Origin of the sequence: Pseudomonas canadensis (assembly GCF_030980095.1) — a bacterium.
GTDB classification, from domain to species: domain Bacteria; phylum Pseudomonadota; class Gammaproteobacteria; order Pseudomonadales; family Pseudomonadaceae; genus Aquipseudomonas; species Aquipseudomonas canadensis.
Window position 1 is genome coordinate 2,961,768 of the sequence record NZ_CP133298.1, and the last position, 115,343, is coordinate 3,077,110.

Consider the following 115,343-nt stretch of genomic DNA (forward strand, 5'->3'; position numbering starts at 1 on the left):
TTTTTTCGCTGAATTTCGTGCTTGGTATCGGGTTGATTCTGCGCTGGATCGCCTGCGATACGTGGATTGTCGCGGTTGCATCGAAAGACGAGCGCGGTCGGGCGATCGGCATACATGAGACCTTGATGGGCCTGGGTATTGCTGTCGGTCCGCTGCTGTTGGTTGTACTCGGCGTCGGGAGTGCCGCGCCTTACTACGCATGTATCGTGATCGTGTTGTTGTCCGGCGCGCTGGAATTAGCCCTCAAGGACTACGATACGCGACCGCAAACCCCGGCAGAAAATCGCCATGGCAAGTTGTTCAGCATCATTCCAACGGCACTGTGTGGCGCGTTTATCGCGGGCTTTTCGGAAACTTCATCCGTATCGTTCCTTGCAGGCTACAGCCTCTCGGCCGGTTATCTGTTGACCGCCGCCGCCCTGCTGATATCGGCGTTCGGAATTGGCGGCACCATCCTGCAACTGCCAATCGGCTGGATGGCCGACCGCAGTTCATACAAAGTCGGCCAATTAGTCTGCGGCTTGATGCTGTTGCTGGGCACCCTGGCCATTCCGCTCAGCCAGCCGCTTCCTTGGCTAGCGACGATGTCATATTCCTCTGGGGCGGCGCCATTGGTGGCATGAACACCTTGGCTGTGATCGAGGTGGGAGACCAGGTCGGCGAACGTCAAGTGTCCACCGCCATGACGGCTATTGCGATGTTCTACACCTTGGGCAGCGTATTAGGTCCCATTGCCACGGGCGCCACAGTTTCCTATGTCAGTGAGCACGGATTGATGATCTCGGTGGGGATAGTCGGTTTGCTGTTCATTGCAATGTTGGTTTTGCGCAGGGTTCCCCATGCATGAACGTGCAGCACCTCAATGATGAGGACTTACGCGTACACAAGACCTGGCTGTGGTACGGGCGCTGGCCCCTGATTTGATCGTGATCAAGAACGCCGTGGTGCTGGGGAGGCAGCGAGTACCCGAGCAGTTGTTCGACGCGCCGAAGCAACCCTATCACGGGACTTGTCAGCGGCGTCTGTGTTGACGTCTCAGTGAGTTCCCGGATACCGAGTCTCCATCACAATCGACAACGCATCCGGGCGCCAGAATTCCTGGTCGAATTCCACCGGCCGGTTGTCCTCGCCGAAGTTCAAGCGTTCCAGGTACACGCTGGTGGAGCCCGGCGACAGTTGCAGTAACTCGGCTTGTTCTTCGTTCACCGTGCCGATGTGCATCTCCAGCTCACACCGCGACTGCACCCGCGCAAAACGCTCGCGCAGCAGTTGGGTCAGCGAGGTATTGAGGTCGGCTTCGAGCAGGCCAGGGCACCAACTGGCGAGCAGCGCGTTGAACTCCAGCAGCACCGGGCGGCGGTCGATCCAGCGTCGGCGTTGCAGGAAGAATACCGGCTCGTCCGCCGAGGCCAGGCCCATGCGCTTGGCCAACCAGGGGCCGGCGGGGCGCAGTTCGGCGTGCAGGCATTCGGTGCGCGGGGTGCGGCCCTGGGCGCTGACGTAATCCATGAAGCCGCTGATACGCGTGGGGTCGTAGCGGATGCGCTGGGGGCTGACGAACCAGCCCCGGCGGTTTTCGCGGTACACCAGGCCTTCGGCTTCCAGTTGCTGCAACGCTTGGCGCAGGGTGACGCGGGTGCAGCCGAAGCGTTCGATCATGTCCCGTTCGGAGGGGAATTTCTCATCGGCCTGGGGCACGCCTGCGGCGATGTCATGGGCGATCTGTTCGCGGATGCGCTGGTAGTGCGGGGAAATGGGGTCGAAAGGCATCCTGGGGTTCCGTGAGCAGGCATGACGTGGGGGTGACTCTACCGTTCCTGTTGGCGCAGGTCACCTTCTCCCACGCAGGGGCTATGCAAAGCGGAATGACGCGCCATGGGCCGAGGCCGGCAACCGGTCACTGCCATCGGCGCGCAGGCGCGAGCGCAAGGTGCCGCTTTGCGCCGTGGTGCGGTACAGGCCACGTTTTTGCAGGGCCGGGATCACCAGTTCGACAAAGTCGTTCAAGGAGCCTGGGCTGATCAGCGGGTTGAGCATGTAGCCGCTGGTGCCGGAGATGCGGGCGTGCTCCTCGATCTTTTCCGCGATCTGCTCCGGGGTGCCCACCAGGATCAGGTCGCTGCCCCGGGTGACATTGGCGAAGCGCTGGCGCACCTCGCCGGCAGTGAGCGGCTTGCCGCTGCCATCGGGCTTCATGATGTAGGAGGTCATGCCTTCGGTGTGGGTCGACAGCGCCTCGTTGTCTGCATAGCGGTTGATGTCGATGCCGGTGTCACCGGCGTAGCTCACCAACTGCGCTTGCAGGTGATAGTTGCTTTGCAGGGTGTCGTATTTTTTCTGCGCCTCGATGGCCGTGGGAGCAGTGACGATGCGCAACACGGTCAGCGATTTCACGTCGGCCGCCTGACGGCCTCGGGCCTCGGCCTGGCCCCAGATATCTTCCAGGCCCTGGCGGATTTCCAGCGGGTTGGACTTGGCGATAAACACCAACTCCGCGTGCTTGGCGGCGAATTGTCGACCACGCCCCGACCAACCGGCCTGGATCAGCAACGGCGTGCGTTGCGGCGACGGCGACGTAAGGTGCGGCCCAGCCACCCGGTAATGTTCACCGGCATGCTGGATAGGCCGCACGCGCGCGCCGTCCGCGTAGGTGTGCGCGAGTTTGTCGGCGATCACTGCATCATCGGCCCAGCTGCCTTCCCAGAGCTTGTACACCACGTCGAGAAACTCTTCGGCGCGCTCATAACGGTCGTCGTGCTTGATCATCTGCTCCAGGCCGAAATTGCGCGCAGCACTGGACAGGTACGAGGTGACGATGTTCCAGCCGATGCGCCCGTCCGACAGGTGATCGAGGGTGCTGAAACGCCGGGCGTGGGTGAACGGGTGCTCGTAGGTGGTGGTAACGGTGACGCCAAACGCGAGTTTTTCGGTGAGGGCCACCAGCGCTGGAATAATCGTCAGCGGGTCATTGGCCGGGGCTTCCACCGCCCATTTCAACGCCATGGCTTCGGAGCCGCCGAACACATCGTAAAAGCCCAGCACGTCACCGAAGAACATCAGGTCGAGGTTGGCTTCATCTGCCGTGCGGGCCAGGTTCGACCAGTATTTGAGGGTATTGATGCCCAGCCGCTCATCCGCCGGGTGGGTCCACAGGCTGGGCGCACCGCCGCAGCCGACGCTGGCTTGTTCATAAAGGCCGAATAACAACGGGGTGGGATCGGACATGGTGCTTCCTGCAGGTAAAGAGTAGGGCTAGCGCCCGTGGAGATAAGCCTTGCCGTAGTGCCGTTCCAGCCGGGCCTGGATCAGTTCCAGACCGATCGACAGCAACCAGTAGATGACGGCAGCGGTGGTGAGCATTTCGATATAGCGGTAAGACGAGCGGCCATAGGATTGCGCCAAAAACATTACTTCCCACACGCCCATCACCGAGACCAGGGAGGAGTCCTTGAGCATCGAGATGAACTGGCTGGTGGTGGGCGGAATGATGGTGCGCATGGCCTGGGGCAGGACGATCTGCCAGAACGTTACCGCCCGGCCCATGCCGAGAGCGGCGGCTGCGTTGCGTTGGCCTTGGGACACACCCAGGATGCCGGCGCGGAAGATCTCGCTGAGGTACGCGCCGTAGTTCAGCGACAACGCGATGATCCCGGCACTGATGGCGCCCGGCACCACCCCCAATTGAGGCAGGCCCAGGTAGATCAGCAAGATCTGGATCAGCAGTGGCGTGCCGCGAAAAAACGAAGCGTAGAAGCTGGCGATACCGAACGCCACCGCGCTGCTCGACAACCGCGCCAGGGCGGTGGCAAAACCCAGCGCCACCGACAACCAGATCGAGCAGAAACACAGGAACAGCGTCAGCGCCGCGCCTTGCAGGAAACCTTGGGGCGACAGGTGCAGCCCCACCAGGTTTTGCCACTTGGCGGCGACGATGGCGAACTGCAGGTCGAAGCTCATGAACAGGCCGGCGAACAGGCACAGCATCACGCCCCAGGTCAGCCACAGGCGTACTTTGAACGACAGCAGCGTGCGCTTGACCGGTGGTGGTTTCACAACGGCAGGTGGGGTGGGGAATACACTCATTGGGTAATGTCTGAGCCGATCCATTTCTGGGAGATCTTCGCCAGCGTGCCGTCACTTTTCAGCTCGGCAAGGATCTGGGTCAGCTTGGCATCCCACGCCGGATCGCCTTTCTCGGTGGCCACCACATTGGGCTCGGCGTACAGCACGTCACCAGTGATCTTGAAGCGCGGGTCGTGGTCAATGCGTTCCTTGGCGGTGACCAGGTTGGTGACCATGGCATCCAGGCGTTTGCCGGTGCCCAGGGCCAGGTCCTGGAAGGCGATGGTTTCGTTGTCGTAGGGCACGGCTTGTACGGCCTTGAACGGGTACACGATGGGCTTGCTCGCGCCTTCGATCACCAGGTCTTTGGCCAGGTAGGCCTCGTAGGTGGACGCACTGCCCACCCCGACTTTTTTGCCGGTCAGGTCGGCCGGTGACTTGATGCTGTTGTCGGTTACATTGACCACCACCACGGCAGGCGAGGCGTAGTACTCGAACGGGAAATTGAACACCTGGCCGCGTGCGGCACTGGGGGTCATAGAGCAGATGCACACGTCGTAACGGCCGTTCCAGCGGCCCGCTGCGATGACTTCCCAGGACGGGGTTTCCAGTTTGAGTTTCACGCCGAGTTTGGCGGCCACGGCCTTGGTGACATCAACGTCAAAACCATCCAACTGGTTTTGTTCGTTGAGGAAGGAGAACGGTGGGTAGTTCTCCATCAACACGCCGACCAACTGCTTGGATTGGGTGATGCGGTCCAAGGTTTGCCCGGCGAACACGGCCGGGCTGGCCAGGAGAAGGGTGACGCTGAGGGCGGCGGCAGTGCGTAAGTTCATAAAAGCATCCAGGCGAGTTTTGTTATATTTAAACGCGATAGATGCCCTAATGTTTAATGATATTAAACGCTGTAAACCGACGCTTTGGTTATATGTTCCTGTTGTTGCAAATCCCGGTGCCAGGCGCGCAAACCATAGGCCGCCAGCACCACGAATCCGGCGTACAGCGCGGCGGTCAGCTGCAGGTCTTTGTACAGGAACAGGCCCACATAGGCCGCATCCACCACTATCCACAGCCACCAACTGACCACGTATTTGCGCGCCGCCCACAGGCTGGCCACCAGGCTGAAGGCGGTGAGCAGCGAGTCGAGCCAGGGCAGGGCGGCGTCGGTGAAGTGGTGCATCACGGAGCCCAGGGCCACGGCGCCGACTAGCCCCGCCAACAGATGCCGCCACGCCTCCTGAGGCGGCAGGCGCTCTACACGCACCTTGCCCGCGTCAATGCGCCCAGTGCTCCAGCGCCACCAGCCATAACCTTGCAGTACGGCAAACACCAGTTGCAGCAGCATGTCCGAATACAGCTTCACGTCGAAGAAGATCCAGGCATACAACAACACCGCGACCACGCTGACCGGCCAGCACCAGCGCACCCGCTGTGCGGTGAGCCAGACCCCGGCGATGTTGAAGAACACGGCGACGATTTCGAGTGGCGACATAGGGTTCTCTCGGAACTAGTTTTCCAGATGCAGCGCCTGTTGCTTGAGCTGGCGCTTGCGTTCGAAGGGCAGTTTTTCCTGGTCGCCATAGGGCGCGCTGTACCAGTTGCCGTAGGTGGGGTTGGGCAACAGGAACCAGCGTTGGCCAAGCCAGGCCAGGTACGGCGCGGCGGCCTTGCGTTGATCAGCCAGGGTGTTGTGTTCAGCTTGCACGAAGTCACCGAAGGAATCGCCCGCCAGCATCAGCACACGGGCATGGCTGGCCACCCATTGACGCCGGCAGTTCTTGCCGTAGCCGGCCTGTTCGCAATGGCCGGTGGGCGTACTGGCAGCCAGCACCTGTTCGTTGCTCGCCACCGGAAAGCCGCGCAGGCGCAGGTTGTTGACCGTGGCCTGGACGTGGCTGTGTTCGCGGTTGGTGATGTAGTAGACGCTGACGCCTTTTTTATCGGCCGCCTGCAGGAACTCGACGGCTCCGGGCAGGGCCTGGGCCTTGGCCTGGTCGACCCAGGTGTTCCAGCGGTCGTAGGAGTAGACCTGGTTGCTGAGAATGTCCCGGGCGTTGAGCGGCACGTTGTCGAGCACGGTTTCGTCGATATCGACCACCACCGCCGGCGGCAGCCCGCTGAGGTTGCGGGGTGGCAAGGGCAGGGCGTCCCAGGTCGGGTCGGCCAGGGCGACGTCCAGCTGACGGGTGGCGCTGGCGAAGATTTGGCGGTAAATCAGCTCGTGCTCGATGGAGGTCTGGGTCCACAGCACCGCGTCCAGTTGGTCGTTGGCGGGCGGTTGCTGCTGGCAGCCGACGATGGCGGTGGAGAGCAGGCACACACTGGCAAACATCAGATTACGCATGAACACTCAGCCTCAAAAATTGACGGTGGCAGACAGCCGCGCAGTGCGTGGCGCGCTCAGGAACAAGTAGCCATCGCCTGCGGATTCACCCACATCCCGCCAGTAGCGTTTGTCGAACAGGTTGTCGACGGTCAGGCGCAGAACAGTAGCGTAATCGCCGACCTTGGTGGTGTAGCGGCCGCCCACATCGAACACCGCGTAGTCGTCGACCTTCACCGTGGCCTCGCGGTTGGCGTATTTATTCGCGCTGTATTGCACCCCGCCGAGCAGGGCCAGGCCGGGTACGCCGGGGATGCTGTAGTCGCCGTGCAGGCTGGCGCGTAGCTTGGGCACGTTGATCGCCTGATGGCCGTCATAGTCATCGGTGCCGCTACCGCTGACCTGGGCGCGGATCGCCGCGACGCTGGCCGACACTTGCAGGTCGGAGGTCACACGGCCGTTGGCGGACAGTTCGATGCCGACGTTCTTCTGCTTGCCTTGCTGCACAAAGGTGATCGTGCCGTCGTCGTTGGGGCGGTTGTATTGCAGATCCTGGGTGATCTGGAACAGTGCGGCCGTCAGGCTCAGGCGCTGGAAGTCACGCTTGATCCCGACTTCCAGCTGGCGCGAGGTGGTGGGTGGCAACACCTCATCGGAGTTGTTGCTGAACCACGCCGCCTCGCCACCCAGGGACAGGCCCTTGCTGTAGCTGGCGTACAACGACGTGTCCGGGCGCGGCTTGTAGATCAACGCCACCTGGGGCAGGAACACGCTGCGCTGGGTATGGCGGGTGGTGGCGCCGGCCTGGTTGTAGGTCTCTTCGTCGAGACGCACCTGGCGCCCGCCGAGGATGGTTTGCCATTGCTCGTTGAAGCTGATGCGGTCGCTGGCGAACAGGCCGTACTGGCGGCTGTCGAGGCGCCGGTAGGTGTGGCCCAGCGGGCCGTCGTAGGGTTCCAGCACGGGTGACGGCTGATAGATATTGCCTTCGCCGATGTACTCGTTGACCGATTGGCGCCGGTCCACCAGGCGGCGGAATGCGCTGGTGCCAACGGTCAGGTCATGCTTGAGAAAGCCGGTGTCGAACTGGCCGTTGAGCGCGGCCTGGGCTTCCTCATTGCTACGCGTGTCATCGGGGCTGCGGTAGTCGGAGATGTCGTAGTCGCCCTCGGCGCTGAAGTGGTTGGGCACCGCGGTGCCTGCGCAACTGGCGGCGCCGTAGCAGCCCCAGGCGAAGGTGCTGTAGTCGTCGATCACCACGCGGCTGCGGGATGCGCTGAAGCTGGCTTTCCACGCGTCGTTGAAGCGGTACTCGAACAGCCCGTCGAGGTTCAGCGACCTGATACCCACCGGGTTCGACCAGCTCTGGTACGCCAGCAGATCCTTGGGCGAGACATGGTGCGGCACCTCGGTCCCCCCGAGCAATTGATAGCCCGGCACCGAGCGCTGCTCGCGGTTCTGGTACTCGGCGTTGAGTTGCAGCAAGGCGTTGGGGCTGATGTTCCAGTCCAGCGCCAGGGAGGCGAAATCGCGCTTGCCGTCGGCGTGGTCGACGTAGGAGCGAATATCCTCATGGGCCAGGTTGATGCGCACGCCCACCTGCTGTTCGGTGCCAAGCCAGCCGCCGATATCGGTGGCCAGGTAGCGCTCGCCCTGTTCGTTGGTAGACACGGTGACCGAGCGCACATTCTCCGGGCGTTTGCTCACGTAGTTGACCAGGCCGCCGGGCTCCGAGACGCCGCTCTGCAAACCGGCCAGGCCCTTGAGCACTTCTACCTGCTGCTTGTTCTCCAGCGCCACGTTTTGCTCGCCGGTGATGGTGCGACCGTTGATCTTGTAGCTGCTGGCCGGGTTCAGTGCAAAGCCGCGTATCACGAAATTCTCGTAGTAGCCGACGGGGGCATAGCTGTCGCCGACCGAGGCGTCATTCTTCAAGACCTCGCTGAGCAGGCGCGCCTGCTGGTCTTTCAAGCGGCCTTCGGTGATCACCGAGACGGACGCCGGGGTGTCCAGCAACGGCGCGTTGTCGAAGCCGGCCACGGCGGCTTTTTTGGCCTGGTAGTCGGTGGCCTCCTGGCCGACCACGGTGACGGTGTCCAGGGTCGTGTCCTGGGCGTGAGCCGCCGCAGCGGCGAGGGTGATGCTCAAGGCGAGCAGGGTGTGACGGTAAGGTGTAGCCATGAAAAGAGCGCTCCAAAGGCCTGCCGCCGCTGCCGTACGCTTTTATCGGACAACAGGGTGCCCAGCGCTGCGCAACGAGGGGTTGCCAGTACGAAATGAAAAAGCCGAGTTCGCCGCAGAGGGCGTCAGGCCGGAGCTGCTCCGGTAGTCATTGGTAAGCGTGCGTCGGCGGCCCACTCCTGCAGGGAGCCGTCGTAGAGTGTGATGTCCTGGCGCCCCAGCAGGGTCAGGGCCAGGGCGTTGGCGGCGGCCGAGATACCGCCGCCGCAATACAACACCAGGGGGCCTTCGCTGTGCAGCAGCGTGGGGCCGATAGCCAGGGCCAGGGCATCCTTGGGCAGGTAGCGGCCATGGGCGTCGAACAGGTTGCGCGCCGGCAGGTTACGGCTGCCGGGGATATGCCCGCGCCGGGCGTAACGGGTGGCGGCGCTGCCGTCGAAGAGTGCCGCGCCCAGGGCGCAGATCAAGACCCCGGGCGCTTGCCCGGCGACGATGGCTTCGACGCCGACGCGGTCGATCCACGCCTGCGGGCGCCGGTTGATCGGCCAAGGTTGCACCGCAGCAATCGATGCCTCAGGTCCACCGTGTTCGGGCAAACCCGCTTGGCGCCAGGCGTTGAATCCGCCATCGAGTACCGACGCTTCGATGCCCACGCCGCGCAGCATCCACCACAGGCGGGCGGCCCAGAAACCGTCGGCGCGATCGTAGATTACCAAGGTTTTATCCACCCCCGCGCCGAGCGCTGCCAAGCCTTGCACCAGCGCGTCGGGCGCTGGCAAGGCAAAGCTGAAACTGGCCTGGGTATCTGCCAGTGCCGTCAACAAATCAGCGTGCCGCGAGCCGGGAATATGCGCTTGCAACCAGCCGTCATAACCGCTGGCAACCCGATAGTCACCGTCGAATTGCGGCGACGGCAGCAGCACCGTGGCGTCCAGCACCACCAGCGCCGGGTCGGCCAGATGTGCCTGTAACCATTGGGCATCGACCAGCAGGCTCATACGCTTTGGCGCCGGATATGCTCAAGCAGGCGTTGCCCCTCGGCACCCGCAAACCAGCGCAGATGACCGAGCAGGTAGGCGTAGTAGGCCACGTCGGCGCTGGCGCTGGAACCGACCACGTCTTGGTAATACGCCACCTCGGACAGGGCGAAATCCACATGCACCAGCGGCAGCAAGGCGCTGAGTGTGTGTAGGTCGTGTGCACTCAACGGGCGCACCTGGTGATAACCATTGAGCAGGGCATCAACGCTGTCGAGGTCGGCGCTGGCCGTGCCGCCGCTGTCCAGGTCCAGCCAGGGCACGGCGTTGCGTTCGATGGCGGTGGCCAGGTCGAAGAGCGCGAACGTGCGGTCGGCCAGGCCGAAATCCAGCACGCTGGAGACGCTGCCGTCTGCATTCCACAACAGGTTGGAGGCGTGCCAGTCGTTGTGGGTCCAGAGCGGTGGCTGGTTGCGTAATAAGGGCTGTAGCGCTTGGTGCCATGGCAGCAGCAGCTCGCTGAGCTGGGCGTGCCAATCCTTGTCGGCGAGGTAGGCGTTGTGGCGGTTGGCGATGGCGTGCAGCGGTGCCTCGTGCTCGATCAGCCGCGCATTGGCCAGCAGCACGGCGGTGCGGCGTGGCGGCGCTGCGTAGTGTTCGGCGGCTTGATGCAAACGGGCCAGGGCCTGGCCGGCGGCGAGGGCATGTTGATGGTGCTGGAACGGCGACCACGACAGCGCGTCGCGGTACAGATCCAGACCCTCGGCCAGGTGGTGCACTTCATAGGTCCACTCGCCTAGCACGGTGGCCGTCGCCCCGTGGCGATTCGGCACCACCGCTGCCACCGGCGCGCCCTGGCGATACAGGTGGGCGATCAGCTGGTGTTCTTCTTCCAGCCACGCGGCCTGGCGCACCTGCTGGTGATGGCGTTTGACGAACAGCGTCGCATCGGCGGTGGTGATCAAGCCGGCAGCGGAAAATGGCCGCGGGCTGTGCCAGTGCAGGCTGTGCAGCGGGCCGAGTTGCGGGTAGTCACGCAGCAGGTGTTCGATGTCGGTTTCGTGCAGGGCCGGCCAATCCGCAGTGACAGGCTCCAGCCCCAGGCCATGGGCGGTACGTTGCGGGTTCATGGGCGCGCCTCGGGCAGGTAGGCGTTGCTGGTCGCGCCTTGCCATACCTGCGGGTTGTCGAGCACCGCGTGGTGGTGCAACCACTCGGCGTAAGGCGCGATCAGCGCCTGGCGTTGCTCGCCCCAGCGGCCTTGGTGCAGCCAGGTGGGGGCGATTTTATGCAGCGAGGCACTTAGCAGTTCTGCCGGGAAATACGGCGTGGTGTGTTCATACGCGCTGAGGGCAATCGACGGTTCCTGGGCTACGGCCAGGTAACCGCGGGCGGTGGCGGCGAGAAAGTCGCGCACCACTTCGGGCTTGTCCGCCAACGTGCGTTCGTGGGCGCCGAGCAGGTAGCTGTGATAGACCGGCGCGCCGATCTCGTCCACCGGCAACACCACGCGGCGCGCCGCCTCGATGGGGCTGTGCATCAGTGCTTCCCAGGCCCAGTAACCACCGAAACTGGCGTCGGCGACGCCTTCTGCCAATTGTTCGGGGCGCAACTCGCGCACACCGCTGTCCACCAGGATCACGCCATCGGGGTCGCCGCCGTCGCGGCTGACCAAGTGACGCACCATGGCCAGGCCGCGCGGCGTGGGGTTAAGCGCGAGGCGCTTGCCCACCAGGTCGCGGGGGCGACGGATGCCGGAATCGGTGAGGGTCTGGATGGACTCCAGCCCGGCATGGTTGATCGCCGCGATGCCTTGCAACGCCTGACCCAGGCCACGGCGTACCAGCAGGCGGTTGCTGGGGAATACGCCGAAGTCGGCGGCGCCAGTCAGCAGGTGCTCCAGGGTGTCGCCACGGTAGGGGTCGTGCACCACCAGTTCTACATCCAGGCCCAACTCCGCATACCAGCCGCGCTCCCGTGCCAGGTACAAACCCGCCGAATTCGGCCATGGGTGAAAGTACTCCAGCATTACCTTTACCGACACCATCGCGTGTTACTCCAGCCCAACGTCCTTTGATGGGAGCGATTTATAAGCGAGTAATCTGGTATATACCAATATCCTTTGTTGCTATGGATATAACCGCAGCGCGCGGTCTGAATTCGACGTTCTGGACCCTAGGGCGACAACCGAGGAGCGTCAATCATGTAGCTCAACGTCATCCGACTCAGTGCCCGGATCCCCACCGCCAGGCTCGGGTCATCCACCTGGAAGCCCGGCGAATGGGTAGGCCACACGTTTTTGCCCTCCAGCGCAGGCGGTGTCACGCCCATACGCATGAAAATTCCAGGAATCTGTCGGGCATATTCGGCAAAGTCATCGGCACCGTAAGTGCCGTTGTCGATGCGTACCGGCGTGGTCGACACCTGTTGCAGCACCGGCATCAACTGGTCCACCAACGCGGTGTCATTGTAGCCGGCGCGGTAATTGCCTGGCAGGTAGTCCACCTTGGCGGTTGCTCCCGAAGCCTCGGCGATTTTCTCGGCGGTGCGGGTCATGCGTTGCAACACGTCCTCGCGCTGCTCATCGCTGACCGTGCGAATCGAACCTTCCAGGCGCACCTCGGCGGGGATGATGTTATGTCGGTCACCGGCCTCGATACGGCCCACCGAAATCACCGGCGCCGGCAACAGGCTGAGGTTCGACTGGCGGCTGGGAATGGTCTGCCAGGCCAGGATCACCTGGGCTGCCACTGGCACCGGGTCGATGCCGGTCCACGGGAAGGCCGCGTGAGTTTGCCGCCCGATGATGTGTGCAACAAAGGTATCCGCCGCTGCCGTGGTGCGTTGGCGGCTGAGGGTAAAGGTGCCCGCTGTACCGGCTGTCACATGAATACCGAAGATCACCGCAGGCGCCGGATTTTGCAGCGCGCCTTCCTTGATCATCAATTGTGCGCCACCTTGTTCGCCCAGCGGCGGGCCTTCCTCGGCCGGCTGGAAAATCAGCTTGAGCGTGCCCGGCAGTTGCTCGCGATGGGCCGCCAAGACCTCGGCAACCCCCAGCGCCATCGCCATATGAGCATCGTGACCACAGGCGTGCATCACCCCAACGTCCTTGCCTCTGCTGCGAAAGTCCGCGCCTTCATCTTTGCTGCGCACTGTCGACGCAAACGGCAGGCCGGTTTGCTCGGTGAGCGGCAGAGCGTCCAGTTCGGCGCGAATCGCGACCACCGGGCCAGGTTTGCCGCCACGCAAAATGCCGATGACACCGGTATGCGCGATGCCGGTCTGCACCTCCAGCCCCAGTTCCCGTAGGCGCTGGGCGATACGCTCGCTGGTGTGGAGCTCGCGATTGCCCAGTTCCGGCTGCTGGTGAATGGCGTGGCGCAGCTCTATCACGCCGGGCAGTGCCTGGCTGATCTGCGCGTCCAGATCGTCCCAAGGCTCGGCGGCCGACACGGTGCCAGACAGAAGCAGCAGGAAAATCGGTCGTTTCAACATATCCAGTGCTCAGTAAGTAAACGCAATCGGCGGTGCTTTCGCGTTCAGCAAATAATCGCCAATCGCCTTGTACTTGTAGGCCAGGGCGTCATGGGTGGTGTGGGTGCGCGCGTTGCGCCAGTGGCGGTCGAAGTTGTAGCGCGATTGGGTGGTGGCGGCGCCGCCGACTTCATAGAGACGCTCGCACACGAAGAGGGCGGCGCGGGTCGAGGCGATCTTGGCTTCGGCCACGGCAATCGAGGACTTGACCAAAATAGCTTCCAGTTCCTCACCCTGCGCCAACCCCTGCAACTGCGTGCGCGCGGCCAGGTCGACCGCACCGGCGGCTTTTTCCACCAGCGCTTCGGCGCCGTGGATGCGCGCGGCCAGATCGCCCAGGGTGTGCAGGATGTAGGGGTCGTTACGTGCCGAATCCACACCACTTTCGCGCACTGGCCGCGTACCGCTGCGCGCCCATTCCACCGCGTCATCCAGCGCCGCGAGGCCGATGCCGACATCGAGGGCGCAGTGGATCAATTGCGCGCTTGCGCCGACATAGTTGCGGCGCTGGTACCACTGCGCCAACGGGATCACCTGCTCGGGGCGCACCACAACATTCTCCAGCAAAGTGCTGCCACTGGCGGTCACACGCTGGCCCATGCCGTCCCAGTCATCCAGCAGCGTAATGCCTATGGTGTCGGCGGGCAGCATCACGTAGACCGCGTTGCCGGCTTCGTCCACCGCCTGGATTTTCAGCAGGTCGGCAAACAGGCAGCCGGTGCTATAGAACTTGCTGCCATTGAGCACCAGTTGGTCGCCGCGCTGCTCCAGGCGTGTATGGATTTCACCGCGAAAGGTGCCGTTGCGCTCGGCAATCGCCCCCGACGACAGCTGGCGCTCGGCAAAAGCCCCGAGGTATTCGCGCTGTTGCTCCGGGTTGGCGATCAGGCGCAAATGCTCGACGGTGGCGAAATGCGGAAACAGCGCCTGCGCCACACTGGGGTCTGCCTTGGCCAGGATGATGAAAATATGCGCCACTTGCAGTTGGCTGATGTCGCCGCCGCCAAACGCCTCCGGAACGCGCGCGGCGCCCAGGCCCGACTCACGGATCAGGTCGAGCTGGGCGTAAGGCAAGATTCTGCCGGCGTCGCGCTCGGCGGCGCCGGGTCGGATCTGCGCGGCCAGCTGGTGGGCGAGGGCAAGGTAATCGGTCATGGAAGTGTCCATCAAAAAGGTCAGGAAGCGTCGCGCAGGGCGCTGCGTGGAACGCCGAACAACAGAATCAACGTGCCGCTGGCCACCAGGGCCGCCACGATATACAGCGCCAGGCTGATGCTGCCGGTGGAGGTCTTGATCGCACCGATCATGATCGGCGTGAGCAGGCTGCTGATCTGCCCGCAGCAATTGACCAGCGCTAGGCCGGCGGCCTTGGCGTGATCCGACAGGTAGTACGTGGGGATGGTCCAGAAAATCGCCGTGGCCACCAGGTAGCCGCTGGTCATCAGGGTCAGTACGGCGATTGCCGAGTACGGGCTGAACAGAAAGTTGGGCAGCACCAGCATTGCCAGCGCCGCCGTGAGGCCGCCCAGCGCGAAGTGCCAGCGCCGCTCCTGATTCACATCCGAATGGCGGCACGCCCACAGCATCACGCACACGCCGACCACATAGGGCAAAGCCGAGAGCAAGCCCAGTTGCCCAAGGTTGCTCACGCCGGAATCGCGAATGATCGACGGTGCCCAGATATTGGTGACGTTGCCGGTGCACATGATGGTCAGGCAGTAGGCCAGGGTGATGAACCACACCTTGCGGTCCTTCAGCGCCTCGACGAAGCGCGTATGCCCGCCGGGTTTGCGCTGCAGCCGTTCACGCGCCAGGGCTTGCTCGATGGCGTGTTTCTCCGCGTCGCTCAGCCACTTGGCCGAGGCTGGTTTGTCGTCCAGCCAGTACCAGGCGAACAACCCCGCGAGCACCGGCGGAATGCCGGTGATCACGAACAGCCATTGCCAGCCGGTGAAGCCGCCGACCCCGGCGAAGTGCCCCATGATCGACGTCGACAGCGGCCCGCCGATGATCCCGCACACCGCAATTGCCATGATGAACCGCGAGGTGATGCGCGCACGGTGGCTGGCCGGGAACCAGTAGGTGAGGTACAGGATCACCCCTGGGAAGAATCCGGCTTCGGCGGCGCCCAGCAACACCCGCAGCACATAGAACTGCGCCGGGGTCTGGGCAAACGCGGTGGCGATGGTCACCAGCCCCCACAGCACCATGATGCGCATCATGGTTTTTTTCGCGCCGATCTTTTCCAGCAGCAGGTTGCTCGGGATCTCGAACAGCAGGTAACCGATGGAGAACACCCCGACGATGATGCCGAACGTGGCGTCGCTGATGTTCAGGTCGGTCTTGAACTGCAAATGCGCAAAGCTGATGTTGACCCGGTCCAGCCAGTTGAGCACGAAGCACAGGAACAGGAACGGCATGATCCGCCACGCCAGTTTGCGGTACAGGCGTTGGTCGAAGGTCGCCTGCGGGCGTTCGAAGTTCGTCATCACCAGCTCACGTCGACTTTAGCGAAGTAATAAGCACCTTCCAGGCCGTAGGGCGAGTACCAGCTATAGGTCGGGTTGTCGGTGGGGAAGAAGTAGAAGCGCTTGGCCTCGTCATTCAGTTGCTGGGGGCGACGGTCGAAGATGTTTTCGCCGCCGACGGTGACTTTCACCGCGTCGCTCAGCCAGTAACCCACGCTCAGGTCGGTGATGAATGCCGGGCGAATTTTTTCATCGCGACTGGCCGAAATCTGGTTGCGCCCGGTGACCTTGGAATAGCGGGTTTCCTTGAGATTCACCTCAAAATCCCCCAGTTGCCAGGCGGCATTCAGCGACGTGGTGTTTTTCGGGTAGGCCGAGGTCAGGTTGCCCTGGCGGTCACGGCCCATCACGCTGACGCCGGTGCCGGCCAGTGCTGCGGGCTCCTTGATCTTCTCGATGGTTTGCAGGCTCTGATTGCTGAGCAAGGTCCATTTGGTCTTGCCGTAGCGGCCCAGGTCATAGCGGTAGTCGGCCACCAGATCGATACCACGGGTGCGGGTATCGGCCAGGTTGCCGAAGTACGAGACGATCTGGTTCGGGTTCAGGCCCTGGGCGGCCAGCACGTTGGAGACCGCCGTGCCTTGCAGGTTACTGGTCTGCAGGATGCGATCCTTGATGTCGATCTGGTACAGGTCGACCGTAATGTCCAGGTTCTCGGTCGGTGTGGCGACAAAGCCGAGGCTGTAGTTCATCGAGCGTTCAGGCTTGAGCTCCTTGGCGCCCAGGGCCTGGCCGGCGGCGTCGTTGACGGTGACGTAGCGCGTGGTGGCCTGCTCCAGTTGCCCGGTGAGCGGGCTGGTGCGCCAGGCGGTCAGCGACGACGAATAGAACTGCTGTTGCAGGGACGGCGCGCGGAAACCGTTGCTCACCGTGCCGCGCACGGCGAATTGCGGGGTGAACGCGTAACGCGTGGAGAACTTGCCACTGCCGGTGTCGCCGAAATCACTGTAGTGCTCGAAACGCCCGGCCAGGCTCACGTCCCATTGGTCGGTCAGGCTTTGGCTGAAGTCGACGTAGCCTGCGGTGTTGGTGCGTGAGTAGTTGTGCGCGTCGGCCGGGGTGAAGCCCACCAGCCCAGGCGCGCCGGGGTTGGGGCGTTGGCCGGCGAGCGGGCTGCCAGCGGGGAAGACGTAGCCGCCATCGGCGTAAGAGGCGTATTCGCCGGCCTGGATTTCGAAACCGTCACGGCGGAACTCAAGGCCGGTCGACACGTTCAGCGGCTTGGCAAACAGCCCGGTATCGAACGCACGGGTCAGGTCGAGGTTATTGGTCCATTGGCTAGCGATCAGGTTGCCGCCGTCCATATCCTGAGGGCTGTTTGGTCCCAGGGAAGGGTTCAGCGAGCGTTCGTTGCGGGTGTTGGCGTTGTTGTAGCCGTAGCTGGTGCTCAGGTCCCAAGCCCAGCCCAGCAGGTCGTCGTTGCGCACGCCGAACACGCTTTGGAAGTCGTCTTCTTCCACCACGAAACGCGGCGAAAAACCGTCCGGGTACACCGAGACAATGTTCTGTGGCGAGTTGGCGGTGCGGTAGGTGCCCCAACTGGTGGAGTTGCGGTGGCTGAGGGTGGAGAACGAATACAGCGTGTAATCCTCGTTCAGCGGCAGCTCGGCGTTGTAGCCGAAGTTATAGGTTTGCGAACGGGGCTGGCCCAGTTGCTGGCGGTAGCGGCTTTCGCTGGTTTCGCGCGGGTCGGGCTGGCCGTTCTGGCGGAAATAGATGCTGGTGCGGTCCGGTACGGCACCGGCCACGTTGGAGCTTTCCTGGAGGCCGATATCGGCGCTGAGGCTGAAAAAGCCGTCATTGGGCAGCTCGAAGCCCTGGTTGATCTGGCCCTGTCCCCGCGCACCGAAATTGCCCTTGCCGCCCACACGGTTGGCGTACTGCCCATAGAGGGCGCTGCCACTGCCGCCGGAGCGGTTGGTCTTGAGGATGATGTTGATCACCCCGGCAATCGCGTCCGAACCGTATTGCGCCGCCGCGCCGTCGCGCAGCACTTCCACGTGGTCCACCGCGGCGATGGGGATCAGGTCGAGGTCGGCGGGCGACTGGCCGCTTGAGGTGGCGGCGGTCTGCACAAAGATCAGCGACGTATTGTGGCGGCGCTTGCCGTTGACCAGCACCAGCACATGGTTACCGCCCAGGCCGCGCAAAGTCGCGGACTTGACCGACAACCCGGTGCCGCCGGTAAACCCTGCAGCATTGGTGTAGGACGGCACACTGGCGGCCAGGGCGTCGCGCAGGTTCTGTTTACCGGAGCGGGCGAGGTCGTCGGCGCTGATCACATCGATCGGCGCCAGGCTCTTGGCGACAGTGCGACCGCTGTCCCGGGCACCGGTGACCACCACGGTTTGCAGGGCGGTGTCACTGGCCGCCGACGGACGTGACGGGTTCTCTTCAGCGTGGGCTGCCGGCTGGGCGCACAGCCCGAGGATGCCGGCGGTCAGCAGGCTGAACCTGGGACGAAAGCGAGTGTATGGGCGAGACATGGTGAGGCTCCGATGGTTAGGTGCCGCTTTCCATTCCTGGTGGTGGGAGTTCCTGACAGTACTGGGGAGGCTTATGTATTGGCTGTTTCTAGTTATGGGTTGAGGTCAACGCCCCAGCATCACGTCCTGGCGGGCCTGGTCGACCAGTGCCATCTGCCGCGTCAGTCGGGCTTTGCGTTCGGCCAGCAGCAAGGTCTTGGTCCATTCCACGGCCTTAGAGGAATGGCTGGCCAGGCGTGCGGCCAGTTCCAGCGCGCTGGCGTAGGCGTCGTCCACCACTTGGTTGACCAGGCCGATGGCCAAAGCCTCTTGGGCATCGAATTTGCGCGCGCTGAGCATGATGTCCAGGGCCGCTGCTTCGCCTATCAGGCTGGGCAGGGTGATCGCACTGAAGCCGGACAACATGCCGTGCTGCACTTCGGGGAAGTGAAAGCGCGTGTCGTGCCGCGCAATACGGAAATCGCAATGAATCGCCAGGCTGATGCCCAGGCCCAGGGTGTAGCCGTGCAACGCGGCAATCACCGGCTTGCTCAAATCGTTGCCGACACCGGGCAGGGCACGGGCCAGGACTTCGCTGCTGACGGTCTCGCCGGTGGCGTCGATCTCCTTGAGGTCGGAGCCGGCGCAAAACGCCCGCTCGCCGGCACCGCGCAGCACGATGGCGCGCACGGCGGTGTCTTGCTGCGCGCGCTGCCAAACCTCGGCCAGCACGTGCTTGGCCTGGCTGTCCAGTGCGTTGAGGCGCTCCTGGCGGTTGAGGGTGACCACCAGGATTCCTTCGCCAATATTTTGATACTCGACTGTCATGGGGGGCTTTTTATCCGGTGTGAAAGAAAGACGCGATTGCCCCTTGAGGTCCGCGTCAAAGTGAGGAAAACTTAATGGATGTGCACAATGCAAACAAGATGTTTGTTATATGAACATATTCTTATCGGGTCAGAAACGGTTATAAAAAATGAAAGCCATAGTTCTAAAAGCCTTCGGCGGGCCGGAGCAATTGCAGCTCGAGGAGGTGCCTACGCCTCAGGTGGGTGCGGCTGAAGTGCTGGTCAAAGTAGCGGCTGCAGGGGTTTGCCATCACGACGTGCTGCATCGCGCCGGGCACTTGCCAGGGGCGCACACGGGCGTGGTGCTCGGCCATGAAGTGGCGGGTGAAGTGGTTGAGGTCGGCGCCAACGTGCATCAACTGGCGGTCGGTGCCCGTGTCGTGGTCTATCAGCGCCGTTTTTGCGGCCAGTGCCGCGACTGCCTGCGCGGGCGCCAGGACCTGTGCCGCGCCTTGGGCCTGCCATCGGTGGATACCGAGGGTGCCTACGCCGAATACCTGCGGGTGCCGGCGATTTCCGCCATCGAACTGCCCGACGGGTTGGACTACGTGCAGGCCGCCTTGGCGTCCTGCCCGATTGGCACCAGCGTGCGCGCCCTGCTCGGCGAGGCGGCGCTTAAACCTGGCGAAAGCGTGTTGATCAACGGCGCCAGCGGTGGCCTGGGCGCCCATCAGATTCAATTGGCCAAAGCCTTTGGCGCACGGGTGATCGCCGTGACGGGCAGCGCCGACAAGCGCGACTTTCTCCACCGCCTGGGGGCCGACGAGGTGATCGTCAGTGCCGGCAGCTACAGCGCCGAGGTGTGGAAACTCACCGGCAAACGCGGCGTGGACGTGGCCATGGAAAACCTCGGCAGCACGTTGGAAGACACCCTGCGCAGCATGGCCCTCGGCGGGCGCGTGGTGGTGTTGGGTAACGTCGCACCGGCCAGCGTGCCGATCAACCCCGGCTTGTTGATTGGCCGTCGCCTGCGGGTGCAGGGTTCGGGCAGCGCGACGCTGGAAGAAGTGCGCCTGGCACTCGCTTTGATCAAGGGCGGGCAGGTCAAGCCGCTGATCGACCGCGTGCTGCCGTTTCACCAGGTGGCCGAGGCCCATGCGCTGTTGGAATCGCGCCAGGTCAGCGGGCGCATTGTGTTGAGTGGGTGGTAAACATGGATATCAGTACGCTGCTCAGCCAGGCCGCCTGTAAATGGCCGGACCAGATCGCACTGCACGAACCGGCCAGTGCGCGCACCTTGACCTTCGCCGAGCTGGATCGCGCCCTCAGCGGCGTCGGCCAGGCCCTGGACCACTTGCAGATCGCGCCTAGTGCGCGGGTCGCGCTGCTCGCCGACGCGAGCCTCGACTACTTGCTGGCCGACTACGGCTGCATGGCCAGCGGCCGTGTGCGCGTGCCGCTGGATCCGGCCCTGGCGCTTGATGAACTGCTTGCTCAGCTACAGGACGCGGGCGCTGCCTTGCTGCTGTTTTCCGAGCAGTACGCCGGTGTGGCGCAAGGCTTGGGCATCCGTTGCGTGCCGCTGCACACCGTCACCGAATCCAACCCCGTCGACAACCTCCCACGCCCAGCGCAATCACCCCAGGCGCTGGCCTCGCTCAACTACACCGGCGGCACCACCGGCACGCCCAAGGCGGTGATGCATCGGCATGCCAGCTTGTGCGCGGTGTTGCAGAACATCGTCATGGGCCGCGGCGCCGTGGTCGGCGATGTACTGCTCAACGTCCGCCCGCTATGGCCGATTGCAGCGGTGGCGGTGCTGGCCCATTTGCTCATCGGCGGCCGAGTGGTGTTGGGTGGTCGCTTCGACGGCAAGGCATTCATCGCTCAGCTTACTGAGTACCAGGTGGCGTTCAGCTCTCTTGTGCCTACGCAATTACTGCGTCTGTTGCGCGAAACCGGCCCTGCAGCGGCCGATCTTCCGGTATTCAAGAGCCTCGATATCGGCGCTGCCGCGTTGACCGGCGACGTGCTGGAAGGCTCATGCAGTTTGTTCAGTGAACGCATCGGCGTGCTCTACGGCATGACCGAAGCGCCCTGGAGTTGCTACCTCTCGCCCGCGCAAATGTCGGCGGTGCGCGCGGCCGGCGACAGTGGCGAAGGTGTGGTGGGCCGACCGTTGTTCAGCGCCGCGATCCGTATCGATCAACCGGACGCAAACGGTGTGGGCGAGATTCTGCTCGGCGGCCCGCAATTGATGAGTGGCTACTGGCAACTTGAAGCGCTCAGTGCTAAGACCCTGGACAACGGCTGGCTGCGCAGCGGTGACCTAGGGCGCATTGGCGCCGATGGGCTGCTGCGAGTGCTGGGGCGTTGCAAGGACATCATCCGCAGCGGCGGCAAATCCGTGCAGCCCGGTGAAGTCGAACAGAACCTGCTGAGCCATCCCGGCGTGCAGGACGCCCACGTGTTTGGCCTGGAGGACCTGGAGTGGGGCGAGCAAGTATGCGCAGCCGTGGTATTGGAGGGTTCGCAAGAGCTATCGGCACAGCAGTTGATGGACCACTGCCGCGCCGGTTTATCGCGCTACAAGGTGCCGCGCCGCATTTACTTCATCGACGAACTACCGCGCTCCCACTACGGCAAGGTGCAGAAAAACCGCCTGCTCGCCGCACTGGGCCTCAAGCCCTAAAGGTTGCCCAACTGCGCCGCGATACCTTCACAGGCGCGGCGCACGTGGCTGGCCAGGGAAGAGCCGGGGTGGGTTTCGTCTTCCATCTCAAGCCCGGCAACGACGACCGCGCCAATGGCTTGCCCAGCTTCCACGCGAATCGGAAACGCCACCGAAGACAGGCCCGGCTTGAACTCGCCGTGGCCGAAGGCGAAGTCCTGCTGGCTGCGAATTTGCTCCAGTGCCGGCAGGGCTTTGGCGTAACGCGCTTCGCCGAGGATTGCCTGTGCGGCCGTCTCGCTGTAGGTGGCGAGTACCGCACGCCCGCTGGGGCTGCCGTCGATGGGGAATTGGTCGGCCAGGTCGACAATTACGTTGAGCGGCGTGGTCGGTGTCCACATCCGCTCGATCAACACCACTTGGTCACCCACCGGCACCGACAACGACACAATCGCCTGGCGCTCGCCGATCACCCGTTGCAACTCGATGGCGTAGGGCAGGGCGATCTTGCGCAGGTTCAGGCGGTTCAGGTACGCCGCCGAGTAGATCAGGCATTCCGGGCCGATGCGATAGGTGCCGCCCTGGGATTCGATCAGGCTCCAGTGGGTCAGGGTCTTGAGCAGGCGATGAATGGTGGTGCGGTCTATACCGGTCAGTCGCGCCAGGTCCAGCGCGCTGGCGCCATGCTTGAGGCCCGACAGGGTGCGCAACAGTACGATCGAACGGTCGATAACCTGAACGCGCCCACCGGCGTTTTCCTTACTGCTGGTGGGCGGGGGAGGAGCTGAAGAAATATCCATGGTGGCAGCGGCTTCCGAAATCATTTTGTTCGGCAAGCGCGGATCGCAGGCTTGACCGGTGACCAAGGTTAGCCGCGATCCGTTGCTGGGTGAAGCCTTGATTTACGTGTCGAAGAACACCAGTGCGCGCAATTCGATGCTGCGCCGTGGCGGCGCGTCCTTTGGCGTGGTGGGGTCATCAAATGCGGTGTGTGCACTCAGCCTGGCTACATCCCTCCGCGAATCGTGGATCTTCAACAGTAAGGCCTCGTCTGGTCGCAACTGCGGATAGTAAAACCAGCGGTGAGCCGGGTTAGCCTTGACCGAAAACGTTTCGCCGACCTTGTCGCGATACACCAGGTCGCTGGGCAACAAATCGCTATCGACCATGCTACGCGCATCGCACAAGGCAAGGGGCGTGCTCAGCACTGTCGCGCCGATGGGCCGCCACACATTGATGATCGCAAAGCGTTTGAGCAGGCGCTGTTCGGCTTCGTCTGGGTCGAGGTGGTCGCGCACACGGCGAATCGCCGAGCGTTCGGTCTGGTCGTTGTGCACGTAGCGCACCGGCTCGCGCAGGCCACGCGCCTCACGGCCAGGGTCATCGACGCGAATCGTATGGTCGAAAATCACCACCTTTATCGCACCAGTCTGCTGTTTGAGCAGGGCTTCGGTTTCCGGGTAGTAATGCAGGCGCACCTGTTCGTCATCCTCCAGGTTGACCACTGCGCTGGCGTGCTCGACCTTCTCGAAGCCCTCACGCTGCAGGCTCGCAGATGTATCCAGCAACCGCGCGTTATGGATGGTCACCTGGGTAGGGTCAAGTACGCCGCTGCGCTGGGCCGCGCCATCGGGTGGCGGGTAGGTGTAGTTCACCGGGCGCTCGCCGGTGTCTTTCAGGTAATTGAGCACGCCGAGCACGGAGGCGGGCGCGAGTTGTGTCTGATGGGTTCCCATAACCATCTCCCGGTGTCAGAACGGTTCCTTGAATGGCCGCAAGTCCAGCTCCTGGGTCCAGGCGCTGCGCGGTTGGGTGTGCAGATACCAATAGGCGTCGGCGATGTCTTCGAGCCGCAATGCGCCGTCCTCGCCCAGCTTGGTCAGGTAGTCGGGCGCACGGCTTTTCACGCGCTCGCCATCGATGGAACCGTCGATGACCACATGGGCGACATGCACATTCTGTGGGCCGAATTCCCGCGCAAACGACTGGCTTACCGAGCGCAGCCCGGCCTTGCCTGCCGCAAACGCGGTGTACGGCGGCTTGCCGCGCAGTGAGGCGGTGGCGCCGGTAAATAACAGGCTGCCGCCACCATTGGCGAGCAAGGTGCGGGTGGCTTCGCGGGCGAATAAAAAGCCCCCCAATGTCGAGGCGCGCCAGGTTTGCTCGAACAACTCGGCGCTCAACTCGAGCGCCGGCTTGGACACCGAATTGCCCACGTTGAAGATCGCCGCCCTGAGTGTGCCGAGCTCATTGACCTGGGCGATGGCGGCGAGCACATCGGCTTCGATACCCAAGTCGGCCACGATTGCATTGGCTTTGCCGCCGTTCGCTTCTATATCAGCCACCACCGTCTGCAACTTGTCCAGGCTCCTGCCGCTGACCGCTACGCGGTAGTCCTCGCGGGCAAAACGCCGTGCTAAGGCTGCACCCAGCCCGGCAACCGCGCCGACCCCGGCAATCCACACCACTGATTCAGCCATGCGCCACATCCTCCAATGGGGTAAGTGGCTACCAATCTACCCATGGCCGGGCGGGAGGAATAAGAATATCGACAGCTAAGGTTATGCCCGTCTTTTCACGCGTAGGGGATCAGAAGGCCCGGCCTGCAATTAAGCCCCCTGGATCCTTTCTTATCATTCGCCCATGTAAGCGATTGGCGTATGGCAGGTCGAATAGTGTTCTGGTTGCAAGGTTATATCCTCATGTTTTTTTAATATTTCTTGTTATATGGCGCGAGCAGTAAAGTACTGTTAATTCCTTCATGGCCGCCATTGGAAATTGTCTATGAACATCCCGCGCGGACACCCCAGCCCGATTTTGACATTGCCCCAGGGCGATAAAGATCCTCTTTCAATCCGAGCGAAAGCGCTGGTATTTGCCGACCCCCGGTCTCGGCAGTTGCTGGAGTATCTGCAGCGGGTGGCGCCCAGTGACGCGCCAGTGTTGATCAATGGAGAGACGGGCACCGGTAAGGAGTTGGTGGCGCGCTACATCCATTCGAGCAGTGGCCGCACCGGCGCTTTTATTGCGGTCAATTGCGGTGCGATCAGTGAGACCCTGGCTGAAAGCGAGTTTTTTGGCCATGAGGCCGGTTCGTTTTCCGGAGCTGTCGGTCGGCGAGCCGGCTGGTTCGAGGAGGCAGATGGAGGGACACTGTTTCTCGATGAGATTGGTGATCTGCCGCTGCCTTTGCAAGTTAAATTGCTGCGTGTTCTACAGGAACAGGAGGTGGTTCGGGTCGGCTCGCGCAAACCGATCAAGATCAACATCCGATTGGTGACGGCTACCAACGTCAATTTGGAACAGGCCATTGAAGCTGGCAATTTTCGGCTCGATCTGTTCTATCGAATAAACGTCGCCCAAGTGGAAGTTCTGCCGTTAAGGGCACGTCCCTTGGACATTCTGCCGTTGGTGGAACACTTCAGGAAACTCTACAGCGCCCGCCTTAAAATCAATGAGCCTATGCTTTCGGAGTCGGCTACTCAGGCGCTGCTCGATTATCCCTGGCCGGGGAATATCCGAGAGCTCGAGAACGTTGTTCACTTGGCTTTACTGGTGGCCGGCGACAGACCGGTCCGCCCCGAGCACTTGAAGTTCTCGGCAGGCCTTAGTGCATTGCAAGGCGCAAGTTCCAACGGGGTGCAAAAGCTTCCTCAGGAAGTGCTTCGCGAACAGTTTTTGCGATTGTTCGATGTTCCAGGTGATTCGCTCTTGCACGATATTGAGGAGTTGATGGTGCGCGAGGCTTTTGCCTACTGCGGTTTCAACCAGTTACGCACCGCGCAACTACTGGGTATTACCCGCAACGCCATGCGCACCTTACTGGTCAATCACGGCATGCTCAAAGGTCGAGCAAAACCCTGATCTGCGTTCAACCTTGTTTGACCTGGCTGGGTGGGTTACCTATGCGGCGTAGCTGAGGCAGCAACTGCGCGCCCAGGTGAATCGCTTCCTCCAAATGGGGAAAACCCGACAGAATAAAACTGTCCACCCCCAATTGGTGGTACTCCTCGATTCGCTCTGCCACCTGCGCATAACTGCCGACCAACGCTGTTCCTGCGCCGCCGCGTACCAAGCCTACCCCGGCCCAAAGATTGGCTGACACCTCAAGTTCCCGAGCGCCGCGCCCACGGCCCTGCATCAACTGCGTCTGCCTGCTTTGCCCCACCGACTCATATGCCGCCATCTGCCGTTGTGCATGGTCAATGGTATCCGTTGGGATTTCTTCCAGCAGCCGTTCCACGTGGGCCCACGCCGCGTCGTCAGTGACAGCGGCGAACACGTGCAGACGTAGACCGAAGCGCAGAGTACGGCCTTGGGCGGCAGCCAGGTCACGCATGCGTTGGATGCGTTCGGCGATCATGACCGGCGGTTCGCACCACATCAGATATGTTTGCCCATGGGCCGCACCGACACGCTCGGCGGCTTCGGAGGCGCCGCCAAAGTAAATTGGCGGTACGTGTGCGCCTGGCGCAATCGGCGTTTGAATGCCACTGCGGTAGTAACGTCCCTGATGCGCGGGCGGTTGGGCTGCCCACACGGACTGGAACACCTGCAGAAATTCTGCGGTGCGTGCGTAACGTTCATCGTGTTCGAGAAAATCCCCGAGGGAGCGCTGTTCAAAACGGCTGGAGCCGGTCACCACATGCAACGCCAGACGATTCTCGCTGAGCAGTTGCAACGTCGCCGCGCGGTGGGCGGTATAGGCTGGAAGCTCGGTGCCCGGTCGCAGCGTCAGGAGGAATTTCAGGCGGCGCACTTCCTGGGCCAGCACCGCAGTGATCAGCCATGGGTCTTCAAACCCGGCAGCGGTGGGCACCATGATGCCGTCGAAGCCGGCCTGCTCGGTGGCGCGTACGATCTGGCGCAGGTAGTTCAGCGTCGGTGCACGCTCGCCTTGCTGGAACAATCCGACCTTTGGCAAGCCGCTGCTGGTGAGGTGACGGCCATCGCCATTGGTGGGTAAAAACCAGTCCAGTTGGATCGGTGGGCGTAAATCATCAGTCATGGTGCAGGCGCTCCTTGCGCAAACCCTGTTGGAAAAGCAACGGTAAAACCTGTTCGCCAAAGCGCAGCACTTCGCTGACTGACGGCCCGCCCTCCAGGATCAGGTGATTCAAGCCAATTCCGTGCAGTTCTTGCAGGCGTGTAGCGACTTGTTGCGGGGTGCCCACCAGGATCAGCGGTTGGCCGGCTTCCCTTTGCAGCAGGTTGGGATGCACTTCCCACTGGCGCAGCGGGTGGCGTGCACGGGGCAGGGTGGCCAGGGGTTCTTCGGGCAATTGGGGAGCCGATAATAAAGCGGCGGCGGTCTCCCAGGCGAGGTCTTCGCTGTCGCCGAGGATCAACCCAAATGTGCAGGCAAAGTCGAGCGTAGGTTGGACCTGTCGCCAGTGCTGTATCTCCTGGGCCAGTCGTTGTGGATGGCCAGGCGCTAACAGGCAGGTCTGGGCATGTGCCGCCACCAGCGCATTGCTCTGGGTGTCGTCCAGTAGCAACGATGGGGCGGGTATTTCGCGGCGGGTGAAGCCGGCGTTCTCCAGTTGGAAATAACGGCCCTGATAGTCGAACCCGCCGGTGTTGGAAGCCAGTAGTCGTTGCAACAGTTCCAGATATTCGCCAATGCGTTCGCTGCGTTGGTCGCGGTTGAGCCACTCCCCAAAGGCACTGTGTTCGCTATTGGGTAAATGTAGCCGCACACGGTGGCCGCTGATCGACTGCAGGCTTTGCAGGGTAGTGGCCAGCGCGGCTGGAAGCATCACTTCCGGCGGCACACTCACCGACAACTGCACGCTGCGTGTATGCGCACACAAGGCTGCCGCCACGCCCAGGCTGTCGGCACATAACACGCCGCCGGGAATCCAAAGGCCATCGAGCCCGGCGTATTCCACAGCCTGGGCCAATTGAACCCATTGTCCCGGCCGCGCCGCCCAGTCTGGGGTACACAAGGGCATCAACCAGCTGAATTCCAGGGGCATGCATAAGCTCCATTATTCATGGTTTTTTCCAACCCAAGGCCGGGGCGATATCCTGGGCCAGGATTTCCAAACGTTTGAGTATTTGTGCCTGGGTCGAGCTTTCGGCCTGAACCACAGCAATCATGTAGTCAGCATAAGGCAGCAGCGACGGGTCCTGTTGCAAGCTTTCGATCACTTCATCGGGATGGCCGTGGTGCACGTTCATCAAGCGCAGGTGTTCCTGCAAATCCAAGGCTTCGTCGATCAGGCCCTCACGTCGCAGGCGCGGGATATGCCGCTCGATATCCACCGACAGTTCGGCCTGGGCGCTGGCGCGGTCGATGGCGGGGAAAATCGCACGCACCACGCCGATACGCGGTGCGCGGTCAGTGCGGGACCAGGCTTGCAGGTAGGCGTCCGCCAAAGGCTTTTGCACGGTGAGCGGATCATGGGTGGCGGTGCCCAGCAGCAGTCCATTGCCTTGTCGGGCGGTATAGACCGCGCCGTCAGTGCTGCCGTGGGAATGCCAAAGGCGTTCGCCCAGACCGATGGCAGGCGGTTGCAACGTCAATTCGGCGGTCAGCGGTTTACCTTCCAGAAGGCGCTGTAAACGTTGCTGGCGCTCGGCAAAATCCGCATGGCGCCGGCTTGGGTCGCGATCAAAAGCGCTGAAGTTATCGAGGTTGGCGCCACCACTGCCCAGGCCCAATTGCACCCGCCCGCTGCTCAGAGCATCCAGCACACAGGCGTCTTCGGCCAGGCGGATCGGGTCTTCGAATGGCAACACAATCACCCCGGTGCCCAGTTCGATATGCCGCGTGCGTTCGGCAACGGCCGCCAGCAGCACCAAGGGTGAAGGAAGACGACCAAAGGCATTGCTCAAGTGGTGCTGGGCAATCCAGCCACCGTCGAAGCCGAGGGCTTCAGCCACTTCGAATTGTTCTATCAGGTCGCGGTAGACCTGCTGCGGGTCATCACCAAAAGCGTGGCTGAGGAACCCCAATTTGAACGTCATGAGGAGGCTCCTGTGGGCTGCCAGCCCAGTGCTGGTGCGATGTGTTGGCGGATGATCTCCAGCGCACGGATCGCCTCGCGCAACGGCGTGCTGGTGGTTTGGACTTGAAGGATCAGTTGGTCGTGGGCTGTCAATGGCGGGCCTTGCTGCAATTGCTCGATTATCTGCTCCACCGGGCCGTGCAACACACCGAGGCGCTTGAGGGTGGTGTCGAAGTCAGCGTCCGGCATGCCCTTGAGTACGCCGATTTTTTGCTGGCGTTGCACATAGGCCTGGATATCGCTGCGTGTGGCATCGTCCGGTGCGGCGAGCAACGCCTGCACCCGTGCGACGCGGGCGGGCGTGCCGTTGTCGCCGGTCCAGGCGTTGCGGTAGCGGTTCACCAGTTCAACACCGGCTTGGGCAGGCAAATGCGGATTGGGTGCCATGATCAGGCCGTGGCCACGCTCGGCGACCTGTTCTACCCGCGAAGTGGCTTCCCACAGGCGATGTCTCAAGCCGTTGGCGCGTGGCAACAGGCGTGAGCCGCTGTCGGTCAGCGGCATATTGCCCAGGGCGTTGCGCAGTTGTTGCAGGTGCTGTTCGTAGTCACGATGGCGCGCCTCATGTTCGCGGCCAAACGCCAGGAATGTCTCGGGATCGAAACCCGCGCCAAGGCCCAGTTCCAGCCGGCCATTGCTCAGCACATCCAGCACGGCCGCATCTTCGGCCAGGCGCAGCGGCACTTCCTGGGGCAGTACGACAATCCCGGTGCCCAGGCTGATATGTCGCGTGCGCTGGGCAATGGCGGCCAATAACACCAGCGGCGCGGGCAGGCGCCCGTGTTCACTGGCGAAGTGGTGCTGCGCCACCCAGCCGCTGTCGAAACCCAGTTCTTCAGCGACTCTGAACAGTTCCAGGGTGTCGCGATATACCCTCTGATCAAATTGCGGGCTGTAGACCCGGCTCAAAAAGCCCAGGGAAAAACCGCCACTCATGGCTTCACCTCACGGGCCAATTGCTTTTGCAACGCGGGTCCGGCGTTGATGGATTCCGGCAGGCCACTGAACGGGCTGATGGTCAGGTAGCCCTTGTTCAGCCACACCGCCTCATCGTTTTGCTGCGCGGCAGTCGCGGCGGGGCTGTATTGGAAGCCGATGCCCGGTTTGCCCGGCAGGTTGAATTGCTTGAGGTCATCGGTGTAGCGCGCTTCGAAGCCCACGTAACTGCCCACACGGGTGAGTTTCACGCCCTTGATCTGCGTGTCCTTGGGCAGGTTCATATTCAAGCCCAGTCCCGGCGGTAGCAGGGCTCCGTCGGGTTGGCGATGCCGGTCGAGGGTGTCGACCAGTTTTGCCACCAATTGGGCGGCGCGCTGTGGGTCTTGCTCCTTCAGGTCGGTGCTCACCGCCAATGCCGGAATACCCGATTGCAACGCCACGCTGGCCGCATTGAAGGTGCCGGAAGCCATATTGATCGCCCCAAGATTATTGCCGGGGTTGGGGCCGACGATCACCAGGTCGGGGTGGGGCAGCACCTTGTCCAGGCCCATCAGCAGGGCCATCACCGGCGTGCCGCTGATTTCGATCTGGACCTCTTTGCCGGCGCATTCGGGACTCTGGCACACGCCTTTATCGGAGGTGCTGATGTAGTAGCTGTCGGGGTAAGCGGGGTCGGTATCGTGTCCAACACCCACTTCGCGACCGAAGAAGAACGAACCGCCTCGCGCGCTCTGATCACTCTGGGGCGCGGCGATTTTCACGTTATGGCCCTGGGCTTTCAGCACGGTGTAGAGTGCGCGAATGTTCGGATGCTGATAGCCGTCGTCATTGCTCAGCAAGATGTTCAAGGCGAAGGCTTTGGGGGCGATCAAGCTGGCGAAGGCGAGCATCCAGGCGCTGCGTTTCATGCCCTCTCTCCCGTAAAGCGGTTGTCCGGTCGCGGCAGGCCGAGGTTTTCGCGCAGGGTGGTGCCCTCGTATTCCTGGCGAAACAGCCCACGCGCCTGCAGCAACGGAATCACCTGATCGACGAACACGTCGATGGCGCCAGGGAAGTAGGGGAAGAACACATTGAAGCCATCGCAGGCGCGTGCCTGGAACCATGTCTCGAAGTGATCGGCCACGTCCTCGGCGGTGCCTATCACCGGGTTGCCGCCCGCCAGGCGCAGGTACAGTTGGCGGATGCTGAGGTTTTCCGTGCGCGCCAGTTCCAGCACCTTGTCGCGACGGCTGCCACGTTGGCCCACCGGTGTATCCGGCAACGGGCCGTCAAGGTCATGGCCGGACAGGTCGATGTCATCGCCGAGGGTATCGGCCAGCAGGCGCAGGCCCAGCACTGGGTCGATCAGGGCCTGGAATTCCTTGAACAACGCCTGGGCCTGTTCGCGGGTGTCGGCGATAAATGGCGTGACGCCGGGCAGGATCTTGACGTGGTCCGGGTTACGACCCAGGGCGGCGGCACGGGCCTTGATGTCCTGGTAGAACGCCTGGGCGTCTTGCCGATGATGGGCGTGGGCAAAAATCAGCTCGGCCACACGGGCGGCGAGCTGTTTGCCCGGCTCCGATGCACCGGCCTGCACCAGCACCGGGTGGCCCTGGGGCGGGCGCGCCACATTCAGTGGGCCGCGCACGGAGAAATGCTCGCCGCGGTGGTTGAGGGTGTGCAGTTTGGTCGGGTCGAAATACTCGCCGCTGGCCTTGTCGCGGGTGAAGGCGTCGTCGTCCCAGCTGTCCCACAGGCCCTTGACCACGTCGTGGAACTCTTCGGCGCGCTGGTAGCGGTCGCCGTGGTCCACATGGTGTTCGCGGCCGAAATTCCAGGCTTCATCGGAGACGACCGAGGTCACCAGGTTCCAGGCGGCGCGGCCTTTGGACAGGTGGTCCAGGGAGGCGAACTTGCGCGCGATATGGTACGGCTCGTTGTAGGTGGTGGTCGCGGTGGCGATCAGGCCGATCTTGTGTGTGACGGCCGCCAAGGCCGACATCAAGGTCAGCGGTTCGAAGTGCTCGGCACGGGCGGTACGGCTGAGCGCGTCGTGATGATGTCCCCACAGCGCAACCACGTCGGCGATGAACAGGGCGTCGAACTTGCCGAGTTCGGCGGTTTGGGCGATGTGCTTGAAGTGCTCGAAATCCAGGCTCGCATCGGCCTGGGCCAGTGGGTGGCGCCAGGCGGCGACGTGATGGCCGCTGTTGGCGAGGAAGGCCCCCAGTTTGAGTTGATCGGTACGGCGGGTCATGGACAGGCTCCCATTTGAGTCAGGCAAGGGGCCGGCGAACCGGCCCGTGGAGCGGGATCAGAAGTTGTAGGTCACGCCGGTGTACCAATAGCCGCCGGTGGTGCCGTACGGCGAGAAGTTGCCGTAGGGGAACGCGCCGGAGCTGCTGGCCAGCTTTGTGCGCTCCGGGTACTGGTTGAACAGGTTGTTGGCACCGGCATTCAGAGTGATTGCCGGGGTCAGGTGGTAGTCGATGTTCAGGTCAGTGATCCACGCCGGCGAGAAGGTGCGGTCGAAGGCTTCGGCGGTGCCGTACTGGGTGTATTCGCCGTAGCGGGTCAGGTTCAGGCCCAGTTCGAGTTTTTCGTAGGTCCAGGTGGTGCCCAGCAGCAATTTGGATTGCGGCAGTCCGTACTTGAGGTTGCCCTGGCGCTGGCGGTCATAACCACCGGTTGGGCCGAGGGCTTGCTGGGCCACGCTGGAGGCGTGGATGTCGTCAATCTGCGTGGTGTTCCAGTTGAAGCCCAGGGTATAGCGCAGGTTGCCGTAAGCACCGATGCTCTGGCGGTAGTCGCCCACCAGGTCGACGCCGCGGGTGGTGGTGTCGAGGGCGTTGGTGAAGTAGGTGACGGCCTGGTTCGGGTTGAGGCCGGCGGCGGCGAGGATCGCGCTGATCTGAGGCGTGCCGCCCAGGTAGCCGGTTTGTGCGATGCGGTCCTTGATTTTGATCTGGTAGGCGTCGAGGGTGATACTGGTGGCGTCCGTCGGTTGCAGGGTCAGCCCGAGGCCGAAGTTGGTGGATTTTTCAGGCTTGAGGTTTTCTGCACCGAGGGCCTTGGCGACATCGGAGTTCACCGCGACGTTGCGGTAGTCGAACAGTTGGCCGTTGACGCTGGTTTGCGAGGTGGAGCTATAGATTTGCTGGGCCAATGACGGCGCGCGGAAACCGGTGCTGAAGGAACCGCGTACCGCCAGGATCGGGGTCAACTGGTAGCGGGTGGCGAACTTGCCATTGGTGGTGGTGCCCGAGCCATCGTTGTAGTGCTCGTAGCGACCGGCCAGGTCCACGTGCCATTTATCGGTGAAGTCCTGGCCGATCTCGCCGTAGCCGGCCAAGCTGGTGCGACCTTTTTGCGCGGCATCTTCAGGCGTGGTGCCGGCCCCCGAGATGGTGCCCGGTGCGATCAGGCCCCCGTTGGCGCCGGTGGTGAACGGGCCGCTGGCGTAGGAGGCGTAGTCGCCTTTGCCGATCTTGTAATTCTCGTAGCGCTGTTCCAGGCCCCAGGAAATCTGTGTGGGCTTGTGCAGGCCAAGGTCGAAGGCGCGGGTCAGGTCGAGGTTGTTGGTCCACTGGCTGAAGGTTTTCACACCGGTGTCCACCGAGGTCGGCGAATCCAGGCCATAGCTCAGGTTGTAAGTGTGGCGCAGGGTGGCTTCAGCGTGGTCCTGGCCGTAGGTGCTGGACAGGTCGTAGTTCCAGCCGGCCAGTTCGCCCTTGCCGCCGAACGCCACCTGGAAGTCATTTTCGATAAAGCGCAGGGTGTCTTCGACGCCTTCGGTGAACGGCGTGGCGATGCCGTTGAAACTCGCGGGTTGGTGGAAAGCCAGCGGTTTTTCCGAGTTGCGGCGGGTGTAGGTGGAGAATGAGTAGAGCGTGAGGGCATCGTCCACCGGCAGCTCGGCGTTGTAGCCGAAACTGAAGTTGCGTGCCTCGGGCAGGCCGGTGCCGTAGTAGGTGTGTTGCAGGCTGGTGTTGCCGGCCGAGTCGGTATACGGCGCGTTGTCGGAGCGGTCGGAGATCTTCTGTTTCTTCACGTCCAGGGCGAGGTTGATAAAGCCGTCATTGGGCAACGCCAGGCCGATATTGCCGGTTTGCCGCGCGGTTTCGCCGTCGCCGTTCTCATAGTTCTGGCCGTAGCTGGTGGACAGGCTGCCGCCGTGGTCGGTCTGCTTGAGCACGATGTTCACCACTCCACCGATCGCATCCGAACCGTACTGGGCCGAGGCGCCGTCGCGCAGCACTTCGACGTGATCCACCAGGGCGGTGGGGATCATGTCCAGGTCGACTGGTTGCGAGCCAGAGTTGAGGTAGGTGCCGTTGTTGAGCAGCGCGCTGTTATGGCGGCGCTTGCCGTTGACCAGTACTAGCACCTGGTCGCCATTGAGGCCACGCAGGCTGATCGGGCGCACCACCGAGGTTGAGCCGAAGCCCGACGACGCCGGCTGGTTGAGGGACGGCAGCACTCTGCTCAAGGCGCGGGTCAGGTCGCCCTGGCCGGTAGCGAGCAGTTGTTTGGACGAGATCACATCCACCGGTGCGGTGCTCTCGGCCAGGGTGCGCGCCTGGCCACGGTTGCCGATCACCACAACGGTGTCCAAGGGGTTATCGCTGGCCGGCGCGTCGGCGGCGACAGTCAGGCTGCTGTAGCTGGCGGCTTCGTACAGGGCAATAAACAACAACGTGTGGGCGAAGGCCTTACTGGGTCGGCGACCTGTGGCGCGTGATGCATTCATGATGGGAAATACTCCAGTGGTTTAAGGTGTTGGGCCTTGATAGAGGACGGCTTGTTGAGTTCAAGCTCTGGTGGGAAGGCTGGAGAGCAAGGGCTGTGCCATCTGTTAAAATTGTTTAAAAACATAGGCTTATTGCGTAGTAAGCGGGGGTGTTGGTGTTTTTTTAACAAGCCGAAGGGCAGGGTGTTGGTTTTTGTGCAGGGGCTGTCATCGGCAACCGGGTATTGAGCCGTAAGGCTTGGGTGGTTGTGCTTGGCACACGACTTGCTCTCCCCACGCAACACCCTGAACCCAAGGAAGCTATTTCTGTATGCCTAGACCCGGCCCGCGCAATGCCCTCACCGATATCCCAGGCCTCACGGTCGGCCACGCCACGGACCTGCGCGTCGACACCGGCGTCACAGTGATTCGTCCCAATGGTTTCTGGACTGCCAGCATCGACATTCGCGGCGGTGGCCCTGGCGGGCGTGAAACCGCCGCCTTGGAGCCGGAAAACATGGTCGGTCAACTCCACGCTCTGGTTTTCGCCGGCGGCTCGGTGTTCGGCCTGGGCGCGGCGGATGCCGTGGCGGCAACACTGTCTCAGGGCGAGGTGGGCCTGCACTTGAAACCCGGCGCCCCGGCAATCCCCATAGTGCCCGCCGCCGTGTTGCACGACCTGGCCAACGGCGGCGACAAGGACTGGGGCCTGGACCCGCCTTACCGACGCCTGGGCTTTGAAGCGCTGGCCAATGCTGGAGAAGATTTCGAGTTGGGCTCGGTGGGCGCCGGCCGTGGCGCCATGGCCGGTGTATTGAAAGGCGGGCTGGGTACCGCCTCGCTGGACCTGGGTGACGGATTGATCGTCGCCGCACTGGTCGTCGCCAACCCCATTGGCTCGGTGTACATGCCCGACGGTAAAACGTTCTGGGCCTGGCCCTGGGAAGTCGCGGGGGAATTCGGTGGCCGGCGGCCTGAAGCCGAGATGGACTGCAGCGACCCGATGCCGGAGTTGTCACGCCTGGATTCGATGGGCCGCCTGCAAGCCGGGGCCAACACGACGCTGGTGGTGGTCGCCAGTACCGCTCGGCTCACTGTGGCTGAGTGCAAGCGCGTGGCGATCATGGCTCAGGACGGAATTGCCCGTGCGGTGCGTCCGGCGCATTTGCCGTTTGATGGGGACACTGTATTTGCCTTGGCGTCGGCGGCGGTTGAGTTGACCGATGGCCCACGGCGGCAGGTGGAGATTGGTTGTATTGGCTCGGCGGCTGCGGATTGCGTGGCGCGGGCGATCGCCAGAGGGGTGTTCAGTGCCAGGGGCTAGCCACTATCCACTGTAGGAACCGGCTCGCCGGCGACGGCGGCGGTTTAGCTTGCGCCTGTATTAACTGACAGACCGCTAACGCCGACAAGCCGGCTCCTGCTGCTCAGGTGAAAGGTGATAGGCGCGTCTGTGCCTTTGCCGCCAGCTCCGGCAACTTCAACGCCTCATACACCCGTACCAAACTCCGATTCGTCGGCACATCCCACCCGTCATACCGGCGCCGCAATTCCAGTGTCTGCTGCGCCCCCAACCAATCCCCGGCCTTCACGCGTGCATCCAGCTCCACCAGGGCAAACAGATCGCGCTGTGCGTGGCTGCCACCAATCTCATTCAGCCGGGGAAGGGCGATCGTCAGTTGCGCCAGCGACTGTTGCCAGTCGCCACGTGCATGGGCCAATAAGCCCTTCGCCAACGGCAGGGTCACTTCGCCCCACACCGGCCGTGCGTCAAAGCTGTACTGGCGCAACGTCGCCAGCAACCTATCCGCCTCCGGCTTGCCCGCCCGGGCCAAGCCATACAGGTACTGCACGCTCAGGAACGGCTGTACCGTATCGCAGACCCGGCGTTGCAGGTACGGTGCCAGCGCCTGCCAGCGCTCGCCCACATCGATGCCGGCCAGTTCCAATCGCGCGAGCAAGGACACGGCGCCGACCTGGTCCTGGGAGTATTCCGGGAGAATGCCCCACACGTGTTGGTCGTAAATCTCCAGCACGCGCTGATTCTCGCCCCGCGCCAGGTAGAACAACGCCAGGTGCCACCAGTTGTGGGTGTACATGAACGAGTTCAAACCGTCCCAGTGATGGGTCACGCTTTCCAGGAATACCGTGCCTTCCTCGATACGTCCCTGGGTCAGCATCACATGGGCCAGGGCGTGCTGGGCCCAAGGCTCCGAGGGTTGCAGGCGCAAGGCTTGCAGTGCGCTGGCTTCGGCGTCTTCAAGCAGGTGGCATTGCTCGTAGGCGAAGGCCAGCAGACCGTGGCTGTGGGCAATATCGGGTGCGCCAGCGATGGCCTTTAGGCCGATGCGCAACAGGGCGGGCCAGTTGCCGCGGTTGAATTCCAGGTACTGGTTGAGCTTGGCGGCGAATAGGTCGCGGGGGTAGCGGTCGAGCAGGTTTTCGCTCAAATGCAGGACCTGATCGAGGTCGTCCTTGATCCAGGCTTGCAGCACGCCAAGGTACAGCTCAGCGCGCGGGTGAGCGGCGTGCGCCGCACGTTGGTGGTATTTTTCCGCCAGTGCCGGGCCCTCGGGCGACTCGCTGAACATCAGCAGCAAGCCGGCAAACGCATTAGCCAGCGCGGAGCCGGGATCGGCATCGGCGGTGGCAAGGATGCGTTCGGCACGGGGCTGGTAGCCGAGGAAGCCGCCTATGAAGTCGTCCAGCCCTTGGCGGGTGGTGGGGTCGGTGGTGTCGATGGGGTTGCCCAGGTAATCCAGTGACATAGTGGCGAGGCTCGTTTATTCAGATGACGGTTACAGGGGCAAACCTTGTGCCATCGACCAGCGATGAACCCCTGTGGGAGGGGGCTTGCCCCCGATAGCGGCGTGTCAGTTGGCTCATTCATTGATGACCGACCGGTATCGGGGGCAAGCCCCCTCCCGCATTTGAAATGCTTTGCTGCTGCTTTTTGCACACTCAGGCGCAGCTCTGTGGTTTTTTCATCAGCGCGATCACCACCAACCCCAGCAATACCCGCCCAACCGGCCATGGCACAACGCTTGCAAAACCCTCGTTATATTTTTCAATTCGAGGAGACTCCATGCGCTCATTCTCTTTCCGCCGTGCCCTCACGTCCGTGGCACTGTGCACCACGTTGTTGGCCGGCCAGGCTCAAGCGCAACCCCAGGAGGGCGGGGTGCTCAACCTGGTGGCCCAGCCGGAGCCGCCCTCGCTGATGCACGGCGTAGTCAGCCATGTGTCGACCCAATACGTGAGCGGCAAGGTGCTCCAGGGCCTGCTCACCTTCGACACACACCTTGCGCCCAAACCGGTATTGGCCAAAGCCTGGACTATCTCCCCTGACGGCCTCACCTATACCTTCGACTTGCAGGACGGCGTGCACTGGCACGACGGTCCAGCGTTCACCGCCGATGACGTGGTGTTCAGCTTCCAGACCTTCTACCCCGAGGTGGACAAGCGCCTTGGCGGTATCATCACCGAGTACGTCGAGAGCATCACCGCCAGAGGTACGCTGCAGGTGGTCTTCCACCTGAAGAAACCTTTCGCACCGTTGCTTTCGGCCTTGGGCAGCGGCTTGCGCCCGGTGGTGCCGAAGCACCTTTACGAGAACACCGACTTTCGTAACAACCCCTATAACCTAAAACCGGTGGGTACCGGGCCGTTTGTGTTCGTCGAGTGGAAACGAGGCGCCTATATCAAACTGGCTAAGAACCCCAACTACTGGAAAAAGGGCCTGCCGCACCTCGACAGCATCATCTTCCACGTCATTCCTGATGCCTCTTCGCGTGCCGCCGCGTTCGAGCGTAACGACGTGCAAGTGCTGCGCAGCGGCGATGCGGATTACTCAGACCTTAAGCGCCTAACCGCCTTGCCCGATGTGCAGTCGTCGGAGAAGGGCTGGGAGTTGTACTCAGGTCTGGCCTTCCTGCAAATCAACACGCGCAAGCCACCGTTGAACAACCCCAAGGTGCGCCAGGCGATCCTGTATGCGCTGAACCGACAGTTCATCGTCGATAACATCTTCTTCGGCTCGGGCAAGGTCGCCCAGGGGCCGTTTGTGTCCAGCTCGCCTTACCACGATCCCCAGTTGCCGCAGTACGCCTATGACGTGAAAAAGGCCAAAGCGCTGATTGCCGAATCCGGCGTTGATGTCGGCGCGGTGCGCATTCGCCTGCTCAATGGCGAGAAGGGTGGTGCCTGGGAGCGCCTGGCCGAATACACTAAGCAGTCCTTGCAGCCCCTGGGTTTCAAGGTGCAGGTGGTGACGTCCGACGCGGCGACCTGGTTCCAGCGCGTGAGCGACTGGGACTTCGACCTGACCTACAATTTTATCTTCCAGATCGGCGATCCCTACCTGACCAGCGCCTATCTGTTCCGCTCCGACTACATACTCAAAACTTCTCCGTTCGCCAACGTCAGCGGCTACAACAGTGCAGAGGCCGATGCCTTGTGGGCGAAAGTCGCCGATACCCCGGAAGGCCCGGAGCGCAAACAGCTCTACAGCCAGCTGGAGAACCTGCTGAACACCGACCTGCCCATCGCACCGATCTTCGAAATGCGTTACCCGACGCTGTTTCACAAACAGGTGAAAAACCTGCTGCAGACCGCTACCAGCCTTAATGAGGACTACGAGAGCGTGTACCTCGAGGCCCTGACGCCATGAACGGCGTGTTGTATTTCAGCGGGCGGCTCGTCAAGGCGTTGCTGATGGTGGTGGCGGTGCTGGTGCTGAGTTTCCTGCTGATTCGACTGGCGCCGGGCGATCCTGCATTGCTGTTGGCCGGAGAGGCAGGAGTGGACGATGTGCAGTTTATCGAGCAACTGCGCCAGACCATGGGCCTGGATAAACCGTTGCTCCAGCAGTTGCTGATATACCTGGGCAATATCGCCCACCTGGACCTGGGTTATTCCTACCGAAATCAGACCTCGGTGTGGTCGCTGATCGCCGAGCGGTTGCCGGCGACGCTGGCATTGATGGGCTCGGCCTTTGTAGTTTCTTCCGTGCTCGGCGTGACCTTAGGTGTGCTGGCGGCGCGGGCACGGCAGAAGCGGCATTGGCTGGACGGCGTGATCTCCCATGGTGCTTTGTTGCTGTACGCGATGCCGCCGTTCTGGCTGGCGATGCTGATGATTTTGCTGTTCTCCGTCAGTCTGGATTGGTTGCCGGCGTTCGGTATGGAGACCGTGGGCCGGGACTTCTTGCTGCTGGATCGCCTGCGGCATCTGTTGTTGCCGTGCCTATCCCTGAGCGTGCTGTTTCTGGCTCTGTATATCCACCTCACCCGAGCCGCCGTGCTCGATGCTCTTGGTCAGGAATACGTACGCACTGCCCACGCCAAAGGCCTGTATCCACGGCGGATTCTGTATGTACATGTGTTGCGCAATGCACTGCTGCCGGTGGTGACTTTCGCTGGTTTGCAACTCGGCCAACTGGCCAGCGGTGCGTTACTGGTGGAGGTGGTGTACTCCTGGCCTGGCATTGGCCGCTTGATGTATGACTCATTGGCCCAGCGTGACTACGGTGTGTTGATGGGCGGCTTTCTGGTGATCTCGATTTTGGTGGTGGGCTTCAATGTGTTGACCGATGTGATTTGCCGTTTGCTCGACCCACGTATTGGCGCTGGAGGACAGGGCTGATGGCGGTGCTCACACGCTTTATTCACCAGTCGTCGGCGCTGGCCGGCGCGGTGTTTTTGCTGGTGTTAGCAGCACTAGCGACTGCCGCACCGTGGCTCACCAGTAGCTCGCCCTGGGAAATGAACACCCAGCCGATGCTACCGCCGTTCCACGATTCTGCGCACTGGCTGGGCAGCGATATGCTTGGCCGCGACCTCGGCAGCGGCTTGCTCTACGGCGCCCGTGTGTCCCTGGCCGTTGGGGTGCTGACCAGTCTGGCGACCTTGCTGGTGGGGCTGCTCGTCGGCGCTGTCGCCGGTTATTTTGGTGGATGGCTCGACGGCGCGCTGATGCGGATCGCCGAGTTCTTTCAGATCATTCCGCAGCTAGTGTTGGCGGTGATCCTGGTGGCGGTGCTGGAGCCGTCCCTGGGTTCCATCGTGCTGGCGATTTCGCTGGTAGCGTGGCCGGGCGTCGCGCGGCTAGTGCGCAGCGAGTTCCTTACCCTGCGACAACGTGAGTTTGTGCAGGCGGCGCGGGTGCTGGGGCAATCGCCATTAGGCATCATCAGCCAACAAATCCTGCCCAATGCCTTGGCGCCGTTGTTGGTGACCATGACCTTTGTGATGGCCACTGCAGTTCTCACCGAAGCCGCGTTAGCGTTTCTCGGCCTGAGCGACCCTGAGGCCATGAGCTGGGGTTACATGATCAACGCATCACGTGGGCTGCTGCGGGATGCCTGGTGGATGAGTTTCTTGCCGGGGGTGGCGATTGTGCTGTGCGTGCTGGCGGTGAACCGGGTGGGCGAAGGCCTGCGCGTGGCCTTTGAACCGGGGAGGTCGCTATGACGTTGCTCAGTGTGGAAAACCTGCGTATCGCCTTGCCGGCCGGTGCCGACCGCAGTCACGCGCTGTATGACCTGTCGCTGCAATTGCGCAGCGGCGAATGCCTATGTGTAGTGGGCGAGTCCGGCTCGGGCAAGTCGATGTTGGCCAAGGCATTGTTGCGCCAGGTACCGACGCCGCTGAGCGTGGAAAGCGGGCGACTGGTGTTTCGTGATGAAGACCTTGCGAAGCTCAGTGAAACCGCGATGCGCCAGCTGCGCGGGCGAGATATAAGCATGGTGTTCCAGGAGCCCATGAGCGCGCTGAACCCGCTGCTGCGCGTGGGTGAGCAGATCGATGAAACCCTGCGCGCCCACGGGGTGAAATCGGCCCAGGAGCGTCGCCGACGGGTTGTGGAATTGCTGGGTTATGTCGGCCTGCCCGAGCCTGAACGCCTGCGCCTGGTCTATCCCTTTGAGCTCTCCGGTGGCCAGCGTCAGCGCGTGGTCATCGCCATGGCGTTGGCGTTCGATCCCTCGTTACTGATCGCCGACGAACCCACCTCGGCGCTGGATGTGACCACCCAGGCGCAGATCATCGATCTGTTACGCAAGATTCAACAGGATAAGGGCATGTCGCTGTTGTTCATCACCCATGATTTCGCCGTGGTCGAGGCCATTGCCGACCGCGTGCTTGTGCTGGAAAAAGGTCAACTGGTGGAGCAGGGCAGCGCCCATCAAGTATTGCGCAAGCCTCAGGCGCTTTATACCCAGCAACTGCTGGCAGCGGTCTCGGCGCAACCTCGGGCCCCGCGCACAACGGTGGACGGGAGTGTGGTGCTCAAGGCCGAGCAACTCAATAAAGTGTTTCGCAGCAACAGCGGTTGGTGGCGCAAGCGTGCTACCCAGGCCCTGGCGCAGGTTCAGCTGACCCTGCGCGAGGGTGAAACCCTCGGCATTGTTGGGGAGTCAGGCTCGGGGAAATCCACTCTGGGGCGTTGCCTTGTTCGGCTGCTACGTGCTGACAGTGGTCAAATTCAATGGCTGGGTCAGGATGTAACGGCGCTTTCCGAAGGGCGTTTGCGAACATTGCGTAGCGATGTGCAGATGATTTTCCAGGACCCGTTTGCCTCGCTCAATCCGCGCCAGACCGTCGGTCGTATCGTCATGACCGGCCCGCTGGTACAGGGGCACTCAAAGGCCGAGGCCGAGCGGCGCACGCGCTCATTTTTGGCGTTGGTTGGGCTACCCGCCACGGCGTTCGAGCGCTATCCCCATGAGTTCTCCGGTGGCCAGCGCCAACGTATCGGTATCGCCCGTGCCTTGGCTGTGGAGCCGAAAATACTCATCGCGGACGAATGCGTTTCCGCTCTGGATGCGCTGATCCAGGTACAGATTCTCGAGTTGCTTGAAGACCTGCAACGTCGGCTCAAGCTGAGCATTGTGTTCATCACCCACGATTTGCGAGTGGCCGCCAGACTGTGTGATCGCATTGCCGTGATGCAGGGCGGGCATGTGGTGGAGCAGGGGGAAGCGGCAACGCTACTGGTCCATCCGCAACATGCTTATACCCAGACCTTATTGCGTGGCTTCTCCAGAACCCTCCTCCCTTCGACAGTCACTCCTCAAAACCTTGAATTCAAAGAGGCTTGTCCCACTCATGACTGATTTACACGCATTTTCTGATTTACCTCTGGTGCGGGGCGAGCGGGTGGAAATCCGTCCAGGACGGTACCTGAGCATCGCTTATCAACCAGGCACGCATCAGGCAGATACAGTCTTGTTCTTCGGGCATGGTGGTGGTGGTCACAAGGATCAATGGCGCGAGTTATGGCAGTCGTTGTCCGATCAGGGATACAGCCTGGTGGCGTGGGACCTGTTGGGGCACGGCGATAGTGAAAAGCCGCGCCAGCCGCAGGCCTATGCCTGGTCGGAACTGGTGGCAGATCAGCTGGAAATACTGAGCCGCTACGCTGCACGTCGGAATATCCTGGTTGCACATTCCTTTGGTACCGGACTGGGGTTGAGTGCCTTGCTGGAGCTTCCACGCAGGTTGCCGCAGGTGACCATAGATGGCGCCCTGTTGCTAGGCACACAACTGCATCGCCCGTTGAGCCGTGGTGGTCTGATGTCTCTGCCTGCCTGGGTGTTGGAGCTGCTGCGGCCGTTGCTGGCCAAGGGCTTTCGTCAGCGTGCGTGGCACTCCGCAGCCGATCCCCGGCTGGTGGCCTACGAGGAAAATCTGACCCGTCGCAATCGTCTGTATGTGTTCAAGTCTCTACTGCAAAACGCCCAATGGCCCGACGCCGATGCCCTGGCCCGACTGACGTTGCCGACTTATGTGTTATCGGGAGACAGCGACGGGCTGACTCCCTCCAGTGGGGGTGAGGCACTCGCCCGACTGCTGCCGACGGGTAGCTTTGAGGTGTTGGAGCGGTGTGGTCATCAATTGATGCTGGAGCGGCCTGCACAGGTGCTGGCGGCGTTCCAGAGGCTGATAAAAAAACTTGATCAGCGTCCAGGTGCGTCCAGCTAATCTGGCTTCAGTTGTGGATGCGGGCCCTTCAGCTTAGGCGTTCGGACTACGTCACTATCAGGAGCCCTGCAGCCTGACTATCGGCCGGACTGAGATAGCGGTGCGGCTGATCGGCGAAGAACAGAATAGAGTCACCAGTAGAGAGCAGATAGCGATCATCGTTGACGCTGATTTCCAGCACGCCCTGCGACACTGTGCGGTGAAGGTATGGGCTGTGCGCGAAATGGATTGGTACTCCTTGGGGTGACGGTTGTTCTGCAAGTAATGTCTGTAGTCAGCCACTGCGACATCAACCCAGCAAGCGCGCAGGTTGCTCCAGCGACAATGAGCACTCTGCGTCTTTGAACTGAGGTGATCTGATAGCATTCAACGGCGGTAGGGAACTGTAGCAGGTGACTTTTCGAGAAGAAGATTGTTGAGCCTCAGGCTAGGGGCATCCTTTTCAGACCATCCAAAGCATGCCCTCAGATGTGCCCCCAATCTAGCAATCCACTGGAAGTGAACGAAGCCACATGGTTTGTGGAAATGCGAAAATGATCAGAAGAATTGCCTGTCCTACGAGGCAGAAAGACTCTCAGGCAAGCCAAAAAACATTTTGACATTGCTCTAGCACGGTAGTTATAGCGTGAAAAGCTCGAATTATGCCCCCAGTTTTGCCCCCAATTGCACCGGGTGTTCGAGCGATCGCGAATGGCGATTTCTGACGCGGACCTGGGTGGCCGTGGCTGGTATTCAGTGCGCCTCCGTATACTGGATGAGCAACCCGAATGTGGCAAATCCATGGTCGTTCGGAAGAGGGATATGGGTTATGAGTTGATATCCCTAAGCGGACTTTTCGGATCTGTCTCTCTGTACCTATCCAGAAATTGGCTCGCGAGATGCTCAGGCTCTGCGCGATGTTGCAATGGCGCGGTCGCTAGTAGAGGGCGCGTCTTACCTTCGTTGTTCCTGGCCAGTTATGCTGTTGGGCCCGCTCGGTGATCAGTCATTAGGCAAGTGCAACTGCACTTCCATGGCGTCATGAAGGAGTCGGACGACCTCGATCAGGGCGTCATTTACCACACGATAGAACACGATATGGCGTGGGCTTTTGACCCTCCCATGGGGGTGTTTGACCTGCTGGCGTGAATAGGTGAGGTGATAGCTGCGAAGGCCCGGTGCAAGCTCATCGCGGTCGTGGCTGCCAATGCAGTAAGGAGTGCTGGCAAGAGCTTGCAACGCCGTGAGTATCAGCGCCTGGTAGCGCTGCCGTGCTTGATCGCCGAACTGCGTCTGGGAGAGCCTGAGGATGTCGACAATGTCGGCGCGCGCCGCGTTGGAAATCCGATACTGCGGCATGCTCAGTGTTTCTCGCTCGCGAGAGTGGTGGCCTCCAGGCTCAAGCCCTCTAGGTAAAGCTCCAGATGCCCTTCGTTCAATTGAGTAAAGCGCCCGTGTTCAAGATCCATGATGCCGATCGAGGTCGCCAGACGCAGCGCCTCAATTTTGGCAGTGTCTTCGGCGACGCGCTGCTCCAGTAAACGCAAACCTTCTCGCATCACTTCGCTGGCATTTTGATAACGGCCGGACTGGACCAGGTCTTGGATAACCTGTTCTTGTTGAGGGGTGAGCACAACGTTTCGCGTCGCCATCATTAGCTCCAACTCTGGGCAAACATATTGTTTCGATCGTTGGCATATTATGCCATTTTACATAAACTCAGGGAGTTTGGGATTTGTATCTGACGAACTGTAAAGTGTGGGGTCATCCTTTGCGCCGAACAGATGGCCCGGACTGTATGCGCACAAAGTCCAAGCAAGGCTGCCGCATGCGGGACGTCGTGGACAGCTTAATTAGTGTGGGCCTCGGGCCTTCAGTTTTGCCAAGCCTTGTTTGATGTGTCCGGCGTTCTCTCCAATCGTTTGTAGCGCGCCGCGGATATTGTCGCCTGTGTCCGTCGTACCCTTGCGCTCAATCCACAACGTCAACTCCATCACCGCCGCCTCTAAGGCGAGCTGGTTTTGGTACAGACGCTCAAGGACATCAGGCAGTGAATATTCAGTGGGTATTGTTTCGACTCCAATGAAGGAGCCGAAAGCGTAGCAGCGGGGGAGGCGGATGTCCCGAGCCACCCGTGAGTTAAGTGAATGAAACGGTTTAGAGTGAGGGTCAGCATTCGCCAAAAACTGCCGTTGCGACAGGCAGCAGATGGCCATTAGCAGACCGCCCCACACGGATCAGTGGGCTCGCTTTGAGGTACCGAGGTTTCTAGAAAAGCTATACCTATTCACGCACCCGCCCAAGATGCGATGCATCGCTCTGGAAGCGGAAGCCGATATTTGTCAGTCGCAAACAGGCATCTGCATGTGTTGGAGTCGAAGCCGGCGACCGCGCGGTCGCCGGAACCGCTCTGGGAATCAATTTCCGCCGTGAGGCAGGAACACACCACGGAATCGCATCTTCCCGGAGGACAGGCGTTCATAAGCCTCCGTTGCTTGGTCAAGAGAGAAGGTTTCGACTATAGGCTTGACCTTACCCTTCGCGGCCAATTCGAGAATTTCGGCGAGGTAGTGCTGTCCCCCATGCGTGGAGCCAACCACCCGTTGGCGCATCATATGGAATGGCTTGCCATCGGACGGAATCGAGAACGGCTTGCTGAAGTCGAGCCCGCAAAGGACGATGCGACCGTCAGAATTGACTCCCGCGAGCGCCTTTTCGGCGGTTTCGAAGTCGTTGGTGGTGATCAGCAGCACGTCGGCACCACCGACTGCCAATAGCTCCTCGGCATTGGTGACGACATGGTCGGCACCCAAGTCGGTCGCAAGCTTGTGCTTGTCTGGAGAATGCGTGATCGCGATGGTCTCGAATCCGCATGCCTTTGAGAACTGCAAGGCGACGTGGCCCAACCCGCCGATCCCCAGCACAGCGACCCGGTCACCCGGTTTCGGCTCCGCGTCTCGCAGGCCGCTCCAGGTGGTATAGCCCGCGCACATCATGGGCGCGGCGTCCGTGTAGGACAGCCCATCGGGCAACAATACGGTGCCTTCCGCAGAAATTGCGATGTACTCTGCGTGCCCGCCCTGCGACGCGAAGCCGGTCGTTCTGGGCGAAACGCAGTTCATGGCAGTCTGGCCGGTCAACGGGCGGTTCTGGCGGCAGTAAGGGCATCGACCGCACGAGGACTGTACCCAGGTGGTACCGACTCGGTCTCCAACCTTGCGCGTGTGGACACCCGCACCGACTTCGACGATTTCACCAACCACTTCGTGACCCGGAGTCTGAGGATAAATGTCACCGCCAGCCCCCTGAGTTGCCCACACGTCCGTGTAGCACATGCCGGAGGCGTGAACTTTCACCAGGACCAGCCCTGGCTCTGCCTTGGGCATGGGAACCTCATGAACCTCCCAGGGTTTGTTCGCGCCGGTCATCACAACTGCCTTCATCTTCATCGCATGTTCCTTTCGATCAGGTGGTCATTACTGTTAGGGCTGCGAACGAGATGCTCTGAGAGCTACACCGGCCCTTTTGGACCCACGATGCTGCAGCTTCATTCGAGTCTATGGGTCGTTGACTGTCGCGACAATCTGGTCAATATTTGATTCCATGATGAAAGTAATTCACCAATCCAAGGGCAATGACCTGTCGGCCTTTGCCGCATTCTTAGCGGTCGCAGCCCACCGAAGTTTCCGCAGCGCCGCAATCGATCTCGACATGACGCCCTCGGCGATCAGTCACTCGATCAAGGCTCTCGAACAACGGTTAAACGTCCGCCTTTTCAACCGGACGACTCGAAGCGTCTCCTTGACCGAGGCGGGAGAGCGCCTGGCCATAAAACTAAGACCGGCAATGGCCTCAGTTGAAGAAGCCGTTCGGGAGCTGGAGGGCAATGACCACGCTCCCAGCGGAACGGTGCGAATCAATGCCAGTGAGGGCGCCATCCGGTTGGTACTGTGGCCAGTGCTTGCGCGCTTTTTGCGCGAGAATCCTCGCGTCCATCTCGACATATTCAGTGATGGCAAGCTGAGCGATATCGTTGCCGATGGTTTTGATGCGGGTATCCGATTAGCGGAAGCAGTACCCAAAGATATGGTGGCCATCCCAGTTATGGGAGAGGTCCGCTTTGCGGTAGTGGCGTCGCCCGAGTACTTCGAGCAACGCGGATATCCAGTAGTGCCGCAAGATCTGTATGACCATCATTGCATCCGCTTCCGGTTTGAAAGTGGTGCAATCTACAGATGGGAGTTTGAGCGCCATGGCGCTGTCGAAAGGATCAACGCTCCCGGCCCTGTCACGTTGACTGATCAATCGTTGATGGTGGAGGCAGCAATCGAGGGAATAGGGATCGCCTTCGTGCCCGACCATCTTGCAGCACATGCGCTCAAGGAGGGCCGACTCAAACGAGTTCTGGAAGAGTGGTGTCCCGCGTATCTGGGGCTGTGCCTCTATTACTCGGCGAATCGCCATGTACCATCCGGCCTCAGGGCGTTGATCAATATGCTGACTGATAGGCGGTCCAGCAATTAGACGACCTTGCGCCTAGGAGCCGGCGGGCCCGTGGTAACACCGCCTGGCACAATTTGACGACCAGCATCGTCAGCGACTTGCCATTGCAGCTGTCTGCGGCTGTTCGTTGGCCAAGCGTCTCGGACGCGTCCGCGGTCTTAGGGAAAAGGGGACTGATTTATTTCTCAGAAATTATATCAGTCCCCTTTTCTCTGCTTGCAATCCGTCCGCTTCTGGCGGGCTGCAGCTCTTCGAGACAGGCAGCAATCGGCCCAGAGTGTGTAAAAACTCCAAAGCCAGCTCGGATGATTAAAAATCGCTCCCAAACGCGCATTGCCGCATCTGTCCGGCGCCAGTAGGATTCGGTCATCGCTGACATAAATGGATGTGTATATGGAAAGCATGCCGAGACTGGAAATTGAGCGCGTTGCGTATCAAGAGTTTTTAACTCTTTGGGAACGCGGAGCATTCGATAATCAGCGCTTAGGCCAAGCGTTCTATAACCATTTTCGGCTTCATCGTCTGAGCGACCAAACGCGCCTGTTCGGTCTCTATGAAACTGACGGAGATAAGGCCATGACCGCGATCTCCCGCCTGTTCCAAATCAGATAACTCCGACCCCGCGTTTCGCGAGAGCAGGGTCAGCCTTGGGTCAATAGTTACCTCTCATAAAAGACTGCGTTTGTTCAGAGTGTGTAAACGCTTTTGCGAACCCTTGCTATGATTTCTGAGGATTTCATCGCAGGGATCGCCTATGAAGCGCTTTATCCAAGGTGAATATCGAGGCCAAGGCACCTTACTTCCGGCTAGCCTCGACGACTACGTCAGCGATACCAATCCGGTGCGCGTAGTCGATGTATTTGTCGACGAACTCGACTTGGTCAATCTGGGTTTTGAAGGTGCCGTTCCAGCCGATACTGGCCGGCCTGCCTACCACCCCGCGATCTTGCTGAAGATCTACATCTACGGCTATCTCAACCGCATCCAGTCGAGCCGACGTTTGGAGCGAGAAGCCCAACGCAACGTCGAACTGATGTGGTTGACCGGGCGTTTGATGCCGGACTTCAAGACCATCGCCAACTTCCGAAAAGACAATAGCAAGGCCATCCGAGGCGTCTGTCGCCAATTCGTTGTGCTGTGTCAGCAGTTGGGACTGTTCGGAGAAAATCTGGTCGCCATCGATGGCAGTAAATTCAAAGCCGTCAACAATCGTGACCGCAATTTCACCAGCGCCAAACTGAAGCGGCGAATGGAAGAAATTGAATCGAGCATCAACCGTTACCTGACGGCACTCGATGCTGCCGATCGGCAAGAACCAACAGCTTCCGAGCCCAGTGTCGTGCGGCTGGAAGAAAAAATCGCCAAGCTCAAAACTCAAATGAAGGAGCTTCAGGCGATCGAAATCCAGCTCAATGAATCGCCTGATAAACAGGTCTCACTGACCGACCCAGATGCTCGCTCCATGATGACGCGCGGCACGGGAATCGTCGGCTACAACGTGCAGACAGCGGTCGATACGCAGCACCATTTGATCGTTGCACATGAGGTGACCAACGTTGGTTCCGACCGCGATCAACTCAGCTCAATGGCCAAGCAGGCCCGCGAGGCCATAGCGTCAGAAACATTGTCGGTGGTGGCGGATCGAGGTTACTTCAAAAGCGAACAAATCCTGGCTTGTCACGATGCAGGCATCACCGCCTACGTGCCCAAGCCGATGACCTCTGGAGCCAAGGCTGACGGGCGTTTCAATAACGATGCCTTCATCTATGACGCGGAAAAAAACCAATACATTTGCCCGGCTGGCGAGGCGCTGATCTGGCGCTATTCCAACGTTGAAAAAGGCCTGAAGTTGCATCGTTACTGGAGTTCGAAATGCCAGGGCTGCGCGTTGAAAGCACAGTGCACGCCGAGCACGGAACGACGAGTTCGACGCTGGGAGCATGAAGCCGTCTTAGAGGAAATGCAGCTTCGGCTGAGCAACGCGCCAGAGATGATGCGAGTCCGAAAACGGACGGTTGAGCATCCCTTCGGGACGCTCAAACAATGGATGGGTGCGGCGCACTTCCTGACGCGAAAGCTGGCCGGGGTGAGTGCAGAGATGAGCTTGAGTGTGCTCGCCTACAACTTGAAACGGGTCATGAAGATCATGGGTGCCAACGGTTTGATGAAAGCGCTGACTGCCTAAAAAGGCCGATTTGGCCCATCCCAGAAGCTGTAAGAACAGGCTGGTGTGTTCCAAGTTACGACTGATGCGACCCGCGACATTGACCGTGCGATCGCTCAGCCACGAACGTAAATGACCCAAGACGATCAGGTTATGAGCGTTTTTACACACTCTGGGCCGAGAGCTGTCAGTCATAGCTGCTCCATGTTGACAGAGCTTCCGAAGAAAATTTTGACTAGGCTCTAGAACAATATTTTCAGGCAGAAAAAGTTCAAATATGCCCCCAGTTTTGCCCCCGGTTGCATCAGGTTTGCGAGCGATCGCGAGTGGCGATTCCTGACAGAGACCAAGATGGATTCGGATGGATTTCAGATCTTGCCGCCCAGGCAATTGGCGTCCATGACCGCTAGCTTGAAGTGCCCGGTAATGTGTTCATGCAATTGGAGATGGCCTTCGATCAGTTTTGTCACGCGTTGCGCAGGCGTCAATCTTCGCGTTTTGATCAGGTCAACGTGCGACAACAACGCGTGATACAGCTCCATCAGCCATTCAAATAGCATTGCCTCTTTGCTCTGTACATGTTGATAAATCGCTCTCGGGCTAATTCCAACGTGCGCCGCCAGTTCAAGCATGCTGACCGGGCTGAAACTGCGCTCCTTGAACACCTCCAGCGCCCGGCGCTGGAACTCCGAGCGGCTCAGCACGCCAGCCTCCACCGCCGGGTCATGTGGCGAGTACCTGCTGCTTGGCGATTTCCTGGTTGCGCAGGATGAATCGCTGCAACTTGCCGCTGGGGGTCTTGGGCAGTTGCTCGACGAATTCGATTTCCCGGGGGTACGCATGTGCGGCCAGGCGCTGTCGGACATGCAGGCGCAGCACCTCAGCCAACTCGGCGCTGGGCAGGTACTCACGGTTCAACACGATAAACGCCATGATCAGCTCCGTACGTTGCGGGTCGGGTTTGCCGATGACGGCAGCCTCAACCACGGCCGGGTGTTCGATGAGAGCACTCTCCACATCAAACGGCCCGACGCGATAGCCCGAGGTGGTGATCACGTCGTCGTTGCGGCCGACGAAGCTGATACTGCCGTCGTCATTGAGCTCAACGATATCGCCGCTCAAGTAATAACGGCCGACAAACGCCTGGGTCGGCATGCCGAAGTATCCACTGAACCAGCACAGGGGCGAGCGCTCGCGGTCCACCGCCAACACGCCAGGCTGGCCGGCCGGCAGTTCCCGGTGCTGATGATCGAGCACGACAATTCGATGGCCCGGCATCGCGTAACCGGCCGAGCCCTCACGAACAGGGTGCTGCAACCCATGGTGATTGCACAGCACCATGCCGATTTCGGTCTGACCGTAATGATCATGGATGACCACGCCGGCTTGTTCGGCAAACCAACGGATGACTTGTGGGTTGAGCGGCTCGCCGGCGCTGCTGACCACACGCAACTGACCTCGCGCCGCGCCGGCGAACTCCGCGCCCGCCGCGATCAGCAAGCGATAGGCCGTAGGCGAGCCGGCCAGGTTGCTGATCGCGTATTTTTTGATGATCCGGCAGGTGGTGTCCACCGAGAAAGCGCCGTCATAGAACAGCGTGGCGTGGCCGCACGCCAACGGGCCGGTGACCGCGTAATACAGGCCATAGGCCCAACCCGGGTCGGCCAGGTTCCAGAAACGGTCGTCTTCGCGCAGATCGATCGCTTCACGCATGTAGCCCTTGAAGGCCAGGAGGGCGCTCAAGGGCACCTCCAGCGGCTTGGCCGGCCCCGTGGTTCCGGAGGTGCACATCAGCAAAAACGGTGCACCGGCGTCCAGCAATTGCGGTGTGCATTGCGTCGGGTACTGATCCAGCGTACGCCAGAAGTCGTAATCGCTCGGATGCGCCGGGGCACCGTCGGCCACGATGATGGGCGGGCAGTCGCTGACATCATCCAGCTTGGGGCGGTTGAGGGCATCGGTCACGATCCAGCGTGCCTTCGAGCAACCCAACCGCTGCTCAATGGCCTTGGGACCGAAGGCGGTAAAGAGCGGCTGGTAGACCGCGCCGATACGCCAGGTCCCCAGAATGGCGATCAACAATTCAACCGTGCGCGGCATCAGGCCCGCGACACGATCTCCCGGTTGGACGCCTTGCTCGCGCAGGAAATTGCCGAAGCGCGCCGCGTGGTCCTGTAGTTCGCGGAAGGTGTGGCGCGTGGCGCGGTCATCCCGCGTTTCGCAATACAACGCGACGGCATCGCCCTCGGCGTGCCGGTCGCAACATTCGATACAGGCATTCAAGGCATTCAGCTCGCCGTGCAAATCCCGGGCGGCCAATTGTAGAAAGTCGAAAGAGTTCACTGCTGAGGTGTAATCGCGCATAACGCACCCGATTGTTATTGTTGGAATAGGTTGTGTGTCCACGCCTGCCGCGTGGGATGTTCATCTGATCAGTTGTGCATCATCTCGGCCGCTTGCTGGGTTGCCTGGCTGGTACGGGTGGCGAGTTTGCGCACTTCATCGGCGACCACCGCAAACCCGCGCCCGGCATCGCCGGCGCGCGCCGCCTCGATGGCGGCGTTCAACGCCAGCAGGTTGGTCTGGCTGGCAATGCCCTGGATGGTGGCGACAATCTGCGTGAGCTTGTTGAGGGTGTCCTGCATCACCCGATGCTGTTGTGCCTGCGCCTCGCGCATCGTGCTTTCTTCATGGCGGGCGTGGATATCGGTGATCGCGCCGACCACCCGCTGCGGGGAGCCGTCCTGCGCACGGCGGGTTTGCCCGCGGCCACGAAACCAGCGGTAAGTGCCGTTCTGGTGTTTCAGGCGATAGTCAACGTCGAAAGGGGTCTTGCCGCTACGGTCTTCAACATGGGCGATAAACGCCGCAATGGCCCGCGCGCTGTCCTCGGGGTGCAGGCGCGAGGTCCAGCTTTCCAGGGTGTTGGGGAACTCCTCGACGGTGTTGCAGCCCAGCAGCCGGCGCATTTGTGACGACCACCAGATGGTGTTCTTCGGGTTCGCCGGGTCGCCGGCCACCACCTCGATATCCCACAGCCCGTCATGCAGCATCTCCCGAGATATATCGAAGCGGGTGGCCGCCAACTCAAGGGCCTCGTGATGCTGGTACTGCTCGTGGATATCACGCACGCTGCCGCCAATGGCCAGTGCCATGCCTTGTGCGTCACGTCGCGCTACACCGCTGACCCGGCACCAGCGATAGTCGCCGTCGCCGACAGGCTTCATGCGCACGTCCAACGCAAACGGCGTGCGCCCACTGCGATCGGCCAGATGCCGGGTGAGCGCATCCAGATGCACTGGCTGGTCTGCCGGGTGCAACTGGTCGCTCCATCGGCTCAGTTGATCAACCCCCTGGACCTGGATCGACGTCGGTCCCGCCCACTGCATGGCAGAGGTCGGCGCGGGGGCTGGGGTGCCCTGCAGTTCCAGTGCCCAGAACAGTTCATCCGCGCCTTGGCTGACCAGGTCCCAGTACGCCTCATGTTGGCGCGTCTGTTGGTTACGATCGGCCAGGTGTGCTTCCAATTGGGCGACTTGCGCAGCCAGCGCACGTGCCTGGGCCTTCAGGGTTTGCCGCTCCTGCAGCAGGTGGTCGACGCCGGTCAGCAGGCGGCGCAGTAATGGATTATTCGACGACACGGGCGCGCTGGCCTGGTCAGGTTGCTCCAACCTGTCGGCGAGCGGCGCCAAGACCCAGCGGGCGGTGCGGCTGAAAAAAAGCATAAACACCTCTAGCTCGGTTAAATGGAAGCCGTCGGGCTGGCCGACAAGGCACGGGTGTCAAAGGCCGTCGCCCCCGGCAGGGCGGGCCAGGCCGCCGGGCCCGCGGCGATTTCCTCGGGGCTGAGCAGGCAATGGTCGAGTTCGCGCTGCAACGCCTGTGTATCGAGGTCCTGGCCGATAAAGACCAGCTCCTGCCGACAGTCGCCGACCACGCCGTCCCACTTGGCCATGATGCCTTGCAAGCGGTATTCGTCCTTTGGCCATTGCGACGGCGCTATGAAGCTCCACCAATGCCCCACATAGTCCCACTGGAATTGCTTGCCGCTGTGCACCAGCAAGCCGGTTTCCAGGTGTCGGCTGGCAAGCCAGAAGTAACCTTTGCTGCGCAACAGGCGCCCGTTGCTCCAGGGGCGCTTGAGAAAGTCGAGCAAGCGCTGGGGGTGAAACGGTGCGCGCTCGCGGTACACCCAGGAGGTCACACCGTAGGTGTCCGACTCGGACGCCGTTGCGCTGTCAGGCTCCAGCTTGCGCATCCAGCCCGGCGCTGCCGCAAGGCTGGGTAGATCGAACAGACGGGTATCGAGGATGCTGGCCAACCTGACGTTGCCCTGGGTCATCGGCAGGATCCGTGCGGTCGGGTTGAGGCCCGCAAGGATCGCCCGCACAGCCTGATAGGCCGGCTCGTCGATCAGGTCCAGTTTGTTGACGAGGATCACGTTGGCGTACTCCACCTGCTCAATCAGCAGGTCCGCCAGCGGGCGTCTGGGCGCGTCTACCTGGGCATCGTCGCGGGCGACGCTGTCCGGTGACTCCAGCAATGCTTGAAAACAGCTGCCGTCGACCACCGTCACCAAGGTATCGAGCCGCGCCAGTTCGCTGAGGCTGAAGCCCTCGTCGTCAAGGAAGGCGAACGTCTCCGCGACCGGCATCGGCTCCGAGATCCCGGTGGATTCGATAAGCAGGTAGTCGAAGCGCTGTTGACGCGCCAGCGCGCTGATCTGTTCGAGCAGATCGGCGCGCAGCGTGCAGCAGATACAGCCATTGCTCATCTCGATCAACTCATCGCGGCCACGGTGCAGCGATACATCGCGCTGCACCTCTGCGGCATCGATGTTGATCTCGCTCATGTCGTTGACGATGACCGCGACTCTCAGGCCCTCGCGATTGCGCAGGATGTGGTTGAGCAGGGTGGTCTTGCCGGCGCCGAGGAAGCCGGAAAGCACGGTCACCGGCAGTCGGCCCGCCTGGGCGCCGTCCATCACACGTTCACCGCTGGACGGCCCTCGGCCGGGTCCAGGTAGCTTTCGAACAGGTCGACCACCACGAAACCTTCATCTGCCGCGTCGCCCCACAGGTCTTTGCTGTGGAACTCGACGTGGTAGGTCGGCTGATGCGCCGCGCTGGTATCGCCGTGACCGATGGCATCCGGGAAAGGCCATTTTTCCGAGGTGCGATGCAACACCACGCCCTGCTTGCCGCGTACGTAGGCCGGCATGCGGATATGTCCCGCCACATATTCGTCGCGCACCACCACCCGATCGCCGACCTCAAACGGTGCTCGCCCGGTGATCGCGGCACGGCCTTCAGCATGTGCCGGGTTCGCCAGCTTGAAGTGGCTATCCAGCGCCTGGTCCAGCTCGGCCTGGGTGAGCACGCCGGTTTCGACCAGCAGGGTAGCGGTCGCGATGACATAGCGTTCGTAGTATTGGGTGCCGACATGTTGGCGAACATCCAGGCGTTCGACAGCGTGACGCACTTCGTCCACGCTGAACTTCTTCAGCTGATCGACACCGATAAACATCAAGCTGTAGGCCAGGTGCTCCCAGTCCTGCTTGAAGACCTTCTTATAGTCCAGGCTATTGATGGTGTGAGGGACTTTGCCAAAGCCTTGGAAACCGCCGAGATCGTGGAAACCATCCATAATTGAAACTCCGGTAATTGAACGATGGGGCGTTGCTTGTCTCAATCAACGCGGGGCAGGGCGACGCCAATCAGCACGTCTTTGGTCACTAGGGCCTGAAGCTGCTCCTCGCTCATGTGCTCGGTGCCTTCAGGCCGTACCGGCAGCACCAGGTAGCGGCTTTCGGCGCTGGTGTCCCAGACCTTGACCACCATGTCGTTCGGCAGCTCGGTGCCCAGCTCGCGCAGGACGGTGCGGCCCTCTCGGACCAGGCGCGCGCGGAACTCGAAGCCCTTGTACCACTCCGGCGGCAGGCCGAGCACAGGCCAGTTGGTGCATGAACACAGGCTGCAGACAATCACGTTTTTCAGCTGGGGCGTGTCTTCCAGGGCGACGATGTATTCGCCCTGCGGGCCGGTGTAGCCAAACTGGGCGCAGGCGGCGGTGCCGTCCTTGAGCAACAGCGCCCGGAACTGCGGATCGACCCAGGCCTTGGCGACCACGCGGGCGCCGTTTTCCGGGCTCCAGCCGTGCTCCATCAATTGCGTGAGCTGCTCGACGTAACCCTGTGGGATGAGCTCCTTGCTCTTGAGGACTTGAAACAATGCCCAGGCTCTTTCGCCGGGTGTCGAGGTGCTCGCAGAAGTGGGCGTAGATGGACTCATTGAGGTATCTCCTATCAGTCAACGCGGTTGTGGAGTGATTGAAACGTGCCGGTCGTTCTTATTGTTTTGCAGGGTTGAAACTTAGAGCGTGCGCCAGTCCACCGCGGCTTCGAACGCCGCCGCCGCCTGGTAGATCGTGCCTTCAGCGTAGTGCCTGGCGATCAGCATCAAGCCGACGGGCATGCCGTCCACCGAGCCGCACGGAATCGACATGGCGGGATGTCCGGTGATGTCCTGAGGCGCGGTGTTGCCGATCATTTCCAGGGCACGCGCCACGTATTCGGTGATCGAGCAGTGCGCTGGCGGGTGCGGTTGGGCCGTGATGGGGGTGGTCGGCATCACCAGCAGGTCATAGGACTGCAATGCCTTGTCATAGCCTTGCCGGGCAAAGCGCGCCAGGTTCTGGGCCTTGGCGTAGTAACGCCCGTGGTAGTGCGTCAGGCCGTATTGGCCGACGAACATGCAGAGCTTGAGAGACGCGGACAATTGGTCGGCCTGTTCGCGCCAGCCGGCTTGTTTGTCCAGCAGGCCGATGTCGTACAGGCCTTTCCAGTTAAAACCGGCGCCGTTGCCATGCATCATCTGCATGGTCAGACCTTCGCAGCCGATGGGGTGCCACAGCGATCCCGCCAGGTTGTGTTCGGGAATGGACACCGGCTCGACCTGCGCGCCCAAGGCCTCGAGATGGGCGATGGCCTCGCGCACCTTGTCCGCCACGCGTGGGTCTTGATTGGCCAGCGCGAACCCTTCCTGCACGACGCCGATTCTGAGCCCGCTCACGCCCCGCCCCAGGTAGCTGCCATAGTCATCGACCTGCGGCTCTGCCTGGCGTGGGTCGAGGCCATCGGAACCGGCCATGGCCTGCAGCATCAACGCGTTGTCGCGCACGTTGGCGGTAATCGGGCCGACGTGATCGATGGTCGCTTCAATCGCCATGATGCCGGTGTAGGGCACCAGGCCATGGGTTGGCTTCATTCCGTAGGTTCCGCAGAAAGCCGACGGGATGCGGATGGAGCCACCTTGGTCGCCGCCTACGGCGATGTCCACCTCGCCGGCGGCGACCAGGGCAGCGCTGCCCGATGAGGAACCGCCAGCGGCGTAACCGTGACGATGAGGGTTGTGCACCGGGGCTGGGTCAGAGGTGTGGCTGCCCCCCGAGAGGCAGTAGTGCTCGCAGGTGGCTTTGCCGAGGATGGTCGCGCCGGCATCGAGCAAACGCGTGACCACGGTGGCGTCGAACGAAGGGACAAACCCCTCCAGTGGCGCGGCGCCGTTCATCATCGGGACGCCGGCCAGGGCGATGTTGTCTTTGAGAGCGACGGTCTTGCCCGCCAGCGTGCCTGAACTGGCGCCCATCACTTCCGTCTTGTAGTACCAGGCGTTGAGCGTGTTTTCAGTGTGCGAGGGGCGATAGCCCGCGCTGCGCTCGTAGCGCACCAGCGGTGTGAAATCGGGCAGATCATCGACCAGGTCGTACGCATCGAAACTGGATTGCATGAGCGCCAGATATTCGCTGGCTTGTTCGCGTGTCAGCTGTATGTGCAGGCTGGTGGCGAGGTCCTGCAGTTGTTCGACAGTCGGGCGGATGATGGCCATGAGACGTCCTGTTTCCTGAAGTGGGCTGGCAAATGTCTGTGCACATGTCTCGCGGCGAGGTCCTGCAAAGGTGTCCGCGTGACTGGGATCTGTGACTAAGCTATCTCTGGTGATCGAACGGCGCTTGGTTGAGCAAGACAGCCATTTGGTTGAAAGGGACGGGTGTGTCCCGTGAGCTTCAGCTGCCAGGGCGAACCCCGGCAGCAGGGCGTATGCCCTGAAGATCCAAACGGCTTATTTCTGGGGTTCAGGTGTTGCGTCTTGCGCAGATTACTTCTCGTGTTTGGGCCAGATAACGCCGACGCTTTTCATGCCCTTGGCGGGGTCCATTTCAGGGTGGGCGAGTACGACGTCCCGATAGGAGGGGCTACCTATCACCGCCGGCTTGAACTTGATGAGAAAGTCATTGACCTCTTTGCGCAGGTTCGCCGCCAGGTCGTAGTCGTTGTAGCACTCCTCGAGACAATCGAGCACGGCTTGCCAGTGCACCTCGGTAAGCCCCATGCCCCGATGTGCGGTGACCATGTCCCGCCCCCGGTATTTGGCGCTTCCGCCCCAGTGCTCAGAGAGGAAATCGACAAAATTGATGTGTTCTTTCTGGAACGTTGATTCGGACATATGGGCCCAGATGTGCCCGATGGCAGGGTGGCCCATTGTTTTTCTCAAGACGGCGCCGGCGAACTGATAGATAACGTCGTAGCCCCCGAGTCGCGTGTAGAGGGAGGGCTGTTGTTCCAGGGCGGGTTGTTGGTCGGTCATGTGTGATTTCTCCGTTTCAGTGGGGACAATCTCATTGGCTACGGCTGACGGGTACACGTTAGATCTGCTCTCGCGCACACGCTTGGCTGGTGAGGACAACCGTTTGATCCAGGCGGACAGGGGTCAGAAAACCCGTGCGTAACGCAGGTTCATGCGAAAGTTTTCCTTTGGCCCGTTCTCCACGGACAGGTCGCGGCCCAGTTGCAGCTGAAGCTGGTCCTTGGCGGTGACGAACTTGGTGGCGGTGACGCGAAAGTTGGTGGTCTGCATCTTGTCGTCCTGGTTGACACCCGCGACCTGGGTTTCACCGCCCCAGTTGTGGCCAAAGCCAATGGCCAGCGCGGTGGTCGGGTCAGGCATGTAGCGGCCCATCAACTGGGTTTCGTAGGAAACGTCCTGCTCCCTGCGGGCGGAGTTGGCGCCGAAGTCGTTGTTGTCGCCATACCAAATGGCATCGCCTACGAGGTCGACGGCCCACTTTTCCGCGAAGTGCTTGATGTAGGCCGCCTGGAGGTCAACCTTCCAGCGGTTCTCGCCCAGGTTGAGCGCGTCGTTCTTATCGTAGTTGCCGCTAGGCACGTAGAGGTAAGCAGTGGCGCCGAGGACGTCTTTGGCATCGTTTAGCGTGTATTTGAGCGGCGCGGTGAGAATGAGGTCGCCCACGCCACTGGTGTTGCCCAAGGCGGAAGCGTCACCGCCGCTTGAGACATGGCCGAAGGGCAACAGGAGTTGTGGCGAGACGGTGAGTCGCTCGCTCAGCTGGTAGACGTGCAGCAGTCGCAGAATGCCGACGTCGGAAGTCAGGTCGAAATCGGAACTGATTTTGTGGCCTTGGGCGTAGGCACTCTTCGTGGTGGAGTGCTGGTAGTAGAGCAGGCCAAGCGTTGCATCAGCGGGTAACTGCTCGTAGTCGCCAGGGGCTACCTCGACAGCGTGGGCGCAAAGGCTGGGGAGGAGGGCTGCAAGCGACAGGTAACGAAACTGTTTCATGGTCGAGGATCCTTTTTGCGGGCAAAAAGAGCCCCGCTATCGCCAGTCAGGCAAAGCGCAGGGCTAAAAGTGGAGTCAGGGCTGGCGTCAGGCGGGCGATACTTGCGCGTCGCGCAACATGCCGGTCTGCGGGTGGCAGTTGATGTACTCGAAGATCTGGCTCTTGGCGTCCGATACCGATACTTCGTGGTACAGCCGCAACTTCTTCAAGCCCGCGGCCACGCGAAAGAAGGTCACGAAAATACGCAGGTGGGTCGGGTGGGATTCGGCCCAGCGTTCGAGTTTCTCCACCGAGCGCCAGTGACCGATGTTGTAGCTGACGTCGAGAAAGTTGCCGTCCAGGTCGATATTGCGCACGAACCGGTTGCTGTAGCAGCCCAGCGGTTGGCCGTTGTCTCGCAGGAAGTCCATGCCGTCCTGCAAGGTCGGCAGGATTTCGTCGAGGTACAGCGAGCGCTCTTCAGCCTCGGCATCCGCCCAGTCCTGGCCGGAACGGATCAGCGTGAGGTTGTCATGCCCCAGCACCACCACGCGCCCACCTTTGGCCGGGTCACCGGCGATCACTTGCAGCTCGCTCGTCGGCTTCATCCAGTCCGTCTGCGAGATGGGGAAGCGGTCGCGCATCGAGCCCCAATAACCGTGCTCTTCGATTTCGCCGCTGATGCGATCCATGACCGCGCCGACACCGGGTAGGTTGTCCTGGAAGGCGTACAGCGTCTCGAATTGCTCGGCGCGTGGTGCGCTGATCTCGCGAAAATAGCCAAGGCCGTCGTTGAGCCTGTCCTCTGATGCCCACCAGGCGTTGACCGGCGCCGAGCGCAGCCAGCGGCAGTGAGCCGCCGGGTCTTTCCAGTAGCCGACCACAATCAGGTTATCGAAGCCGCTGTTGTCGGTGTGGTGGGTCAAGTCATGGGTCTGCGGGCCATCGGCCAGGCTGAAACTTTCGACGATATGACGCATCGCCTGCAGCGCGGCTGCGCGCTGCGCTTCGCCGCGATACTGCACGCCGAAGTAAGCCATCACCACCTGTTCCAAATGCTCGTCGGCGCGTGCCACCCACATTGCAAAGGGCGGCTGGTACTCATCGGGCACGCGGCGAGACAGGGTGCGCGGGCATTTGAGATGTGTGTCGATTGCAGATTCCATGTTGAGCTCCTCGTTATTTTGGTTCAGGCCTACGGTTGGGCATCAGTACTTGGGCGGCTGGCCGCGCTTGGCGGCCTGTCGTCGGTGCAGCAGCTTCATCGCCCCCCACTCGATCAACCAATACGCCGACTCTTCAGGCACGAGGTCGCGCCTCTGCAGGAGCCAGGAGGTGTCAGCCAAGGGGGGTGAACAGGGTCGATGCATGGCGAGCCTCATCAGCGGGGGTTGAGTTGCTGTGAGGTGGAAATTAGGCGTGACGACGAGCAGCCGCTTGGTTCGTCGAGACAACCGTTTGGTTGGAAAAGACAGCGTAAGCAGGCGCGCGCGGGCATGATCGAGGTTGGTGCACCACCGCTGTAAACACACGGGGCCGTGCCTCTTAATGGGTAGGGCGAGGTCGTCACCCGGCATACGGGCGAGGGGAGACAATGTCGGTGACAGACGCGTGTCGATCACTCACCTGCGCCCGTGAAGGCGCCTGGCCTGTTAATTGCTAGCGCTGAAAAGCCGGTAACACCTTTTCCAGCTCTTACTGCATTGCTGTACCGAGGTCAGTGTCATGAATCCAAGTACTCAGTATTCGACCCTCGCTGTCGCCGCACCCCGTCGCTTTGAATACTGGAAAGAAGTGGTCTGTCGCCATTGCCTGGCGGCCGACAGCAAACCCCTGTCCCAGAGCAGTTTCGATGGCGCGCTCGCGGTCAATGCGTTAGGCGCTCTGGACATCTGTTCGCTGTCATCGCCACTGCATTACTGGGAGCGTTCCGAGCAGCATCTGCGCAGCGGTCCGGCCGACGATTTATGGTTGGGGTTTGCCCGAAACGGTCATGGCCAGATTGAACAGGGCGGCAGGAAAGCCAGCCTGGCAACCGGTAATTTGTTTCTTTATGACGCAACGCAAGCGTTCCGATTCAGCCTCGGTGGTACCGAAAACCACCTGGTGCGCATCCCGCGAGCCCTGCTCAGTGAACGCCTGCCGCGTATTGCGGATTACACCGCGATGGTCCTCGATGATCGACGGCCTGGCGTGATCCCCTTGCGTGAAATGCTGCGCCACGCGGCCAATACGCCTGCTGCATTCCAGGATGAAGGCATCTCCAGTCGTTATTCAGAGGCGTTGCTCGACCTGCTGGTGATCAGCCTGGAACTTCAGGACCTGAAGGCCGTTCACCAGGAGCTGGACCTCTACGGCCGCATCATGCAGTACATCCAACGCCATCTGGCCGAGCCGTACCTGTCGATCGAGGTCATCGCCCAAGCCCACAATGTGTCTACCCGCACCGTTACGCGTGCCTTTGCGCGCTACCAGAAAACCCCTGCGGCAGAGATCTGGAGAGAACGGCTGAATGCCAGCCGGGAAGCGATCGAGCGTGGCCAGGTGCGCAGTGTCTCGCAGGCCGCGCTGGACTTCGGGTTTTCTGACTTCTCGCATTTCAGCCATGCGTTTCGCAAGGCGTTTGGTGTGGCGCCGAATACGCTTTTACGTCGCAATTGAAACTACCGGGTTTATAAAGTCGACGTGAAGATGGGCGTTCATGGGGATGGGCATGCCGAAGTACCCGAAATGTAATTCTCCTTCCTTCTCACATTCTTCATTGCCGGTTCTGCCCTGGCTTGCTGGATGCCGTCGGTACCCTTTTCCGCAGGCGCATGCATGCTGCTGCGGCTACCTTGGCCTCTATTCTGCTCAGTCTAGGATCCGACGCAGTACTTGGCAGGCCATTGGGGGCATCCTTTTCAAACTATCCATGCATACCCTCGGATATGCCCCTGGTGTGGCAATCCACTGGAAGTGGATGGGGCTCAATGGTCTGTGAAAAGGCAGAAATGATCAGCTGAACAGCCTGCCAGGCGTCCCCTAGAGACTCTCAGGGTCGCCAAAAAACATTTTGACTTGGCTCTAGGACGGTGCTTTCAGCTAAAAAAATCAAGTTATGCCCCCACTTTTGCCCCCATTTGCACCGGGTGTGCGAGTGATCGCGAATGGCGATTTCTGAAGCGGGGCGGGGTGGACGTGACTGGTATTCAGTGCGCCTCCGTATACTGGATGACCAACCAGAATCCGGCAAATCCCTGGTTGTTCGATGAGTCGATATGCGAACTACTTAGCCCTCCGAGATGAGACATATGGTGTGACGTCTCTGTCTTCTACCGCCTGAGGCTTGAAGTACTGCCCTTTGGCTTTCAGCGCATGGATGATGCGACGTTAGGCATAAGCGGTGCCGTATGAGGTGCTCGGGCCTTGGATGTTGAGTACCAATTCCCCTCCGTAGTTTCGCTCGTACCTCAATTCTCTCAAGGCTCCCGCCGCTTCACCATTTGCCTCGGCGATCTCGATCACCAATTCCCTTAAGGCCGATTGGTCGGTGTCTGGTAGCTCTGCGGAAAACTTGACCTGGCGTTGGCTTTGAAAGCCTCCGCCACTGGCCGAGCCTATTCGGTTAAATGTGATGTGGGCGAGCAGGACTACTTCCATGGTCTGAACCTTCTATGTGAGTCTTACTTCTTTGTCGTAGGGGGCAGCGTCAAGGCCAAGTGCCCCCCCTGGGTTCTTTCTAATTCGCACCCAGCAATGATTTACCGATTGCGTTGTAGCGGTGCGATGAGAAGGCCCCAAAGCGTCTCTGCACCGCCTTCTTGAGAAAGCTTCTGGTCTTGGCGAGTGTGGAACGCCATGCCGAAGGTTTTCAGGTACATGGACTGGTCGTCCGTATTTACGGTGAGCGCCTCGTTGTACGAGCCGCCGCCAAACGAGTCTCCATGGCTGTAGTAGATACCGGCACCCATCTGGCCGCCGGTGAACACTGCCGCTTTTGCACCCCCGTATGTGACGTGCAGGCTTCTATTGATTGACGTTGATGTTCCCGGTTGCGCCACTGATGTCGCGGAAGATTCCGAAAAAATAAAAAATATATATAAATCAATATGATGATTTTAATTCGCTACAAGCTCTGCGCTTTCGTCGTTTTATTGGCTGATTAATATCAAAGGGCCATATTGACAGATTGTTGGACGATATTTATTCTTTGCAGGATGTTTCAAGGACTGAACGCGATGACTAATGGATTAGTTGCACCTGCCCGCCTGTGCCTCATAGAAAAATTCCTGTTGTGCCCACCGGACCGTCTCACAACGGTTCTTGATCATGATTCTGCCTTTTGCCTGACGCAGTTGGACCTCAAGTCTAAGGTTTATCAGGTGCGTCAGGTACTCCGCCAACGTGCCCTTGAACCGGGGCAGGTCGTAGCGATCTGCATGTCTTCGAGCATGGAGGTGCTGACCGTGGTGCTCGCCGCGTGGGCCGAAAGATTGGCAATCGCGCTTCTGCCGCACGATTTAACTCATACGACAATGCGTGATGGCAGCGGGTTGGCCGCAATGCTGGAGTTGATTGAACCTGCGTTGATAATGACCAGCGGGACGATAGCGACGAAGTTGCCGGGCTCATGGTCAGACGTCGCCCTGACGGATGACGAGTTGCTCAAGCAGATGAGCGCGATAGCCGATTACGTCGATGAGCCAGCCTTGAGCCGCCCTGAAGACTTGGCGATTTTACAGTTCACATCTGGCAGTACCGGAATGCCTAAAGCGGTGTGCATCAGTCAGTCGATGCTCAGTTCCAATTGTCAGGCAATTGCCGAGCGTGTAAACGTCGACACGACCGACCGGATGGTCAGTTGGTTGCCGCTTCACCACGACATGGGGCTTTCCGCATTGACGCTGGCCTGGTGGTGTTCTATCGATCTGGTGCTGATGCCAACTCACGAGTTTTCTCGACAGCCCATGTCTTGGCTGCAGGCACTTTCTCGCTTCAAGGGTACCTTGTCACCAGCGCCAACTTCTGCATTTGCCTTGCTCAGCCGCCTCGCCGGACGCGTGCGCGAAGGTGAACTGGACTTGTCCCATTGGCGCTATGCCTGGGTGGGTGCCGAGCCAGTGTTTTATGACCACCTCCGTCAGTTTGAAATTGCCTTCGCAGTTCATGGCCTGCAAGTGGGTGTACTGCAACCGGCGTACGGTATGGCGGAAGCAGTGGTTGCGGTTTCACTCAACGCGCCTGGACAAGGTATGCGCGTTCGCTGGTTGGACACTCAAAGCCTGCACAGCTCAATGCTGTTCAAAGAGCAAGCGCCTGGCACTCCCGGCTCTGCACCTTATCTAGGAAATGGCACGGCAGTCGGTGAAACCGAATTTCGAGTCGTAGATGAACACGAAATTTGTTTGACGCAGGGCCAGCTTGGCCGGCTGCAGATCAGGGGCGACAGTATCATTCGCCGTTACTTGAAAATGGATGCGGTGCGACCCGAAGCAAAAGATTGGTATGACACGGGTGATCTGGGCTTTCTGCTGAACGATGAAGTGTTCATTACCGGGCGCAGCAAGGACTTGATTACGCGTGCAGGCGTCAACGTCAATCCGCACATTATTGAATGGGCGCTGGAAAGTGCCTTCAATTTAGCTGCCGGTTCTGTCGCTGCCTTCTCCTGCATCGACATTCAGCGTTCAAAGGAATGCGTTGTAGTGGTCATGGCGAGTAATGCTCTTGGCACTCGGGATCCAGCGGAGTTGCGTCGCGAAGTGGCGCAGATCGTTGTACGCCAAGCCGGCGTCCAGGTGGATGAGGTGCTGCTGATCCGCCGCTCGGAATTCCCTAAAACCACAAGTGGGAAAATCCAGCGTCAGGCATTAAGTCGACTGTATTTGAGTAACCGTTTGAGTTCTGCTGCCGTCACTACTGACCGCGTTTCCGCTTAATCATCTTTTACAACAGCACGGATTGCATACGTGCAAGGAGCACTTGTGTTTGATGTTATTTGCCAGACGATAAAAAGCCTTTCAATACAGGGAATTCTACCGGCTCATTTGAACAGTTCCGAGATAAAGGCTAACGATACGCTGTTGGACTTGGGCTTGGACTCAATGGGGCAACTAACGCTGCTCTCCGAGTTGAAAGGTCGTTTATCGCTGAGCTTGCCTGCCGACCAAGTTGATGCGACGACAACGCTTCAGGAGTTGGCGATGATACTTGAGCGTGCGAACACACTCGCGTTTTCCGCGGCGGTATAAAGGGATCGTCTATGTCCACTAATATGTCTGTAAAAATGCCGTGGTTCGTCAGTGCCAAGGTCGACACGCTGGCTATTCTGGTTGGAGGCCCATTGATTTCGGTCGCGCTGTTACTGGCTATTATGCAGGGACCGGCGTTTCTGGTGGGCGCGTTGTTATTTGCGCTGTTCCTAGATATTCCCCATGTACTGCATACGCACGTTCGATTGTTCGCTGAGCCGCAGGAATACCAGCGCCACAAAGTACAATTCTGGGCGGGATTAGTTGTTATCACTGTCTTGTGCGTCGGCCTCTACAGCCTGAATGCTTTACCTTGGATTGTGGCGATCTGGGTTTATTGGCAGCCCTATCATGTGTGTAAACAGCATTTTGGTGTGGCGGCACTTTATGCGAAGAAGGCCGGGTATAAACATTCCACTTTGCCGATTCGCAACATGGTATTGGCCGGGTTTGCTGCGCCGCTGATTTATCGCATCACTCACGGTGGTTTTCATTTTGGAAACTACGAACTGTTTGAGCAGACGCTGCCGTTTGCGAACATCTCAATTCCAACGCCGGCACTCGCGCCGTTCTGGGCTTGGTTGGCATACGCTGTATTCGCAGCCACGACGCTTCAATTCCTGGTTGCCGAGCGGCGACAGCAGCGTCATCAAGAAGCCTTGCCGCGGTTCGTCTTGGTCATGCTGGCGGTTTCGCTGGGTCTGTATAACGCCGCTTACCTGCTGGTGAACGATCTGTACGCGCTTATTTTGATCGGTACCAGCATCCACGCGCTGCAATACCACTTGGTGTGCACGTCTACCGTAATGGCTGGACTGCGCCGAACTGAAACCCAGCCAGCCGTCACAGGCGCCTTGGGTGTTGCACACGGTTGGGTCAAGCGGATGGGGGCTAAACCGTGGATCTGGTTCAGTACGCTGGGGCTGGCCAGTCTGTTGGTGCTCAGCCTGGAGATGCCTTCCGTAGGGCTGGTACCGCTGATCATCGTTCTGCATCACTTCTATCTGGATGGTGTCATTTGGAAACGTCGGTGAAGCCTGTCGCAAACCTGGACGGGCGTACCTTCGTGGACGAGTTGCGCCCATTGATCGAGGACTTGCGACGCCATCATGCATGGCGCTATCGCTTGGACTTCGGATTGAGCATCGGCTTGTTCTGGGTCGCACTGTCCATGCTGGAAGGCGCCGGTTCTGTGACTTGGCCTTTATGGTATGGCACGGCGGTGTTCACGCTTTACCGGTCGGCCATGTTCATTCATGAGCTGAGCCATATGCCGCGCCGCGCTGTACCCGGGTTCAACCTGATGTGGAACCTGGCGTGTGGTATCCCACTGCTGTTGCCATCGTTTTTGTATTTGAGCCATATCGACCACCATACCCTTGGGCGCTACGGCACTCGCCAGGATCCGGAGTACCTGCCCTTTGAGCAGCAGTTTGGCCGCAGTGTGATCACCTTATTGGTCGGTACGCTTTTTACGCCGCTATTGCTGTTGGTACGTTTTGCAGTACTTGGCCCGGCCTCTTGGTGCATTGCGCGGCTGCGTCGGCGGGTCATCGAGCGATACAGTGCGGTCACCTTACATGCCGCCTACCGAAACACGGCGACGCGTTTTCGTAGCGCACGCGGCTACAACTACCTGCTGGAGATAGCGACCAGCCTTTATGCGTGGGGGCTGATCGCTGCAGCAGGCTCAGAGATGTTGCCGTGGTCGCGTGTCGGCCTGTTCCTTGCCGTCATTTATGGTGTGTTGTTCATCAACATGTTCCGTACATGCCTGGCGCATCGGTATGCCTCCAGCGGCGAACCGGTATCACTTCAATGGCAATTGGCCGATTCGTCGACCCATGATCGCCAGGGAAGTTGGCTGGAACTGCTTGAGCCCCTGAGCCAACGCTATCACGCCATGCATCATCTTTTTCCGGCATTGCCCTATCACTCTTTGAGACCAGCCCATGAACGAATCATGGTGGCCGAGGGTGTGGCGGCGGATCTTTATCGACAGACAGCGGGTCGGCTATCGCCCGTTTCGTCACCCTACAGCACAGAGAATCTTTCATGAGCCCTTGGCAGCAAATCAGTCCATTTGAGCAGCATATGAATCCTGCGGTCGGCGAATTGATTCGTCGGGTAGGGCTCGACAAAACGTTTGTCCGCGGGGAGGGCTGCTACCTCTATGACGCACAAGGACGTGCTTACCTGGATTTTCTCGGTGCGTACGGTGCGCTGCCATTCGGCCATAGTCCGGACGCATTGCTGGCCGAACTGGCCAGCTTTCAACTGAGTCGGGAACCGATCTTTGTGCAGCCATCCTCCCTGGCGGCAAGTGGGTTGCTTGCACAGCGTCTATTAACAATCGCGCCAGGCGATTACCGAAGCGTGACCTTTCAAAACAGTGGCGCCGAAACGGTAGAGGCGGCACTTAAAGCCTGCCTTATCAAGACAGGTCGCAAGCGCATTTTGTCGACCCACCAGAGCTTCCATGGCAAGACGCTCGGAGCGCTTTCAGCGACAGGCTCGGATAAATATCAGGAAGGTTTCCAAGCGCCGTTGCCTGGTTTTGATTTTGTTGACTATGGCGACATTCAGGCCCTTGAAGACCAATTACAGCGCCACCCTGACGCCTACGCTGCAGTAATCATTGAACCGGTACAGGGCGAGGGTGGAATCAATCTGCCGCCGCCCGAGTACTTGCAGCAAATCAGGGCCGCCTGTGATCGCAGCGGCACCCTGTTGATTATCGATGAGGTTCAAACCGGACTGGGACGCACCGGGCAGATGTTCGCCAGTGCGGGGGTGCAAGCGGACTGCCTGCTGCTGGCGAAAGCCCTGGGCGGCGGGGTCATGCCGATCGGTGCCTGCCTGCTCAGCAAGAACGCGTACAGCGAAGACTTCCAGAACAAGCATTCATCTACGTTCGGCGGCAACACACTGGCCTGCCGCATCGGGCTGAAAGTGCTGGATATACTGGACGAACGTCAAGACCTGCTGGACAGCGTGCGAGATAACGGACGCTACCTGCTGGAACAGCTCAACGAGCTGGCGGCAAGACACGCTTCGATCATCAAGGAAGTACGCGGTGCGGGCTACCTGATCGGCATCGAGTTTGATCTTGATCGCAGTCACTATCCGCAATTCTACGGCGGCTTCACCGGCATCATGGGGGAGCAGGAAAGCCTTGTTCCCATTCTCGCAAGCTACTTGCTCAATGTTGAAGGTGTACGCGTTGCACCGACCCTCAACGGCGCGAACGTGATGCGTGTCGAGCCTCCCCTCATTGCCGGGCGAGCCGAGTGTGAAGTGTTTATCCAGGCGCTGGCTCGCACACTGCAATGGGTGGAGGAGGGGCGTACGGGCACATTACTTGCGCATCTGCTTGATGCTCAGCCCTGCTCGTCGGGACCACCGCCAGCGCCGCTGCATCAGATCAGCTTTACCGAGGCAGTGCCTGATAACCATTTTGCATTTGTTTTGCATCCCCTGGAGCTCTCGAACTATGCCGAATTCGATGAAAGCCTGAGTCATTATTCTCAACAGTCGTTGCGCATGCTTGAAGAGCGCTTGAATCCGTTGATGGACCCATTTTTCGTCTCTACGGTCGAGCTTACATCGCCTGCCACCGGTCGCAGAGTGACCGGTGATCTGATCATGGTGCCACGCTCCGCGGCGCAGTTGGCGGCGATGCCCGTTGAGGAGTCCTGTGAACTGATCGGCCAGGCCATCGACATGGCCAAGCAACGCGGTGCAACGTTGGTCGGGCTAGGCGGGCATACCTCAATCGTGACTGGTGGTGGCTTGCGTTTGTTGGATAAAGGCGTGGCCCTGACGACGGGTAACAGTTACACGCTGCTTACAGCGGTCGAGGCATCGTGCCGTGCGGTTGAAATGACAGGGCGCCGTATGCAGGACATGCGCGTTGCGGTTATTGGTGCCACCGGAAGCATAGGCTCGGCCATCGCGCGGTTGATTGCGATGCAGGCCGGACAGGTCACCCTGGTGGGTAACCCGATGAGTGCACGGTTCAATACGCCGCGCTTTGCCTCTGTCATTACTCAGTTGGTGAACTTCTGCACGCAGGGCGTGCCGGCGCCCGGCAGCGTACTTGCCGGAATCGCTGAGCGTTTGAATGAACACGATAGTGCGGATCTCGCAGCCTTGTTGTTGACTGAAAACGGTGAGCGTACCGCGCTGCGCTGGAGTAACGACATCAACCTTTCGTTGGCCGACGCTGACTTGGTACTGATTGCGACTAACAGCGCCGAGCGTTTTATCAGCGCCGATGACATCGCCGAAGGGGCCATCCTGTGTGATATCTCCCGACCCGCCAATGTCAGCCAGGATATCTCCAGTCGCCGGCCGGACGTGCTGGTGCTTGACGGTGGCATTGTCGAAATGCCCGGAGAAGCACGCTTGGGCTCACGTTACGGTATCCCGCAAGACCTCGCATACGCCTGCATGGCCGAAACCATGATGCTCGCCCTCGAAGGTATTTCCTGCCACACGAGCCTTGGTCTGGACCTCAGCAATGATGACCTTGAATTGGTTCAATCGTTGTCCGTGCGCCACGGTTTCATGCTGGCTGGATTTCGCAGTTTTGATAAAGCCCTCGATCCCGATCAGTGGCGCAGATACGCCGAACGATTCAGCACCGCTACCGCTGTCGAAACCATCTAAGAGAGTATCCGAGTATGCCCGTATTGGTAAAAACCACCCTCATCAAGGGGCGTAGCTGTGCCGAGGTGTTCGACTTCTGCATGGAAGGTGTGAACTTCCCGAAGATCTTCCCGGAGCGCGTTACCCCACTTGGAAACATAGATATTGCTGACCTGCGGATCGAGCAAGGGCGTCAATTCCGTTTCCGGCATTGGATGTTCGGGTTTATCCCTGCCAATTGGACCGTTGGCATTCGCGAAGTGAAAGACAACGAGTATTTCATTGATGAAATGATCAAGGGGCCTCTGAGTGCGTTCCGGCATGAGCATCGCGTTGAATCCGCTGCCGGGGGGACGCTTTATACCGATCGAGTGACTTATCACGCCATAGGCGGTGCGCTGTTTGAGTGGTTGTTTGTCGACGCCTATATGGACCGGATATTTGAAGCACGTCACCGCAACATGCAACAGCTTTTGGACCTCTCATGATTGCTGTCGAAGCAGTGGATACTGCAAAGCGGTTAAGGCAGTTTATCGACCTGCCTTTTCGTCTGTACGCCGACGACCAGCACTGGGTTGCGCCCTTACGCAGTGACATGAAACGGATATTGTCACCACGACATAACCCCTTCTTTCGCGAAGCGCAGATTGAGCATTTTCTGGCGCTGGATGATCAAGGTCAGGCCCAAGGTCGAGTCAGCGTATGTATTCACGCGGCATACAACCTGCGCTTTGGTCATGAGCACGTTTTTTTCGGTTTTTTTGAAGTCGCGCCAGACCCCGCCGTCACGAGGGCATTATTCAATGCGGTAGGTCAATGGGCGAGAGCGCGTGGCAAATCAAGGTTACTGGGGCCTTACAGTTATACCTCGACACAGGATGCTGCGTTGTTACTCGAGAACATCGACGGCCGGCCTCCCACGCTGCTGCAAACCTATAACCCGCTTTGGTACGCCGACGCTCTCAAGCAGGCGGGTTTCGAGTTGGCTTTCACCTTCAGCACGTATGGGGTTGACGTGGAGCAGTACCGTGCGCGACGCAAGGCCAGCCGCAGTGAAAAAGTATTGCCAGGTAGCCAGTTCAGTGTGCGCAGTGCTACGCGGACTGACTTGCGTTCGAATCTGGAGGAAATCCGCTGTTTGTTCAACAGTGCATTTGCCGAGAACTATGAGGTCGCGCCGATCTCCAAGGCCAGTTTCAAATTCCAGATCGATAGTGTGAAGACGTTTATCGATCTTGAAGGCATCAAGCTTATTGAATTGGACGGCCGGGCCGTAGCATTTTTCCTGATTTTGCCGGACCTCAACCAGATCTTGAGTCGACTCAAGGGTCATTTCGGTCTGTTCGACCTGCTCAAGCTAAATCGTTACAAGCGCGGCGTCACCGGTGGTGTCATCGCACTTATCGGTGCCGACCCATCCGTCCAGGGAAGTGGTCTAGGCCGGTTAATCGGCGATGAGATCGTGCGTTACGCCGAACCGCGCTTTCAACGTGTTGACACCATGTGGATCGACGACCGCAATCCTTCCAGCTACGTACTTGCACGTAATGTCGGAATGCGTCGGACCAAGCGCTACGGTGTTTTCGGACTCAATTTAGACCAAACCCCGGGTTAAACTGGAGCTGTAATCGAAATGGATAATCCCTTGATTTCTCTTGTGGGGCTGAAAAAATTCTACCCCAGCGGTGACGGGCGCAGTTTAGTGCTCAATGACATCAACCTGACGATACCTCGCGCCAGCATGACGGTGATCAGAGGTGTATCAGGCTCGGGCAAAACCACGCTGCTCAATGTGCTGGGCGGTTTGGATCGTGTGGATGAGGGGCTGGTCCAGGTCGCAGACGCACGCCTGAACGCCATGGACTTCAAGGCATTGACGCGTTTCAGGGCGGAGCGGGTAGGGTTCATCTTCCAGTTTCACAACTTGATCCCGACGTTGACGGTGAAGGAAAACGTGCTGACTGGGCTTGAACCGATCCGCTCAGTCACTTTGCAGGATCATGCGCGCGCGCAGGAATATTTGCGCAAAGTTGGTCTGCACGAACACGCCGAAAAATTCCCTTCAAAACTCTCCGGAGGTCAGCAACAGCGGGTCGCTATTGCGCGAGCGCTTATCAAGGAACCTCAGTTGATTCTCGCGGACGAGCCCACCGGCAGTCTTGACGAAGAGACAGGCATGCGTGTTTTTGAACTGCTGCGTCAGATGCAGGAAGAGAAGCAGGTCACGGTGGTCATCGTCACGCACAACCCCGCACTTGGGCAGCACGCCGATAACGTCTACGAGATGCGCTCCGGCAACCTGCACAGGGCCGAACCATGAACATGCTGATGCGGCATGTGCTTCGCTCGGTTCTGGTCATTCGCTATCGCTTGCTGACCATCGCACTGATCTGTGCCTCAACCTTTGGTGTGCTGGTGGGTGCCTATTCGGCGATCGACAGTCTGTTCGATACGGTTGAGGACATTCAGTCCCACGCATCGATGGCCGATCTGGAAGTCATCTTTGCGCCGGACGATCTGATCAACCTCCCGGCATTCGATGACATTGCTGGCGTAACCGCGACCCATCACCGCTTACTGATGCCAGGGTTGGTGCCTTTGGGCGGTAGTCAGCCGGTCGCAGGATTGATGGTGAGTGCCGAAGCCGCGGATTTCTCGGCGGTCAATCGACTGAAGGTCTTGCAAGGTCGCCTGCCTAATGCAGCGGACGTTGCAGGGATTGCCCTTGAGCGTAACTGTGCGAAATTCCATGCGAAGGGCGTGGGCGACCGTTTTGATTTTATTGCCGGCGCTGCCAGGTATCCGGTGGAGGTTATCGGCATCGTTGAAAGCCCAGAGTATCTGGTCGCGCCGCTGAACCCCAGTGTGTACGTGCCCAGCAATGGCTCGCTGTGTGTGTTGTTTGCTGACCAGGGCCTCATGCGCCAGCAGTTGGGTTTTTCAGCCAGCAACAGCTTATTGTTCAGCGTGTCGCCGCATGCGTCGATGAATGACGTCAAGCAGCGCATTACCGCGCGAGCGCAGTCGCGTCTGGCCGTCGATTACGTGCTGCCGCGCCAGGAGCAGTTCAGCCAAAAGTTCCTCGAGTTGGACCTCAATACCTTCAAGGTTTTCCTGCCGACGGTTGTGCTGATTTTTGCGCTGTCATCGACCTTGGTGGTGTTTTTCCTCATGTTCCAATGGGCCAAGGAAGAACGCCCGTTGATCGCGATGTTTCTCACGCTGGGCTATACGCGTCGACAGGTCGTTTGCGCTTACAGCCTGCCTGCGCTGATGCTGATTGTGCTCGCTTTGGTGCTGGGTTGCGGCCTGGCGCTGTTTGATATGTATGCATTCGGCTGGAACTATGCACGCGCCATCGGCATGCCCGAGCCACAGTTGATGTTCAAGCCAGCTTATCTATGGCGAGCCGGATTATTGCTGTGCTGCACCGTCGCCCTGGGCATGTACTTGCCGATGCGCTCGATCATTCGCATCACGCCGATGGACGCCCTGCGTGACGTTGGCGCAGGTCAGGAGCAAGCGTTTGCGCTGCGTATGGTCGCCTGCCTGCGTCATATCGGAGGACCGTTCTGGTTTCGTTATTCGTTGCGCAACTTGCTGCGCAGCTGGCGCATCAGCCTGGTCACGGTGCTGGCAATGTCGGCGAGTATCGCAATCACCATTGCCTTCTATATTTCCCTGACGTCCATGGAGCGAACCGCGATCAGCAACGTGGAGCGCGACAACTGGAGTCGCGTGGTCGATCTGGATGCGCCCTGGTGGGACGAAGATATCGGACGTCTCGAAGGCCTGGCGTCAGGCAGTCGCTGGTCGACGTTCGTCAAGGGCGGGGCGCAGGTTCTGGGCGGAGGGCAGCTGGATAACGCCAGTCTCCTGGGTATCGAGCCGGCAGACAGCGTGCGTCACGTAAACCTGATGGAAGGCCGGATGTTGTTGGACGGCGATCTTGACGCGCTGGTTATTGAACGCCGCATCGCCATCGCCCATGACGTCCACCCAGGTGACCGTTTGAATCTAAAAGTGCGAGGGAACGTCTATCCGGCCAAGGTCGTCGGGGTGTTTTCCGGGGCGCTGCCGGGTGAAGTGATTACGACGCGCCGCTTCGCTCAGCAAATGCTGTCACTGGATGAGCAGTTTACCGGCGCTTACCTGGTGGATGCGGGGAGCAGTGGCCTGGACGATGCGAGAATCTATGAGTTGGCAGGCGTGGTACGGGTTACGTCCAAGCAGAACATAGTCGCCTCCATCTTGGAGATCAGTTCGCATATCTGGGTGATCATTCACATCTCTGCGTTGATGAGTATTGCGATTGCACTGCTGTTTGCGGTGACCAGCATGAACTTCAGCATCGTGGGGCGTCGCGGCGAATATGGCGTGTTGAGAATTCTCGGTTTCAGCGACCGAAGTGTGTCGCTCATCATGCTTTGCGAAACCTTCAGCGTTGCGCTGCTTGCTGGCGTGGTGTCCATCCCGCTGGGCTATGGTCTCGGAGGCGTCCTCAATCACCGCCTGACGGACGTCTGGTTCAAGATTAACACCGACCCCGCCTTCAGTGATTTCTGGAGAGTCATCCTGCCCGCCTTGGTGATTATTCCATTCGCAGCAATGCCTGCCATTCGTCATGTATTGCGTATTCCCGCGGTAGACACGCTCAAACTCAGGAATTTTGGATGAACAGCAAACTGCTAACTGCCTTGCCTCTTTTAATGCTTTGCACATGGCCCGCCTTCGCCGACGATGCGCTGGCGGTCATGCAGGATTCTGATCGCCGTATGAAGGCACAGGACGAAAAAGTCGACTATCGCATGGAGCTGTTTGAGGGCGAGCGGCTGACCTTTACACGCCAACTGAGTCGCTTGGACAAGCGTATGAGCGACCGCATGGGCACCTTGGTACGGTTCACCGCGCCCGCGGCCGTCAAGAATGTTGCGCTGTTAATTGAGGACAGTGGAAAAGCCGCGAACGACATCTGGTCTTATACCCCTTCGACCAAAAGCTTGAGACGACTGGCCGGTTCTCAAAAGCAGAATTGGTTCATGGGGACAGACTTCACCTATGAAGACTTTGAGGACTACAAGCTGCTGAACTACACGTTCACCAGCCTCGCGACCTCCCAGCCCTGCCTCAGTTGGCCGGCATGCAGGCAGATTGAAGCGAAGGCGCGTAGCGAAGAGGCAGATATTTCCGGCTATTCACGCAAGGTCTATTACCTCGAAGAGCAGAGCCGTTACCCGGTGCAGGTTGATTACTTTAACCGCCAGGGGGTGCTGGTCAAACAGCTTAAAAGCGACGGCTTGCAAGTTGTTGACGGATTCAGCAGGCCTACGGCCCAGACCATGCACAATCTAGCAGCCAATAAGAGCACGCGGATGATTGTCGAGAAAGTGAGCATCAACCCTGGCATCTCGGATGCTGAATTCACTCAACGTGCCTTGCGCACTGAACACTGATCCCGAGAGTCCTGTATGTCGACTGAATCGCTGCAAACCCTGGTGCTAGAGTTGCTCGCCAGCACGCTGGAACTGGATATCACTGAGCTGGATACGCAACTGAGCATCGAAGAGCTGGGGCTCGACTCGCTGGACGTGCTGAAGCTCACCTACGCAATTGAAAAGCGATTCGCTGTCAATTTATCAGCGTACAGCCATACCGATATCAGCTCCGTGTCTCGCCTGGTGGAAATACTTGCTGAACGGCTGGCCTCCAAGTGAGCGGTTTCATGAACACAGTTGTCATCACCGGAGCGGGGTGTGTGTCACCGTTTGGTGTGGGTCGAGCGCGTCTTTGGGAGGGGTTGGCCACAGGACAATGTGCGATCGCACCAGTGCCTCGTTTGATCGACGTTGTCGGCGGAACATGTAACGCGGGGGCATTGCCGGATGATGCACTTGATGGCCTGTTCACGGCCAATGAGTTGTTACTGTTAGACCGCGCGAGTCAGTTTGCACTGCTGTCGGCGGCAGAGGCGCTGGCCATGGCCGGTCTCAACCCGGCCACGGTTGACCCCTACAGGTGCGCGGTCTACATGGGCACCGCCTTGGGTGGCAGCGAGTCGCTGCACAGCGCCTATCTGGATCTCTATCAGGCCGGCAGCGCTACACTCGCGCCGTGGACGGTGCCCCGGGTCATGGCGAATGCCGCAGCCAGTCACATAAGCTTAAAATACGGTTTCAAGGGCCCGGCGCTCACCGTCAGCACCGCGTGTGCCTCTTCCACACAGGCGATTGGCGAGGCTTATCGGTTGTTGCGATGCGGTGATGCAGACCTGGTGATGGCAGGTGGTACTGACGCATGTCTTAACGCACTGGTCTGGAAAGCGTGGGAGGCGTTGCGAGCCATGGCCCCCGATACCTGCCGGCCATTTTCCGTTGGCCGGCGTGGCATGGTGCTGGGCGAGGGGGGCGGGGTATTGGTTCTGGAGACCCTGGCGCATGCCCGAGCGCGCGGCGCACCGATACTGGCTCACGTATTGGGGTATGGGGTCAACAGTGACGCTGGCGACTTACTCAAGCCATCCGTGGAAGGCCCTGCTCAGGCCATGCGCCAGGCCATTGCCGACAGCTGCTTGCCCGTCGAGGCATTCAGTTACATCAACGCCCATGGCACCGGCACTTTACTCAATGACCGGTGCGAGACGGCGGCTATCAAACAAGTATTCGGCGCTCATGCGCCTTCGCTGGGTGTGTCATCCGTCAAGTCCTCGATAGGTCATCTGATGGGCGCTGCGGGCGTGGTCGAGTTGATTGGGGGGCTTATGAGCTCGATACACAATCAGATTCCCGGAACCCTTAATTACCTGGGGCAGGATGCCGACTGCGACTTGGACTATGTGACTGGGGGGGCGCGCGAGGCCAATGTGAAAGCGTGGCTGAAAAACTCCTTCGCGTTTGGTGGCCTTAATGTTTCCTTGGCTCTGGCTGCGCAGGGCGCTCAATGATTTTGGTCACCGGCGCCAGTGGATGCCTGGGCAGTCATATCGTGCGGGAGCTGCTGGAACAGGGTGAGCACGTGGCAGTGCTGGTCTTACCGAACGATCCAGCCGTGGCGTTGCAGAGCCTGCGCGAAGGTTTGGTCTGGCGCGAAGGCGATCTTCTGGATCCCGCCAGCCTCGGGTCCGCGCTTGAAGGCGTCACACAGATCTACCATGCCGCCGGTTTGGCGCTGCCTTACGAGTGCGAGCGCAAGCGTATGTTTGCGGTCAACGTGCAGGGAACGGTGAATTTGCTGCGGGCCGCTCGCGACGCGGGGGTCGAGCGCATCTTGCACGTATCGTCCATCGCTGCCGTTGGCTATCCGGCCGAGGAAGCGGACGAGTCAATGATCTATAACGGCGATGCATTTCGGCTGGCCTATATGCACAGCAAGCGTGATGCAGAAGATCAGGTTCGTGTTTTCTGTGCGTCGGGCATGGATATTGTCATTGCGTGTCCCTCTGCGGTCATCGCCTCCAACTGCGATGTGCTGCATGGATGGGGCAAGGTCATGCTTGATCTGCAGCTTCGACGCCTGCCGTTTATCCCACCCGGCGGCATTGCGGTCATCGGCGCGCAAGATCTGGTGAGGGGGCTGCTGGCCGTCATGGCCAAAGGCAAGAGCGGGGAGCGATATATCTTGAACGCTCATAACGTCAGCTATCTCGAATTGTTCACCTGCATGGCCGCTGCGATGGCCGTCGAAGCACCGCGTTGGCAGCCTCGCACATTGGGATGGATCGTCGCCCTTTTGCGGCCGTTGGACGTATTGCTCACGAGAATACCCCTCAGGCTCTCGGCCGATGTCGTTGCGTTGCTGGGCAGGCAGGTTCATTACCGAAGTGACAAGGCTCGTCGGCAATTAGGATTCGCACCGGCACAATCACTGGAGCATATGGTCCATGAGGCTGCAAGCTGGTTGACGAGTCGATAGGAGATTAATCGTTGAATGCATGGATGATGTTTGATCCTCAAGCACGGCAGGACACGCCTGCTGTGACTGAGTTGAATGCATGGTTGCAGGACTGGGCGAAACGCCTGGACTTTCGCCTCATGGATGAGCGCCGTTGCCTGCCGCCGCACTTGGTGCTGGCAGTCGGGAACCGGGGTTTACTGGGAATGCAGGTGCCCACCGACTATGGCGGCCGGTTGTGCTTGTCCAACTTCGAATTGCTGCGAGTACAGCGTCAATTGGGCGCCATTGATCTGACCTTGGCTTTTTTTATCGGTCTCAACAACGGGTTGGGTATCCGTCCTATTCAACGCTTCGCGGCGCCAGCTATCAAAGAGCGGTACCTGCCGCAACTGGCGAATGGTCGAATGCTCGCCGCGTTTGCGTTGACTGAGCGGGCGGCGGGCTCCAACCCGTTGGGCATGGCGGCCTGCGCGCGACGTGAAGGCAATGTGTTCAGGCTTGATGGGACTAAGTCCTGGTCAGGTTCGGCTGCATGGGCGGGCGTCATTTCGGTATTCGCCCGGCATATTGATGACCAAGGGCGTGAGCTCGGCTATTTGGGGCTCTGTGTAGATGCAGAGCAACAAGGTATGCGCCAGGGTAGCGAAGCGATGACGCTTGGCCTCAAAGGCATGGTGCAGAACCAACTGCATTTTGAAGCTGCGCTGGTCAACCAGGACCGAGTCCTGGGAAGTGCCTATGCAGGCCTGGCTGTGGCCAGCGACACGATGGCGTTCGGCCGGCTGGGTATTGCCGCTACCTGTGTCGGTGGGTTATGGCGGTGTGTTCAGTTGATGATCCGCTATAGCACCCGACGTAACCTGGGCGGCCACCCTCTTTGGGATCATGAGCATACACAACGCGTGGTTGATGACGCGCTCTGTGCAGCGACTGCAATTGGTAATTGGGTCGATGACCTGGCGCTACGACTGGATCAGGGCTTACCTGACGCTCCCCCCGAGGTCCTGGCAGCGACGAAGTGGTTGGCCAGCGAGGTGCTCGGGGAGGTCAGTGATAGCGCGCTGCAGATGCTAGGGGCTCGCGGCTACTGCGATAACAATCCCATTGGACAACTCTGGCGCGACGCTCGTATTACGCGTTTATTCGAAGGGCCTTCGGAAACGCTGGCGGCATTCATCGGTCAGCGCGTGCTGGAACAACCCAGCACGGTCATCGCCTACCTTGACCAGACTGCCCATGGCGAAATTACCCGAGCACGAATCCTGGAGTGGACCGCCGATGAGGTGTCCGCCTCGCGTTTATCTGCGGGTTCGCTCAGGTTGGGGGAGTGTGCTGCCTGGTTGATGCTCTCGTCGCAACCGCTGGATGAATTCTGTTGCCGTTGGGTGGACTATCGACTGGAGAGGGCGATGCACGCGTGGGAAAGAACACGTTTACCTATCAGAAAAATGAATTACTCAAGCGATTGGGCAACGATTGATGCAGGTCTTCAGGATTGCATCCAGCCCGGTGAAGAGCGCGAGATTGACCCTTTGCTTGCCTCACAGGTGAGCCTATGAAGGTACCGGCAGTGAAGGTCGGCCTTGCATTAGCGATACTGAGTAATGTCTGTTACGGCGACGCTCTCGACGCACTTGATTTCAACGGTCGTCTGGAAACCCGACAAGCGTTGACCCGCGAAGGCGAGTGGGGGCTCAACGAGTACTCCGCATTGTTGGGGGGGAGTTGGCAGGATGCATCGGGCTGGCGCTACAAGTTGCAAGTCAGGGCTTTGCAGGAAAATAAACTGGACGGCGACTATCACGAAGTCGAACCCCGTGAACTCTTCGCTGAATACCAAGGCGAACGATGTACCTCCACGCTGGGGATACAACAAGTCGTCTGGGGCAGCGCTGACCGGCTCAGGGTCCTGGACGTGATCCATGCGTTTGACCGTCGCGAAGGCTATTTCGGCGACTATGTCCAGCAACGACGCCCATTGGCCATGCTCAACAGTGAATGCTCGGTATTCCAGGATCAATCCTTACAGCTGCTGTTGATCCCCCAGACGCGTAAGGACCTCCTTCCCGATAGCGGTGCCCGTTATGCTGAAACCAGGGTCAGCGATTATTTGGGCAATATCCCTCAGACCGAAGCGGATGGTCCGGATTGGCGTAAACCTTCCGACTGGACACCCGCCTTGCGTTGGAGCGGCAACGCCCATGGGGTGGACTACTCCCTGAATGGCTGGCACGGCTGGCAGACTGAAGAGACCTCCTCCGCCCGGCTGACACCCGCTGGTCTGAGTTATCGAGAAGCACTGAAGCGTCGCACACTGCTTGGCGGCTCATTCGCGATGCCGATAGGGCCGGTGGTATTCAAGGGTGAAGCGGCCTTCGTACCTGACGCCTATCGTTACTCCCAGGCACAAACCGGCATCGTTGAGCTGGAGAAGAACCGTCAGAAGCAATTGCTGCTGGGTATGGATTACTTGAGTGGGGACTGGTTCTTCGGCATGCAGTACTACGACGTCTGGAAGGAGGCCGTGGCGCGCGCCGTCGATCAGGATCGCACGCAAATGATCAGCTTGGCGGTACGTCGCGAGCTGTGGCAGGGCCGGCTTTACCTCACCGCTTACGTTGCGCAGGACCTGCGCCTGGATGCGCAATATGCTTCTTTGGAAATGCGGTACGACATTGATGCCCACTGGCAGCTACGTACGGGTGTGGACATATTCGAGGGCAGTCAGCGTAGCTTCGGTTATTTTGACGAACAAAGCCGGTGGATCAATGCTGTGCGTTATTCCTTTTAGCGTGGACATGCGCTGCGTTAATGTGATTTTTGCGGGCGATGGCGACTCAGTCTAAGGGAGGACGTTTTGAGAATAGGGACGCATTTCCTTTACTAAAGACTCTCAGGATCGCCAAAAAACATCTGAATCCGCGACCTTAACCACCGCTCCCCCGGGTCATTATCCTGCGACCCACGCCACGCCATATGCAGCTCAAAGCTACGCACTGGCAGCGGCGGATCTTCTGCTCGCAAGCCACCGGCTGAGGTCAGCGCCTCGGCCGCATAGTCCGGCACGGTCGCCAGAATATCCGTGCCTGCCAGCAAGGTACCCAATCCGTTGAACTGCGGCACGGCCAATACCACGTGGCGTTTGCGGTCGAGTTTTTCCAGTTCTTCATCGATGAAGCCGCTCAGGTCGCCTGCGAAGGACACTAGGGCGTGGGGGCGGGCGCAGAAGTCGTCGAGGCTCAGGGAGCCCGGCACGCTGTCGGCGCGCAGCAGTTTCGGCAGGCTGCGGCGCAGTACTTTGCGCTTGGCGTTGGCCGGGAGGTCGGCGGTGTAGCTGACGCCGATGGAGATCTCGCCGGAGGCCAGCAGGCCTGGCATAAGGATGTAGTTGACGCGGCGTACTACTAGGACGATGCCGGGGGCCTCGGCGCGCAGGCGTTTGAGCAGTTGCGGCAGCAGGGCGAATTCGACGTCGTCGGACAGGCCGATGCGGAATACGGCGGTGCTGGTGGCCGGGTCGAACTCGGCGGCGCGGCTGACGGCGGTGGAAATGGAGTCCAGGGCCGGAGAGAGCAGGGCAAAGATTTCTACCGCCCGGGCCGATGGTTCCATGCTGCGGCCGGTGCGCACGAACAGGGGGTCGTCAAACAGCCCGCGCAGGCGCGACAACGCCGCGCTGATGGCCGGCTGGCCGAGGAACAGTTTCTCGGCGGCGCGGGTCACACTGCGCTCATGCATCAAGGTTTCGAATACGATCAAGAGGTTAAGGTCGACACGACGCAGGTCGTTACGGTTCATCTTGTGTCCTGGAAGAGTCAGCAAACTTGACGAGAGCGGCCATATGTAAACAATGGCCAGCATGAATCTTACGGGGAAAGGCTGGTACTCTGCACAGGATAATTGAGTTTTCCTACGATAGCTGAGGTCTATTCCTCACATGCGGAATCAATGACAGGCATGTCGACTATTAATGGCGACCGGTGGTCTTACCCGGAAAGCCCAGATAGAGTTCATGGCATTAGAGGTTACTTTGACGAGGTTTGCGATGTCCCGCACGATCCGTTTTCACAAGTTTGGTCCGGCCGAGGTGCTCAAATGCGAAGAGCATGCAGCCGCGCAGCCCGCACCGGGCGAAGTGCAGGTGCGTGTCGAAGCGATTGGCATCAGCTGGTACGACATTCTGTGGCGCCAGAACCTGGCGTCTTCCCATGCACGTTTGCCGTCCGGCCTCGGCCATGAGATGGCCGGAGTCGTGGTCGCTGTCGGCGATGGCGTGGATGATTTGGCAGTGGGCGACAAGGTGGCCAGTTTTCCGGCCGAGAGTCCCAATGATTACCCGGTGTATGGCGAACAGATCGTCCTGCCCCGTTCGGCCCTGACCCGTTATCCGGATGTCTTGAGTCCTATCGAGGCCAGCGTGCACTACACGCCGTTGCTGATTGCCTACTTTGCCTACGTGGATCTGGCACGGGTCAAGCCTGGGCAATTTGCGCTGGTGACTGATGCCAGCCACTGCGCCGGCCCTTCCTTTGTACAACTGGGCAAAGCCCTGGGTGTACGAGTGATTGCCGCCACCAAAGACAGCGATGAGCGTGAATACCTGCTATCCCTGGGTGCGGAAAAGGTCATCGTCACCGAAGAGCAGGACCTGTTGATGCAAATCAACAAGATCACCGACAACCGTGGAGTTGATGTCGTGTTCGACGGTTTGGGCGGCCCGCAGATGTCGCTGCTCGGTGATGTCCTCGCACCGCGTGGCAGCCTGGTGCTTTACGGCTTGCAGGGCGGCAACCAGACGCCATTTCCAGCCTGTGCAGCGTTCCAGAAGAACATTCAGTTCTTTGTGCACTGTATTGGCAATTTCACCGGCAAGCCTGAGCTGGGTATTATCCAAGACCAGGTCGCCTTGCAGCGAGCGCTCCGGGATATCAACCAACTGACCGCCGACCGTGTGCTGGTACCGCTGAAAACCACGGTGTTTCCGTTCAATCAGTTCGTGGAAGCACACCGTTACATGGATGAATGCCCTTGCCGCGAACGCGTTGCGTTGCAGGTTGAAGCTGTTTAGGGTGTAGGAATATTCTCAAAAAGGGTGTTTCTTACACCTGTCATAGGTGGCAAAAGCGCCATTTGACGGGAGTGAAACGGTGGTGCCCGACAGCAGCCAGACTGGCACGTTAACCCCTAAAACCTGATCTTTTCACCGACGCCGCCCTGAATTCCAGTGCGGCGTTTTTGTATGCGCGTGTTTTACAGGTCTGTTGTTATTCATCTGCACTGGTTTTCAGCAGCGTTCTGTATCTATTAATCATTATTCCAGCACTGATAATTGCGCCTTCACTTTCATCTCAAGGATTGAGCAATGATTGAATATCCAGTGCCGCTATTGCGAGTTGAAACTGATCTCGCGCAAAGCGCAGGATGCCAGGCGGATACAGGTGCCTATGTAAATCCTCAACAAAATAAGTTGGAAAGTTGGTTGCGGTTATTTGTAAGACGCTTCCCTAGGTGGTTGCCAATATGGGTGTAAGAATTTGTCGGAAATATCCTAGGATCGCAACCCTGCTTGTCAGAGGCCAGTACACACGGCGCTTTTGGCGCTTGCAGGGCGCAACTCTAATACGACGGGACTGATGTCATATTGTTGTGTGGTGCTAGTGTTTGGTCATTGGCGCGCAAAGCTGCGCGCGAATTTTTTACACGCCTTATAGGTCGAGCAAATACTGCAAGCAGTTGCTTGAAACTAATATCCAAACTCAGGTAATAGAATGATGAGCACTATTCACGAACAGGCTATGACTTATGTTTATCAGCAAGTGCTACAACGCTTGATCGGGCACTTTGCTCGTGAAGAACGCACGGCACTCCAGTTGTTGGTCCAGCGAATCGTGGTGGCGGCAGGCGGCATGGAGCAAGTAGGGGGTTACAAAGTGCTGGTGGCCCACGGCGGCGGCAAAGTGAGTAGCTACACATTGGCCTTGCTGCGGGCCGCGCAATTGACCATCGCTGGCCGAGCCCCGCGAACTTTTCAGTTGCGGGTTGCGACATTGCGGCATTCAGGAATGACCGAGGGCATGCTTGAGGATATTAATCAGGCCTACAGTCGGCTGTTTCTCCACGATGATCCAAGGGTTGAGCTGCTGATGGTGGAAAACCAGGAAGTTTTGCCCTTCAATCATCTGCGGCCCGCATCTAACTTGGGACGAGAAATCAGCCAGCGCAATATGTTGATGGTCGGCCACCTGAGTTCTGGCGACTGCCGCGCCACGTTGTGCAGTGATACCTACCTGGCGCTTGGGGATTTCTACCAGCGCGTCACCTCCTGGAATGGCGGAGTGCATGCGTTGGTCAGCGGTGACTCGCCACGCAAGCAGGCTCAGCTTCTCGCCTGGCTCAAGAACACAGTGCTCGGTGCGGGTATTGCGATACCGGAGATTTGGCCGTCGTCGCTCACCGGGCTGTTCGCACGCATGGACGAAATGAGTACCGATTATTACCGTGATCTATACGCAGACCATTATGTGCCGAGTGAAAACCCCAGCAAGACAAGCCATCGTCACTTGGCCTACATCGGTATCGCCGATTTGCTGGACGATGTAGACCTGCCATCCTCGTCCATGCTCAACGTGTTCATGGCCTTCACGCCTGACCCGCAGGGTTTTCACTTCAGCCATCCCACCTATTCGAACCCGCAGTTGATGGCACACCTGCGTGGGCTGCAGGCCCAATGCCTGCGTGACCTGGAATATGAGGAAGGGGTGCAGGGTTTTATCCAGCAAGCTGCACAATACATGCCCGAGGCATTGCTCACGCAGATGAACGTCAGTGAACGGCGCATCCTGTCGAGCACCTACGCCCAGCAGTACTTCGGCTTGGACGAGACTCAGTTGGTGTGCCTGCTGTTTTCCCCGTTTATCCATCATGGTGAACGGCTGGAAGGCTATTTGCGACAATGTCACCCAGGCATGCTGGTGGCCTTGCCGGAAATGCACAAAGTGCTGCAGGGCAAGCCGTCTGCCGACATGCTGCAACAATGGCTTACCGATACCAGCGGTTTACCCATGCCTTTGTTGCAGCAACTCTATCGCAAACGTCCGTCAGGCTACTCGAGTGGCAAACTGCGCAGTGCTGGCGCCATGGCCCATGGCAGCGCGCAAGCCTGTCTATCGTCCGGGCGATGACGCTGCGCGGCGAACGACAAGCGGATTTCGCGTATCAGGCGGTCTATCGCTACATGATCAACCTGATCAACGAAGTCAGTACCGACGCACGGGTAAAACTGCCCTCCCTGCGGCAATTGGCAGGACGCTTGAACGTGTCGATCTCGACGGTTCAGTACGCCTACGCGCTGCTTGAAAAAGAGGGCAGGGTCTATTCGGTAGCCAAATCCGGTTATTACGCCTGGCCACTCTCCACAAATCCGCTGGCAGGCGCCAGCGGTGACCTGCTTGACCGACTCTACGCAGCGGCGCGGCGCCCCGGCATGGTGGTGCTCAGCGGAGATGAACCCGCGCTGTTGGCTTCGCTGGATGGCACCCTGTTGCGTCTGGAGCGTGAGCTGGTCCGCCAGTATCCGCGCCATCCGCAACCCTGGTCTCAGCCTTGCGGTGTCTGGGAGCTGCGCGCAGCGTTGGCGGCGCGTTATACGTCGTCGCCGACCCGCTGCTGGCAGGCCGACGATGTTTACATCGGTGCCGACTTGCGCGGTGTACTGGACATCCTCATTGAAGTCTTGGGCTTGAGGGGGACGTCGGTGATTGTTGAATCGCCTTGCGATTGGCTGGTCCTGCGCCTGCTTCAGGATGCTGGCGTGCATATTGTCGAGCTGCCCTGGACGCCAGAAGGACGCCTGGATCTGGTAAATCTTGATCAGTTGTTATGTGCCAAGTCGGTGCATCTGGTGGTGCTGTCATCAAGGGTCAGCGTGCCTGCTGGCGTTTCAATGCCGCCCCAAGATCGCCTGGCCATTGCGCGAATGCTGGAGCAGCATGGCTGCTGGCTGCTGGAAAACGACACCTTTGGCGAGTTGGGTTTCGACGAGCCACAGACCGCATTGCGCGAGCTGGTGAACCCTGAACGGCTGATAGTGTTTTCCTCGTTCGAGAAAGTGTTGGGTTCGGAGGCGCCCTATGGCTATCTGCTGTCTCGGCGTATGAACAGCGAATTGCAGCGTCATTTCCTGTTGCGCTGCTTTCGTTTGTCGCCGATCCGCCAGCGCGCCATTGCGCGCCTTTATCACAGTGGGCGAATCGACCAGCACCTGCGTGGACTACGCCTTCAATTGCGCGAGCAGGCGGACGAAATGTGCGAGCGTCTGGATCGGCATCTGGGAGACCAATTGACCTACCGTGCGCCCGCTGCCGGCGCGGCGTTCTGGCTGGCCTCCACGAGGACAGTAGATATGCGCCAGGTGTTCCAGCGGCTACTTTCCCAGCAAGTGGTGATTGCCCCCGGCGAACTGTTCAGCGTCAACGGCCTGCATCAGCAGCATTTGCGCCTGAGCCATACCTTTCAGTCGCAACCGGACCTGGATATTGTCCTGACGGCGCTAAGCGAAGCGTTGCGTCAGGCCCAGTTGGGATAAATGCGTGAAGTTTCTCTGGCTATTGTAGGATCGATTACATCGCGCAGCAGTCCAACTCCCAGTAAACTGCCGTTTTATCCTGAATTCTTCTTTCCGAGGTTTATGCATGACAATCAGTCCTTTTGCGGGCAAGCCGGCGCCAGCTCAACTGCTGGTGGATATCCCGCGACTGGTCACGGCCTACTACACGGGCCAGCCTGATGCAGCAATCTCCACTCAGCGCGTAGCGTTCGGTACTTCCGGGCACCGTGGCAGCTCGTTTGAATTGAGTTTCAACGAATGGCACGTGCTCGCCATCAGCCAGGCCATCTGCCTGTACCGCGAAGCGCAGGGCATCAACGGTCCGTTGTTCGTCGGTCTGGACACCCACGCGCTGTCGACACCTGCCGGTGCCAGCGCCTTGGAAGTCCTGGCGGCCAATGGCGTGCATGTGATGTTGGCCGAAGGCGACGAATACACGCCAACGCCTGCTGTTTCCCACGCCATCATCTGCTACAACCGTGGCCGCACCACCGGCCTGGCCGACGGCATTGTTATCACCCCGTCGCACAACCCGCCGCAGAGTGGCGGCTATAAATACAACCCTCCTAATGGCGGACCGGCTGATACTCACGTCACCAAGTGGATCGAAGCCAAGGCCAACGAACTGCTGGCCAACAAACTGGCCGGAGTCAAACGCATCACCCACGCCCAGGCGCTCAAGGCCGACACCACCCACCGCCATGACTACCTCAACAGCTATGTGGCTGACCTGGTCAATGTGATCGACATGGACGCTATCCGCAGCGCCGACCTGCGCCTGGGCGTGGATCCGCTGGGCGGAGCAGGAGTACGCTACTGGTCGGCGATTGCCGAGCATTACCGCCTGAACCTGGACGTGGTGAATACTGAAGTCGACTCCACCTTCCGTTTCATGAGCGTCGACTGGGATGGCCAGATCCGCATGGACCCTTCCTCCAGCTACGCCATGCAAGGCTTGATCGGTCTTAAGGAACGTTTCGACGTGGCCTTCGCCTGTGACCCGGATCACGACCGCCACGGCATCGTCACCCCGTCCGGTGGCTTGCTTGCGCCCAACAACTACCTGGCGGTGTCCATCGACTACCTGTTCCAGAACCGTCCTGACTGGCGCGCAGACGCCGCCGTGGGCAAGACCGTGGTCAGCAGCGGCTTGATCGATCGCGTCGCCGCACGCATGGGCCGTCGTCTGTATGAAGTGCCCGTAGGCTTCAAGTGGTTTGCTGATGGCTTGTTCGAAGGTTCGTTGGGCTTTGGTGGCGAAGAAAGCGCCGGTGCTTCGTTCCTGCGCAAGGACGGCACTGTATGGAGTACTGACAAGGATGGCCTGATCCCGGCGTTGCTGGCTGCAGAAATGACTTCGCGCACAGGCCAGGACCCAAGCCAGATCTACCGCGGCCTGACGGATGCCCTGGGCGAGCCGTTCGCGATTCGTGTGGACGCCAAGGCCACTCCGGCGCAGAAAGCCTTGCTTGGCAAGTTGTCGCCGGACCAGGTGACCTCTACCGAATTGGCCGGGGAAAGCATCCAGCAGATTCTCAGTCACGCGCCGGGCAACAACCAGGCGATCGGTGGGTTGAAGGTGATGACCGAAAACGGTTGGTTCGCCGCACGGCCATCGGGCACCGAGGATATCTACAAGATCTACGCCGAGAGCTTTATCGGTGAGGATCACCTCAAGCAATTGGTGGAAGAGGCGCAGGTGCTGGTAGACGGTGCTATCAGCCAATAACCGATAGTAGGAGCCCGGCTTGCCGGCGATGGCCTTCGTTTGAGCGCTATCGCCGGCAAGCCGGGCTCCTGCAAAGTCAAGCGAGGTCAACCAAGACAATCTCGCTGTCTTCAACCGCCGTCACCCGCAACACCTGCTCATCTTCAATCGCTACACCATCTCGAGCTTGTGCACGCAAGCCGTTGACTTCAATGGCGCCAGTCGCCGGCACCAGATAAGCCCGACGCCCGCTGTCCAGCCGGTACTCGGCACTTTCCCCAGCCTTCAGGTTCGCCGCGACCAGCCGTGCATCAGCACGAATGCGCAGGCTCTCGGTGTCCCCAGCCTTGCCACTCGCCAGCGTTACAAAACCTTCGCGATGACCCTTGGGGAACGGCTTGGCGCCCCAGGAAGGCGGTAAACCAGCCTCGTTCGGAATGATCCAGATCTGGAAAATCTTAGTCGGCATGTCTTCCAGGTTGTACTCGCTGTGGGCGATCCCGGTGCCTGCGCTCATCACTTGCACATCACCCGCCTCGGTGCGGCCCTTGTTGCCAAGGTTGTCGGCATGGCTGATCGCGCCTTCACGCACATAAGTGATGATCTCCATATCGCGATGCGGGTGCTGCGGGAAACCAGTACCCGGCGCGATGATGTCGTCATTCCATACGCGCAGGTTGCCCCAGTGCATGCGCTTGGGGTCGTGGTACTCGGCAAACGAAAAGTGGTGATGAGCGTCAAGCCAGCCGTGGTGGGCGCCGCCCAGGGAGTTGAAAGGTCGAAGTTCAAGCATGATCGTCTCCTGTGGATTGCCCTATGATCCTGCAGCTCATGATCGATAAAAAGCGTAAAAACTGCCTGATTCCTATCAGTCGATTAGATTGATTGGTGGCGTTTTGACTTTCAGTTCACCGTCTAACTGCATGACCGCAAAGCAATTGGCTGGAACTGAGCGACGATTCCGGCGACCATGGCGCACTTGTTTGAACCCAATTCATCGCAGGAGTCCGCGTGCCGCAACAAAAGCCTGATCTTCCTCCCGAACTGCGCCCTTTGGCTGAAATGCCGTTATTCAAACGCTTGGCTGCGCGCCTGTTTGGCCATGGCTTGACCCGTTTGCGCGCCCAGCATCGGTTTTCGTGGTTGCACGGACAGGCCGACGGTTTTCGCAGTGGGCATGAGGCGGGCGTGGAGTACGGCTATCGCGAAGGCAAAGCCGAGGGCATCGAAGAAGGTCGCCAGGTGCTGTTGATTCGCGATTTCCGTCCGGATGAGCACCGTGCGCCGGGCGTGGATGACAACCTGTTCGATGATTGGCGCCTGCCGCTCACCTCCGAGCTGAAGAAACGCATTAAGGTCGATGTCGCGCGATTGCTGCCGGCTCATGCCCAGCCGAGCGCGGCGCAATGGAAGATGATTTTCAGCGAGACGCCCTCGACCTCAGTGATCGCGGGGGCCGGGGCCGGCAAATCCACGTCGCTGGTACTGCGCATTTTGCTGCTCACCCATTACCTGGGCTTTGAGCTGAGCTCGATGACGGTGGTGACCTTCACCCGTGAATCGCGCAAGGACTTCATCAACAAGCTCATGGAAATTCTCAACCTCTGGGGCCAACCCCTTGGTATGAAAGAAGCGCAAGCCGTGGTGCGTACCTTTCACTCGCGCATCCTGCCCATGGTGCGCAGCCTGCCGGGCTTCGAGCGCTTGCAAGCCTTCGAAAACCTGAATGCCGGTGTTGAAGACGCCGACAGCAATCCTTTTGACCTGCGTATCAACGAAGCCCAGCGCCAGCAGATGAATGCCTGCTTTCACCGGCTACAGGGGCAGCACCCGCGATTCCGTGAGCTGATTGCGCCGCTGGCGCGGCACGGGCTGCAGCTCAAGGAGCTGGAGCGTGATCATCCCGATGTGCAAAAGCGGGTGGCCGTGACCGAACTCGCGGCCAAACGCGATGAAGAACTCTGCGATGTGATCGAGGACCTATGGTTTCGTGCAGGCGCCTGGCCGATCAAGGGGATCGAACCTAACCGCCAGACCGTTGAAATCAACGGCGCGCAATTTCATTGTCATGGCTACATTCCTGAGCTGGATGCCTGGGTGGTGCTGGGCTTCGACTCGCGGGAAAACGCGCAGACCAGCCGACCTCACTCAAAGCTGTCGGTGCGCGCAGAATGGGCGGTAAAGCGCACCTTGTTTCAAGCTTTCTGTCGTAAGCCATTGGTATGGCTAGATAGTTACGAGTCATCGAAGCGCCTGCTGAGCAGTTTGGCCGGTGATGCTATGGCCGGCCCCGGCTTTGATTACAAGGTCAAAGGCGAGTTGGCATCAGCGCCGCTGCTGGACAGTTTCGTGATGGCCGCCGGATTTATCGAGAACCTTGGTCTGGACGTACCCACCGCGGTCGGGCAGATGAGCTTTGCCAAGGATGATCCGGACCGCTTCTTCTTCGAAGCCCTGAGCATCTTCTGGAAAGCCCTGGAAGATCACTTGCTGGACCAATCCCCCCCGATCATGACCTATAACCGGATGTTCTCGCTGTTCGGAGAGAACACCCCAGAAAACCTCAAGCTGCTCAGCGATCCGCTGCTGCGCCCCTTGTCGCACCTGATGATTGACGAGTTCCAGGACGTTTCGCCGCAGATCGTCTCATGGATCCGTGCCAGCCTGCGCGAGATCCGCAGCCGTGGTCCGGCCATGCATGTGGGGCGCGGCGCCCAACGTTCATCGTTGTTGTGTGTGGGAGATGACTGGCAGTCGATCTATGGCTGGCGCGGCAGTTCACCCAAGTACTTCATGGAATTCGACAGGGAGTTCCCATCGCCATCGACCACCCGCGTGATGCTGGGCGAGAACTACCGCAGTCATCAGCACATCATTGATGCGGCCGAGCATATCGTGCGCGCGGCGCCGGCGATTGCTGGCAAGAAAGCCAAGGCGAGTGGCGCGCCCAAGGCGTTGGTACCAGTCGCGGTGCTGGAGCGGGACGATGCGGCATTGGGGCGACGGTTGTCGGAGCATTATCAGAAAGGTGATTCGATCTTGATGCTTTATCGAAAAGGTAGCGATAAGTTATTGATTCAAGAGCATATTCAATCTGTAGTTAATGTGGATTCTAGCTTGCCGCCTCAGGCGCGCAGGCTGAAACAATTGACCTATCACAGCGCCAAGGGCCTGCAGGCTGACGCGGTGTTTCTGCTTGGGGATTGTCAGCATGTCACTAGCTCGCCGTATAAAAACCAGGTGTACCGGATGGCGGGCCTGGGCAAGGCTGGCGACAGCGAGCCCTATGACAATGCGCAAAAGGACGAAGTGTTGCGCCTGGCTTATGTGGGGATTACCCGCGCCGTGAGCCATTGCTATTGGTACGTGGAAAAACCCGAAGGTCAGGCCCTGAATGTGCCCAAGGCGTCGGAGCGGGTGGATGGCAAGAAAGCCTTCTTTGATGATCAGCGCATCTGAAGGCGCGCCGGACCTAATGTGGGAGCGGGCAAGCCCGCGCCCACATTGGAAACTCATTGCTTGATGGGTTTGGGTCATGCCCTTAGTGACACCGGCGGCACAAACGACTCCAGCTCATCCTCCACGGCCTCGATGATGCGCTCCACATCGGCGGCATTCATCACGGTAGCGCAGGGAATGCCGGCGATGGCGATCAGCGTCTCGCCACTGGCGCGGTCGAACAATCGCGCGATCATACTGCCAGGCGCATCCATGCTGCCCTCGAAGCCCATTGGGTGAAAATGCCAGCGCATCAGCTGGCAGGCGTTGGGGAACGTCACTTTGTTCATGTTGCCCACCTTGTTCATTGAGCGCTTCCTTTAGCTCGCGGCAGGGGCCAAGACCTTCACTGGTCATGGCGTCGCAGAACTTAAAAATAGCATCCGTTCGCAACGGCAAGGTGACTTTTTGAGCCCCGTTCGGCGGTTGTCCTTCATAAGTTTGATGTAGGTCATGTCCCACTGGAGGCTGGGCAATAGGCCACTAGTCAGAAGTGCCAATTGGCCATTGAAGCTCCCGGCAAAATTCGGCAATCTCCAAGGTCTACCCGCCGCAGAGCCCCTCCATGCCCGACATCGCTCCAGACGATGAGCTCCAGCAATCCCACGCCACCCGCGATCTGGTGCTGCGCCACCACCTGTGTTGGCGCCATCGGGATCTGGAGGGCGTAATGTCCTACTACCATCCGGACATCCAGTACCACGACTTTTTCCAGAACAGAGTCGTTGGTCACGCGCAGTTGCGTGATTACCTGCGAGCCAGCATGCCGCGCGAGGCCGATGAAGCCATTGAGCATACCGACCGCATCCGCGCTGATGGCGATACGGCCTTCATCCAGTACCGCATCACCTTGCGTGGTGGCCATGGCTTGGTGTCATTTCGCACCAGCGAAGCCATCACGGTGCGCGACGGGCTGATCTGGCGGGTCAATGAATACGCCTCCCTGGTGCATGAGCAACCCGTCCAGGCTGCGCGGCCTTCGGTCAGCCGTTTAGGCTTGTCACCCCAGCAATTGGGGCATATGGCCAATGACCTGCAGCAGTATTTCGAACGCAAGCAACCGTACCTGGACCCGGAGCTGGACTTGCAGCGGGTGGCCAAGGAGTGTGGCTACAGTCGCAATCAGATTTCCTATTTGCTGAACCAGGTGCTGGGGCAAAGCTTCTATCGCTACGTCAACCAGGCCAGGCTCCACCACTTGCTGGCCGCACTGGACAACGCCTTGCCACCGATAAGGGTCGACGACCTGGCATTTGCCGCCGGTTTCAACTCGCTCTCGGCGTTCTACAGTGCGTTTCGCCAGCACACAGGGCAGTCACCCAAGGCCTACGTCAAACAAATTTCCCTGCGTGCACGCGCGCAAGACAGCCCATAACGCTGCGCTCTAGGATCCACCCTATCGAAACGAGGTAGGGGAGCCCGGCATGCCGGCATGGCGCAACATCAGCTTATGGATGGACCAGTTGGATGACCCGCTGCATGCGCGGCCGTCGCTGGAACAGGACCTGGACGTCAACGTGGCCATCATCGGCGCCGGTTATACCGGGCTGTGGACCGCGTATTACCTGAAACGCCAGGCGCCCGAACTGAACATCGCGATCATCGAAGCGCAAACCGCCGGCTTCGGCGCTTCCGGCCGCAATGGTGGCTGGCTGATGGGCAACCTGCTGGGCGAGGACCGCCTGTTGGCCGGCCTTAACCCCGAACAACGGCGCGCCTCGTTTGACCTGCTGCACGCCATCCCGGATGAGGTGGCCCAGGTACTCGCGCGTGAGGGCATCGACTGCGACTACCGCAAGGGCGGCGCGCTGTACTGCGCCGCGCGTTACCCCGAGCAGGAGGGCAGCCTGCGTCGCTACTTGGACAAACTCTACGCCCAGGGCCTGACCGAAGCCGACTATCGCTGGCTCAGCCCACAGCAACTGGCCGAACAGATTCGCATCGCCAAGCCTTATGGCGGTATCTACGCGCCCCACGTGGCGACCATCAACCCTGCCAAGCTGGTGCGTGGCCTGGCGCGGGTGGTGGAAAGCATGGGCGTGGCGATCTACGAAAACAGCCCAGTGACTCAGTGGCAATCCGGCGGCCTGCGCACGGCGAAGGCCGGTGTCCGTGCAGCCTGGGTGGTGCCGGCAGTGGAGGGCTATGCAAACACCTTGCCGCCTTTGGGCCGTTATCAACTGCCGGTGCAAAGCCTGATCGTCGCCACCGAGCCGTTGCCGGCCAGTGCCTGGGATGAAATCGGCCTGAGCCACGGCCAAGCCTTCGGCGAAAGCAGTCGGCAGGTCACGTACGGCCAGCGTTCTGCGGACAACCGACTGGTGTTCGGTGCCCGTGGCGGTTACCAGTTCGCCGGGAAACTGCGCCACAACTTCGATCTGACCGACAGCGAAGTGGAGCTGCGTCGCTACCTGTTCGGTGAGCTTTTCCCACAGCTCAAGCACGTGAAGATTACCCATTCATGGGGCGGCAACCTGGGCATGTCGCGCAGTTTCCGACCGCACATGCTGTGTGACCACAAGACCGGCATCGCACTGTCCGGTGGTTATGGCGGGGAGGGCGTTGGCGCCACCAACCTCGGCGGCCGCACCCTGGCCGACCTGATCCTGGGCCGCGACACGCCGTTGACCCATCAACCCTGGGTGATCCGCGAACGCGGCCTGGACGCGCTCAAGCCCTGGGAGCCCGAACCCTGCCGCTGGCTGGGCTACAACGCGATCATTCGCAGTTTCGTCCATGAAGACCAGGTGTTGGCCAATCCCAACACCGCCCCTTGGCGCCGCAAGTTGGCGACCGGCGTGGCCGGGTTCATGGAAGGTTTCATGCACTAAGTCGTTTCACTCACACGGGAAAATCCCATGAGCATCACGCAATTCAAAGACACGCTGAACGCCCACCTGCCGGACTCGTCGCCCGTCACCGTGCCGCTGGGTGAACCCATCGCCGTGGCCTCGACCCTGAGCGTCGAACGCAACGATGGCGTCGAAACCGGCATCTGGGAGTGCACCCCAGGCGTCTGGCGTCGGCAGATCAAATCCCAGGAGTTTTGCCACTTCATACAGGGCCGCTGCACCTTCACCCCAGACAACGGTGAAATCGTCCACATACAAGCCGGTGATGCACTGATGTTGCCGGCCAACAGCACCGGCATCTGGGACATCCAGGAAACCGTGCGCAAGACCTACGTATTGATCCTGTAACGCTTTGATCCTTGATCGCCTGCCATAAAAACAGCCCTAAAACCGCCAGGAAATCGAACCATGAAAGCCATTGCCCTGTTGCCCTTGATGTTGGTCGCCTCTATCAGCCAGGCCGCCGAGACGGTGAAAATCTACAACTGGTCGGACTACATTGCGCCGGACACCACCAAGAACTTCCAGAAAGAAACCGGCATTGGTTTCACCTACGACGTGTATGACAGCAATGAAACCCTCGACGGCAAGTTGATGACCGGTAAATCCGGCTACGACGTGGTGTTTCCGTCCAACCACTTCATGGCCCGGCAAATCCAGGGCGGCGCGCTGAAGAAGCTCGACAAGAGTCAGTTGCCCAACTGGAAGAACCTCAACCCGGTGCTGCTCAAGGCCCTGGAAAACAACGATCCGGGCAATGCCCACGGTTTCCCGTACCTGTGGGGCAGCACCGGCATCGGCTACAACATCGATAAGGTCAAGGCGGTACTGGGCGACAACGCACCGGTCGACTCCTGGGACCTGATCTTCAAGCCGGAGAACATGGCCAAGCTGCAGAAATGCGGCGTGGCCATTCTGGACAACGGCCCGGAACTGCTGCCGGCTGCGCTGAACTACCTGGGCTTGCCGCACCACAGCAAGAAACCTGAGGACTACAAGAAGGCTGAAGACTTGCTGATGAAAGTGCGTCCTTATGTCGCGTACTTTCACTCCTCGAAATACACCGCAGACCTGGCCAACGGCGATATCTGCGTGGCGGTGGGCTTCTCCGGCGACATCCTGCAGGCCGAAAGCCGTGCCAAGGAAGCCAAAAACGGCGTGAACATCGGTTACAACATTCCCAAGGAAGGCGCCGCGATCTGGTTCGACATGGTCGCCATGCCTGCCGACGCACCGAATGAAAAAGCCGGGTATGCCTTCATGAATTACCTGCTGCGCCCGGAAGTGATGGCCAGCATCACGAACTATGTGCATTACGCCAACGGTAACCAAGCCGCCGACAGCCTGGTAGACCCAGCCATCAAGTCTGACACCAAGGTGTATCCGAGCCCGGAAATGATGGGCAAATTGTTCGCGTTGGAAGCGATGCCGTTGAATATCGACCGGGTGCGTACGCGCGTGTGGAATACCATCCGCACCGGGCGCTGAACACCTGTTATAAATTGTGGTGAGCGGGCTTGTGTGGTGAGCGGGCTTGTCCCGCGCTGGGGCGCGAAGCGGCCCTAAGTTCAGGCACCGCTGTGTTTCAGTAAGACTGAGGTGTACCGTTTGGGGCGGCTTCGCCCCCCCAGCGCGGGACAAGCCCGCTCACCACAACAAGCCCGCTCGCAACAGCAGCCCAAACACGGCTCAAGGGTTTTCCAGATCATGACCCAACGACTGGATAAACAACGAAAACAGCTCCGGCTGTGACGAGATATCCAGCTTCGCGTACAAATGCCGACGATGCACCTTCACTGTATCCGGCGAGATGTTCAGCCGCTCGGCCATGGCCTTGGATGAAAACCCGCGCAACACCAGGCGGGCGATCTCCAGCTCGCGGTCCGAGAGCACGCCGCAACCGAACTGACTCAACGCATCCCTGATCTGACTGTCCATCGCCGGCGCACGCTGGGTGCTTTGCTGCCAGTGCTGTTGCATCAGCGGTAACACCCAGGCGGCCACAGTGGTCATCAGCCCGGTTTCTTCAAAACTGAAGCGTCGTTGCATGCCCAGCGACAGCGATAACGTCCCCGCGCCCGGCAATTGCAAGATGAACTGCACCTCGTCTTCCAGCACGTTGTCATGGAAGTAATTGAGGAAGTATTCACTCTGGCGAAAATGATCCGGCGCCACTTCCTCCAGGCGGTACACGCCGCTGGCATAGCCCTCGCGACAGGCCTGGAAAAACGGGTCGAGCAAATACAAGCCATTGAGGTACACCAGCATCGACGCTGGTTTGCTGCTGGGTTGGGCGTCGTATTCTTCGAGGGCCTGGGGCGGGCCATCCACCGGGTAGTAGATCGCCAGGGCGTTATCAAAGGGCAGGCACTGATGCAGCAACAACACAAGCTGTTTCCAGAAGCGCTCGGTGCCGATGTGCGCGACGGTGCGGCCCAAGCCGGCGTGCATGCCGACTTCTCGAAACAGGCTCATATGACAGGCTCCCACCGCAAAAGATCGGCCAAGGGTTCGGCTTTTGCCGGGTGGCGTCAAGGGGAGTACGCCAATAGGGGAATTGGCTGACATGAACGTCGTGTTTATTGTCCTCATCATTCAGCGGGAAACATATCCCGCAATGATCAGACGTTTCGTTTCTGCCTCACACCAAGAACAACGACAGAGGATAACGATATGAGCACTTCCCCCACGCCCGACGGCGTGCTGAAACCCACCTTGAGTGTCTTCGATGTGGTCGCCATTACCGTGTCGGCGGTGACGCCGGCCAGTTCCGTATTTGTGATCGCGCCCTTTGCCATCCAACAGGCCGGTAGCGGCGTGTTCCTGGCGTTTGTGATGGCGGGTTTGCTCGCGTTGATGTTTGCCTTTTGCTACGCCGAACTGGGCCGCGCCCACAACAGCGCTGGGGGCGAGTATGTGTACGCCAAGCGCGTATTTGGTGGCATGGCGGGCTATGCGACGTTCCTGACCGTGCTGGTGATGTTGCTGTTTATCCCGCCAGTTCTCGCCACGGGCGCGGCAACCTATCTGAATAACGCCCTTGGCACGAAGTTCGATTCCCAGACCGTCGCGTTGGTGATTGTGGTGTGCAGTTACGCCTTGGGCATTCTCAATATCAAGCTGAATGCCTGGATCACCGGCACCTGCCTGTTACTGGAAGTCGCGGCGTTGCTGGTGATCGTCGTCATTGGTTTCGGCAACCCGGTACAGCCGGCCAGCGTGCTGTTCCAGCCGCAAATCGTCGAAAACGGCGTGCTGCACCTGGCGCCCTGGGCCCTGGTGATCGGCGCGGTGGGCATCGGCCTGTTTTCCTACAACGGCTATGGCCCAGCAGTGTTGCTGGCTGAAGACATGAAATGCGGCGGCAAAGGCGTGCACAAGGCAGTGCTGTGGTCCTTAGGCTTGGTGGTGATCATCGAACTGGTGCCGATCACCGCGCTGTTGATCGGTGCGCCATCGCTCAGTGAGATGATCAGCAGCCCGGACCCCATCGGTTACCTGTTGACCAGCCATGGCAATGAAACCCTCTCGCGGCTGGTCAGTGCCGGGATCTTCCTGTCGGTGTTCAATGCGATTGTCGCGATCGTGATCCAGATTGGCCGCGTGGTGTTCAGCAGCGGACGCGACGCGCTGTGGACGCCAAGCATCAACAAACTCTTTACACGTATTCACCCACGCTGGGATTCGCCCTGGTTGGCTACGCTGTTCCTGGCGATTCCTTCAGCATTGTTGAGTTTCAGCTCCAACCTGGCCGACCTGACTTCGTTCAGCGTGTTGCTGATCATGCTGGTGTACCTGGTGGTGGCGTTGAGTGCGTTGATGAGCCGGGTGCTGCTGCGTGATCGCGAGCATCCCTATCGCATGCCGCTGTGGCCGCTGCCGGCGTTGGTTGCGGTACTGGGCGCGGGTTATCTGTTGGTCACGCTGGTGGCGGCGGCCTCGATCCGCGACATCATGATCATCATCGGCTTGCTGGCCCTGTCGGTGATTCTGTATTGCATCAGTGGCCGGTCGAGTCCGGTCTTCCAGAAATTGTAAGGAGTGGTTATGCGCGCACGTCAATTGGGCATCACGTTGGGGCTGGGCACGCCCGGTGAGTGGAACGCCATCACCGATGTGCCAGGTGTCCGGGTCGGGCACAGCACGATCAAGACACTTATCGACGGCAAGCACGTGCGTACTGGCGTCAGCGTGATCCAACCGCGTGCTGGCGAGGCACGCCAGCAACCGTGCTTTGCCGGCTATCACGTGCTCAATGGCAATGGCGACGCCACCGGCCTTGAGTGGATCAGCGAAGCGGGGCTGTTGACCACGCCGCTGGCCATCACCAACACCCACAGCATCGGCATTGTGCGCGACAGCCTGATCGCCCTGGAGCGCGAGCGCCTGGCGGACCCGGCGGTGTACTGGTGCATGCCGGTGGTGATGGAAACCTATGACGGCCTGCTCAATGACATCTGGGGCCAGCATGTCGGCCCCGAGCATGTGCGCGAAGCCGTGGACAACGCCGAAACCGGCCCGGTGCAGGAAGGCGCAGTCGGCGGCGGCACCGGCATGATCTGCCATGAATTCAAAGGCGGCATCGGCACGGCCTCGCGGCGCCTGCCGGCGGAACAGGGTGGCTGGACTGTCGGCGTGCTGGTGCAGGCCAACCATGGCAAGCGCCAGGAACTGCGGGTGGATGGCTACCCGGTGGGGCGCCAGTTGATGGAAATTTCTTCGCCCTTTGCCGAGCAAGGCACGCCGGGCATGGGCTCGATCGTGGTAATCCTGGCCACCGACGCGCCGCTGTTGCCGCACCAATGCCAGCGCCTGGCGCAGCGCGCGTCCATCGGTATCGCCCGCACTGGCGGCGGCACCGAAGATTCCAGCGGTGACCTGTTCCTGGCCTTTGCCACCGGTAACCAGGATCTGCCGCCAGCGGATTATGGGCGCAAGGGCCTGCCGTTCAGCAGCCCCTTGCAGATGGTCAACAACGACCATATTTCGCCGCTGTTCAGCGCGGCGGCTGAGGCGGTGGAAGAGGCGATCATCAACGCGATCCTGGCTGGGGAGAGCATGCTCACCGATCAAGGTGTCCTGGTGCCCGGACTGGAAGGTGAAACGCTATTGGCGGTATTGCACAAGACGGGCTGGAGTGTGTCCCGGTAATAGGGGGCACGCCAAGTTATTAATACAAGTAGTGGCTGTTTAATGTTGCCAATGACACCCTGCCAATATATTGGATCCATTAACTAACGGCGCCGCTCAATTTGAGCGGCGTTAGTGCTATTTAATATTTAAATAATCGCGCTGCTTTTTTCAGGGCGAAAGCCAATACCGGCCAACAAACACGGCGCTGAACTTGTTTCAGTTGTTTGCTTGCCCGGTTTTAGTGCGGGAAAAGATGTAGACGAAAGATTTCAAGTTGTGTCAGTTTTCTTACGCCTTCAAAAGAGGCGAGTGATAGGACGATCTCGCCCGCGAGGTTCCTATCGAACAAAGACTGATGCACTTGCAAACAAGGAAGTACGTTTATGTCAAAAGTAAAAGACAAAGCTATCGTGTCGGCGGCGCAAGCCAGCACCGCTTACTCGCAAATCGATAGCTTCAGCCATCTGTACGACCGTGGCGGCAACCTCACGGTCAACGGTAAACCCTCGTTTTCCGTGGACCAGGCGGCTGACCACCTGTTGCGTGAAAATGCGGCCTATCGCGACGTGGATGGCAACGGCAAGATCGATCTGACTTACACCTTTCTCACCTCGGCGTCCTCGGCAACCATGAACAAACATGGCATCACCGGGTTCAGCCAGTTCAACACCCAGCAGAAAGCACAGGCCGTATTGGCCATGCAATCCTGGGCGGATGTGGCCAATGTGACCTTCACCGAGAAAGCCTCGGGCGGTGACTTCCACATGACCTTCGGCAACTACAGCGGAGGCCAGGACGGCGCGGCCGCGTTTGCTTACCTGCCGGGCACCAACGACAAGTATCACCAAAGTGGCCTGGACGGCACCTCATGGTACCTGACCAACAGCAGCTACACGCCAAACAAGACGCCGGACCTGAACAACTACGGCCGGCAGACCCTGACCCACGAAATCGGGCATACCCTGGGCCTGGACCACCCTGGCGACTACAACGCCGGGACCGGCAACCCTTCCTACAAAGACGCGGACTATGGACAGGACACGCGTGGCTACAGCGTCATGAGTTACTGGAGCGAGAGCAACACTAACCAGAACTTCAGCAAGGGCGGCGTCGAAGCTTACGCGTCCGGCCCGCTGATCGACGACATCGCAGCGATCCAGAAGCTCTACGGCGCCAACTACAACACCCGCGCCGGCGACACCACCTACGGCTTCAACTCCAACACCGGGCGTGATTTCCTCAGCGCCACCTCGAACGCCGACAAGCTGGTGTTCTCGGTGTGGGACGGTGGTGGCAATGACACCTTGGACTTCTCCGGTTTTACCCAGAACCAGAAGATCAACCTCAATGAAACGTCGTTCTCCGACGTTGGCGGCCTGGTGGGCAACGTGTCCATCGCCAAAGGCGTGACCGTCGAGAACGCTTTCGGCGGCGCCGGCAATGACTTGATCATTGGCAACAACGCGGCCAACGTGATCAAGGGTGGGGCCGGCAACGACCTCATCTACGGTGGCGGCGGTGCGGACCAACTGTGGGGCGGCGCGGGCAACGACACCTTTGTGTTTGGTGCCAGTTCCGATTCCAAGCCAGGCGCTGCGGACAAGATCTTTGACTTCACCTCCGGTTCGGACAAGATCGACCTGTCGGGCATTACCAAGGGTGCAGGCCTGACCTTCGTCAATGCCTTCACCGGGCATGCCGGCGATGCTGTACTCAGCTATGCCGCAGGCACCAACCTGGGCACCTTGGCAGTAGACTTCTCCGGGCACGGCGTGGCGGACTTCCTCGTCACCACCGTCGGCCAGGCAGCCGTCAGCGACATCGTGGCGTAATGCAAGGGCGCGGCGTTTCGGCGCCGCGCTTTACCGATGGAGCGTGAAGATGCAGCGTTTTTTCACAGTGATCACCCGCGTGTTGCAGGTGATGTTCGTGTCGGCAGGAGCCCACGTCATGGCGAGCAGTCTTGTATTACCCACCACCGCCCAGTTGGCCGGGCATTGGCAGTTGCACCAAAAGGATAAGGTGTGCGCACTTGACCTGCTGGAGCAGGCGAATGCCTTGGACGGCGACCTCGCTTGTGTCGCGCAATGGCTCGGTGAGAAACCCCTGACCTGGACACCCACACCGGATGGTATCTGGCTGATGAACGCCGAAGGCAGCGGGATAACCCATCTCAATCGAGAGCAGGCGGACGAGTATAAAGGCCGCACGCCTACGGGCCTGGAAGTTGTATTGCAACGCACACCTTAGTTGTCGTTATAACTATATAACTGAATTTATTAGTTGACCGCTCCGTTGTTTGGGGTTGGGGAAACTATTGCGCGAAATTTGTTTCAGGGAAGATCAGAAACCATGGCGAAGTCCCATGCCGTCGCGCCCTTATTCATGGCGCTGGGTGAATACAAAAGCATGTTGATCAGTGTTGGCTGTTTCACAGCATTGATTAACCTGCTGATGCTGGTGCCGTCGATTTACATGCTGCAAGTGTATGACCGCGTGCTGTCCTCCCAGAATGAAACCACCCTGGTGATGTTGACGTTGATGGTGGTGGGCTTCTTTGCGTTTATTGGCACGCTTGAGGTCATTCGCAGTTTTATCGTGATCCGCATCGGCAGCCAGTTGGAGCGGCGTTTCAACTTGCGCGTGTACAAGGCCGCGTTCGAGCGCAACCTGCAACGCGGGCAGGGGCATGCTGGGCAGGCGTTGGGCGACTTGACTCATATCCGCCAATTCATCACGGGGCCAGCGTTGTTCGCGTTTTTCGACGCGCCGTGGTTTCCCATTTATCTATTTGTGATCTTCCTGTTCAACGTGTGGCTCGGTGTGCTGGCCACCGCGGGCGCGGTGCTGTTGATCGCCCTCGCATGCCTGAATGAATACCTGACCAAAAAGCCGTTGGGCGAGGCCAGTGGTTATTCCCAGCAGTCCACGCAACTGGCGACCAGCCACTTGCACAATGCCGAGACGATCCAGGCCATGGGCATGCTTGGTGCGCTGCGCCAGCGCTGGTTTGCGGTGCACTCGCAGTTTCTAGGCTTGCAAAACCAGGCCAGTGATACCGGCTCCGTGGTGACTTCCCTGAGCAAATCCCTGCGGTTGTGCCTGCAATCCTTGGTGCTGGGCCTGGGGGCCTTGTTAGTGATCAAGGGGGACATGACCGCCGGGATGATGATCGCCGGTTCCATTCTGATGGGCCGGGTGCTCAGCCCCATCGACCAGTTGATTGCGGTGTGGAAGCAATGGAGTTCGGCCAAGCTGGCCTACCAGCGGCTGGATGATCTGTTGCGCGAATTTCCGCCGGAAGTCGAGCAGATGAAGCTGCCGCCGCCCAAAGGCCAGGTCAGCTTTGAACAGGTCAGTGCAGGCCCGCCTGGGCGGCGGATGGCGACCTTGCATCAAGTTAGTTTCAACCTGGGCGCGGGTGAAGTGCTCGGTGTGCTCGGCGCCTCGGGCTCCGGTAAATCCACCCTGGCCCGTGTGCTGGTGGGCGTCTGGCCGACGCTGGCCGGAACGGTGCGCCTGGATGGCGCGGACATTCATCGCTGGGAACGCGACGACCTCGGCCCGCACATTGGCTATCTGCCCCAGGACATCGAGCTGTTCAGCGGCAGCATTGCCGACAATATTGCGCGCTTTCGCGAAGCCGACCCCGAGCAGGTGGTGCAGGCGGCGCAGCAGGCTGGCGTGCATGAACTGATCCTGCGCTTGCCCCAGGGCTACGACACGGTGCTGGGTGACAACGGCGGCGGCCTGTCCGGCGGCCAGAAACAACGGGTGGCGTTGGCCCGCGCCCTGTACGGCGGGCCGCGCCTGATCGTGCTGGATGAGCCCAATTCCAATCTCGACACCGTCGGCGAAGCTGCGCTGGCCAGTGCCATCGTGCAGATGAAAGCCCAGGGCAGCAGTGTGGTGCTGGTCACCCATCGTTCGTCGGCGCTGGCCCAGGCCGACAAGTTGCTGGTGCTCAGCGAAGGGCATTTGCAGGCGTTCGGGCCGAGCCAGGAAGTGCTGCGGGCGTTGTCCGGACAGCAAGAGCCGCCCAAGGAGAGACCGGGCGTGAGTTTCAGTCGTCAGTACCAGGCCGGAAGGAATCCAGGCGCATGAGCAACATCACTGTTGAACCACGCTTTAAAGAACACGACGCTAATTTCTTCGCACGCATGGGCTGGTTGCTGACGGTGGTCGGGGCTGGCGGCTTTTTCCTGTGGGCCAGCCTCGCGCCATTGGACCAGGGTATTCCGGTGCAAGGCACGGTGGTGGTGTCGGGCAAGCGTAAGGCGGTGCAAACCCTCAGCCCCGGCGTGGTCAGCCGGATTCTGGTGAAGGAGGGCGAGTGGGTGAAGCAAGGCCAGCCGCTGTTTCGTCTCGACCAGACTCAGCACCAGGCCGACGTGCAGTCCCTGCAAGCCCAGTACCGCATGGCCTGGGCCAGTGTGGCGCGCTGGCAAAGTGAACGTGACAATCAGTCCAGCATCACCTTTCCCACCGAACTCAGCGCCAATCCCGACCCGGCCCTGGCGTTGGTGCTGGAAGGTCAGCGCCAACTGTTCAGCAGCCGTCGCGAAGCCTTTGCCCGTGAACAGGCCGGTATCCGCGCCAATATCGACGGCGCCACCGCGCAGTTGGGCGGCATGCGCCGCGCCCGCAGCGATTTGACCGCCCAGGCGCAGTCCCTGCGTGATCAACTGAGCAATCTGCAACCCTTGGCCGACAACGGCTACATCCCGCGCAACCGGCTGATGGACTACCAACGGCAGTTGTCCCAAGTGCAACAGGATCTGGCGCAAAACACCGGCGAAAGTGGCCGGGTAGAGCAGGGCATCCTCGAGTCACGGCTGAAACTGCAACAGCACAGTGAGGAATACCAGAAGGAAGTACGCAGTCAGTTGGCCGACGCACAACTGCGCAGCCTGACTTTGGAACAACAACTCACCTCGGCCGGGTTCGACCTGCAACACAGCGAAATCAACGCCCCGGCGGATGGCATCGCGGTCAATCTCAGCGTGCATACCGAGGGCGCCGTGGTCCGCGCGGGTGAAACCCTGCTGGAGATCGTGCCCCAAGACACGCGCCTGGAAGTGGAAGGGCGTTTGCCGGTGCATTTGGTCGACAAGGTCGGCACGCACCTGCCGGTCGACATTCTGTTCACCGCCTTCAACCAAAGCCGCACACCGCGTGTGCCGGGGGAGGTCAGCCTGCTTTCCGCCGACCAGATGCTCGATGAAAAAACCGGCGCGGCCTACTACGTGCTGCGCACTACGGTGAGCGAAGCGGCGTTGGAAAAACTCCACGGGCTGGTGATCAAGCCGGGCATGCCCGCCGAGATGTTCGTGCGCACCGGCGAGCGCTCGCTGCTCAATTACCTGTTCAAGCCGCTGCTCGACCGCGCCGGCTCCGCGTTGACCGAGGAATAGACATGAAGCACGTGTTTATCGCCTTGCTGTTGACCAGCGCGAGTGCCCAGGCCGCCATGGGGCCGTTCGATGTGTACGAGCAGGCTTTGCGTAACGATCCGGTGTTCCTCGGTGCCATCAAGGAGCGCGACGCCGGCCTGGAAAACCGCGCCATCGGCCGCGCCGGTCTGCTGCCCAGGCTGTCGTACAACTACAACAAGGGGCGCAACAATTCCGAGGCCCACTTGCCCGATGGGCGCGGCGGTAGCTATCGCGACGACCGCAACTACAACAGTTATGGCTCCACCTTCAGCTTGCAACAGCCGCTGTTCGACTACGAGGCCTACGCCAACTACCGCAAAGGCGTGGCCCAGGCGCTGTTTGCCGATGAAAGCTTTCGCGACAAGAGCCAGGCACTGCTGGTGCGGGTGCTGACGTATTACACCCAGGCATTGTTCGCCCAGGACCAGATCGACATCGCCCGCGCAAAGAAGAAGGCGTTCGAGCAGCAATTCCAGCAGAACCAGCATCTGTTTCAGCAAGGCGAGGGCACACGCACGGATATTCTGGAAGCCGAATCCCGCTACGAATTGGCCACCGCCGAAGAGATCCAGGCCTTGGATGAACAGGACGCGTCCCTGCGGGAGCTGGGCGCATTGATTGGCGTGCAGAGCGTCAACATCCACGACTTGGCCCCGCTGAACCAGGGCTTTGCCGCTTTCACCCTGACCCCGGCCAACTATGACACCTGGCACGAACTGGCGATCAGCAACAACCCCACGCTGGCCTCGCAGCGCCAGGCCCTGGAAGTGGCGCGTTATGAAGTGGAGCGCAACCGCGCCGGGCATTTGCCCAAGGTCACGGCCTATGCCAGCTCGCGCCAGCAGGAATCCGACAGCGGCAACACCTACAACCAGCGCTATGACACCAACACCATCGGCGTCGAAGTCAGCGTGCCGCTGTATGCCGGTGGCGGCATCTCGGCCTCCACCCGCCAGGCCAGCCGTGCCATGGAGCAGGCCGAGTACGAACTGGAAGGCAAGACCCGCGAAACCCTGATCGAGCTGCGCCGGCAGTTCAGTGCCTGTTTGTCGGGGGTGAGCAAGCTGCGTGCGTACCAGAAGGCGCTGGTGTCGGCCGAGGCGTTGGTGGTGTCGACCCAGCAAAGCATCCTCGGTGGCGAGCGGGTCAACCTCGATGCACTCAACGCCGAGCAGCAGCTTTACAGCACCCGCCGCGACCTGGCGCAAGCGCGCTATGACTACCTGATGGCCTGGACCAAGTTGCATTACTACGCCGGCAACCTGCGGGACACCGACCTGGCGAAGGTCGATGAGGCGTTCGGCCCCCTGAAGTAAGCCTCCATAACAACAATAAGGATGGTTTCGATGATCACCGATTCACCCCGTTTCAAACCGTTTACCGCCGGTTCCTTGCTGCTGTTGTCCGTTGCGGCGCAGGCGGCCTATACCGAGACCGGTCAACCGGGGAACGCCGCCAGTTGGCGCTCCACCGAGTTCCAGAGTGACTGGGGGCTTGGGCGCATGAAGGCCGATGAAGCCTACGCCGCCGGCATCACCGGCAGCGGGGTAAAGATCGGTGCGCTGGACTCAGGCTTCGATCCCAATCACCCGGAAGCTTCCAAAGACCGCTATCACGCGGTCACCGCCAGCGGCAGTTACGTGGACGGCGTTCCCTTCAACACCACGGGTGCGCTTAACCCCAACAACGACTCTCACGGCACCCATGTCACCGGTACCATGGGCGCCGCCCGCGATGGCGTGGGCATGCACGGCGTGGCGTACAACGCGCAACTCTACGTGGGCAATACCAACGCCAACGACAGCTTCCTGTTTGGCCCGACACCCGACCCCAAATACTTCAAGGCGGTGTACAGCGCCTTGGTGGACTCCGGTGTGCGGGCGATCAACAACAGCTGGGGCAGCCAGCCCAAGGACGTCAGTTACCGGACCCTTGCCGACCTGCACGCGGCCTACGCCCAGCACTACAACCAGGGCACCTGGCTGGATGCGGCGGCGGACGTGGCCAAGGCCGGTGTGATCAATGTCTTCAGCGCCGGCAACAGTGGTTACGCGAATGCCAGCGTGCGTTCGGCGTTGCCGTATTTCCAGCCGGAACTGGAAGGGCACTGGCTGGCGGTGTCGGGGCTGGACAAGGCCAACAATCAGAAATACAACCAGTGCGGCATTGCCAAATACTGGTGCATTTCCACCCCCGGTGCGTTGATCAACAGCACCATTCCCGACGGCGGCTACGGCGTGAAATCCGGCACCTCGATGTCGGCGCCCCATGCTACCGGTGCGTTGGCACTGGTGATGGAACGCTACCCCTATATGACCAACGAGCAGGCGTTGCAGGTGTTGTTGACCACCGCAACGCAGCTCGATGGTTCCATCACCCAGGCGCCCACCACCAGCGTAGGCTGGGGTGTACCGGACCTGGGGCGGGCGATGCACGGCCCGGGGCAGTTACTCGGACCGATGAACGTCAGCCTCGCGGCCGGGCAGGGCGATGTCTGGAGTAACGGCATCTCCGACCAGGCCTTGCTGCAGCGCCAGGCCGAAGACACTGCCGAGCACGGCGCCTGGCAGCAGACCCTGATCGACAAGGGCTGGCAAAACGGCGTGGGCGCCGGCGCCAGCCAGCAGGACCAGACGGACTACGCCATCGGCACGGCACGCGATCAGGCGGCCGCGACGCGGATCTATGAAGGCAGCCTGATCAAGTCCGGCGCAGGTGCGCTGGTACTCAGTGGCGCCAGCACCTATCGCGGGGCGACCATTGTCAACGGCGGGCTGCTGGCGGTGAACGGGTCGCTGACGTCTGCGGTGACCGTCAACAGCAACGGCACCCTGGGCGGCTCCGGTCGGATTGCCGCGCTGTCGGTCAACCAAGGCGGCCGTGTGGCTCCCGGCAATTCCGTAGGCACCTTGCAGGTGGCGGGCGACGTGAACCTGGGGGCAGGTTCGACGTATGCGGTGGAACTTACGCCCACCAGCAGCGACCGTATCGTCGCCGGCGGCAAGGCGATCCTGGGCGGCGGCAACGTCACCCTGGCGTTGGAAAACAGCCCGACCCTGCTCAGCGGCGCACAGGCACAAAGCCTTATCGGTCGCCAGTACAGCATCCTCCAGGCGGCTGGCGGCATCCAGGGTCAGTTTGGCCAGGTGTTGCCCGACTATCTATTCCTTGGCGGCACCCTCGCTTATGCCACCGACAGCGTGCAGTTGGACGTGGTCCGCAATGACGCCACCTTCGCCAGCGTCGCGGCGACGCGCAACCAACGCAACGTAGCCGCGGCCGCAGAGCAATTGGGCGCGGGCAACCCGGTGTACGAAAGCCTGCTGCAGTCGGAGTCCATTGCGGTTGCGCAACACGGCTTGCAGCAGTTGTCCGGTGAAGTCTACCCGGCGATCGGCGCCATGCTCATCAACGACAGCCTGCAACTGCGCGACGCGGTGGGCGAGCGTTTGCGCCAGGTGCCGGTCGCCGCTGACAGCAACCTGTGGCTCAAGGCACTCGGCGCCTGGGGCAAGACCGACAGCCGCAGTGAGACGGCGGGTTCCACCACCTCCCTCGGTGGTCTGTTGGGCGGCGTCGATGGCGCGCTGGACGAGCAAACGCGTGTGGGCCTGGTCGCCGGTTACAGCGACAGCTCATTGAATATGGGCAGCGGCACGCATTCCTCGGCATCCATCGACAGTTATCACTTCGGTGCGTACGCCGGGCGCGAGCTGGGCGATTGGCGCGTCAGTGCCGGTGGCGCCTACAGCTGGCATCGCGGTGACGTGAAGCGCGACCTGCAATACGGCGCTGTCAGTGGCAAACAAAAATCCAAGCTGGAGGCGCGCACGGCGCAACTGTTCACCGAGGCGGCCTACCGGATCAACCTGCAATCTTTGGCACTGGAGCCCTTCGCCAACCTGGCCTATGTGCACCTGGACAGTGATGGGTTCCATGAAAAAGGCGATGCCGCGGCCCTGGAACGTGGCAGCGATCAGCGGGACGCCGTGCTCAGCACGCTTGGCGTGCGTGCCCTGAAAACCGTTGCCCTCAATGACCACCAGCAGCTGCAGCTCTCCGGTTCGCTGGGGTGGCAGCACAGCCTCACCGCCGTTGAATCCGAAGAGCACTTGGCGTTTGTCGCAGGCGGGCCGTCATTTGCCGTGCGCAGTTCGCCGTTGCTGCGCGATGCCGCGCTGGTCGGTGTGCAGGCCAGCCTGGCGCTGAGCCCGGCCACACGGGTCAACCTTGATTACAGCGGCCAATGGGGTGGCCGGGAGAAAACCCAAGGGGTGGGGCTGAGCCTCAACTGGCAGTTCTGAAGCGATTTACACATGTGCAATAAGAAAACTAAGGAAGGTCACCGTGAAAACACGCAAGTCAGGGTTAACTACCGCCATCCACACCGCCTTGGGCTACCCGCCCAAGGCCAGCCGCAGCGCGCCATACGGTGCGTTGCTGTGTTGCCTGGCAAGCCTGGGAACCGCCCAGGCCGCACCCTATGTGGAAACCGGCAAACTGGGCGATGCCGCCAGTTGGCGCAGCAATGAGTTCAAGGCCGACTGGGGCCTGGGCGCCGTGCATGCCGATACCGCGTACGCCGCCGGGTACACCGGCAAGGGCGTCAAGCTGGGGATCTTCGACCAACCGGTGTACGCCCAGCACCCGGAGTTCGCCAGCCCTGGCAAGGTGGTGACGATTGTCACCGAGGGCATCCGTCAGTACACCGACCCGTACATCCCGGTGAAGGCCGGCGATGCGTTTCGTTACGACGGCACGCCTTCGCTCGGTTCGAACGGCAAGCTGGGCAACCATGGCACCCATGTCGGCGGGATTGCAGCGGGTAACCGCGATGGCGGACCGATGCACGGCGTGGCCTTCGATGCACAAATCATCAGCGCCGAGAACGGTGACCCGGGCCCGGAAGACGGCATCATCCTCGGCAACGATGGCGCGGTGTACAAGGCCGGCTGGGACGCATTGGTCGCCAGCGGCGCGCGGATCATCAACAACAGCTGGGGCATCGGCATTGGTGAGCAGTATGCGAAGGGCGGGCGCGACCCAGCGTTTCCAAATTTCACGGTCAACGAAGCACAGGCACAATTCAACAACATCCGGCCGATCCTCGGAACCATTGCCGGTGGCGCCTACCAGGGCGCGATCGATGCGGCCCGCAGCGGCGTGCTGACGATCTTCGCCGCTGGCAACGACTACAATCGCAACAATCCGGACGCGATTTCCGGGCTGGCGTACTTTGTGCCAGAGATTGCGCCCAACTGGCTCTCCGTCGCGGCGTTGCAGCAGAACCCGGACACCACGAGCGCCGATCCGTATGTGATCAGTACGTTCTCCTCACGTTGCGGCTATGCGGCGAGTTTCTGCGTGTCGGCGCCCGGCACCAAGATCTACAGTTCTGTCATCAATGGCACCAGCCTGGACAACCTCACCACCGACTATGCCAACTTCAACGGCACGTCCATGGCCGCGCCCCACGTGGCCGGCAGTGCGGCCGTGCTGATGCAGCGTTTTCCGTACATGAGCGGCGACCAGATCTCGACACTGCTCAAGACCACCGCTACGGACCTCGGCGCGCCGGGCATCGACTCGTTGTACGGCTGGGGCATGATCAACCTGGGCAAGGCGATCAACGGCCCGGGAATGTTTGTCACGGCCGAAGACATTCCGGCCGAGTTCCGCATTGACGGCGCTTATGGCAGCGGACAGTTTGTCGCGGATTTACCGGGCGTGGGCGCGGTGGTCGATGCCGGCAAGCCGACTCAGCGAATCTGCAACGATGTGCATTGCGGGCTGGACTTGTGGAGCAATGACATCTCCGGGCACGGCGGCCTGACCAAACAGGGCATTGGCACGCTGGTACTCACCGGCGCCAACACCTACAGCGGCCCGACCTTGGTCAATCAAGGCTTGCTGGCCATCAATGGCTCGCTTACTTCGCAGGTGACCGTCAGCCAGAGCGGGGTAGTCGGGGGTTCCGGCCGCATCGGTTCGTTGCTGGCGAAAAACGGCGGCACCGTGGCGCCGGGCAACTCCATCGGCACTTTGAACGTCGCAGGGGATGTGACGTTTGAGGCCGGGTCGACCTATGCCGTGGAGCTGTCGCCTACCAGCAGCGACCGCATTGTGGCGGGAGGCACTGCCACCTTGAACGGGGGCACGGTGACCCTCGCGCTGGAAAACAGCCCGACGCTGCTCAGTGGCGCACAGGCGCAAAGCCTGATCGGGCGCCAGTACAACATCCTGCAAGCCGCGGGTGGCATTACCGGCAGCTTTGGTGCGGTGCTGCCCAACTACCTGTTCCTCGGCGGCAACCTGAACTACGCGGCCAACGGCGTGCAACTGGACGTGGCACGTAACGCCAACAGTTTTGCCAGCGTGGGCGCCACCGACAACCAGCGCGCCGTGGCCGCTGCCGCCGAGCAATTGGGCGCCGGCAACGCGGTGTATGAAAGCCTGCTGTTGGCGCCTAATGCGGCGTCGGCACAAGGTGCTTTCCAACAACTGTCGGGAGAAATCTATCCGGCCCTGGAAACCGCTTTGGTGAATGACAGCCGCTATGTGCGCGAAGCCGTGGGCGAACGCCTGCGCAATGGCGAGATGGGGGCATCCAGCGAGACGCTCGACAGTCGTGGCAACGTGTGGGTCAAGGCCCTGGGCGCTTGGGGCAAGACCGACAGCCGCAGCGATACAGCCGGCTACACCACGTCCATCGGCGGCATGCTCGCCGGGGTGGACGGTGCACTGGACGAGTCCACGCGCATCGGCCTGGTCGCCGGTTACAGCGACACGTCACTGAACATGGGTAGCGGCACGCATTCCCGTGCTTCGGTCGACAGCTACCACTTCGGCGCCTATGCCGGGCATGAGATCGGCGCCTGGCGCCTGAGCGGTGGCGCCACTTACAGTTGGCACCGCGCAGACGTGAAACGCGACCTGCAATACGGCAATGTCTCCGGCAAACAGAAAGCCAAGGTTGATGCACGCAGCACCCAGGTATTCACCGAAGCGGCCTACCGCATCAACCTGCAACCGTTGGCCCTGGAACCGTTCGCCAACCTGGCCTACGTGCACCTGGACAGCGATGGCTTTACCGAAAAAGGCGACGCTGCGGCGCTGAAAAGTCGTGACGACACACGCGACCAGGTGTCGAGCACGCTGGGTCTGCGTGCCTTGAAAACCTTCAATGTGAATGACCACCAACAGTTGGAGGTATCCGGCACCCTGGGCTGGCAGCACACCCTCAGCAGCACCGATGCCGAGCAACACTTGGCATTTGCCTCGGGCGGCCCGTCGTTTACGGTGGAAAGTGCGCCGATGGTGCGTGACGCGGCGCTGGTTGGCGCACGGGTCAGCCTTGCGCTGAGCAAGGATGCGCGGGTCAACTTTGACTACAACGGCCTGCTGGCCAGCAAAGAAAAAGTCCATGGCGTGGGCTTGAGCCTGGATTGGGCGTTCTGATGGTTTAGCGACCTTTGCGGGTGTCGGCGCCACCGGTGCCCGCAGGTTTGGCTTTCTCTACAACTCCAACAAAAGAGAGGCACTACCAATGGGTATCTTTGACTATAAAAACCTCGGCACCGAGGGCTCCAAAGCGTTGTTCGCCGATGCCATGGCGATCACGTTGTATTCCTACCACAACCTGGATAACGGCTTCGCCGTGGGTTACCAGCACAACGGCCTGGGGTTGGGCTTGCCGGCGACGCTGGTCGGCGCGTTGCTGGGCAGCACAGACTCCCAGGGCGTGATCCCCGGCATTCCATGGAATCCGGATTCGGAAAAAGCCGCGCTGGACGCGGTACAAAACGCCGGTTGGACGCCGATCAGTGCGAGCACCTTGGGTTACGGTGGCAAAGTCGATGCGCGAGGCACCTTCTTTGGCGAAAAGGTGGGCTACACCACGGCCCAGGTCGAGGTGCTGGGCAAGTACGATGACGCCGGCAAGTTGCTGGAAATCGGCATTGGTTTTCGCGGCACCTCGGGGCCTCGGGAAACCTTGATCAGCGATTCCATCGGTGACCTGGTCAGCGACCTGCTGGCGGCGCTCGGCCCCAAGGACTACGCGAAAAATTACGCCGGGGAAGCCTTCGGTGTTTTGCTCAAAAATGTGGCCGACTACGCCAGTGCCCATGGCTTGAGCGGCAAGGATGTGGTGGTCAGCGGCCACAGCCTGGGAGGGCTGGCGGTCAATAGCATGGCCGATCTCAGCAACAACAAATGGTCGGGGTTCTACACGGACGCCAATTATGTGGCCTATGCCTCGCCGACCCAGAGCGCCGGCGACAAGGTGCTGAACATTGGCTACGAGAATGACCCGGTGTTCCGTGCGCTGGAGGGTTCGTCCTTCAACCTGTCGTCCCTGGGCGTGCACGACAAACCCCATGAGTCGACCACCGACAATATCGTCAGCTTCAACGACCACTACGCCTCGACGCTGTGGAATGTGCTGCCGTTTTCCATTGTCAATCTCCCGACCTGGGTTTCGCACCTGCCCACCGGTTACGGCGATGGCATGACGCGGGTGCTTGAGTCAGGCTTCTACGAGCAGATGACCCGCGATTCCACCGTGATCGTCGCCAACCTGTCCGACCCGGCGCGGGCCAACACCTGGGTGCAGGATCTCAACCGCAATGCCGAGCCGCACAAGGGCAACACCTTCATCATCGGCAGCGACGGCAATGACCTGATCCAGGGCGGCAAGGGCGCGGATTTTATCGAGGGCGGCAAGGGCAATGACACGATCCGCGATAACAGCGGGCACAACACCTTTCTGTTCAGCGGGCATTTTGGCCAGGACCGGGTGATTGGCTATCAATCGACGGACAAGCTGGTGTTCAAGGATGTGCAGGGGAGTGTGGACTACCGTGAGCACGGTGGGGATACGGTGATCAGTGTTGGCGGGGATTCGGTGACGCTGGTGGGCGTGAGTGGCTGGTCGGGGGAGGGGATGGTTATCGCGTAAGGGAGGCGTGTGGGGGCCTGCCCCCCACACCATTATTCATTAGTCTTCCTTGCGCACGGTGGCCACGTCAGCCGCCTTGACCCGTACATGCTTGCCAGCAATATCAGTGAATTCGTAGAAGCCATCGGCAGTCTTGGTTTTTGGGGTGTCCTTGGTCAAATACTGTGTGCCATTTTGCAGCGTCACTACGGTTTGCGTCGCGCAACCGGCCAATACCAGAAAAGTGAGTGCAACCAGTGGCAGACCCAAATTCTTCATGTTCATAACCCTTACCTTAACCTTGAAAAGTCCCATGCCAGAGGCGTGGGCGACAAATGTTACGCCATCGACTTCACCATCTGATCACTTTTATGCAAAAAGTTGCAGGCGCCATTTATCTATTAGCGATTGCAACCTCGCCTTGGCGACGGCACTCTGTATGCATAACCAGTATTTGATCGCTGTACACCATGGCCAAAACCCTCGAAGACCCGCTCTATTACCTGCATAACTTCCGCCAGGTCCTGCATTGGCTGGGGCAACGCTATGCCGATCTGCTCGATGCAGACGAACAGCATTTCATTCAGCAATTTGACAGGTTGCCACAGGCGTCCCAGGCGCTTTTGGTGCGCATGGTGATGCGCAAGGGTGTGCACTTTCGGGCGAGCAAACTCAATTACGTGGAGATCGGCTGCACGCACACCGCTGCTGCGCCATTGCTTGCATTGGGCTGGGTCGACAACAAATCCATGCTGGCTTTTGAAACGCTGTTCGGCTTGCTGCAAAAAGGCGAGATATTCGGCGCGTTCAAGCCGTGGATCGACCAGCCCAGGGGCAGGAAGTCCGATTGGTTGGAAGGGCTGGCGGCACAATTCACCGACAGCCGCAGTTTTGCCGGTTGGTGCCCGGACCTTACCGACACGCTCTTGAGCCTTACCGTGATGGAATTGTGTGATCGCCTGCG

95 protein-coding genes and 4 pseudogenes (2 of these 99 cut by a window edge) are annotated in these 115,343 nt (G+C 60.2%); 50 read left to right on the forward strand and 49 right to left on the reverse strand.

Annotated elements, in window-relative coordinates; genetic code table 11:
* Positions 1-623, forward strand: partial view of an MFS transporter gene (locus RB216_RS13435; protein ID WP_308908812.1) — the 3' portion only. 319 nt of this gene lie to the left of the window's left edge; the window shows 623 of its 942 coding nt (coding positions 320-942); the start codon falls outside the window, past its left edge; the stop codon is at positions 621-623.
* Complete coding sequence (locus tag RB216_RS13440; protein ID WP_308908813.1) at positions 620-847, forward strand: hypothetical protein; 228 nt, start codon at positions 620-622, stop codon at positions 845-847. The genes RB216_RS13435 and RB216_RS13440 overlap by 4 nt, the downstream gene beginning before the upstream one ends.
* A gap of 188 nt (positions 848-1,035) precedes the next feature.
* Here the strand turns inward: RB216_RS13440 and RB216_RS13445 are convergent, their stop codons facing one another.
* The 15 genes from RB216_RS13445 to RB216_RS13515 all read right to left on the reverse strand — a co-directional run bounded on the left by RB216_RS13445 (position 1,036) and on the right by RB216_RS13515 (position 18,901).
* The gene (locus tag RB216_RS13445) at positions 1,036-1,770 is read right to left on the reverse strand and encodes a UTRA domain-containing protein (protein WP_214498235.1); all 735 of its coding nucleotides are present in this window, start codon (positions 1,768-1,770) and stop codon (positions 1,036-1,038) included.
* Between the two features lie 81 nt (positions 1,771-1,851).
* Positions 1,852-3,225 carry an LLM class flavin-dependent oxidoreductase gene (locus tag RB216_RS13450; RefSeq protein ID WP_214498236.1) on the reverse strand — a complete coding sequence of 458 codons (1,374 nt, stop codon included), beginning with the start codon at positions 3,223-3,225 and terminating at the stop codon, positions 1,852-1,854.
* Between the two features lie 27 nt (positions 3,226-3,252).
* Complete coding sequence (locus RB216_RS13455; protein WP_185710955.1) at positions 3,253-4,083, reverse strand: amino acid ABC transporter permease; 831 nt, start codon at positions 4,081-4,083, stop codon at positions 3,253-3,255.
* On the reverse strand, positions 4,080-4,898 hold the full coding sequence (locus RB216_RS13460; protein WP_214498237.1) for a transporter substrate-binding domain-containing protein: 819 nt from the start codon (positions 4,896-4,898) through the stop codon (positions 4,080-4,082). Before RB216_RS13460 ends, RB216_RS13455 begins: the two co-directional genes overlap by 4 nt.
* A gap of 62 nt (positions 4,899-4,960) precedes the next feature.
* Entirely contained in the window at positions 4,961-5,554 is a 594-nt protein-coding gene (pnuC, locus tag RB216_RS13465; RefSeq protein WP_305385327.1) for a nicotinamide riboside transporter PnuC, read from the reverse strand.
* Positions 5,555-5,569: 15 nt separating this feature from the next.
* A complete protein-coding gene (locus RB216_RS13470; protein ID WP_214498239.1) occupies positions 5,570-6,406 on the reverse strand; it encodes an HAD family acid phosphatase in 837 nt (278 codons plus the stop codon).
* Positions 6,407-6,418: 12 nt separating this feature from the next.
* Entirely contained in the window at positions 6,419-8,566 is a 2,148-nt protein-coding gene (locus RB216_RS13475) for a TonB-dependent siderophore receptor (protein ID WP_308908814.1), read from the reverse strand.
* Between the two features lie 125 nt (positions 8,567-8,691).
* Complete coding sequence (locus RB216_RS13480; RefSeq protein ID WP_305385330.1) at positions 8,692-9,564, reverse strand: sulfurtransferase; 873 nt, start codon at positions 9,562-9,564, stop codon at positions 8,692-8,694.
* Positions 9,561-10,673, reverse strand: coding sequence for a phosphotransferase enzyme family protein (locus RB216_RS13485; RefSeq protein ID WP_150675461.1), 1,113 nt, complete (start codon positions 10,671-10,673; stop codon positions 9,561-9,563). The genes RB216_RS13480 and RB216_RS13485 overlap by 4 nt, the downstream gene beginning before the upstream one ends.
* Positions 10,670-11,590: an ABC transporter substrate-binding protein gene (locus tag RB216_RS13490; RefSeq protein WP_150675462.1), complete on the reverse strand. Its 921-nt coding sequence runs from the start codon at positions 11,588-11,590 to the stop codon at positions 10,670-10,672. Before RB216_RS13490 ends, RB216_RS13485 begins: the two co-directional genes overlap by 4 nt.
* A gap of 128 nt (positions 11,591-11,718) precedes the next feature.
* Entirely contained in the window at positions 11,719-13,041 is a 1,323-nt protein-coding gene (locus RB216_RS13495; protein ID WP_150675463.1) for an amidohydrolase, read from the reverse strand.
* A 9-nt stretch (positions 13,042-13,050) separates the two neighbouring features.
* Positions 13,051-14,235 carry an acyl-CoA dehydrogenase family protein gene (locus tag RB216_RS13500; protein ID WP_150675464.1) on the reverse strand — a complete coding sequence of 395 codons (1,185 nt, stop codon included), beginning with the start codon at positions 14,233-14,235 and terminating at the stop codon, positions 13,051-13,053.
* Positions 14,236-14,255: 20 nt separating this feature from the next.
* Entirely contained in the window at positions 14,256-15,569 is a 1,314-nt protein-coding gene (locus tag RB216_RS13505) for an MFS transporter (protein WP_224794944.1), read from the reverse strand.
* Positions 15,569-18,094: a TonB-dependent receptor plug domain-containing protein gene (locus tag RB216_RS13510; protein WP_150675466.1), complete on the reverse strand. Its 2,526-nt coding sequence runs from the start codon at positions 18,092-18,094 to the stop codon at positions 15,569-15,571. Before RB216_RS13510 ends, RB216_RS13505 begins: the two co-directional genes overlap by 1 nt.
* Positions 18,095-18,199: 105 nt before the next feature.
* Entirely contained in the window at positions 18,200-18,901 is a 702-nt protein-coding gene (locus RB216_RS13515; protein ID WP_305385338.1) for an enoyl-CoA hydratase/isomerase family protein, read from the reverse strand.
* Between the two features lie 148 nt (positions 18,902-19,049).
* Here RB216_RS13515 and RB216_RS13520 point away from each other — a divergent pair, with 148 nt between their 5' ends.
* Positions 19,050-20,072, forward strand: coding sequence for an alcohol dehydrogenase catalytic domain-containing protein (locus RB216_RS13520; protein WP_101272077.1), 1,023 nt, complete (start codon positions 19,050-19,052; stop codon positions 20,070-20,072).
* A gap of 2 nt (positions 20,073-20,074) precedes the next feature.
* Positions 20,075-21,553 carry a class I adenylate-forming enzyme family protein gene (locus RB216_RS13525; RefSeq protein WP_150675469.1) on the forward strand — a complete coding sequence of 493 codons (1,479 nt, stop codon included), beginning with the start codon at positions 20,075-20,077 and terminating at the stop codon, positions 21,551-21,553.
* On the opposite strand, the gene RB216_RS13530 is transcribed toward RB216_RS13525, so the two are convergent.
* From RB216_RS13530 to RB216_RS13540, 3 genes are all read right to left on the reverse strand, one after another.
* Complete coding sequence (locus RB216_RS13530) at positions 21,550-22,332, reverse strand: IclR family transcriptional regulator (RefSeq protein ID WP_012723440.1); 783 nt, start codon at positions 22,330-22,332, stop codon at positions 21,550-21,552. The two genes, RB216_RS13525 and RB216_RS13530, sit on opposite strands and share 4 nt — an antisense overlap.
* A 102-nt stretch (positions 22,333-22,434) precedes the next feature.
* Positions 22,435-23,268, reverse strand: a complete 834-nt coding sequence (locus RB216_RS13535) for a CmcJ/NvfI family oxidoreductase (protein WP_043205147.1) — start codon at positions 23,266-23,268, stop codon at positions 22,435-22,437.
* A gap of 15 nt (positions 23,269-23,283) precedes the next feature.
* Positions 23,284-24,012, reverse strand: a complete 729-nt coding sequence (locus RB216_RS13540; RefSeq protein WP_248132884.1) for an SDR family NAD(P)-dependent oxidoreductase — start codon at positions 24,010-24,012, stop codon at positions 23,284-23,286.
* Between the two features lie 304 nt (positions 24,013-24,316).
* On the opposite strand from RB216_RS13540, the gene RB216_RS13545 reads away from it, so the two are divergent.
* Complete coding sequence (locus RB216_RS13545) at positions 24,317-25,396, forward strand: sigma-54 interaction domain-containing protein (RefSeq protein ID WP_214498248.1); 1,080 nt, start codon at positions 24,317-24,319, stop codon at positions 25,394-25,396.
* 7 nt (positions 25,397-25,403) lie between these two features.
* Here the strand turns inward: RB216_RS13545 and RB216_RS13550 are convergent, their stop codons facing one another.
* From RB216_RS13550 to RB216_RS13580, 7 genes are read right to left on the reverse strand one after another with little or no spacing between them, the layout of a single operon-like run.
* Entirely contained in the window at positions 25,404-26,540 is a 1,137-nt protein-coding gene (locus tag RB216_RS13550; protein WP_150054153.1) for an LLM class flavin-dependent oxidoreductase, read from the reverse strand.
* Positions 26,533-27,510 (reverse strand): LLM class flavin-dependent oxidoreductase, encoded by a 978-nt coding sequence (locus RB216_RS13555; protein ID WP_308908815.1) that lies wholly within the window; start codon positions 27,508-27,510, stop codon positions 26,533-26,535. Before RB216_RS13555 ends, RB216_RS13550 begins: the two co-directional genes overlap by 8 nt.
* A gap of 16 nt (positions 27,511-27,526) precedes the next feature.
* Entirely contained in the window at positions 27,527-28,504 is a 978-nt protein-coding gene (locus RB216_RS13560; protein ID WP_308908816.1) for an LLM class flavin-dependent oxidoreductase, read from the reverse strand.
* Positions 28,501-29,481: an LLM class flavin-dependent oxidoreductase gene (locus tag RB216_RS13565; RefSeq protein WP_308908817.1), complete on the reverse strand. Its 981-nt coding sequence runs from the start codon at positions 29,479-29,481 to the stop codon at positions 28,501-28,503. The genes RB216_RS13560 and RB216_RS13565 overlap by 4 nt, the downstream gene beginning before the upstream one ends.
* A complete protein-coding gene (locus RB216_RS13570) occupies positions 29,478-30,392 on the reverse strand; it encodes a 5'/3'-nucleotidase SurE (RefSeq protein WP_308908818.1) in 915 nt (304 codons plus the stop codon). The genes RB216_RS13565 and RB216_RS13570 overlap by 4 nt, the downstream gene beginning before the upstream one ends.
* A complete protein-coding gene (locus RB216_RS13575) occupies positions 30,389-31,723 on the reverse strand; it encodes an LLM class flavin-dependent oxidoreductase (protein WP_308908819.1) in 1,335 nt (444 codons plus the stop codon). The genes RB216_RS13570 and RB216_RS13575 overlap by 4 nt, the downstream gene beginning before the upstream one ends.
* Positions 31,724-31,780: 57 nt before the next feature.
* Entirely contained in the window at positions 31,781-34,216 is a 2,436-nt protein-coding gene (locus tag RB216_RS13580) for a TonB-dependent receptor plug domain-containing protein (RefSeq protein ID WP_308908820.1), read from the reverse strand.
* A 310-nt stretch (positions 34,217-34,526) separates the two neighbouring features.
* Between RB216_RS13580 and RB216_RS13585 the strand changes: the two genes are divergently transcribed.
* Entirely contained in the window at positions 34,527-35,519 is a 993-nt protein-coding gene (locus RB216_RS13585; protein WP_308908821.1) for a P1 family peptidase, read from the forward strand.
* A gap of 103 nt (positions 35,520-35,622) precedes the next feature.
* Here RB216_RS13585 and RB216_RS13590 read toward each other — a convergent pair whose 3' ends face one another.
* On the reverse strand, positions 35,623-36,963 hold the full coding sequence (locus RB216_RS13590) for a tetratricopeptide repeat protein (protein ID WP_308908822.1): 1,341 nt from the start codon (positions 36,961-36,963) through the stop codon (positions 35,623-35,625).
* A 317-nt stretch (positions 36,964-37,280) separates the two neighbouring features.
* Here RB216_RS13590 and RB216_RS13595 point away from each other — a divergent pair, with 317 nt between their 5' ends.
* Genes RB216_RS13595 through RB216_RS13615 form a run of 5 tightly spaced genes read left to right on the forward strand, consistent with a single transcriptional unit; the run spans position 37,281 to position 43,176 of the window.
* A complete protein-coding gene (locus RB216_RS13595; protein ID WP_308908823.1) occupies positions 37,281-38,864 on the forward strand; it encodes an ABC transporter substrate-binding protein in 1,584 nt (527 codons plus the stop codon).
* Positions 38,861-39,838, forward strand: a complete 978-nt coding sequence (locus RB216_RS13600; RefSeq protein ID WP_308908824.1) for an ABC transporter permease — start codon at positions 38,861-38,863, stop codon at positions 39,836-39,838. The genes RB216_RS13595 and RB216_RS13600 overlap by 4 nt, the downstream gene beginning before the upstream one ends.
* A complete protein-coding gene (locus tag RB216_RS13605; RefSeq protein ID WP_308908825.1) occupies positions 39,838-40,665 on the forward strand; it encodes an ABC transporter permease in 828 nt (275 codons plus the stop codon). The genes RB216_RS13600 and RB216_RS13605 overlap by 1 nt, the downstream gene beginning before the upstream one ends.
* Positions 40,662-42,308 (forward strand): dipeptide ABC transporter ATP-binding protein, encoded by a 1,647-nt coding sequence (locus RB216_RS13610; RefSeq protein WP_308908826.1) that lies wholly within the window; start codon positions 40,662-40,664, stop codon positions 42,306-42,308. The genes RB216_RS13605 and RB216_RS13610 overlap by 4 nt, the downstream gene beginning before the upstream one ends.
* Positions 42,301-43,176: an alpha/beta fold hydrolase gene (locus RB216_RS13615; RefSeq protein WP_308908827.1), complete on the forward strand. Its 876-nt coding sequence runs from the start codon at positions 42,301-42,303 to the stop codon at positions 43,174-43,176. Before RB216_RS13610 ends, RB216_RS13615 begins: the two co-directional genes overlap by 8 nt.
* A 46-nt stretch (positions 43,177-43,222) precedes the next feature.
* Here RB216_RS13615 and RB216_RS13620 read toward each other — a convergent pair.
* The 5 genes and pseudogenes from RB216_RS13620 to RB216_RS13640 form a co-directional block, all read right to left on the reverse strand.
* Positions 43,223-43,423 (reverse strand): annotated as a pseudogene (locus tag RB216_RS13620) (cupin domain-containing protein); the annotation flags it as partial.
* A gap of 734 nt (positions 43,424-44,157) precedes the next feature.
* Positions 44,158-44,514: a type II toxin-antitoxin system RelE/ParE family toxin gene (locus RB216_RS13625; RefSeq protein WP_068937483.1), complete on the reverse strand. Its 357-nt coding sequence runs from the start codon at positions 44,512-44,514 to the stop codon at positions 44,158-44,160.
* A 2-nt stretch (positions 44,515-44,516) separates the two neighbouring features.
* A complete protein-coding gene (locus tag RB216_RS13630) occupies positions 44,517-44,807 on the reverse strand; it encodes a type II toxin-antitoxin system ParD family antitoxin (RefSeq protein ID WP_122555158.1) in 291 nt (96 codons plus the stop codon).
* A gap of 201 nt (positions 44,808-45,008) precedes the next feature.
* Complete coding sequence (locus tag RB216_RS13635; protein WP_058426048.1) at positions 45,009-45,224, reverse strand: death domain-containing protein; 216 nt, start codon at positions 45,222-45,224, stop codon at positions 45,009-45,011.
* A 348-nt stretch (positions 45,225-45,572) separates the two neighbouring features.
* A complete protein-coding gene (locus RB216_RS13640; protein WP_214498261.1) occupies positions 45,573-46,604 on the reverse strand; it encodes an alcohol dehydrogenase catalytic domain-containing protein in 1,032 nt (343 codons plus the stop codon).
* 157 nt (positions 46,605-46,761) lie between these two features.
* Between RB216_RS13640 and RB216_RS13645 the strand changes: the two genes are divergently transcribed.
* The 3 genes from RB216_RS13645 to RB216_RS13655 all read left to right on the forward strand — a co-directional run bounded on the left by RB216_RS13645 (position 46,762) and on the right by RB216_RS13655 (position 49,843).
* Positions 46,762-47,679: a LysR family transcriptional regulator gene (locus RB216_RS13645; protein WP_305385374.1), complete on the forward strand. Its 918-nt coding sequence runs from the start codon at positions 46,762-46,764 to the stop codon at positions 47,677-47,679.
* Positions 47,680-48,051: 372 nt separating this feature from the next.
* A complete protein-coding gene (locus tag RB216_RS13650) occupies positions 48,052-48,270 on the forward strand; it encodes a hypothetical protein (RefSeq protein WP_068937482.1) in 219 nt (72 codons plus the stop codon).
* 142 nt (positions 48,271-48,412) lie between these two features.
* Complete coding sequence (locus RB216_RS13655; RefSeq protein ID WP_068932268.1) at positions 48,413-49,843, forward strand: IS1182 family transposase; 1,431 nt, start codon at positions 48,413-48,415, stop codon at positions 49,841-49,843.
* 359 nt (positions 49,844-50,202) lie between these two features.
* Here RB216_RS13655 and RB216_RS13660 read toward each other — a convergent pair.
* The 11 genes and pseudogenes from RB216_RS13660 to oxdA all read right to left on the reverse strand — a co-directional run.
* Positions 50,203-50,523, reverse strand: a pseudogene (locus RB216_RS13660) (TetR/AcrR family transcriptional regulator); the annotation flags it as partial.
* Between the two features lie 22 nt (positions 50,524-50,545).
* Complete coding sequence (locus RB216_RS13665; RefSeq protein WP_305385378.1) at positions 50,546-52,186, reverse strand: AMP-binding protein; 1,641 nt, start codon at positions 52,184-52,186, stop codon at positions 50,546-50,548.
* A gap of 77 nt (positions 52,187-52,263) precedes the next feature.
* Positions 52,264-52,548: pseudogene (locus RB216_RS29855) on the reverse strand (methyl-accepting chemotaxis protein); the annotation flags it as partial.
* Positions 52,549-53,547 (reverse strand): annotated as a pseudogene (locus RB216_RS13670) (PAS domain-containing protein); the annotation flags it as partial.
* 17 nt (positions 53,548-53,564) lie between these two features.
* Positions 53,565-54,809 carry a GTP-binding protein gene (locus RB216_RS13675; protein ID WP_308908829.1) on the reverse strand — a complete coding sequence of 415 codons (1,245 nt, stop codon included), beginning with the start codon at positions 54,807-54,809 and terminating at the stop codon, positions 53,565-53,567.
* On the reverse strand, positions 54,806-55,468 hold the full coding sequence (gene nthB, locus RB216_RS13680; RefSeq protein ID WP_308908830.1) for a nitrile hydratase subunit beta: 663 nt from the start codon (positions 55,466-55,468) through the stop codon (positions 54,806-54,808). Before nthB ends, RB216_RS13675 begins: the two co-directional genes overlap by 4 nt.
* A 41-nt stretch (positions 55,469-55,509) precedes the next feature.
* Complete coding sequence (gene nthA, locus RB216_RS13685) at positions 55,510-56,112, reverse strand: nitrile hydratase subunit alpha (RefSeq protein ID WP_071495697.1); 603 nt, start codon at positions 56,110-56,112, stop codon at positions 55,510-55,512.
* A gap of 81 nt (positions 56,113-56,193) precedes the next feature.
* Complete coding sequence (locus RB216_RS13690) at positions 56,194-57,708, reverse strand: amidase (protein WP_214497070.1); 1,515 nt, start codon at positions 57,706-57,708, stop codon at positions 56,194-56,196.
* Positions 57,709-57,978: 270 nt separating this feature from the next.
* The gene (locus RB216_RS13695) at positions 57,979-58,467 is read right to left on the reverse strand and encodes a group I truncated hemoglobin (RefSeq protein ID WP_308908831.1); all 489 of its coding nucleotides are present in this window, start codon (positions 58,465-58,467) and stop codon (positions 57,979-57,981) included.
* A 123-nt stretch (positions 58,468-58,590) separates the two neighbouring features.
* Positions 58,591-59,457: a transporter gene (locus tag RB216_RS13700; protein ID WP_308908832.1), complete on the reverse strand. Its 867-nt coding sequence runs from the start codon at positions 59,455-59,457 to the stop codon at positions 58,591-58,593.
* 87 nt (positions 59,458-59,544) lie between these two features.
* Positions 59,545-60,603 carry an aliphatic aldoxime dehydratase gene (oxdA, locus tag RB216_RS13705; RefSeq protein ID WP_122675017.1) on the reverse strand — a complete coding sequence of 353 codons (1,059 nt, stop codon included), beginning with the start codon at positions 60,601-60,603 and terminating at the stop codon, positions 59,545-59,547.
* 559 nt (positions 60,604-61,162) lie between these two features.
* Between oxdA and RB216_RS13710 the strand changes: the two genes are divergently transcribed.
* Positions 61,163-62,098 carry an AraC-like ligand-binding domain-containing protein gene (locus tag RB216_RS13710; protein ID WP_308908833.1) on the forward strand — a complete coding sequence of 312 codons (936 nt, stop codon included), beginning with the start codon at positions 61,163-61,165 and terminating at the stop codon, positions 62,096-62,098.
* A 711-nt stretch (positions 62,099-62,809) separates the two neighbouring features.
* Here the strand turns inward: RB216_RS13710 and RB216_RS13715 are convergent.
* Complete coding sequence (locus RB216_RS13715) at positions 62,810-63,079, reverse strand: hypothetical protein (RefSeq protein WP_214497067.1); 270 nt, start codon at positions 63,077-63,079, stop codon at positions 62,810-62,812.
* 101 nt (positions 63,080-63,180) lie between these two features.
* On the reverse strand, positions 63,181-63,480 hold the full coding sequence (locus RB216_RS13720) for a hypothetical protein (RefSeq protein WP_502937852.1): 300 nt from the start codon (positions 63,478-63,480) through the stop codon (positions 63,181-63,183).
* A 177-nt stretch (positions 63,481-63,657) separates the two neighbouring features.
* On the opposite strand from RB216_RS13720, the gene RB216_RS13725 reads away from it, so the two are divergent.
* From RB216_RS13725 to RB216_RS13795, 15 genes are read left to right on the forward strand one after another with little or no spacing between them, the layout of a single operon-like run.
* On the forward strand, positions 63,658-65,358 hold the full coding sequence (locus RB216_RS13725) for an AMP-binding protein (protein WP_214497066.1): 1,701 nt from the start codon (positions 63,658-63,660) through the stop codon (positions 65,356-65,358).
* A gap of 45 nt (positions 65,359-65,403) precedes the next feature.
* The gene (locus RB216_RS13730; protein ID WP_214497065.1) at positions 65,404-65,670 is read left to right on the forward strand and encodes an acyl carrier protein; all 267 of its coding nucleotides are present in this window, start codon (positions 65,404-65,406) and stop codon (positions 65,668-65,670) included.
* Positions 65,671-65,681: 11 nt separating this feature from the next.
* Entirely contained in the window at positions 65,682-66,704 is a 1,023-nt protein-coding gene (locus tag RB216_RS13735) for a hypothetical protein (protein WP_214497064.1), read from the forward strand.
* Entirely contained in the window at positions 66,689-67,729 is a 1,041-nt protein-coding gene (locus tag RB216_RS13740; RefSeq protein ID WP_214497063.1) for a fatty acid desaturase family protein, read from the forward strand. Before RB216_RS13735 ends, RB216_RS13740 begins: the two co-directional genes overlap by 16 nt.
* Positions 67,726-70,341: an aminotransferase class III-fold pyridoxal phosphate-dependent enzyme gene (locus tag RB216_RS13745; protein ID WP_308908834.1), complete on the forward strand. Its 2,616-nt coding sequence runs from the start codon at positions 67,726-67,728 to the stop codon at positions 70,339-70,341. The genes RB216_RS13740 and RB216_RS13745 overlap by 4 nt, the downstream gene beginning before the upstream one ends.
* Positions 70,342-70,355: 14 nt before the next feature.
* Positions 70,356-70,808 (forward strand): SRPBCC family protein, encoded by a 453-nt coding sequence (locus RB216_RS13750; protein ID WP_214497061.1) that lies wholly within the window; start codon positions 70,356-70,358, stop codon positions 70,806-70,808.
* Entirely contained in the window at positions 70,805-71,935 is a 1,131-nt protein-coding gene (locus RB216_RS13755; RefSeq protein ID WP_214497060.1) for a hypothetical protein, read from the forward strand. Before RB216_RS13750 ends, RB216_RS13755 begins: the two co-directional genes overlap by 4 nt.
* An 18-nt stretch (positions 71,936-71,953) precedes the next feature.
* A complete protein-coding gene (locus RB216_RS13760) occupies positions 71,954-72,640 on the forward strand; it encodes an ABC transporter ATP-binding protein (protein ID WP_214497059.1) in 687 nt (228 codons plus the stop codon).
* Entirely contained in the window at positions 72,637-74,997 is a 2,361-nt protein-coding gene (locus tag RB216_RS13765; RefSeq protein ID WP_214497058.1) for an ABC transporter permease, read from the forward strand. Before RB216_RS13760 ends, RB216_RS13765 begins: the two co-directional genes overlap by 4 nt.
* The gene (locus RB216_RS13770; protein ID WP_214497057.1) at positions 74,994-75,773 is read left to right on the forward strand and encodes an outer membrane lipoprotein-sorting protein; all 780 of its coding nucleotides are present in this window, start codon (positions 74,994-74,996) and stop codon (positions 75,771-75,773) included. Before RB216_RS13765 ends, RB216_RS13770 begins: the two co-directional genes overlap by 4 nt.
* Before the next feature lie 15 nt (positions 75,774-75,788).
* Positions 75,789-76,034: an acyl carrier protein gene (locus RB216_RS13775; protein WP_060742439.1), complete on the forward strand. Its 246-nt coding sequence runs from the start codon at positions 75,789-75,791 to the stop codon at positions 76,032-76,034.
* Between the two features lie 8 nt (positions 76,035-76,042).
* Positions 76,043-77,260, forward strand: coding sequence for a beta-ketoacyl-[acyl-carrier-protein] synthase family protein (locus RB216_RS13780; protein WP_214497056.1), 1,218 nt, complete (start codon positions 76,043-76,045; stop codon positions 77,258-77,260).
* A complete protein-coding gene (locus RB216_RS13785; RefSeq protein WP_308908835.1) occupies positions 77,257-78,228 on the forward strand; it encodes an SDR family NAD(P)-dependent oxidoreductase in 972 nt (323 codons plus the stop codon). The genes RB216_RS13780 and RB216_RS13785 overlap by 4 nt, the downstream gene beginning before the upstream one ends.
* A gap of 11 nt (positions 78,229-78,239) precedes the next feature.
* Entirely contained in the window at positions 78,240-79,769 is a 1,530-nt protein-coding gene (locus RB216_RS13790; RefSeq protein ID WP_214497054.1) for an acyl-CoA dehydrogenase family protein, read from the forward strand.
* Positions 79,766-81,001 carry a hypothetical protein gene (locus RB216_RS13795; RefSeq protein WP_214497053.1) on the forward strand — a complete coding sequence of 412 codons (1,236 nt, stop codon included), beginning with the start codon at positions 79,766-79,768 and terminating at the stop codon, positions 80,999-81,001. The genes RB216_RS13790 and RB216_RS13795 overlap by 4 nt, the downstream gene beginning before the upstream one ends.
* A gap of 92 nt (positions 81,002-81,093) precedes the next feature.
* Here RB216_RS13795 and RB216_RS13800 read toward each other — a convergent pair whose 3' ends face one another.
* Entirely contained in the window at positions 81,094-82,008 is a 915-nt protein-coding gene (locus RB216_RS13800) for a LysR family transcriptional regulator (protein ID WP_010210548.1), read from the reverse strand.
* Positions 82,009-82,255: 247 nt separating this feature from the next.
* On the opposite strand from RB216_RS13800, the gene RB216_RS13805 reads away from it, so the two are divergent.
* The 4 genes from RB216_RS13805 to pgm all read left to right on the forward strand — a co-directional run bounded on the left by RB216_RS13805 (position 82,256) and on the right by pgm (position 88,544).
* A complete protein-coding gene (locus tag RB216_RS13805) occupies positions 82,256-83,278 on the forward strand; it encodes a zinc-dependent alcohol dehydrogenase family protein (protein ID WP_236319943.1) in 1,023 nt (340 codons plus the stop codon).
* Positions 83,279-83,981: 703 nt separating this feature from the next.
* Positions 83,982-85,391, forward strand: a complete 1,410-nt coding sequence (locus tag RB216_RS13810; protein ID WP_028616089.1) for a hypothetical protein — start codon at positions 83,982-83,984, stop codon at positions 85,389-85,391.
* Positions 85,388-86,794 carry an aminotransferase-like domain-containing protein gene (locus tag RB216_RS13815; RefSeq protein ID WP_068933235.1) on the forward strand — a complete coding sequence of 469 codons (1,407 nt, stop codon included), beginning with the start codon at positions 85,388-85,390 and terminating at the stop codon, positions 86,792-86,794. The genes RB216_RS13810 and RB216_RS13815 overlap by 4 nt, the downstream gene beginning before the upstream one ends.
* A gap of 106 nt (positions 86,795-86,900) precedes the next feature.
* A complete protein-coding gene (gene pgm / locus RB216_RS13820) occupies positions 86,901-88,544 on the forward strand; it encodes a phosphoglucomutase (alpha-D-glucose-1,6-bisphosphate-dependent) (protein ID WP_028616090.1) in 1,644 nt (547 codons plus the stop codon).
* Positions 88,545-88,620: 76 nt separating this feature from the next.
* On the opposite strand, the gene RB216_RS13825 is transcribed toward pgm, so the two are convergent.
* Positions 88,621-89,316 carry a pirin family protein gene (locus RB216_RS13825; protein ID WP_028616091.1) on the reverse strand — a complete coding sequence of 232 codons (696 nt, stop codon included), beginning with the start codon at positions 89,314-89,316 and terminating at the stop codon, positions 88,621-88,623.
* 218 nt (positions 89,317-89,534) lie between these two features.
* Between RB216_RS13825 and RB216_RS13830 the strand changes: the two genes are divergently transcribed.
* Positions 89,535-91,982, forward strand: a complete 2,448-nt coding sequence (locus RB216_RS13830) for a UvrD-helicase domain-containing protein (protein WP_308908836.1) — start codon at positions 89,535-89,537, stop codon at positions 91,980-91,982.
* Positions 91,983-92,056: 74 nt separating this feature from the next.
* On the opposite strand, the gene RB216_RS13835 is transcribed toward RB216_RS13830, so the two are convergent.
* Positions 92,057-92,329, reverse strand: coding sequence for a DUF1652 domain-containing protein (locus RB216_RS13835; RefSeq protein WP_014718395.1), 273 nt, complete (start codon positions 92,327-92,329; stop codon positions 92,057-92,059).
* A gap of 257 nt (positions 92,330-92,586) precedes the next feature.
* On the opposite strand from RB216_RS13835, the gene RB216_RS13840 reads away from it, so the two are divergent.
* The 4 genes from RB216_RS13840 to RB216_RS13855 are packed head-to-tail and all read left to right on the forward strand — an operon-like array spanning position 92,587 to position 96,361.
* Positions 92,587-93,396, forward strand: a complete 810-nt coding sequence (locus tag RB216_RS13840; protein WP_308908837.1) for a helix-turn-helix transcriptional regulator — start codon at positions 92,587-92,589, stop codon at positions 93,394-93,396.
* Positions 93,397-93,445: 49 nt separating this feature from the next.
* Entirely contained in the window at positions 93,446-94,852 is a 1,407-nt protein-coding gene (locus RB216_RS13845) for an NAD(P)/FAD-dependent oxidoreductase (protein WP_068933227.1), read from the forward strand.
* 27 nt (positions 94,853-94,879) lie between these two features.
* Positions 94,880-95,221 (forward strand): cupin domain-containing protein, encoded by a 342-nt coding sequence (locus RB216_RS13850; protein ID WP_122685122.1) that lies wholly within the window; start codon positions 94,880-94,882, stop codon positions 95,219-95,221.
* Positions 95,222-95,281: 60 nt separating this feature from the next.
* Positions 95,282-96,361, forward strand: coding sequence for a polyamine ABC transporter substrate-binding protein (locus RB216_RS13855; RefSeq protein ID WP_028616096.1), 1,080 nt, complete (start codon positions 95,282-95,284; stop codon positions 96,359-96,361).
* A 201-nt stretch (positions 96,362-96,562) separates the two neighbouring features.
* Here RB216_RS13855 and RB216_RS13860 read toward each other — a convergent pair whose 3' ends face one another.
* The gene (locus tag RB216_RS13860; protein WP_068933223.1) at positions 96,563-97,348 is read right to left on the reverse strand and encodes a helix-turn-helix transcriptional regulator; all 786 of its coding nucleotides are present in this window, start codon (positions 97,346-97,348) and stop codon (positions 96,563-96,565) included.
* A gap of 198 nt (positions 97,349-97,546) precedes the next feature.
* On the opposite strand from RB216_RS13860, the gene RB216_RS13865 reads away from it, so the two are divergent.
* From RB216_RS13865 to RB216_RS13910, 10 genes are all read left to right on the forward strand, one after another.
* Entirely contained in the window at positions 97,547-98,911 is a 1,365-nt protein-coding gene (locus RB216_RS13865) for an APC family permease (protein ID WP_028616098.1), read from the forward strand.
* Between the two features lie 9 nt (positions 98,912-98,920).
* On the forward strand, positions 98,921-100,024 hold the full coding sequence (locus RB216_RS13870; RefSeq protein ID WP_028616099.1) for a DmpA family aminopeptidase: 1,104 nt from the start codon (positions 98,921-98,923) through the stop codon (positions 100,022-100,024).
* Positions 100,025-100,389: 365 nt separating this feature from the next.
* Entirely contained in the window at positions 100,390-101,838 is a 1,449-nt protein-coding gene (locus RB216_RS13875; RefSeq protein ID WP_068933220.1) for a serralysin family metalloprotease, read from the forward strand.
* A gap of 49 nt (positions 101,839-101,887) precedes the next feature.
* Positions 101,888-102,256 carry an AprI/Inh family metalloprotease inhibitor gene (locus RB216_RS13880; RefSeq protein ID WP_028616101.1) on the forward strand — a complete coding sequence of 123 codons (369 nt, stop codon included), beginning with the start codon at positions 101,888-101,890 and terminating at the stop codon, positions 102,254-102,256.
* Positions 102,257-102,358: 102 nt separating this feature from the next.
* Complete coding sequence (locus RB216_RS13885; protein ID WP_308908838.1) at positions 102,359-104,110, forward strand: type I secretion system permease/ATPase; 1,752 nt, start codon at positions 102,359-102,361, stop codon at positions 104,108-104,110.
* Complete coding sequence (locus RB216_RS13890; protein ID WP_028616103.1) at positions 104,107-105,420, forward strand: HlyD family type I secretion periplasmic adaptor subunit; 1,314 nt, start codon at positions 104,107-104,109, stop codon at positions 105,418-105,420. Before RB216_RS13885 ends, RB216_RS13890 begins: the two co-directional genes overlap by 4 nt.
* Before the next feature lie 2 nt (positions 105,421-105,422).
* Complete coding sequence (locus RB216_RS13895) at positions 105,423-106,757, forward strand: TolC family outer membrane protein (RefSeq protein WP_028616104.1); 1,335 nt, start codon at positions 105,423-105,425, stop codon at positions 106,755-106,757.
* 30 nt (positions 106,758-106,787) lie between these two features.
* On the forward strand, positions 106,788-109,745 hold the full coding sequence (gene eprS, locus RB216_RS13900) for an autotransporter serine peptidase EprS (protein WP_308908839.1): 2,958 nt from the start codon (positions 106,788-106,790) through the stop codon (positions 109,743-109,745).
* A gap of 43 nt (positions 109,746-109,788) precedes the next feature.
* Complete coding sequence (locus RB216_RS13905; RefSeq protein WP_028616106.1) at positions 109,789-112,899, forward strand: autotransporter serine protease; 3,111 nt, start codon at positions 109,789-109,791, stop codon at positions 112,897-112,899.
* Positions 112,900-112,987: 88 nt separating this feature from the next.
* Positions 112,988-114,400, forward strand: a complete 1,413-nt coding sequence (locus RB216_RS13910) for a polyurethane esterase (RefSeq protein WP_308908840.1) — start codon at positions 112,988-112,990, stop codon at positions 114,398-114,400.
* Between the two features lie 39 nt (positions 114,401-114,439).
* On the opposite strand, the gene RB216_RS13915 is transcribed toward RB216_RS13910, so the two are convergent.
* Positions 114,440-114,664, reverse strand: coding sequence for a YgdI/YgdR family lipoprotein (locus tag RB216_RS13915; protein ID WP_028616108.1), 225 nt, complete (start codon positions 114,662-114,664; stop codon positions 114,440-114,442).
* A 185-nt stretch (positions 114,665-114,849) separates the two neighbouring features.
* Between RB216_RS13915 and RB216_RS13920 the strand changes: the two genes are divergently transcribed.
* Positions 114,850-115,343, forward strand: the beginning of a protein-coding gene (locus tag RB216_RS13920) for a VRR-NUC domain-containing protein (RefSeq protein WP_308908841.1). It continues 1,153 nt past the right edge of the window; the window shows 494 of its 1,647 coding nt (coding positions 1-494); its start codon is at positions 114,850-114,852; the stop codon falls past the right edge of the window.

Bases quoted from the DNA above. Each gene is read 5' to 3' on its own strand.
- RB216_RS13440 (WP_308908813.1), top strand. From the start codon at position 620: ATGAACACCTTGGCTGTGATCGAGGTGGGAGACCAGGTCGGCGAACGT.
- RB216_RS13445 (WP_214498235.1), bottom strand. From the start codon at position 1,770: ATGCCTTTCGACCCCATTTCCCCGCACTACCAGCGCATCCGCGAACAG.
- RB216_RS13450 (WP_214498236.1), bottom strand. From the start codon at position 3,225: ATGTCCGATCCCACCCCGTTGTTATTCGGCCTTTATGAACAAGCCAGC.
- RB216_RS13455 (WP_185710955.1), bottom strand. From the start codon at position 4,083: ATGAGTGTATTCCCCACCCCACCTGCCGTTGTGAAACCACCACCGGTC.
- RB216_RS13460 (WP_214498237.1), bottom strand. From the start codon at position 4,898: ATGAACTTACGCACTGCCGCCGCCCTCAGCGTCACCCTTCTCCTGGCC.
- pnuC (WP_305385327.1), bottom strand. From the start codon at position 5,554: ATGTCGCCACTCGAAATCGTCGCCGTGTTCTTCAACATCGCCGGGGTC.
- RB216_RS13470 (WP_214498239.1), bottom strand. From the start codon at position 6,406: ATGCGTAATCTGATGTTTGCCAGTGTGTGCCTGCTCTCCACCGCCATC.
- RB216_RS13475 (WP_308908814.1), bottom strand. From the start codon at position 8,566: ATGGCTACACCTTACCGTCACACCCTGCTCGCCTTGAGCATCACCCTC.
- RB216_RS13480 (WP_305385330.1), bottom strand. From the start codon at position 9,564: ATGAGCCTGCTGGTCGATGCCCAATGGTTACAGGCACATCTGGCCGAC.
- RB216_RS13485 (WP_150675461.1), bottom strand. From the start codon at position 10,673: ATGAACCCGCAACGTACCGCCCATGGCCTGGGGCTGGAGCCTGTCACT.
- RB216_RS13490 (WP_150675462.1), bottom strand. From the start codon at position 11,590: ATGGTGTCGGTAAAGGTAATGCTGGAGTACTTTCACCCATGGCCGAAT.
- RB216_RS13495 (WP_150675463.1), bottom strand. From the start codon at position 13,041: ATGTTGAAACGACCGATTTTCCTGCTGCTTCTGTCTGGCACCGTGTCG.
- RB216_RS13500 (WP_150675464.1), bottom strand. From the start codon at position 14,235: ATGACCGATTACCTTGCCCTCGCCCACCAGCTGGCCGCGCAGATCCGA.
- RB216_RS13505 (WP_224794944.1), bottom strand. From the start codon at position 15,569: ATGACGAACTTCGAACGCCCGCAGGCGACCTTCGACCAACGCCTGTAC.
- RB216_RS13510 (WP_150675466.1), bottom strand. From the start codon at position 18,094: ATGTCTCGCCCATACACTCGCTTTCGTCCCAGGTTCAGCCTGCTGACC.
- RB216_RS13515 (WP_305385338.1), bottom strand. From the start codon at position 18,901: ATGACAGTCGAGTATCAAAATATTGGCGAAGGAATCCTGGTGGTCACC.
- RB216_RS13520 (WP_101272077.1), top strand. From the start codon at position 19,050: ATGAAAGCCATAGTTCTAAAAGCCTTCGGCGGGCCGGAGCAATTGCAG.
- RB216_RS13525 (WP_150675469.1), top strand. From the start codon at position 20,075: ATGGATATCAGTACGCTGCTCAGCCAGGCCGCCTGTAAATGGCCGGAC.
- RB216_RS13530 (WP_012723440.1), bottom strand. From the start codon at position 22,332: ATGGATATTTCTTCAGCTCCTCCCCCGCCCACCAGCAGTAAGGAAAAC.
- RB216_RS13535 (WP_043205147.1), bottom strand. From the start codon at position 23,268: ATGGGAACCCATCAGACACAACTCGCGCCCGCCTCCGTGCTCGGCGTG.
- RB216_RS13540 (WP_248132884.1), bottom strand. From the start codon at position 24,012: ATGGCTGAATCAGTGGTGTGGATTGCCGGGGTCGGCGCGGTTGCCGGG.
- RB216_RS13545 (WP_214498248.1), top strand. From the start codon at position 24,317: ATGAACATCCCGCGCGGACACCCCAGCCCGATTTTGACATTGCCCCAG.
- RB216_RS13550 (WP_150054153.1), bottom strand. From the start codon at position 26,540: ATGACTGATGATTTACGCCCACCGATCCAACTGGACTGGTTTTTACCC.
- RB216_RS13555 (WP_308908815.1), bottom strand. From the start codon at position 27,510: ATGCCCCTGGAATTCAGCTGGTTGATGCCCTTGTGTACCCCAGACTGG.
- RB216_RS13560 (WP_308908816.1), bottom strand. From the start codon at position 28,504: ATGACGTTCAAATTGGGGTTCCTCAGCCACGCTTTTGGTGATGACCCG.
- RB216_RS13565 (WP_308908817.1), bottom strand. From the start codon at position 29,481: ATGAGTGGCGGTTTTTCCCTGGGCTTTTTGAGCCGGGTCTACAGCCCG.
- RB216_RS13570 (WP_308908818.1), bottom strand. From the start codon at position 30,392: ATGAAACGCAGCGCCTGGATGCTCGCCTTCGCCAGCTTGATCGCCCCC.
- RB216_RS13575 (WP_308908819.1), bottom strand. From the start codon at position 31,723: ATGACCCGCCGTACCGATCAACTCAAACTGGGGGCCTTCCTCGCCAAC.
- RB216_RS13580 (WP_308908820.1), bottom strand. From the start codon at position 34,216: ATGAATGCATCACGCGCCACAGGTCGCCGACCCAGTAAGGCCTTCGCC.
- RB216_RS13585 (WP_308908821.1), top strand. From the start codon at position 34,527: ATGCCTAGACCCGGCCCGCGCAATGCCCTCACCGATATCCCAGGCCTC.
- RB216_RS13590 (WP_308908822.1), bottom strand. From the start codon at position 36,963: ATGTCACTGGATTACCTGGGCAACCCCATCGACACCACCGACCCCACC.
- RB216_RS13595 (WP_308908823.1), top strand. From the start codon at position 37,281: ATGCGCTCATTCTCTTTCCGCCGTGCCCTCACGTCCGTGGCACTGTGC.
- RB216_RS13600 (WP_308908824.1), top strand. From the start codon at position 38,861: ATGAACGGCGTGTTGTATTTCAGCGGGCGGCTCGTCAAGGCGTTGCTG.
- RB216_RS13605 (WP_308908825.1), top strand. From the start codon at position 39,838: ATGGCGGTGCTCACACGCTTTATTCACCAGTCGTCGGCGCTGGCCGGC.
- RB216_RS13610 (WP_308908826.1), top strand. From the start codon at position 40,662: ATGACGTTGCTCAGTGTGGAAAACCTGCGTATCGCCTTGCCGGCCGGT.
- RB216_RS13615 (WP_308908827.1), top strand. From the start codon at position 42,301: ATGACTGATTTACACGCATTTTCTGATTTACCTCTGGTGCGGGGCGAG.
- RB216_RS13625 (WP_068937483.1), bottom strand. From the start codon at position 44,514: ATGCCGCAGTATCGGATTTCCAACGCGGCGCGCGCCGACATTGTCGAC.
- RB216_RS13630 (WP_122555158.1), bottom strand. From the start codon at position 44,807: ATGGCGACGCGAAACGTTGTGCTCACCCCTCAACAAGAACAGGTTATC.
- RB216_RS13640 (WP_214498261.1), bottom strand. From the start codon at position 46,604: ATGAAGATGAAGGCAGTTGTGATGACCGGCGCGAACAAACCCTGGGAG.
- RB216_RS13645 (WP_305385374.1), top strand. From the start codon at position 46,762: ATGAAAGTAATTCACCAATCCAAGGGCAATGACCTGTCGGCCTTTGCC.
- RB216_RS13650 (WP_068937482.1), top strand. From the start codon at position 48,052: ATGGAAAGCATGCCGAGACTGGAAATTGAGCGCGTTGCGTATCAAGAG.
- RB216_RS13655 (WP_068932268.1), top strand. From the start codon at position 48,413: ATGAAGCGCTTTATCCAAGGTGAATATCGAGGCCAAGGCACCTTACTT.
- RB216_RS13665 (WP_305385378.1), bottom strand. From the start codon at position 52,186: ATGCGCGATTACACCTCAGCAGTGAACTCTTTCGACTTTCTACAATTG.
- nthB (WP_308908830.1), bottom strand. From the start codon at position 55,468: ATGGATGGTTTCCACGATCTCGGCGGTTTCCAAGGCTTTGGCAAAGTC.
- nthA (WP_071495697.1), bottom strand. From the start codon at position 56,112: ATGAGTCCATCTACGCCCACTTCTGCGAGCACCTCGACACCCGGCGAA.
- RB216_RS13690 (WP_214497070.1), bottom strand. From the start codon at position 57,708: ATGGCCATCATCCGCCCGACTGTCGAACAACTGCAGGACCTCGCCACC.
- RB216_RS13695 (WP_308908831.1), bottom strand. From the start codon at position 58,467: ATGACCGACCAACAACCCGCCCTGGAACAACAGCCCTCCCTCTACACG.
- RB216_RS13700 (WP_308908832.1), bottom strand. From the start codon at position 59,457: ATGAAACAGTTTCGTTACCTGTCGCTTGCAGCCCTCCTCCCCAGCCTT.
- oxdA (WP_122675017.1), bottom strand. From the start codon at position 60,603: ATGGAATCTGCAATCGACACACATCTCAAATGCCCGCGCACCCTGTCT.
- RB216_RS13710 (WP_308908833.1), top strand. From the start codon at position 61,163: ATGAATCCAAGTACTCAGTATTCGACCCTCGCTGTCGCCGCACCCCGT.
- RB216_RS13715 (WP_214497067.1), bottom strand. From the start codon at position 63,079: ATGGAAGTAGTCCTGCTCGCCCACATCACATTTAACCGAATAGGCTCG.
- RB216_RS13725 (WP_214497066.1), top strand. From the start codon at position 63,658: ATGACTAATGGATTAGTTGCACCTGCCCGCCTGTGCCTCATAGAAAAA.
- RB216_RS13735 (WP_214497064.1), top strand. From the start codon at position 65,682: ATGTCCACTAATATGTCTGTAAAAATGCCGTGGTTCGTCAGTGCCAAG.
- RB216_RS13745 (WP_308908834.1), top strand. From the start codon at position 67,726: ATGAGCCCTTGGCAGCAAATCAGTCCATTTGAGCAGCATATGAATCCT.
- RB216_RS13750 (WP_214497061.1), top strand. From the start codon at position 70,356: ATGCCCGTATTGGTAAAAACCACCCTCATCAAGGGGCGTAGCTGTGCC.
- RB216_RS13755 (WP_214497060.1), top strand. From the start codon at position 70,805: ATGATTGCTGTCGAAGCAGTGGATACTGCAAAGCGGTTAAGGCAGTTT.
- RB216_RS13760 (WP_214497059.1), top strand. From the start codon at position 71,954: ATGGATAATCCCTTGATTTCTCTTGTGGGGCTGAAAAAATTCTACCCC.
- RB216_RS13765 (WP_214497058.1), top strand. From the start codon at position 72,637: ATGAACATGCTGATGCGGCATGTGCTTCGCTCGGTTCTGGTCATTCGC.
- RB216_RS13770 (WP_214497057.1), top strand. From the start codon at position 74,994: ATGAACAGCAAACTGCTAACTGCCTTGCCTCTTTTAATGCTTTGCACA.
- RB216_RS13775 (WP_060742439.1), top strand. From the start codon at position 75,789: ATGTCGACTGAATCGCTGCAAACCCTGGTGCTAGAGTTGCTCGCCAGC.
- RB216_RS13780 (WP_214497056.1), top strand. From the start codon at position 76,043: ATGAACACAGTTGTCATCACCGGAGCGGGGTGTGTGTCACCGTTTGGT.
- RB216_RS13785 (WP_308908835.1), top strand. From the start codon at position 77,257: ATGATTTTGGTCACCGGCGCCAGTGGATGCCTGGGCAGTCATATCGTG.
- RB216_RS13795 (WP_214497053.1), top strand. From the start codon at position 79,766: ATGAAGGTACCGGCAGTGAAGGTCGGCCTTGCATTAGCGATACTGAGT.
- RB216_RS13800 (WP_010210548.1), bottom strand. From the start codon at position 82,008: ATGAACCGTAACGACCTGCGTCGTGTCGACCTTAACCTCTTGATCGTA.
- RB216_RS13805 (WP_236319943.1), top strand. From the start codon at position 82,256: ATGTCCCGCACGATCCGTTTTCACAAGTTTGGTCCGGCCGAGGTGCTC.
- RB216_RS13810 (WP_028616089.1), top strand. From the start codon at position 83,982: ATGAGCACTATTCACGAACAGGCTATGACTTATGTTTATCAGCAAGTG.
- RB216_RS13815 (WP_068933235.1), top strand. From the start codon at position 85,388: ATGACGCTGCGCGGCGAACGACAAGCGGATTTCGCGTATCAGGCGGTC.
- pgm (WP_028616090.1), top strand. From the start codon at position 86,901: ATGACAATCAGTCCTTTTGCGGGCAAGCCGGCGCCAGCTCAACTGCTG.
- RB216_RS13825 (WP_028616091.1), bottom strand. From the start codon at position 89,316: ATGCTTGAACTTCGACCTTTCAACTCCCTGGGCGGCGCCCACCACGGC.
- RB216_RS13835 (WP_014718395.1), bottom strand. From the start codon at position 92,329: ATGAACAAGGTGGGCAACATGAACAAAGTGACGTTCCCCAACGCCTGC.
- RB216_RS13840 (WP_308908837.1), top strand. From the start codon at position 92,587: ATGCCCGACATCGCTCCAGACGATGAGCTCCAGCAATCCCACGCCACC.
- RB216_RS13845 (WP_068933227.1), top strand. From the start codon at position 93,446: ATGCCGGCATGGCGCAACATCAGCTTATGGATGGACCAGTTGGATGAC.
- RB216_RS13850 (WP_122685122.1), top strand. From the start codon at position 94,880: ATGAGCATCACGCAATTCAAAGACACGCTGAACGCCCACCTGCCGGAC.
- RB216_RS13855 (WP_028616096.1), top strand. From the start codon at position 95,282: ATGAAAGCCATTGCCCTGTTGCCCTTGATGTTGGTCGCCTCTATCAGC.
- RB216_RS13860 (WP_068933223.1), bottom strand. From the start codon at position 97,348: ATGAGCCTGTTTCGAGAAGTCGGCATGCACGCCGGCTTGGGCCGCACC.
- RB216_RS13865 (WP_028616098.1), top strand. From the start codon at position 97,547: ATGAGCACTTCCCCCACGCCCGACGGCGTGCTGAAACCCACCTTGAGT.
- RB216_RS13870 (WP_028616099.1), top strand. From the start codon at position 98,921: ATGCGCGCACGTCAATTGGGCATCACGTTGGGGCTGGGCACGCCCGGT.
- RB216_RS13875 (WP_068933220.1), top strand. From the start codon at position 100,390: ATGTCAAAAGTAAAAGACAAAGCTATCGTGTCGGCGGCGCAAGCCAGC.
- RB216_RS13880 (WP_028616101.1), top strand. From the start codon at position 101,888: ATGCAGCGTTTTTTCACAGTGATCACCCGCGTGTTGCAGGTGATGTTC.
- RB216_RS13885 (WP_308908838.1), top strand. From the start codon at position 102,359: ATGGCGAAGTCCCATGCCGTCGCGCCCTTATTCATGGCGCTGGGTGAA.
- RB216_RS13890 (WP_028616103.1), top strand. From the start codon at position 104,107: ATGAGCAACATCACTGTTGAACCACGCTTTAAAGAACACGACGCTAAT.
- RB216_RS13895 (WP_028616104.1), top strand. From the start codon at position 105,423: ATGAAGCACGTGTTTATCGCCTTGCTGTTGACCAGCGCGAGTGCCCAG.
- eprS (WP_308908839.1), top strand. From the start codon at position 106,788: ATGATCACCGATTCACCCCGTTTCAAACCGTTTACCGCCGGTTCCTTG.
- RB216_RS13910 (WP_308908840.1), top strand. From the start codon at position 112,988: ATGGGTATCTTTGACTATAAAAACCTCGGCACCGAGGGCTCCAAAGCG.
- RB216_RS13915 (WP_028616108.1), bottom strand. From the start codon at position 114,664: ATGAACATGAAGAATTTGGGTCTGCCACTGGTTGCACTCACTTTTCTG.